Source organism: Mycolicibacterium cosmeticum (assembly GCF_000613185.1).
GTDB classification, from domain to species: Bacteria; Actinomycetota; Actinomycetes; order Mycobacteriales; family Mycobacteriaceae; genus Mycobacterium; species Mycobacterium cosmeticum.
This window is the reverse complement of the sequence record NZ_CCBB010000001.1, coordinates 970,260-1,083,328: the sequence shown is the minus strand read 5'-3', so window position 1 is coordinate 1,083,328 and position 113,069 is coordinate 970,260. Positions and strand designations below refer to the sequence as shown.

The 113,069-nt window shown below is 66.7% G+C and carries 117 protein-coding genes, 1 tRNA gene and 1 pseudogene (2 of these 119 cut by a window edge); 69 read left to right on the top strand and 50 right to left on the bottom strand.

Features of this window, described 5'->3' with window-relative positions; genetic code table 11:
- Both BN977_RS05215 and BN977_RS05210 read right to left on the bottom strand, forming a co-directional pair.
- Positions 1 to 637, bottom strand: the 5' portion of a protein-coding gene (locus tag BN977_RS05215; RefSeq protein WP_036396607.1) for an ATP-dependent DNA helicase. It extends 1,346 nt beyond the left edge of the window; only the first 637 of its 1,983 coding nucleotides appear in the window; its start codon is at positions 635 to 637; its stop codon lies off the left edge, out of view.
- Positions 634 to 1,941: pseudogene (locus BN977_RS05210) on the bottom strand (nicotinate phosphoribosyltransferase); the annotation flags it as partial. The gene BN977_RS05215 and the pseudogene BN977_RS05210, both read right to left, overlap by 4 nt.
- A 57-nt stretch (positions 1,942 to 1,998) precedes the next feature.
- On the opposite strand from BN977_RS05210, the gene clpS reads away from it, so the two are divergent.
- The 11 genes from clpS to BN977_RS05155 all read left to right on the top strand — a co-directional run bounded on the left by clpS (position 1,999) and on the right by BN977_RS05155 (position 10,098).
- On the top strand, positions 1,999 to 2,313 hold the full coding sequence (clpS, locus tag BN977_RS05205) for an ATP-dependent Clp protease adapter ClpS (RefSeq protein ID WP_024452085.1): 315 nt from the start codon (positions 1,999 to 2,001) through the stop codon (positions 2,311 to 2,313).
- Between the two features lie 4 nt (positions 2,314 to 2,317).
- Positions 2,318 to 2,896 carry an oxidative stress transcriptional regulator AosR gene (gene aosR / locus BN977_RS05200; RefSeq protein WP_036396604.1) on the top strand — a complete coding sequence of 193 codons (579 nt, stop codon included), beginning with the start codon at positions 2,318 to 2,320 and terminating at the stop codon, positions 2,894 to 2,896.
- 4 nt (positions 2,897 to 2,900) lie between these two features.
- On the top strand, positions 2,901 to 3,941 hold the full coding sequence (locus BN977_RS05195; RefSeq protein ID WP_036396603.1) for a P1 family peptidase: 1,041 nt from the start codon (positions 2,901 to 2,903) through the stop codon (positions 3,939 to 3,941).
- Position 3,942: 1 nt separating this feature from the next.
- Positions 3,943 to 4,359 carry a M67 family metallopeptidase gene (locus tag BN977_RS05190; RefSeq protein ID WP_024452088.1) on the top strand — a complete coding sequence of 139 codons (417 nt, stop codon included), beginning with the start codon at positions 3,943 to 3,945 and terminating at the stop codon, positions 4,357 to 4,359.
- 9 nt (positions 4,360 to 4,368) lie between these two features.
- Positions 4,369 to 4,650 (top strand): MoaD/ThiS family protein, encoded by a 282-nt coding sequence (locus BN977_RS05185; RefSeq protein WP_024452089.1) that lies wholly within the window; start codon positions 4,369 to 4,371, stop codon positions 4,648 to 4,650.
- A 3-nt stretch (positions 4,651 to 4,653) separates the two neighbouring features.
- Positions 4,654 to 5,622 (top strand): cysteine synthase, encoded by a 969-nt coding sequence (locus tag BN977_RS05180; protein ID WP_036396602.1) that lies wholly within the window; start codon positions 4,654 to 4,656, stop codon positions 5,620 to 5,622.
- Positions 5,582 to 6,301 carry a rhomboid family intramembrane serine protease gene (locus tag BN977_RS05175; protein WP_084172410.1) on the top strand — a complete coding sequence of 240 codons (720 nt, stop codon included), beginning with the start codon at positions 5,582 to 5,584 and terminating at the stop codon, positions 6,299 to 6,301. Before BN977_RS05180 ends, BN977_RS05175 begins: the two co-directional genes overlap by 41 nt.
- Positions 6,302 to 6,422: 121 nt before the next feature.
- The gene (locus BN977_RS05170; protein WP_024452092.1) at positions 6,423 to 7,190 is read left to right on the top strand and encodes a cyclic nucleotide-degrading phosphodiesterase; all 768 of its coding nucleotides are present in this window, start codon (positions 6,423 to 6,425) and stop codon (positions 7,188 to 7,190) included.
- 22 nt (positions 7,191 to 7,212) lie between these two features.
- Positions 7,213 to 7,995: a ribonuclease PH gene (gene rph / locus BN977_RS05165; RefSeq protein WP_024452093.1), complete on the top strand. Its 783-nt coding sequence runs from the start codon at positions 7,213 to 7,215 to the stop codon at positions 7,993 to 7,995.
- Complete coding sequence (gene rdgB / locus BN977_RS05160) at positions 7,995 to 8,600, top strand: RdgB/HAM1 family non-canonical purine NTP pyrophosphatase (RefSeq protein ID WP_036396600.1); 606 nt, start codon at positions 7,995 to 7,997, stop codon at positions 8,598 to 8,600. The genes rph and rdgB overlap by 1 nt, the downstream gene beginning before the upstream one ends.
- Positions 8,601 to 8,646: 46 nt before the next feature.
- The gene (locus BN977_RS05155) at positions 8,647 to 10,098 is read left to right on the top strand and encodes an MFS transporter (protein WP_268817632.1); all 1,452 of its coding nucleotides are present in this window, start codon (positions 8,647 to 8,649) and stop codon (positions 10,096 to 10,098) included.
- Here BN977_RS05155 and BN977_RS05150 read toward each other — a convergent pair.
- From BN977_RS05150 to BN977_RS05140, 3 genes are read right to left on the bottom strand one after another with little or no spacing between them, the layout of a single operon-like run.
- Positions 10,046 to 10,390 (bottom strand): DUF3817 domain-containing protein, encoded by a 345-nt coding sequence (locus tag BN977_RS05150; protein WP_036396598.1) that lies wholly within the window; start codon positions 10,388 to 10,390, stop codon positions 10,046 to 10,048. The genes BN977_RS05155 and BN977_RS05150 overlap by 53 nt on opposite strands.
- Positions 10,387 to 10,746: a hypothetical protein gene (locus BN977_RS05145; protein ID WP_024452097.1), complete on the bottom strand. Its 360-nt coding sequence runs from the start codon at positions 10,744 to 10,746 to the stop codon at positions 10,387 to 10,389. Before BN977_RS05145 ends, BN977_RS05150 begins: the two co-directional genes overlap by 4 nt.
- A 24-nt stretch (positions 10,747 to 10,770) precedes the next feature.
- Positions 10,771 to 11,499 carry a helix-turn-helix domain-containing protein gene (locus BN977_RS05140; RefSeq protein ID WP_051561070.1) on the bottom strand — a complete coding sequence of 243 codons (729 nt, stop codon included), beginning with the start codon at positions 11,497 to 11,499 and terminating at the stop codon, positions 10,771 to 10,773.
- Positions 11,500 to 11,584: 85 nt separating this feature from the next.
- Between BN977_RS05140 and BN977_RS05135 the strand changes: the two genes are divergently transcribed.
- A tRNA-Leu gene (locus BN977_RS05135) sits at positions 11,585 to 11,668 on the top strand.
- Between the two features lie 48 nt (positions 11,669 to 11,716).
- Here BN977_RS05135 and BN977_RS05130 read toward each other — a convergent pair.
- Positions 11,717 to 12,622: a LysR family transcriptional regulator gene (locus BN977_RS05130; protein WP_036396596.1), complete on the bottom strand. Its 906-nt coding sequence runs from the start codon at positions 12,620 to 12,622 to the stop codon at positions 11,717 to 11,719.
- A 95-nt stretch (positions 12,623 to 12,717) separates the two neighbouring features.
- Here BN977_RS05130 and BN977_RS05125 point away from each other — a divergent pair, with 95 nt between their 5' ends.
- The 10 genes from BN977_RS05125 (at position 12,718) to BN977_RS05090 (ending at position 22,958) form a co-directional block, all read left to right on the top strand.
- The gene (locus BN977_RS05125) at positions 12,718 to 13,938 is read left to right on the top strand and encodes a M24 family metallopeptidase (RefSeq protein WP_206666843.1); all 1,221 of its coding nucleotides are present in this window, start codon (positions 12,718 to 12,720) and stop codon (positions 13,936 to 13,938) included.
- Positions 13,935 to 14,984, top strand: coding sequence for a PLP-dependent cysteine synthase family protein (locus tag BN977_RS05120; RefSeq protein ID WP_051561068.1), 1,050 nt, complete (start codon positions 13,935 to 13,937; stop codon positions 14,982 to 14,984). The genes BN977_RS05125 and BN977_RS05120 overlap by 4 nt, the downstream gene beginning before the upstream one ends.
- 39 nt (positions 14,985 to 15,023) lie before the next feature.
- Entirely contained in the window at positions 15,024 to 16,532 is a 1,509-nt protein-coding gene (locus BN977_RS05115; protein WP_084172409.1) for a 4-hydroxyphenylacetate 3-hydroxylase family protein, read from the top strand.
- Positions 16,520 to 18,376 carry an asparagine synthase (glutamine-hydrolyzing) gene (gene asnB, locus BN977_RS05110; RefSeq protein ID WP_036396594.1) on the top strand — a complete coding sequence of 619 codons (1,857 nt, stop codon included), beginning with the start codon at positions 16,520 to 16,522 and terminating at the stop codon, positions 18,374 to 18,376. The genes BN977_RS05115 and asnB overlap by 13 nt, the downstream gene beginning before the upstream one ends.
- Before the next feature lie 85 nt (positions 18,377 to 18,461).
- A complete protein-coding gene (locus BN977_RS33620; protein WP_084172408.1) occupies positions 18,462 to 18,743 on the top strand; it encodes a PLD nuclease N-terminal domain-containing protein in 282 nt (93 codons plus the stop codon).
- A complete protein-coding gene (locus BN977_RS32805) occupies positions 18,680 to 19,294 on the top strand; it encodes a flavin reductase family protein (protein WP_407661170.1) in 615 nt (204 codons plus the stop codon). Before BN977_RS33620 ends, BN977_RS32805 begins: the two co-directional genes overlap by 64 nt.
- Positions 19,291 to 20,082, top strand: a complete 792-nt coding sequence (locus BN977_RS05100; RefSeq protein WP_051561065.1) for a putative hydro-lyase — start codon at positions 19,291 to 19,293, stop codon at positions 20,080 to 20,082. Before BN977_RS32805 ends, BN977_RS05100 begins: the two co-directional genes overlap by 4 nt.
- Before the next feature lie 55 nt (positions 20,083 to 20,137).
- Positions 20,138 to 21,319, top strand: a complete 1,182-nt coding sequence (locus BN977_RS05095) for an MFS transporter (RefSeq protein ID WP_036396592.1) — start codon at positions 20,138 to 20,140, stop codon at positions 21,317 to 21,319.
- Positions 21,320 to 21,423: 104 nt separating this feature from the next.
- Positions 21,424 to 21,552: a hypothetical protein gene (locus BN977_RS33440; protein WP_268817633.1), complete on the top strand. Its 129-nt coding sequence runs from the start codon at positions 21,424 to 21,426 to the stop codon at positions 21,550 to 21,552.
- A 146-nt stretch (positions 21,553 to 21,698) separates the two neighbouring features.
- Entirely contained in the window at positions 21,699 to 22,958 is a 1,260-nt protein-coding gene (locus tag BN977_RS05090) for an ammonium transporter (protein ID WP_024452098.1), read from the top strand.
- A 4-nt stretch (positions 22,959 to 22,962) separates the two neighbouring features.
- Here BN977_RS05090 and BN977_RS33210 read toward each other — a convergent pair whose 3' ends face one another.
- The 5 genes from BN977_RS33210 to BN977_RS05065 form a co-directional block, all read right to left on the bottom strand.
- Entirely contained in the window at positions 22,963 to 23,283 is a 321-nt protein-coding gene (locus BN977_RS33210; protein WP_024452099.1) for a DUF4333 domain-containing protein, read from the bottom strand.
- Between the two features lie 246 nt (positions 23,284 to 23,529).
- Positions 23,530 to 24,966 carry a serine/threonine-protein kinase gene (locus BN977_RS05080; protein WP_036396591.1) on the bottom strand — a complete coding sequence of 479 codons (1,437 nt, stop codon included), beginning with the start codon at positions 24,964 to 24,966 and terminating at the stop codon, positions 23,530 to 23,532.
- Positions 24,966 to 26,411, bottom strand: a complete 1,446-nt coding sequence (locus tag BN977_RS05075; protein WP_024452101.1) for a neutral zinc metallopeptidase — start codon at positions 26,409 to 26,411, stop codon at positions 24,966 to 24,968. Before BN977_RS05075 ends, BN977_RS05080 begins: the two co-directional genes overlap by 1 nt.
- A gap of 65 nt (positions 26,412 to 26,476) precedes the next feature.
- Positions 26,477 to 26,845, bottom strand: coding sequence for a heme-binding protein (locus BN977_RS05070; RefSeq protein WP_036398457.1), 369 nt, complete (start codon positions 26,843 to 26,845; stop codon positions 26,477 to 26,479).
- Positions 26,846 to 26,971: 126 nt separating this feature from the next.
- Positions 26,972 to 27,847 carry a LysR family transcriptional regulator gene (locus BN977_RS05065; protein WP_165576290.1) on the bottom strand — a complete coding sequence of 292 codons (876 nt, stop codon included), beginning with the start codon at positions 27,845 to 27,847 and terminating at the stop codon, positions 26,972 to 26,974.
- Between BN977_RS05065 and BN977_RS05060 the strand changes: the two genes are divergently transcribed.
- Complete coding sequence (locus BN977_RS05060; protein ID WP_234709502.1) at positions 27,815 to 29,440, top strand: FAD-dependent oxidoreductase; 1,626 nt, start codon at positions 27,815 to 27,817, stop codon at positions 29,438 to 29,440. The two genes, BN977_RS05065 and BN977_RS05060, sit on opposite strands and share 33 nt — an antisense overlap.
- Here BN977_RS05060 and BN977_RS05055 read toward each other — a convergent pair.
- Positions 29,415 to 29,942: an anti-apoptotic protein gene (locus tag BN977_RS05055; RefSeq protein WP_024452105.1), complete on the bottom strand. Its 528-nt coding sequence runs from the start codon at positions 29,940 to 29,942 to the stop codon at positions 29,415 to 29,417. The genes BN977_RS05060 and BN977_RS05055 overlap by 26 nt on opposite strands.
- A 222-nt stretch (positions 29,943 to 30,164) precedes the next feature.
- Here BN977_RS05055 and BN977_RS05050 point away from each other — a divergent pair, with 222 nt between their 5' ends.
- Positions 30,165 to 30,890, top strand: a complete 726-nt coding sequence (locus BN977_RS05050) for an SDR family NAD(P)-dependent oxidoreductase (protein WP_036396589.1) — start codon at positions 30,165 to 30,167, stop codon at positions 30,888 to 30,890.
- Here the strand turns inward: BN977_RS05050 and BN977_RS05045 are convergent.
- Complete coding sequence (locus BN977_RS05045) at positions 30,881 to 31,459, bottom strand: TetR/AcrR family transcriptional regulator (RefSeq protein WP_036396588.1); 579 nt, start codon at positions 31,457 to 31,459, stop codon at positions 30,881 to 30,883. The two genes, BN977_RS05050 and BN977_RS05045, sit on opposite strands and share 10 nt — an antisense overlap.
- Positions 31,460 to 31,581: 122 nt before the next feature.
- Here BN977_RS05045 and BN977_RS05040 point away from each other — a divergent pair, with 122 nt between their 5' ends.
- Positions 31,582 to 32,310 (top strand): Type 1 glutamine amidotransferase-like domain-containing protein, encoded by a 729-nt coding sequence (locus BN977_RS05040; RefSeq protein WP_036396587.1) that lies wholly within the window; start codon positions 31,582 to 31,584, stop codon positions 32,308 to 32,310.
- Between the two features lie 90 nt (positions 32,311 to 32,400).
- On the top strand, positions 32,401 to 32,997 hold the full coding sequence (locus tag BN977_RS31700) for a P-loop nucleotide/nucleoside kinase family protein (protein ID WP_084172404.1): 597 nt from the start codon (positions 32,401 to 32,403) through the stop codon (positions 32,995 to 32,997).
- Here the strand turns inward: BN977_RS31700 and BN977_RS05035 are convergent.
- Positions 32,941 to 33,591: a winged helix-turn-helix transcriptional regulator gene (locus tag BN977_RS05035; RefSeq protein WP_036396585.1), complete on the bottom strand. Its 651-nt coding sequence runs from the start codon at positions 33,589 to 33,591 to the stop codon at positions 32,941 to 32,943. The genes BN977_RS31700 and BN977_RS05035 overlap by 57 nt on opposite strands.
- 63 nt (positions 33,592 to 33,654) lie before the next feature.
- Between BN977_RS05035 and BN977_RS05030 the strand changes: the two genes are divergently transcribed.
- Complete coding sequence (locus BN977_RS05030; protein ID WP_036396583.1) at positions 33,655 to 34,539, top strand: alpha/beta fold hydrolase; 885 nt, start codon at positions 33,655 to 33,657, stop codon at positions 34,537 to 34,539.
- Between the two features lie 40 nt (positions 34,540 to 34,579).
- On the opposite strand, the gene BN977_RS05025 is transcribed toward BN977_RS05030, so the two are convergent.
- On the bottom strand, positions 34,580 to 35,386 hold the full coding sequence (locus BN977_RS05025) for a helix-turn-helix domain-containing protein (protein WP_036396582.1): 807 nt from the start codon (positions 35,384 to 35,386) through the stop codon (positions 34,580 to 34,582).
- A 105-nt stretch (positions 35,387 to 35,491) separates the two neighbouring features.
- Here BN977_RS05025 and BN977_RS05020 point away from each other — a divergent pair, with 105 nt between their 5' ends.
- Entirely contained in the window at positions 35,492 to 35,947 is a 456-nt protein-coding gene (locus BN977_RS05020) for a hypothetical protein (protein WP_036396581.1), read from the top strand.
- Between the two features lie 51 nt (positions 35,948 to 35,998).
- Here the strand turns inward: BN977_RS05020 and BN977_RS05015 are convergent, their stop codons facing one another.
- Complete coding sequence (locus tag BN977_RS05015) at positions 35,999 to 36,634, bottom strand: DUF3887 domain-containing protein (protein WP_024452112.1); 636 nt, start codon at positions 36,632 to 36,634, stop codon at positions 35,999 to 36,001.
- A gap of 103 nt (positions 36,635 to 36,737) precedes the next feature.
- Here BN977_RS05015 and BN977_RS33615 point away from each other — a divergent pair, with 103 nt between their 5' ends.
- Complete coding sequence (locus BN977_RS33615; protein ID WP_138251387.1) at positions 36,738 to 37,115, top strand: PASTA domain-containing protein; 378 nt, start codon at positions 36,738 to 36,740, stop codon at positions 37,113 to 37,115.
- A 133-nt stretch (positions 37,116 to 37,248) separates the two neighbouring features.
- Here the strand turns inward: BN977_RS33615 and BN977_RS05005 are convergent, their stop codons facing one another.
- The 4 genes from BN977_RS05005 to BN977_RS04995 form a co-directional block, all read right to left on the bottom strand.
- Complete coding sequence (locus BN977_RS05005) at positions 37,249 to 38,064, bottom strand: NAD-dependent epimerase/dehydratase family protein (RefSeq protein WP_036396580.1); 816 nt, start codon at positions 38,062 to 38,064, stop codon at positions 37,249 to 37,251.
- The gene (locus BN977_RS05000) at positions 38,061 to 38,519 is read right to left on the bottom strand and encodes a MarR family winged helix-turn-helix transcriptional regulator (protein ID WP_024452115.1); all 459 of its coding nucleotides are present in this window, start codon (positions 38,517 to 38,519) and stop codon (positions 38,061 to 38,063) included. The genes BN977_RS05005 and BN977_RS05000 overlap by 4 nt, the downstream gene beginning before the upstream one ends.
- Positions 38,520 to 38,857: 338 nt before the next feature.
- Positions 38,858 to 38,995 (bottom strand): hypothetical protein, encoded by a 138-nt coding sequence (locus BN977_RS32795; protein ID WP_165576289.1) that lies wholly within the window; start codon positions 38,993 to 38,995, stop codon positions 38,858 to 38,860.
- A gap of 236 nt (positions 38,996 to 39,231) precedes the next feature.
- Positions 39,232 to 39,639, bottom strand: a complete 408-nt coding sequence (locus BN977_RS04995; protein WP_024452116.1) for a DUF1622 domain-containing protein — start codon at positions 39,637 to 39,639, stop codon at positions 39,232 to 39,234.
- 203 nt (positions 39,640 to 39,842) lie between these two features.
- Here BN977_RS04995 and BN977_RS04990 point away from each other — a divergent pair, with 203 nt between their 5' ends.
- Together BN977_RS04990 and BN977_RS31335 are read left to right on the top strand one after the other, a co-directional pair.
- The gene (locus BN977_RS04990) at positions 39,843 to 40,241 is read left to right on the top strand and encodes an ester cyclase (protein ID WP_024452117.1); all 399 of its coding nucleotides are present in this window, start codon (positions 39,843 to 39,845) and stop codon (positions 40,239 to 40,241) included.
- 33 nt (positions 40,242 to 40,274) lie between these two features.
- Positions 40,275 to 40,736, top strand: coding sequence for a GNAT family N-acetyltransferase (locus tag BN977_RS31335; RefSeq protein WP_165576288.1), 462 nt, complete (start codon positions 40,275 to 40,277; stop codon positions 40,734 to 40,736).
- 23 nt (positions 40,737 to 40,759) lie between these two features.
- Here the strand turns inward: BN977_RS31335 and BN977_RS04980 are convergent, their stop codons facing one another.
- From BN977_RS04980 to BN977_RS04955, 6 genes are read right to left on the bottom strand one after another with little or no spacing between them, the layout of a single operon-like run.
- On the bottom strand, positions 40,760 to 41,317 hold the full coding sequence (locus tag BN977_RS04980) for a P-loop NTPase family protein (protein WP_051561059.1): 558 nt from the start codon (positions 41,315 to 41,317) through the stop codon (positions 40,760 to 40,762).
- Between the two features lie 34 nt (positions 41,318 to 41,351).
- Positions 41,352 to 42,416 (bottom strand): ABC transporter ATP-binding protein, encoded by a 1,065-nt coding sequence (locus BN977_RS04975; protein WP_036396577.1) that lies wholly within the window; start codon positions 42,414 to 42,416, stop codon positions 41,352 to 41,354.
- A 40-nt stretch (positions 42,417 to 42,456) separates the two neighbouring features.
- On the bottom strand, positions 42,457 to 43,281 hold the full coding sequence (locus tag BN977_RS04970; RefSeq protein WP_036396575.1) for a carbohydrate ABC transporter permease: 825 nt from the start codon (positions 43,279 to 43,281) through the stop codon (positions 42,457 to 42,459).
- A complete protein-coding gene (locus BN977_RS04965) occupies positions 43,278 to 44,252 on the bottom strand; it encodes a carbohydrate ABC transporter permease (RefSeq protein ID WP_191262672.1) in 975 nt (324 codons plus the stop codon). The genes BN977_RS04970 and BN977_RS04965 overlap by 4 nt, the downstream gene beginning before the upstream one ends.
- On the bottom strand, positions 44,249 to 45,610 hold the full coding sequence (locus tag BN977_RS04960) for an extracellular solute-binding protein (RefSeq protein WP_036396573.1): 1,362 nt from the start codon (positions 45,608 to 45,610) through the stop codon (positions 44,249 to 44,251). Before BN977_RS04960 ends, BN977_RS04965 begins: the two co-directional genes overlap by 4 nt.
- Entirely contained in the window at positions 45,607 to 46,596 is a 990-nt protein-coding gene (locus BN977_RS04955) for a carbohydrate kinase family protein (protein ID WP_036396572.1), read from the bottom strand. Before BN977_RS04955 ends, BN977_RS04960 begins: the two co-directional genes overlap by 4 nt.
- Positions 46,597 to 46,662: 66 nt before the next feature.
- Here BN977_RS04955 and BN977_RS04950 point away from each other — a divergent pair, with 66 nt between their 5' ends.
- From BN977_RS04950 to BN977_RS04940, 3 genes are read left to right on the top strand one after another with little or no spacing between them, the layout of a single operon-like run.
- Entirely contained in the window at positions 46,663 to 47,547 is an 885-nt protein-coding gene (locus BN977_RS04950) for a DeoR/GlpR family DNA-binding transcription regulator (protein WP_234709501.1), read from the top strand.
- Positions 47,544 to 48,920, top strand: coding sequence for a 6-phospho-beta-glucosidase (locus BN977_RS04945; RefSeq protein ID WP_036396570.1), 1,377 nt, complete (start codon positions 47,544 to 47,546; stop codon positions 48,918 to 48,920). The genes BN977_RS04950 and BN977_RS04945 overlap by 4 nt, the downstream gene beginning before the upstream one ends.
- A complete protein-coding gene (locus tag BN977_RS04940; RefSeq protein ID WP_036396569.1) occupies positions 48,917 to 49,666 on the top strand; it encodes a glucosamine-6-phosphate deaminase in 750 nt (249 codons plus the stop codon). Before BN977_RS04945 ends, BN977_RS04940 begins: the two co-directional genes overlap by 4 nt.
- Before the next feature lie 46 nt (positions 49,667 to 49,712).
- On the opposite strand, the gene BN977_RS04935 is transcribed toward BN977_RS04940, so the two are convergent.
- Complete coding sequence (locus BN977_RS04935) at positions 49,713 to 50,462, bottom strand: SDR family oxidoreductase (protein ID WP_036396568.1); 750 nt, start codon at positions 50,460 to 50,462, stop codon at positions 49,713 to 49,715.
- 73 nt (positions 50,463 to 50,535) lie between these two features.
- Between BN977_RS04935 and BN977_RS04930 the strand changes: the two genes are divergently transcribed.
- Both BN977_RS04930 and BN977_RS04925 read left to right on the top strand, forming a co-directional pair.
- Positions 50,536 to 51,423 carry a LysR family transcriptional regulator gene (locus BN977_RS04930; RefSeq protein ID WP_036396567.1) on the top strand — a complete coding sequence of 296 codons (888 nt, stop codon included), beginning with the start codon at positions 50,536 to 50,538 and terminating at the stop codon, positions 51,421 to 51,423.
- A gap of 141 nt (positions 51,424 to 51,564) precedes the next feature.
- Entirely contained in the window at positions 51,565 to 52,557 is a 993-nt protein-coding gene (locus BN977_RS04925) for an esterase family protein (protein ID WP_036396566.1), read from the top strand.
- Here BN977_RS04925 and car read toward each other — a convergent pair whose 3' ends face one another.
- The 7 genes from car to BN977_RS04890 form a co-directional block, all read right to left on the bottom strand.
- Entirely contained in the window at positions 52,558 to 56,058 is a 3,501-nt protein-coding gene (gene car / locus BN977_RS04920; protein WP_051561057.1) for a carboxylic acid reductase, read from the bottom strand.
- A gap of 73 nt (positions 56,059 to 56,131) precedes the next feature.
- A complete protein-coding gene (locus BN977_RS04915) occupies positions 56,132 to 58,951 on the bottom strand; it encodes an MMPL/RND family transporter (RefSeq protein WP_051561456.1) in 2,820 nt (939 codons plus the stop codon).
- Positions 58,952 to 58,997: 46 nt separating this feature from the next.
- Complete coding sequence (locus BN977_RS04910) at positions 58,998 to 59,396, bottom strand: MmpS family transport accessory protein (RefSeq protein WP_036398435.1); 399 nt, start codon at positions 59,394 to 59,396, stop codon at positions 58,998 to 59,000.
- A 175-nt stretch (positions 59,397 to 59,571) separates the two neighbouring features.
- On the bottom strand, positions 59,572 to 60,018 hold the full coding sequence (locus BN977_RS04905; protein WP_036396564.1) for a hypothetical protein: 447 nt from the start codon (positions 60,016 to 60,018) through the stop codon (positions 59,572 to 59,574).
- A 155-nt stretch (positions 60,019 to 60,173) separates the two neighbouring features.
- The gene (locus BN977_RS04900) at positions 60,174 to 60,476 is read right to left on the bottom strand and encodes a hypothetical protein (protein WP_024452146.1); all 303 of its coding nucleotides are present in this window, start codon (positions 60,474 to 60,476) and stop codon (positions 60,174 to 60,176) included.
- Positions 60,473 to 61,969 (bottom strand): class I adenylate-forming enzyme family protein, encoded by a 1,497-nt coding sequence (locus BN977_RS04895; protein WP_024452147.1) that lies wholly within the window; start codon positions 61,967 to 61,969, stop codon positions 60,473 to 60,475. The genes BN977_RS04900 and BN977_RS04895 overlap by 4 nt, the downstream gene beginning before the upstream one ends.
- Positions 61,966 to 62,802: an SDR family oxidoreductase gene (locus tag BN977_RS04890; protein ID WP_024452148.1), complete on the bottom strand. Its 837-nt coding sequence runs from the start codon at positions 62,800 to 62,802 to the stop codon at positions 61,966 to 61,968. Before BN977_RS04890 ends, BN977_RS04895 begins: the two co-directional genes overlap by 4 nt.
- 207 nt (positions 62,803 to 63,009) lie before the next feature.
- Between BN977_RS04890 and BN977_RS04885 the strand changes: the two genes are divergently transcribed.
- The 4 genes from BN977_RS04885 to BN977_RS04870 all read left to right on the top strand — a co-directional run bounded on the left by BN977_RS04885 (position 63,010) and on the right by BN977_RS04870 (position 67,099).
- Entirely contained in the window at positions 63,010 to 64,599 is a 1,590-nt protein-coding gene (locus BN977_RS04885) for a methylmalonyl-CoA mutase family protein (RefSeq protein WP_036396563.1), read from the top strand.
- Entirely contained in the window at positions 64,599 to 64,997 is a 399-nt protein-coding gene (locus tag BN977_RS04880) for a cobalamin B12-binding domain-containing protein (RefSeq protein WP_024452150.1), read from the top strand. The genes BN977_RS04885 and BN977_RS04880 overlap by 1 nt, the downstream gene beginning before the upstream one ends.
- 31 nt (positions 64,998 to 65,028) lie before the next feature.
- Positions 65,029 to 65,985: an LLM class F420-dependent oxidoreductase gene (locus BN977_RS04875; protein WP_036396562.1), complete on the top strand. Its 957-nt coding sequence runs from the start codon at positions 65,029 to 65,031 to the stop codon at positions 65,983 to 65,985.
- A 79-nt stretch (positions 65,986 to 66,064) separates the two neighbouring features.
- Positions 66,065 to 67,099 carry a CaiB/BaiF CoA transferase family protein gene (locus tag BN977_RS04870; protein ID WP_036396561.1) on the top strand — a complete coding sequence of 345 codons (1,035 nt, stop codon included), beginning with the start codon at positions 66,065 to 66,067 and terminating at the stop codon, positions 67,097 to 67,099.
- On the opposite strand, the gene BN977_RS04865 is transcribed toward BN977_RS04870, so the two are convergent.
- Positions 67,087 to 67,383, bottom strand: a complete 297-nt coding sequence (locus BN977_RS04865; RefSeq protein WP_036396560.1) for a 2Fe-2S iron-sulfur cluster-binding protein — start codon at positions 67,381 to 67,383, stop codon at positions 67,087 to 67,089. The genes BN977_RS04870 and BN977_RS04865 overlap by 13 nt on opposite strands.
- A gap of 72 nt (positions 67,384 to 67,455) precedes the next feature.
- On the opposite strand from BN977_RS04865, the gene BN977_RS04860 reads away from it, so the two are divergent.
- A complete protein-coding gene (locus tag BN977_RS04860) occupies positions 67,456 to 68,823 on the top strand; it encodes a class I adenylate-forming enzyme family protein (protein ID WP_036396559.1) in 1,368 nt (455 codons plus the stop codon).
- 39 nt (positions 68,824 to 68,862) lie between these two features.
- Here BN977_RS04860 and BN977_RS04855 read toward each other — a convergent pair whose 3' ends face one another.
- Positions 68,863 to 69,627, bottom strand: coding sequence for an SDR family NAD(P)-dependent oxidoreductase (locus BN977_RS04855; RefSeq protein ID WP_036396558.1), 765 nt, complete (start codon positions 69,625 to 69,627; stop codon positions 68,863 to 68,865).
- Between the two features lie 77 nt (positions 69,628 to 69,704).
- Here BN977_RS04855 and BN977_RS04850 point away from each other — a divergent pair, with 77 nt between their 5' ends.
- The 4 genes from BN977_RS04850 to BN977_RS04835 all read left to right on the top strand — a co-directional run bounded on the left by BN977_RS04850 (position 69,705) and on the right by BN977_RS04835 (position 73,235).
- The gene (locus BN977_RS04850; protein ID WP_036396556.1) at positions 69,705 to 70,583 is read left to right on the top strand and encodes an ArgK/MeaB family GTPase; all 879 of its coding nucleotides are present in this window, start codon (positions 69,705 to 69,707) and stop codon (positions 70,581 to 70,583) included.
- Between the two features lie 70 nt (positions 70,584 to 70,653).
- Positions 70,654 to 71,067 carry a Zn-ribbon domain-containing OB-fold protein gene (locus BN977_RS04845; protein WP_024452157.1) on the top strand — a complete coding sequence of 138 codons (414 nt, stop codon included), beginning with the start codon at positions 70,654 to 70,656 and terminating at the stop codon, positions 71,065 to 71,067.
- Positions 71,068 to 71,122: 55 nt separating this feature from the next.
- On the top strand, positions 71,123 to 72,268 hold the full coding sequence (locus BN977_RS04840) for a thiolase family protein (RefSeq protein WP_036396555.1): 1,146 nt from the start codon (positions 71,123 to 71,125) through the stop codon (positions 72,266 to 72,268).
- Positions 72,269 to 72,317: 49 nt separating this feature from the next.
- Positions 72,318 to 73,235 carry an enoyl-CoA hydratase gene (locus BN977_RS04835; RefSeq protein WP_036396553.1) on the top strand — a complete coding sequence of 306 codons (918 nt, stop codon included), beginning with the start codon at positions 72,318 to 72,320 and terminating at the stop codon, positions 73,233 to 73,235.
- Between the two features lie 55 nt (positions 73,236 to 73,290).
- Here the strand turns inward: BN977_RS04835 and BN977_RS04830 are convergent, their stop codons facing one another.
- Positions 73,291 to 74,910, bottom strand: a complete 1,620-nt coding sequence (locus BN977_RS04830) for an FAD-dependent oxidoreductase (protein ID WP_036396552.1) — start codon at positions 74,908 to 74,910, stop codon at positions 73,291 to 73,293.
- Between the two features lie 14 nt (positions 74,911 to 74,924).
- Entirely contained in the window at positions 74,925 to 75,635 is a 711-nt protein-coding gene (locus BN977_RS04825; RefSeq protein WP_109790164.1) for an IclR family transcriptional regulator, read from the bottom strand.
- A gap of 99 nt (positions 75,636 to 75,734) precedes the next feature.
- On the opposite strand from BN977_RS04825, the gene BN977_RS04820 reads away from it, so the two are divergent.
- From BN977_RS04820 to BN977_RS04740, 17 genes are all read left to right on the top strand, one after another.
- Positions 75,735 to 76,610: an alpha/beta fold hydrolase gene (locus tag BN977_RS04820; RefSeq protein WP_036396551.1), complete on the top strand. Its 876-nt coding sequence runs from the start codon at positions 75,735 to 75,737 to the stop codon at positions 76,608 to 76,610.
- Complete coding sequence (locus BN977_RS04815; RefSeq protein WP_036396550.1) at positions 76,607 to 78,292, top strand: bifunctional 3-(3-hydroxy-phenyl)propionate/3-hydroxycinnamic acid hydroxylase; 1,686 nt, start codon at positions 76,607 to 76,609, stop codon at positions 78,290 to 78,292. The genes BN977_RS04820 and BN977_RS04815 overlap by 4 nt, the downstream gene beginning before the upstream one ends.
- Positions 78,213 to 79,154 (top strand): 3-carboxyethylcatechol 2,3-dioxygenase, encoded by a 942-nt coding sequence (locus BN977_RS04810; protein ID WP_084172403.1) that lies wholly within the window; start codon positions 78,213 to 78,215, stop codon positions 79,152 to 79,154. Before BN977_RS04815 ends, BN977_RS04810 begins: the two co-directional genes overlap by 80 nt.
- A complete protein-coding gene (locus BN977_RS04805; RefSeq protein ID WP_036396548.1) occupies positions 79,151 to 80,887 on the top strand; it encodes an FAD-binding protein in 1,737 nt (578 codons plus the stop codon). Before BN977_RS04810 ends, BN977_RS04805 begins: the two co-directional genes overlap by 4 nt.
- Positions 80,884 to 82,194 (top strand): LLM class flavin-dependent oxidoreductase, encoded by a 1,311-nt coding sequence (locus BN977_RS04800; RefSeq protein WP_036396547.1) that lies wholly within the window; start codon positions 80,884 to 80,886, stop codon positions 82,192 to 82,194. The genes BN977_RS04805 and BN977_RS04800 overlap by 4 nt, the downstream gene beginning before the upstream one ends.
- 2 nt (positions 82,195 to 82,196) lie before the next feature.
- Entirely contained in the window at positions 82,197 to 83,030 is an 834-nt protein-coding gene (locus BN977_RS04795) for a coniferyl-alcohol dehydrogenase (RefSeq protein WP_234709500.1), read from the top strand.
- Between the two features lie 9 nt (positions 83,031 to 83,039).
- Positions 83,040 to 84,026 (top strand): cyclase family protein, encoded by a 987-nt coding sequence (locus BN977_RS04790; RefSeq protein WP_036398433.1) that lies wholly within the window; start codon positions 83,040 to 83,042, stop codon positions 84,024 to 84,026.
- The gene (locus BN977_RS04785; protein ID WP_036396543.1) at positions 84,023 to 84,847 is read left to right on the top strand and encodes an alpha/beta fold hydrolase; all 825 of its coding nucleotides are present in this window, start codon (positions 84,023 to 84,025) and stop codon (positions 84,845 to 84,847) included. The genes BN977_RS04790 and BN977_RS04785 overlap by 4 nt, the downstream gene beginning before the upstream one ends.
- 27 nt (positions 84,848 to 84,874) lie before the next feature.
- Positions 84,875 to 85,684: an SDR family NAD(P)-dependent oxidoreductase gene (locus tag BN977_RS04780; RefSeq protein ID WP_036396542.1), complete on the top strand. Its 810-nt coding sequence runs from the start codon at positions 84,875 to 84,877 to the stop codon at positions 85,682 to 85,684.
- A 119-nt stretch (positions 85,685 to 85,803) separates the two neighbouring features.
- On the top strand, positions 85,804 to 86,469 hold the full coding sequence (locus BN977_RS04775; protein WP_234709499.1) for a TetR/AcrR family transcriptional regulator: 666 nt from the start codon (positions 85,804 to 85,806) through the stop codon (positions 86,467 to 86,469).
- Positions 86,466 to 86,660, top strand: coding sequence for a ferredoxin (locus tag BN977_RS04770; protein WP_024452172.1), 195 nt, complete (start codon positions 86,466 to 86,468; stop codon positions 86,658 to 86,660). The genes BN977_RS04775 and BN977_RS04770 overlap by 4 nt, the downstream gene beginning before the upstream one ends.
- Positions 86,661 to 86,673: 13 nt before the next feature.
- Positions 86,674 to 87,891 carry a cytochrome P450 gene (locus BN977_RS04765; RefSeq protein WP_036396539.1) on the top strand — a complete coding sequence of 406 codons (1,218 nt, stop codon included), beginning with the start codon at positions 86,674 to 86,676 and terminating at the stop codon, positions 87,889 to 87,891.
- Positions 87,892 to 87,918: 27 nt separating this feature from the next.
- Entirely contained in the window at positions 87,919 to 89,088 is a 1,170-nt protein-coding gene (locus BN977_RS04760; RefSeq protein ID WP_036396538.1) for an amidohydrolase family protein, read from the top strand.
- Positions 89,085 to 90,353: a M24 family metallopeptidase gene (locus tag BN977_RS04755; RefSeq protein WP_024452174.1), complete on the top strand. Its 1,269-nt coding sequence runs from the start codon at positions 89,085 to 89,087 to the stop codon at positions 90,351 to 90,353. The genes BN977_RS04760 and BN977_RS04755 overlap by 4 nt, the downstream gene beginning before the upstream one ends.
- A complete protein-coding gene (locus tag BN977_RS04750) occupies positions 90,343 to 91,476 on the top strand; it encodes a M24 family metallopeptidase (RefSeq protein WP_036396537.1) in 1,134 nt (377 codons plus the stop codon). Before BN977_RS04755 ends, BN977_RS04750 begins: the two co-directional genes overlap by 11 nt.
- Positions 91,469 to 92,437, top strand: a complete 969-nt coding sequence (locus BN977_RS04745; RefSeq protein ID WP_024452176.1) for an enoyl-CoA hydratase/isomerase family protein — start codon at positions 91,469 to 91,471, stop codon at positions 92,435 to 92,437. Before BN977_RS04750 ends, BN977_RS04745 begins: the two co-directional genes overlap by 8 nt.
- A gap of 3 nt (positions 92,438 to 92,440) precedes the next feature.
- On the top strand, positions 92,441 to 94,834 hold the full coding sequence (locus BN977_RS04740) for a CaiB/BaiF CoA transferase family protein (protein ID WP_036396536.1): 2,394 nt from the start codon (positions 92,441 to 92,443) through the stop codon (positions 94,832 to 94,834).
- Between the two features lie 11 nt (positions 94,835 to 94,845).
- On the opposite strand, the gene BN977_RS04735 is transcribed toward BN977_RS04740, so the two are convergent.
- The 9 genes from BN977_RS04735 to BN977_RS04695 form a co-directional block, all read right to left on the bottom strand.
- Positions 94,846 to 95,919, bottom strand: coding sequence for an NAD-dependent epimerase/dehydratase family protein (locus tag BN977_RS04735; RefSeq protein WP_024452178.1), 1,074 nt, complete (start codon positions 95,917 to 95,919; stop codon positions 94,846 to 94,848).
- A 3-nt stretch (positions 95,920 to 95,922) separates the two neighbouring features.
- Positions 95,923 to 96,768 (bottom strand): mycofactocin-coupled SDR family oxidoreductase, encoded by an 846-nt coding sequence (locus BN977_RS04730; protein WP_024452179.1) that lies wholly within the window; start codon positions 96,766 to 96,768, stop codon positions 95,923 to 95,925.
- A 190-nt stretch (positions 96,769 to 96,958) separates the two neighbouring features.
- Complete coding sequence (locus BN977_RS04725; protein WP_081664359.1) at positions 96,959 to 97,678, bottom strand: TetR/AcrR family transcriptional regulator; 720 nt, start codon at positions 97,676 to 97,678, stop codon at positions 96,959 to 96,961.
- A gap of 135 nt (positions 97,679 to 97,813) precedes the next feature.
- Entirely contained in the window at positions 97,814 to 98,623 is an 810-nt protein-coding gene (locus BN977_RS04720) for an acyl-CoA dehydrogenase family protein (RefSeq protein ID WP_024452181.1), read from the bottom strand.
- A 2-nt stretch (positions 98,624 to 98,625) separates the two neighbouring features.
- Positions 98,626 to 99,777 (bottom strand): acyl-CoA dehydrogenase family protein, encoded by a 1,152-nt coding sequence (locus BN977_RS04715; protein WP_024452182.1) that lies wholly within the window; start codon positions 99,775 to 99,777, stop codon positions 98,626 to 98,628.
- Positions 99,774 to 100,304: a nuclear transport factor 2 family protein gene (locus tag BN977_RS04710; protein ID WP_084172401.1), complete on the bottom strand. Its 531-nt coding sequence runs from the start codon at positions 100,302 to 100,304 to the stop codon at positions 99,774 to 99,776. Before BN977_RS04710 ends, BN977_RS04715 begins: the two co-directional genes overlap by 4 nt.
- The gene (locus tag BN977_RS04705; RefSeq protein ID WP_036396535.1) at positions 100,282 to 101,529 is read right to left on the bottom strand and encodes a metal-dependent hydrolase family protein; all 1,248 of its coding nucleotides are present in this window, start codon (positions 101,527 to 101,529) and stop codon (positions 100,282 to 100,284) included. The genes BN977_RS04710 and BN977_RS04705 overlap by 23 nt, the downstream gene beginning before the upstream one ends.
- 1 nt (position 101,530) lies before the next feature.
- The gene (locus BN977_RS04700) at positions 101,531 to 101,860 is read right to left on the bottom strand and encodes a hypothetical protein (RefSeq protein WP_024452185.1); all 330 of its coding nucleotides are present in this window, start codon (positions 101,858 to 101,860) and stop codon (positions 101,531 to 101,533) included.
- Positions 101,853 to 103,190, bottom strand: coding sequence for an aromatic ring-hydroxylating oxygenase subunit alpha (locus BN977_RS04695; RefSeq protein WP_024452186.1), 1,338 nt, complete (start codon positions 103,188 to 103,190; stop codon positions 101,853 to 101,855). The genes BN977_RS04700 and BN977_RS04695 overlap by 8 nt, the downstream gene beginning before the upstream one ends.
- A 298-nt stretch (positions 103,191 to 103,488) precedes the next feature.
- On the opposite strand from BN977_RS04695, the gene BN977_RS04690 reads away from it, so the two are divergent.
- From BN977_RS04690 to BN977_RS04660, 7 genes are all read left to right on the top strand, one after another.
- The gene (locus tag BN977_RS04690; RefSeq protein WP_036396534.1) at positions 103,489 to 104,787 is read left to right on the top strand and encodes an amidohydrolase family protein; all 1,299 of its coding nucleotides are present in this window, start codon (positions 103,489 to 103,491) and stop codon (positions 104,785 to 104,787) included.
- An 80-nt stretch (positions 104,788 to 104,867) separates the two neighbouring features.
- Positions 104,868 to 106,046, top strand: coding sequence for an acyl-CoA dehydrogenase family protein (locus tag BN977_RS04685; RefSeq protein ID WP_036396533.1), 1,179 nt, complete (start codon positions 104,868 to 104,870; stop codon positions 106,044 to 106,046).
- A gap of 13 nt (positions 106,047 to 106,059) precedes the next feature.
- Entirely contained in the window at positions 106,060 to 106,821 is a 762-nt protein-coding gene (locus tag BN977_RS04680) for an SDR family NAD(P)-dependent oxidoreductase (RefSeq protein ID WP_036396532.1), read from the top strand.
- Between the two features lie 39 nt (positions 106,822 to 106,860).
- Positions 106,861 to 108,066: a CaiB/BaiF CoA transferase family protein gene (locus BN977_RS04675; RefSeq protein WP_036396531.1), complete on the top strand. Its 1,206-nt coding sequence runs from the start codon at positions 106,861 to 106,863 to the stop codon at positions 108,064 to 108,066.
- Positions 108,063 to 108,863, top strand: coding sequence for an enoyl-CoA hydratase/isomerase family protein (locus BN977_RS04670; protein WP_036396530.1), 801 nt, complete (start codon positions 108,063 to 108,065; stop codon positions 108,861 to 108,863). Before BN977_RS04675 ends, BN977_RS04670 begins: the two co-directional genes overlap by 4 nt.
- 3 nt (positions 108,864 to 108,866) lie before the next feature.
- Positions 108,867 to 110,012 (top strand): thiolase family protein, encoded by a 1,146-nt coding sequence (locus tag BN977_RS04665; RefSeq protein ID WP_036396529.1) that lies wholly within the window; start codon positions 108,867 to 108,869, stop codon positions 110,010 to 110,012.
- An 11-nt stretch (positions 110,013 to 110,023) separates the two neighbouring features.
- Complete coding sequence (locus tag BN977_RS04660; protein ID WP_024452193.1) at positions 110,024 to 111,172, top strand: acyl-CoA dehydrogenase family protein; 1,149 nt, start codon at positions 110,024 to 110,026, stop codon at positions 111,170 to 111,172.
- On the opposite strand, the gene dmpG is transcribed toward BN977_RS04660, so the two are convergent.
- The 3 genes in view from dmpG to BN977_RS04645 are tightly spaced (each overlapping or abutting the next) and all read right to left on the bottom strand, a layout consistent with a single transcriptional unit that may run on beyond the window.
- Positions 111,147 to 112,193: a 4-hydroxy-2-oxovalerate aldolase gene (gene dmpG, locus BN977_RS04655; RefSeq protein ID WP_036396528.1), complete on the bottom strand. Its 1,047-nt coding sequence runs from the start codon at positions 112,191 to 112,193 to the stop codon at positions 111,147 to 111,149. The genes BN977_RS04660 and dmpG overlap by 26 nt on opposite strands.
- Positions 112,190 to 112,642 carry a hypothetical protein gene (locus BN977_RS04650; RefSeq protein WP_024452195.1) on the bottom strand — a complete coding sequence of 151 codons (453 nt, stop codon included), beginning with the start codon at positions 112,640 to 112,642 and terminating at the stop codon, positions 112,190 to 112,192. Before BN977_RS04650 ends, dmpG begins: the two co-directional genes overlap by 4 nt.
- Positions 112,639 to 113,069, bottom strand: the 3' portion of a protein-coding gene (locus BN977_RS04645; protein WP_024452196.1) for a TetR/AcrR family transcriptional regulator. It continues 196 nt past the right edge of the window; 431 of the gene's 627 nt are visible here — the last part of the coding sequence; the start codon falls outside the window, past its right edge; it ends in the stop codon at positions 112,639 to 112,641. Before BN977_RS04645 ends, BN977_RS04650 begins: the two co-directional genes overlap by 4 nt.

The following is a 113,069-nucleotide window of genomic DNA, read 5'->3' as shown; positions in this document are numbered from 1 at the left end:
CGGCGGTGCCCGCCTTGGCCCTGGCCCGTTCGGAGAAACAGTCGGTGCCGAACGGGCAGCGGGCCACGCCGATGCACTCGCGCGCCGACACGCTGACCTGGCTCCAGGACCGGTCCGGCACACCGGGCACCAGTTCGTCGCGGTCCCCGGTCTCGGTGTCCGACGACCACTTCGTCAGCCGCTGCACGTCCCGGCCCAGTGCCGTCGCGGCAACCGCGTCGAACAGCTCCTCCTGCGGCCGGTCGTCGGCCGGGTCGGAATTGGCGCCGTTGTGGATCTTGTTCAGGCACAGATAGTTTCCGCGACCCTTGAGCAGCGCGAAGGTGGGTTTGCTCGGCAAGGCGGTGGCCAGGGCATCGGCGAGCCGGGGCAGATCGCGGTCGACCAGCTGGCGTTGCAACGCGATGGTGGCGGTGGAGACGACCACCGGGGCATGCCCGGACGCGGCCCGCGCCATGGCCGGCACCAGGTAGGCGAGCGACTTGCCGGTGCCGGTGCCGGCCTGCACGGCGAGGTGTTCGCCGGTGTCGAAGGACCGGGCCACCGCCTCGGCCATCTGGATCTGGCCCTGCCGCTGGCTGCCGCCGAGCGCGGTGACGGCGGTGGCGAGCAGGTCGCTGACCGGTGTCCCGGTCACGCGGGTGTGACAAGCCGGGTCGGAATGGCCGGCTCGCCCCGCGACAGTCCCAGGCCGTCCCACGGCAGACTGTGCAGCCCGGCGGCGACCCGCTCCCGGGCGGCCGCCAGGTCCGCGCCGTCGCCCACCCGCACGCCGGCGCGCACCAGATCGACGGTCAGCGGCCGCGCGGTCAGGCTCGAGTCGGTCTGCGGCGGGCGCCCGGCCGGGTGCACGACCTCTTCGACCACCGTGCCCGACGGTTTGGCCAGTCGCAGTGCCGCCTTGCGGCCGCCGTGAGATTCCTTGTGCGCACTGCGTTTCTGGACGGCCAGGCCGTCGACCTCGACCAGCTTGTAGACCATGCCCGCGGTGGGGGCACCGGAGCCGGTGACCAGCGAGGTGCCCACGCCGTAACTGTCGACGGGCTCGGCGCGCAGCGCGGCGATGGCGAACTCGTCGAGATCGCTGGAGACCACGATCTTGGTGCCGGTGGCACCCAGCCCGTCGAGTTGCTCACGCACCTGCCGCACCAGCACACCGAGGTCGCCGGAGTCGATGCGCACCGCGCCCAGCTCGGGTCCGGCCACGGCGATGGCGTTCGCCACGCCGATGGTGATGTCGTAGGTGTCCACCAGCAGGGTCGTGTCGACGCCGAGGGCGTCGACCTGCGCCCGGAAGGCCGCGCGTTCGTCGGGGCCGGCGTCGGTGGTGTGCAGCAAGGTGAAGGCGTGTGCGCTGGTGCCCAGCGCGGGCACGCCGTAATCGTGTTGGGCGGCCAGATTGGAGGTGCCCGCGAAACCGGCGATCCAGGCGGCCCGGGCGGCGGCGGTGGCGGCCCGCTCGTGGGTGCGCCGCGATCCCATCTCGATCAGTTGCCTGCCTTCGGCGGCGCTGACCATCCGCGCGGCGGCCGAGGCGATGGCGCTGTCGTGGTTGAGGATCGACAGCACAAGGGTTTCCAGCACGACGCATTCGGCGAAGCTGCCGTGTACCGACAGCACGGGGGAGCCGGGGAAGTACAGCTCACCCTCGGGGTAGCCGTCGATGTCCCCGGAGAACCGGTAGCCGGCCAGATAGTCCAGCGTGGCCCGGTCCAGAAACCCGGCCACCGACGCCAACTCGGCGTCGTCGAAGCTGAAGTCCGCCAGCGCTTCCAGGAACCGACCGGTGCCCGCCACCACACCGTAACGGCGGCCCTCGGGCAGCCGGCGGGCGAACACCTCGAAGGTGCAGCGACGGTGGGCGGAGCCGTCCCGCAGGGCGGCCGCGAGCATGGTCAGCTCGTACTTGTCCGTCAACAGCGCGGTAGACACGTAGGCAACCGTATCTCCACCGTTCCGATTCTCAGGGTGTGACCACGTCCCGGTATCGTGAGCCGCATGGTTACCCCAGCGCGGACTCGTCCGGGTACCCGTGAGGAGCACAAGTCCGACACCGGTCGCGACGAAGACGCCGCGGCCGACAGTCCCTGGGTGACGATCGTCTGGGACGACCCGGTCAACCTGATGTCCTACGTGACGTACGTCTTCCAGAAGCTGTTCGGTTACAGCGAACCGCACGCGACCAAGCTGATGCTGCAGGTGCACAACGACGGAAAGGCCGTGGTGTCGGCGGGCAGCCGCGAATCCATGGAGGTCGACGTGACGAAACTGCACGCGGCCGGCCTGTGGGCGACGATGCAGCAGGACCGCTGAGCACGTGCGTAAGTGGAAGCGGGTGGACGGTCCCGCCGGCCCGCGGTTCCGGTCGGCCCTGGCCGCGCACGAGGCCGCACTGCTGCGCAATCTGGTGACGTCGATGGTCGAGATGCTCGACGACCGCGAGTCCACGGCCCCGTCGGATGAGCTCGCCGATCTCACCGGCATCCGCACCGGCCATTCCCAGCCGCCCGAGGATGACACGATGCGGCGGCTGCTGCCGGACTTCTTCCGGTCCCGCAATGAGCACCCGGCGGGTGCGACGGCTGCGGAGAGCCTCAACCGGGCGCTGCGCAGCCTGCACGAGCCCACCATCATCGACGCGAAACGGGAAGCGGCGCAACGTCTTCTGCAGACCCTGCCGGAGAGCGGGGGCAAGTTCGAACTGACCGAGGACGATGCGCAGGCCTGGGCGGCGGCGGTCAACGATGTGCGGCTGGCGCTGGGCACCATGCTCGACATCGGGCCCGACGGGCTGGAACAACTACCGCCCGAGCACCCGATGGCCGGGCATCTGGACGTCTACCAATGGCTGACGGTGCTGCAGGAGTACCTGGTGCTCGGAATGATGGGCAGATGATCCGGTGAGCGGTTCCATCACCGACGTGGCGGGCATCCTCGTCGGCCACCACCACCGCATCGACGCCGACGCGACGCTGGGCAACGGCTGGGCGTGCGGCACCACCGTCGTGGTGGCCCCGCCGGGCACCGTCGGGGCGGTGGACTGCCGCGGCGGCGCGCCGGGCAGCCGCGAGACCGACCTGCTCGACCCGGCCAACAGCGTGCGGCACGTGGACGCCGTGGTCCTCACCGGCGGCAGCGCCTACGGGCTGGCCGCCGCCGACGGCGTGATGACCTGGCTGGAGGAGCGCGGCCGCGGGGTGGCGATGGACGGCGGCGTGGTGCCGATCGTGCCCGCGGCGGTGATCTTCGACCTGCCGGTCGGCGGCTGGGGATGCCGGCCCACCGCGGAGTTCGGCTACGCCGCGGCGCAGGCGGCCACCACCCACGTGCCGACCGGCAATGTGGGGGCGGGGGCGGGCGCCCGGGCCGGTGTGCTCAAGGGCGGGCTGGGCACCGCGTCGGTCACGCTGCCCGATATCGGCGTCACCGTCGGGGCGGTGGTCGCGGTCAACCCGGGCGGCAACGTCGTCGACCCGGCGACCGGGCTGCCCTGGATGGCATCGCTGTCCGCGGAGTTCGGGCTCACACCGCCGCCCGCCGACCAGGTCGCCGCGTATGCCGCGCTGGACAAGAAGAGTGGACCGTTGAACACCACCATCGCGGTGGTGGCCACCGACGCCGCGCTGAGCCCGGCCGGCTGCCGGCGGGTCGCCGTCGCCGCCCAGGACGGGCTCGCGCACGCCATCCGGCCCGCGCACACCCCGCTGGACGGGGATACGGTCTTCGCGTTGGCGACCGGCGCGGTGCGGGTGCCGCCGCACCCCAAGACGCCGGTGGCCATGTCGCCGGAGACCGGGGTGCTCACCGCGGTGGGTGCCGCCGCCGCGGATTGCTTGGCGCGCGCGGTCCTGGTAGGAGTGCTGGCAGCCGAGTCGTTGGCAGGAATACCGACCTACCGCGACATGTTGCCGGGAGCATTCCCCCGACGAACGGAGACCTGACGTGCTGGTGATCCGCGCCGACCTGGTGGACGCCATGGTCGCCCACGCGCGCGCCGACCACCCGGATGAGGCCTGCGGTGTGATCGCCGGACCGGAGGGTTCGGATCGCGCCGAGCGTTTCATCCAGATGATCAACGCCGAGCGGTCGCCGACGTTCTACCGGTTCGACTCGGCCGAGCAACTCAAGGTCTGGCGTGAGATGGACACCAACGACGAGGTCCCCGTCGTCATCTACCACTCCCACACCGCCACCGAGGCCTACCCCAGCCGCACCGACATCTCGTTCGCGTCCGAGCCGGAGGCGCACTACGTTCTGGTCTCGACCCGCGACCCCGAACAGCACGAGTTGCGTAGCTACCGCATCGTGGACGGGGTCGTCACCGAAGAACCCGTGTCCATCGTTGAGAACTATCAGTAAGGAACGACCGTGGCAGTAACCGTCTCGATCCCGACGATCCTGCGTCCGCACACCGGCGGCGAGAAGCGGGTCAGCGCCAACGGCGACACCCTCGCCGCCGTCATCACCGACCTGGAGTCGAACTACTCCGGCATCTCCGCGCGTCTGGTGGACTCCGCCAACCCAGGCAAGCTGCACCGCTTCGTCAACATCTACGTCAACGACGAAGACGTCCGCTTCTCCGGCGGTCTGGACACCGCCATCAGTGACGGCGACTCGGTGACGATCCTGCCTGCCGTCGCGGGCGGCTGAGTCGTGCGGTACGACTCGCTGCTGGAGGCGCTCGGGAACACACCGCTCGTCGGACTGCAGCGGCTCTCACCGCGCTGGGAGGACGACGACAACGGACCGCACGTGCGGCTGTGGGCCAAGCTGGAGGACCGCAATCCCACCGGATCCATCAAGGATCGGCCGGCGCTGCGGATGATCGAGCAGGCCGAGCGCGACGGGCTGATCAAGCCCGGTGACACGCTGCTCGAGCCGACCAGCGGCAACACCGGGATCTCGCTGGCCATGGCCGCGCTGCTCAAGGGCTACCGGATGATCTGCGTGATGCCGGAGAACACCTCGATCGAGCGTCGCCAGCTGCTCGAACTCTACGGCGCCAAGATCATCTTCAGCGCCGCCGAGGGTGGGTCGAACACCGCCGTGGCCTATGCGAAAGAGCTTGCCGCCCAGAACCCTTCGTGGGTGATGCTGTACCAGTACGGCAACCCGGCCAATGCTGCCGCGCACTACGAGGGCACCGGACCCGAACTGCTGGCCGACCTGCCCGAGATCACCCATTTCGTGGGCGGGCTCGGCACCACCGGCACGCTCATGGGGACCGGCCGGTTCCTGCGCGAGCATGTGCCGGGAATCCAGATCGTGGCCGCCGAACCGCGCTACGGCGAGGGCGTGTACGCCCTGCGCAACATCGACGAGGGTTTCGTGCCCGAACTGTACGACCCGGACATCCTGACCACCCGGTACTCGGTCGGCGCCTTCGACGCGGTCAAGCGGACCCGGGAGCTCGTCGAGGTGGAGGGCATCTTCGCCGGCATCTCCACCGGTGCCATCCTGCATGCCGCGCTGGGCATGGCGGCCAAGGCGATCAAGGCCGGCGAGCGCGCCGATATCGCGTTCACGGTCTGTGACGCCGGGTGGAAGTACCTGTCGACCGGTGCCTACGCCGGTAGCCTGGATGACGCCGAGGACGCGTTGGAAGGGCAGCTATGGGCGTAGTCGAACGACGGTTCCGGTGACCGTCCCGGTCACCCCCGCCGACAAGAAGCCGGCCACCTGGAAACTCGGCGGTGCGACGGTGGTGCTGTTCGTCGCCGCGCTGTACGTCATCGAAGCCGTCGACGCCACGGTGTTCCGCGGCCGGCTCGACCAAGACGGCATCCAGCCGCTGCGCACCGACGGGCTCTGGGGCATCCTGTGGGCCCCGCTGTTGCACGGCGGGTGGCCGCACCTCGTCGCCAACACGGTGCCCGCCCTGATCTTCGGTTTCCTGGCCAGCCTGTCGGGTTACGGACGCTTCCTCGCCGCGACCGCCATCATCTGGATCCTGGGCGGGTTCGGCACCTGGCTGATCGGCAACATCGGCGCGCACTGCCCGTACATCGGTATCCAATGCACCACCACTCATATCGGTGCGTCCGGGCTCATCATGGGCTGGCTGACCTTCGTCATCGTCCGCGGCTTCTTCACCCGCACGATGTGGCAGATCCTGGTCGGTGTGGTGGTCGCGTTCATCTACGGCGGCGTGCTGCTGGGCGTGCTCCCCGGCAGCCCGGGAGTCTCGTGGCAGGCGCATCTCTGCGGCGCGCTGGCCGGTGTCTTCGCCGCCTACGTGCTGTCCGGTCGGGAGCGCAAGGCCAGGGAGCGCCGCCCCGGCACGACTCCGCTGCCGGGTTGATCCGCCTTTGCTGTCATCCGGCGATGCGGTCCGGGTCACTGTGTGGAGCGAAAATGAATCTTGTCGCGCAAAGCGGTGATGCTTTCGTCCCACGGATAGCAGACGTGGCAAGCTAGAGCTTGTGCGAATCACCGTACTGGGTTGTTCCGGCAGTGTTGTCGGGCCCGATTCGCCGGCGTCCGGTTATCTGCTGACCGAACCCGACACCACGCCGATCGTCATCGACTTCGGCGGCGGTGTGCTGGGCGCGTTGCAGCGGCACGCCGACCCCGGCGCGGTGAATGTGCTGCTTTCGCATCTGCACGCCGACCACTGCCTCGACCTGCCGGGGCTGTTCGTCTGGCGCCGCTATCACCCCAGCCCGCCGGTGGGACGGGCCCTGTTGTACGGACCGACCGACACCTCGGAGCGGATGGGGGCCGCGTCGTCGCCCGAGGGCGGGGAGATCGACGACATTTCCGACATCTTCGACGTCCAGCAGTGGGTGGACGGACAGACCGTCCAATTGGGTGCGCTCACCGTGCAGCCGCGTCTGGTGTGCCATCCGACCGAGTCCTACGGGATGCGCTTCACCGACCGGGACGGTGTCACGTTCGCCTACAGCGGGGACACCGGCATCTGCGATGCCGTCGTCGAGTTGGCGCGCGGCGTCGACGTGTTCCTGTGCGAGGCGTCCTGGACGCACTCGCCGGACCGGCCGCCGAAACTGCATCTGTCCGGTACCGAGGCCGGGCAGATCGCCGCGCGGGCCGGCGTCGGTGAACTGCTGCTCACCCACATCCCGCCGTGGACGTCGCGTGAGGATGTGATCAGCGAGGCCAAGGCCGAGTTCGACGGTCCCGTGCACGCCGTGGTCTGCAACGAGACGATCGACATCACGCGCCGCTGAACGCAGGCGATAGGGTTGCCGGGTGTCCAGACGAGAAGACGGCAGGCTTGACGACGAACTGCGACCGGTGGTTCTCACCCGCGGATTCACTTCCCACCCGGCCGGATCGGTACTGGTCGAATTCGGCCAGACCCGGGTCATGTGCACGGCCTCGGTCACCGAGGGCGTGCCGCGCTGGCGCAAGGGTTCCGGATTGGGTTGGCTCACCGCCGAATACGCGATGCTGCCCGCCGCAACCCACTCGCGCTCGGACCGTGAATCGGTCAAGGGCCGGGTGGGTGGCCGCACCCAGGAGATCAGCCGGCTGATCGGCCGCTCCCTGCGCGCGTGCATCGACCTGCGGGCACTGGGCGAGAACACCATCGCCATCGACTGCGACGTGCTGCAGGCCGACGGCGGCACCCGCACCGCCGCCATCACCGGGGCATACGTGGCGCTCGCCGATGCGGTCACCTACCTGGCGGCGGCGGAGAAGCTGTCCGACCCGCGCCCGCTCTCGTGCGCCATCGCGGCCGTATCGGTTGGCGTGGTCGACGGCCGGGTCCGGGTGGACCTGCCGTACACGGAGGATTCGCGCGCCGAGGTCGACATGAACATCGTCGCCACCGATACCGGCACGCTCGTCGAGGTGCAGGGCACCGGTGAGGGCGCCACCTTCCCGCGGTCCACCCTGGACAAGCTGCTCGACGCGGCGCTGGGTGCCTGCGATGAACTGTTCGCCATCCAGCGGGCGGCGCTGGAGTTGCCGTATCCGGGCGTGCTGCCCGAGCCGTCGGGACCGGCGAAGAAAGCGTTCGGAAGCTAGTGCAACTGCTGGTTGCCAGCCGCAACGCCAAGAAGCTGGCCGAGTTGCGGCGTGTGCTCGACGCCGCCGGGGTGTCCGGGCTGGATCTGCTGTCGCTGGACGATGTGCCCGCCTTCGACGAGGCACCCGAGACCGGTGCGACGTTCGAGGAGAATGCGCTGGCCAAGGCGCGCGACGCGTTCACCGCGACCGGGATTCCGGCGGTGGCCGACGATTCCGGGTTGGCCGTCGATGCGCTGAACGGGATGCCGGGGGTGCTGTCGGCCCGGTGGGCCGGCCGGCACGGTGACGACGTCGCCAATCTGGAGCTGCTGTTGGGTCAGCTGCGTGATGTGCCCGAGGATCGGCGCGGCGGTGCGTTCGTGTCGGCGTGTGCGCTGGTTTACGGCGCCGGTGACGACAAAGAAGTAGTGGTGCGCGGCGAGTGGTCCGGCACCATCGCCCGCGCGCCGCGCGGGGACGGCGGGTTCGGCTATGACCCGATCTTCGTGCCGGCGGGCTCGGACCGGTCGGCGGCCGAGCTGAGCCCGGCGGAGAAGGACGCGGCCTCGCATCGGGGTCGGGCATTGGCCCTGCTGGTGCCCGCGCTGCGTGCGCTGGTGTGATTCACCGAATTTTACATAGGCGAACTAACGTGTAATGCTCGCGGCCGTGAGTTCACGCGGCTGGGGTTCGACACATCCACGCGTGCTCATCGCCGTGCTGTCGGCGGCGGGGATCAGCGTGTCGTTGATGCAGACGCTGATCATCCCGTTGGTCCCGGAACTGCCGAAGCTGTTGGTCACCAGCCCGGCCAACGCGTCGTGGGCGATCACCGCGACGCTGCTCACCGCCGCGGTGGCCACCCCGGTGTTCGGTCGCCTCGGCGACATCTTCGGGCCCAAGCGGATGCTGATCGCCTGTGCGGTGCTGCTGACCGCGGGGTCACTCCTGTGCGCGCTGACCTCGGCGCTGATCCCGTTCATCGCCGGTCGCGGGCTGCAGGGTTTGGCGATCCCGATCATCCCGCTGGGCATCAGCGTGCTGCGTGCCTCGGTTCCGGCCGAAAAGGTCGGCGCAGCAATGGGATTGATGAGTTCGTCGCTCGGTGTCGGCGGGGCGCTCGGTTTGCCGCTGTCGGCGGCCATCGCCCAGCACGTCAACTGGCACGCGCTGTTCTGGGTTGCCGCCGGGTTGGGTGTCGGCGCGCTGGCGTTGTTCGTCTTCCTGGTGCCCGCGGTACCGGCGACCTCATCGGACCGGCTCGACCCACTGGGCGCGCTGCTGCTCGCCGCGGGCTTGGTGGCGTTGCTGCTCGGGATCACCAAGGGGCGGACGTGGGGATGGACGTCCGTGACGACGCTCGGCATGTTCACCGGGTCGCTGGTGGTGCTCGCCGTGTTCGCCGCCTGGCAGTTACGGTTCGACGCACCGATCGTCGACCTACGCACCACGGTGCGCCGTCCGGTGCTGACCACCAACATCGCCTCGATCGGCGTCGGCTTCGCCATGTTCGCGCTGTCGTTGATCGCCCCGCAGGTGCTCGAGCTGCCGAAGGTCACCGGTTACGGGCTCGGCATGTCGATGCTCGAAGCGGGGCTCTGGATGGCGCCGGGTGGGCTGGCGATGATGGTGACCGCGCCCGTCGCCGCGCGCGTGGCGGCCGCCCGGGGGCCGCGCTTCACTTTGTGCACCGGATGCACGATCATCGCCGGCTCGTATCTGGGCGGGCTGTGGCTGCTCGGCGGCGGCCCGCAGGTGCTGGTGCTCAACGTGCTGGTGAGCATCGGCGTGGGCTTTGCCTACGCGTCGATGCCCGCGTTGATCAACGCGGCGGTACCGATCTCGGAGACCGCCGCGGCCAACGGCATCAACGCGTTGGCGCGCTCGCTGGGCACGTCCATCTCCAGTGCCGTGATCGGCGCGGTATTGGCCGGCCTGACGATGTCGATGGGCGGCCAGGACGTGCCGACGCTCGAGGCGTTCCGGGTGGCGCTGCTGATCGCGGCGGGTGTCGCGGGATTGTCCGCGGTGCTGGCGCTGCTGATCCCGGTCGCTACGACCGAGCAGGTCACAGACCGAAGCGCTTCTTCACGTCTTGCGTCTGGAAGTGCTCGACGATGATGCCCAGCAGCGGGACGGTGCCGGAGATCAGCGTGCCGATGGCGCGGCCGATGGGCCACCGCGCCTTCACGGCCAGATTCGCAGTGCACAGCAGGTACACGAAGTACACCCAGCCGTGCACGATGCCGATCCAGCTCAGCGAGGCATCCTTGAAGACGTACTTCATCACCATCTCGTAGCACAGCGCGATCAGCCACAAGCCCGTTGCCCACGCCATCACGCGGTAACTGAGCAGTGCCTTGCGGATGGACTCGACGGACGCGGCGGAAGCGGGCGTTTCGGGGGAGGTCATTCGGTGTCTTCCTTATCCTTTTGTGCAAGCTCGGCGAGGTAAGCGTTGTATTCACGCAGGGTTGGGTCGTCATCCTGGGTGGCGGCCGTGGGCCGCTCGGGGAGCAGGCCGGCCGGGATCTCGGTGTCGGACTTGGTCTCGACGGGCGGCGCTTCTTCCAGTCGCACGAACTTGTAGTAGGCGTAGACGCAGAAGCCCGCGAACATCGGCCACTGCAGCGCGTAGCCGAGATTCTGGAAGGTGCCCGACGCCGATTCGAACCGGGTCCACTGCCACCACGCCAGCAGCAGGCAGCCGACGGCGCCGAGGATCACCAGCGCGATGAGCGCCGGCCTCCTACGCCGTGTAGTGGACATGCGTCAACGGTACCGTGCGGCGTTTCAGGCTTTGGGGCCGACGAACTCGTCGAGGCGTGCGGTCGCGGCTTTCCGGTAGACCGCGATGACGTAGCGGCTGTTCTGCGTCCACGGAATGCCGAGCCTGTCGAGTGCCGCGCAATACAGATTGCGGATGTCGGCGGAGTGATTGGTGAAGTGGTAGCGGACGCTGGCCACGCCACGGTCGTTGGCCACCACGCGACATCCATCGCTGTGGATGAGGCCGCGGATGAAGGCTTCGGTGGCCGCGTCGACATGAGCTTGCTGCCAGGGCTGCAGGACGATCGGGCGGGTGTGTTTCTGGCCGGGGCCGTGTTGGGGGAAGAGGCAGGCCCAGTGCTTGGAGTAGTGCGAGACGATGACATAACCCGCTTTCTGCGGTTCGATATGGGCTCGCTTGTTGGGCATGACCGAGTTGATCGCCCATCGACACGTTTCCGCGATGCCGGGGTGGCGCTTGTCGAGGGCAATCCGTAACCGCCAGACTCTGCCCGCACGAGAAAGGCAACCGTCCCCCAAGTAGAGACCGAGTAGATACGCGTATGCGAATGAGGGGAGTGTCGAGTAATCGTGCGAGTCGCACGACTCCGACCTGACGATGCGCTGCGGCGGACGGTTGCGCCACTGTGTCACCGTTGTGCGAGGAACGCCTGTGACGCGTGCGATGGCGCAGTCGGTCATGCCTGACGCGACGAGTTGCTGCACGAGATCAAACTCTTCGATCGATCGCATCGGACCCCCAGCGGCTTTGCACCGACGTTAGGTGAGGGCACCGACAACATCGTGGTGAGGGCAACGGGGTAGTCTGAACGCGCTTGCGGGCGTGGCGCAACTGGCTGACGCGCCGGCTTTAGGTGCCGGTGTTCGAAAGAACGTGTGGGTTCGAGTCCCACCGCCCGCACTCTTGAAGCTATGCGCACGCTCTGCCAACGGGGCTTATCGGCTTCTTCTATCCGGGTTGTGCCATGGCGGCTTGTTTGGCGACGCAGGTGAGTATGTCGATGACAGCGGCGATTGCTGGTCTTTTGGCGGTACTGGCTCGGGTGATTGCTTCTACGTGGCGGGCGACGTTGACGCCCTCGACTGGTTTGCGGATGAGCTCGCGCACGGTGGGGGCGTAGCGGGGCAGTAGGGCGATTCCGACGCCAGATAATACGAGTTCCTCGACGACGCGGAAGTCGTTGATGCGTTGGATGATCCGTGGTTGCACCCCGGATATCACGGCCAGTGAACGAAGGACGTCATCGACCATCCGTCCGATCTCCACGCTGATCCAGGGGCAGTGCGCCAGCTCGTGCAGCGCGATGGATTCATTGCCGGCGAGGTGATGATCGGGGCGCAGGAGCAGGTCCAGGGGCTCCCGGAGGAGGAAGGTGGCCTTGTAGCTGGCGCCCCAGGCGGTGGTGTCTCGTTCGTCGCGGTCGATGACGACGACATCGTGGTCGACGAGCAGTTCGGGGCTTCGGGTCACGGGATGGTCGATGTCACGGGCGATGATGTCCACCCCGACGGCTGACGCATCGGCGATGAGGCCGGGCAGCAGCATGGCTGCGGCAGAGGGCACCATCGCCACGCGCACCGCCCCTCGCGGTTTGGTGCGGAAGGCGTCCATGTCGGCGTGGGCTCGCTCGATCGCGGCCAGAATCTCGTCGGCGCGGCCGACGAGAACCTTGCCGGCTTCAGTCAGGCGGACCCGGCGGCCATTCGGTTCGAGCAGATCGACTCCGGCTTCGCGTTGGAGCCGTTTGAGCTGCTGAGAGACCGCCGAGGGGGTAAGTGACAGCGCTTGGGCGGTGGCCTGGACCGTGCCGCGTTCGGCGAAGTCGCGGAGCAGGCGGAGCCGTTCCACATCCATGAAGCGAACTCTAAACAATTAATCAACAAAGTGTTGCTTGTGTGAATGGTTGGTGGCGGTCAAGCTAGTGGCGTTCGAGGAGGGGGCAACCGAACGTGGGCGATGACGCACGCGAAATCTCTTATAACGCAGACCGTTTGGCAGCACACATGTGTGCTCATGACATCGATGCGGTGGTCGCGACAAGCGCGGAGAATGTCAGGTATCTAACCGGCATTGACTCGGTCGCGCTGGAGATGTTCCCGCACACCGGACACTGCTTTGCCGTGGTGGCACGGTCGGCGCCCGAGTCACCGTTCTTTATCAGTTCTCGGTGCGAGGCCGACCAGTTCCTCGACGCTGCGTGGCCGTTAAGGGGTGCGGGGGCGTACGGTCCGTTTACCCGGGTGGTACCCGATGATGTCTCTTTGACCCCCGAGGAGGCGGCGCTCAAAGCCGTCACCGTTGACGATATGAGCGCGGTGACCCCGCTGGAGGCGCTGACGTCGGCTCTCAAGATGCTGCACGTCGATGACAGTCGCGTCGGCATCGACGAGACTGGGGTCCCGCACCATTTCATGGAGGCGCTCGCCGAGGATCGGGCCCGTGGCTCGGTCCTTGACGCGAGCAGGATCTTCCGGGCAGCGCGCAAGGTGAAAACCCTTGCAGAGCAGGCCGCGATCGCCGCGGCGGCTGCGGTCGCCCAACAGGGCATTGCTGCAGCGGTGGGTATCGCCACCGTGGGTGTCACCGAGGCGGATCTGGTTCGGGAATTTCACCGCACCGTGGCTGGCTTAGGGGCCCGTCCGAAGTTCACCTTGATCAAAATTGGACGTGCCGCGGTTGCCGGTCAGACGCGTCCGAGCACCGTTGCGCTGGAGTCAGGCGACGCGATCTGGTTCGACGTCGGTGGCATCGTCAACGGCTATTGGTATGACATCGCCCGGGTGTTCAGCGTGGGGGAGCCATCGGCCAAGCTGGTGACCTATTACCAGGCGATGCTGGTCGGTGAGCAGGCTGCGATCGACGCCGCCACGTCAGGCATGCGGGGCCGTGACCTTTTCGCCCTCACCGTCGAGGCGGTGCGCGATAGCGGTGTCGGGCACTACCAGCGCCACCACGTCGGGCATGGCATCGGCGTCGAAGTCTATGACGACGTTCTGATCACACCAACAAATGATGATGTCCTTGAGGAGGGCACCGTGGTCAACATCGAAACGCCCTACTACGAATTCGGTTTCGGTGCAGTGCATGTCGAAGATCCATTCGTGGTCAATCCCGGCGGAAACCGCCTGCTAACCAGCATGCCCCGTGAACTGGGGATCGTGCAGCGATGATCCACGACGACGTTCTCAGCCTGGTCGGAAAGACACCAGTCGTGCGCCTGCGCCACCTTCGCGCACCCAATGGGTGCGAAGTGCTGGTCAAGCTGGAGGCGCACAATCCCGGACGGAGTATCAAGGACCGCTCTGCGCTGTTCATGGTGCAGCAGGCTGCCCGTGACGGCCGCCTTATCCCAGGCGGCACCATCATCGAATCCACCTCAGGCAACCTGGGCAAGGCATTGGCCTTGATCGGAGCCGTGCGAGGCTACCGCGTCATCCTCGTCGTTGACCCCAAGGTCCCACAGTCAGTGATCCAGTTCGCTCGGAGCCTGGGCGCCGTCCTGGATTTCGTGGACGTACCGGATGCCAACGGCGGCTTCCAGGGCCCACGCATCGAACGGGTCAAGGAACTGTGCGCCCAGGACCCCACCTTGTTCTGGCCAGATCAATACAACAACACCGATAACCCCCGCGCGCACGCCGAGCTCACCGCGCTGGAGATTCTCGCCGACCTCGACCACCTCGACGCACTGGTTGCGACCGTGAGCACCGGCGGCCACATCACCGGACTGTCGCGCACATTGAAAGCTCATCTCCCGCATCTGAACACTGTGGCCGTCGACGCCGTGGGTTCCTCGACGTTCGGCCACCCCTTCGCCGCATACAAGATGCGCGGACTCGGACTAGCCTGGAAGCCCGGTAATCTCGACCACTCGGTCATCGACCACTTCCACGCTGTCGCCGACCACGAGGGGATCGCCACCAGCAGGCTGCTGGCCCGACATGAGGGAATATTCGTCGGCGAATCGTCGGGGGCCGCGGTTTTCGCCGCGCTCAACTACGCCCACCACCACCCCGGCCAGCGCATCCTGGCAATCGCAGCTGATGACGGCGTCAACTACCTGGCGGAGTCGTTCGACGATGACTGGCTGCGCATCCACGGCCTGGCACGCGTGCTCGACGATCCTGGACTGCGCGATCCGGCAGGACTGTTGAACACCGCAGCCACGCCATCATGCCAGCCGATCGCGTTCGACAACGCGGTCTCACTTGTCTAAACCCTGAAAGGACAACGATTTTGATGAGAGGAAAGACTGTTGGCCCTGCGTAACGGACTGAACTACCGCAGCGGGCTCAACGACGGTCGCGCCGTCTGGATGCGCGGGCAACGCCTACCCAATGTCGCCACACACCCGGTGCTCTCAGGGCCGGTCGCCAGCATCGCCGGCCTCTACGACCTGCAGAACGACCCGACCGTGACTGACGCCCTGACACGGCAGGTCGCCGGCGACATCGTGCCGCTGTCATTGTGCTCGCCACGCAGCCACGCCGAACTCACCCAGCGCGGCGCCGCATTCTCGCTATCAGCGTCGCACACGTTCGGCTTGATGGGCCGAGCTCCGGACTTCGTGAACGTGCTTCTTACCGCATTCGACTCGGCCGCAGAGTTTTTCGGTGATGCCAACCCGCAGTTCGGTGACAACATCCACGCTTACCACCAATGGTGCCGCGCGAATGACAAATTCGTCACCCATGCCTCCATCAACCCACAAACCGATCGATCTAAAAGCAGTGCAGAACAAAGTGACGCGACTGCTCATCTCAAAGTTGTCGATGAAAGCGCCGCCGGCATCGTGGTCCGTGGCGCAAAGATGATCGGAACCTTAGTGCCGATCGCCGATGAAATACTGGTCTTCCCGATGCCCGGATACCGGCCCGGCGACGAGGCCTACACCGCGACGTTCGCAATTCCCGTCAACACCCCCGGTGTGACCATCGTCTGCCGCGAACCGTTCGGCGATCCGCACGGCCGCGACCCGTTCGACCATCCACTGGCCGCCTACGACGAGATCGACGCCCTGATCATCTTCGACAACGTCACCGTGCCCTGGGAACGCGTCTTCCTCTACAACAGTATCGACAAAGCCAACGCCCTCTATAGCACGACAACAGGCCAGCACCACACCGGCCACCAAGGCGTGATCCGAGGACTGGCCAAGGCCGAACTCCTCTGCGGTATCGCCGTCGAACTCGCCGAATCATCGGGCACGGCAGCATATCTCCATGTCCAAGAAATGCTTGGTGAGATCCTGTCATCGTTGGAGATCTACCGCGGGGCCGTGCGGCGAGTCGAGGAGCAAGCCACGCTCTCGCGCTGGGGTACCGTCACCCCGTCGTTAGAAGCGGTCCGCGCCATCCGCTACCACTTCCCCAAAGCCTGCGCCCGGATGATCGAAGTGATCCAAATCCTCGGCGGTGGAAGCTTACTGGGGACGCCGTCACACGCGGACCTCGCTGCACTCACGCATCTGAACCCAACACGATTTTTCGGCACCGACGGGTGCGGCCAGGACCGCATCGCACTGCTCAAACTCGCTTGGGACGCCACCGGCGATTCACACGGCCAACGCCAGGCACTCTACGAACGCAACCTGGCCGGTGATCCGGTGCGACTGGCCGCCACTCAGTACAAAGACTACGACACCACCACCGTCAAAGAGTCGGTCGCTCGTGCACTGGGCGCGCGAACTGCGCAGATCGGCAACCACATCGACATCCGATCCGTTGTCACAGAAATGGAGCCTGACACCGCATGTGTGGAATAACTGGATGGGTCGCCTTCAACCAAGATTTGCGCCACCAACGTCCCATTATCGCTGCCATGACTGACGCGATGGCCAGCCGCGGCCCCGACGGGGACGGCATCTACCTCGACGCCCACGTCGCGCTGGGCCATCGCCGCCTCGCCATTATCGACTTGCCTGGCGGCAGTCAGCCCATGGCCGAACGCACCCGCGACGGGGAGGTCGCACTCGTGTATTCGGGCGAGGTCTACAACTTCGAAGACCTGCGCGCAGAGCTGGCTGCCCGCGGACACCGATTCCACTCGCACTGCGACACCGAAGTAGTGCTGCGCGGCTACCTTGAATGGGGCACGGCCGTCGCCGACCGCCTCAACGGCATGTACGCGTTTGCCATCTGGGACGGTCGCACCCACACCTTGGTCATGATCCGCGACCGGATGGGAGTCAAACCGCTCTACTACTATCCAACAGCTGATGGTGTGCTCTTCGGATCTGAACCCAAGACCATCCTGGCCAATCCGAGCGCGTCGCGGAAAGTAACACTCGAGGGGTTCCGCGAACTGTTCGCGTTCATCAAGACACCCGGGCACGCCATCTGGGACGGGATGGCAGAAGTACAGCCCGGCACCGTCGTCACCGTAGGCACTAACGGCATCCGCACTCGCACCTACTGGTCCCTGCAGACCCATGAGCACACCGACGATCGCGACCACACCGTCGCCCACGTCCGCGAGCTTCTCGATGACATCGTCCGCCGCCAACTCGTCGCCGACGTTCCCACCTGCACCCTGCTCTCAGGAGGACTGGACTCCTCGGCAATGACCGCGATCGCCGCAGCCCAAGCCGGTGAGCGTGGCGATAAGGTGCGCAGTTTCTCCGTCGACTTCGCCGGCCTCACTGATAACTTCGTCCCTGATGCCCTGCGCAGCACCCCAGACACGCCCTTCGTCCACGACGTCGCCGCCAAAGCCGGCACCATCCACCACGACATCGTGCTCAGCAATGACGACATCGCCAATCCCGCCATCCGCCGAGCAGCCATCGCAGCTCGCGACTTTCCTTCTGGCCTTGGCGATCTCGACCAGTCGTTGTATCTGCTGCTGCGGGAAATCAAGCGCCACGCCACTGTCGCACTGACCGGCGAGTCCGCCGATGAACTGTTCGGCGGCTACAGACAGTTCTTCGACCCGCAGGCCCGCAAAGGTCAAACCTTTCCGTGGCTGGCCAACGGACACCAATTCTTCGGCCGCGCAAACGACCAACACGTCGAACACAGCCTGCTTAACAGCGGCTTCGAAGACCAACTCAACCTTGGCGACTACATCCAGGACAGTTACCACGATGCCACCCAGAACATCCAAAGGCTCAGCGGTGAAAGCGATACCGAATGGCAGATGCGCAAAATCAGCTATCTGCACCTGACCCGATTTGTGCGTATCTGGCTGGACCGCAAAGACCGGATCTCGATGGCCTTCGGTCTGGAAGTCCGCGTCCCCTTCTGCGACCACCGACTCGTGGACTACGTCTACAACGCGCCATGGGCGCTCAAATCGTTCGACGGCCGCGAGAAATCGCTCCTGCGAGCGGCCGCATCCGACGTCTTACCTCAGTCGGTGCTTGACAGGACGAAAGCCCCGTACCCCACACCACAAGATCCCGGTTACGCAGCCGCTCTGCGTACCCAGTGCGCCGACCTCCTCGCCAATCCCAGCCACCCCGTTTTCGAGCTGATCGACAACGAGGCTTTGCGGCTCGCGGTGACGGCAGACACACCGCTCACCAGTCAAGCCTCGCGCCGCAACATCGAGCGTGCACTGGACCTGGCGGCATGGATCGATCTGTACAACCCCACCGTGGAGGTGTGATGAACCGGGTCTCCACGTCAACACCCCGGCTTGCCCCACCGGCACCACCTCCCGAGACCGGCCATTCTGCAGGAGCGTCACGGACATGATGGCAACCATGATCGCAACCGCAGCATTGCTGTGGGCGTGGTCGATCGCCGACGTCATCGCCGCTGACGACGGCCATGTACAGCACGGAGAGAAGGCAGCGTGGGTAGCGCTGGTTATGGCTGTCCCGGTGGTCGGCGCCGTGGCATGGCTCCTGTTGGGGCGGGCGGCAACCCGACAGGCTGGTGCCGCACTGCTGGGCGACACCCCGTACGGATGGCCACCACATGCCGCCTCGCCCTGGGGCGGACGTATTCGGCCATCGCGGGGACGACGATGACCGGGAGTCGGCCGGGCACAGCGGCTCCCGCACCAGAGGGCCAGGACAACGCAGGCGATACCGCGACACTCGCCTCATACCGCGAACTGATGAGTACGTTTTTCACCGGAGTCACCGTCGTGACCACCTTCGACGCCCAAGGTGTCTGTCACGGAATGACCTGCACCGCACTGACGAGCGTCACCGTCGAGCCGCCCACGCTGCTGGTGTGCTTGAACTCCGCGAGCGGCACGTTGAACGCCCTGATGGAAACCAACCGTTTCGCGGTGAACATCCTGCACCACAACGCAACGCACACCGCCGAGTTCTTCGGCACTACACAACCACGGCATAACTCACCCAGTCGGCAACAGCGCTCACCACTGCTCGGACAGCCGTGGCTGCAGGACGATTCGCTCGCCATGGCCGAATGCAACGTCACCACGACCCACACCGTGGGCACCCACACCGTGGTCTTCGGAGAGGTCCTCGGCGTCGAAATCGATAATCGCGCCCCACTGGTCTACGGATACCGCCGCTACCACCGCATCCCCGAGACGATCCGGACATGATCGTCGTGGACACGTTGGCCGGCGCTGACCCTCGTACCGTGCGCGAGCGCAATCGCGCCAACAGCCTGGACCGCAACACGTCGGGGATGTGCCGCGGCTACATGCAGGCAAACCTCGTCATTCTTGACCGGGAAGATGCCTTCGACTTCCTGCGATTCTGCATCCAGAACCCCAGACCCTGCCCGATCCTCGAAGTCACTGCACCCGGGCAGTTCGAACCGGTCCTGACAGCACCCGGCGCCGACCTGCGAACCGACCTAGCCCGATACGAGGTGTACCGCCACGGCGAACTTGTCGAGCGCCGCACCGACGTTCGCGACGTCGTTACCGACCGCGACGTCTGCTTCTTGCTGGGATGCAGCTACTCCTTTGAACATCTGCTCAGCGATGCCGGCTTACCGATCCGACATCACGAACAACGCATCGACGGCGCACCGATGTACATCACCAGCCGCCACTGCACCCCCGCGGGACGGTTCGGCGGTGAACTCGTCGTCACCATGCGCCCCCTGCCAGCCGACCAAATCACGCTGGCGGTCCAGCTCACCGACAGCCATCCCGAAGCGCACGGCGCCCCCATCGCTATCGGGTACGCCGAGCAACTCGGCATCAAAGATCTGGCCCGACCAGACTGGGGCACCTCCGTCGCCCTCGAATACGGTGACACACCGGTTTTTTGGGCCTGCGGCGTAACCGCTACTCACGTCGTTCAATCGGCGCGACTCGACCGTGTCATCACCCATTCCAGCGGCTACATGTTCATCACCGACAGGAAGATCACGTCATGAGTTCTTCCGCCAAACCAACCGATATGTCCCCAGTCGTGGTAGCTACGAGTGCCCTATGACCGCATCGGCGCCTACACCTGCGACGGTCACCACACGGCGTGGCTGGCTCGCCGTCGGCGTTGTCGGCGTCGCTGTCTTCACCGTCACCACCACGGAGATGTCGCCGATGGGGTTACTGCCATCAATCGCGCGCGACCTCAACGTCTCCGAAGGGGTTGCCGGGCTCAGCGTCACGCTGTACGGCATCCTGGCAGGCCTCTTAGCGCCTATCGCCACCATCCTCACGAGCCGAATCGACCGCAGAACTGTGCTCCTCGTCATCCTCACCGTATTCACCGTCGGCAACGCCCTCTCGGCTACCGCCTACAGCTATCCGATGTTCATGGCCTCACGATTCCTATCGGGGGTCATCCACGGCCTCATGTGGGCGATCGTTGCAAGTATCGCCATTCGCTTAGTAGCTGAAACCGATGCCGTCCGCGCCACGGCCGCAGTTTTTTCCGGTATCTCACTTGCCCTCGTCCTGGGCGTGCCGGCCGCTGCTTTCGTCGGTGACCTCTACGGTTGGCGATCGGCTTTCGCGGCGCTGGCCGTGCTCAGCGGCGTATCGCTGGTCCTCGTCAGGGCGCTGCTCCCGCCGCTTTCTAGCTCCGGCACCTTCGCATTTCCCGACCTCGCGTCGCTGCTGCGGCAGCCCAGGCTGCGCCGTGTCCTGGCCGTCACCGCCCTGATGGTGATCGCCAACTACAGCGCTTACACCTACATAGCCCCCTTCCTGCAGGACGCACGCGGACTCGCACCGCAATCGACCGGCCCGTTTCTCCTGATTTACGGAATCGCGGGAGTCGCAGGCAACTTCGCCGCAGGGGCACTTCTGTCCCGTGCGCGAACAGTCCGTGCGGTGCTGGTGGCCCTCGCGGTGGTCTTGACAGGAGCGTTGATGTCTTTGCAGGTCGCCCGCTTGCCGATCATCCTGGCCGTGCTCATTGCAGTATGGGGTGCCTCGTACTCGGCCATGCCGGTCGCTTTGCAAACCCTCGTGCTGCGGATCGGCGGCGGCAGAACAGGAGAAGCAGCCACCTCACTCTATGTCTTGGTATTCAACTGCTCAATCGCGTTAGGCGCGTCGGCCGGCGCAGTCGCCATCGACACAGCTGGCCCCACAGTCCCCGCCTTAGTCGGCGCCGCTGTGTGCGCCGTCGGTCTGGTGCCGACCCTCTCGCTTCGACGTGCGTAGAGCACGCTGATCACCGTGAGGTGGGGTCTGCTACCCGGTGATCGACCGTCGCGGGCCGACGGGTTTTACGAAGTCTGGTCGAATTTGAGATCGTCAACGCCCTGATGCTGGCCGACGCCGAACGCGGCTATACCCGCGAGGATTTCGATCCGAACGCCGAAATCCCGAAGGCGATCGCCAAGATCAAACAGTTCTTGACCAGCTGGGCCGAATCCCAAGGGTTACCGGGCTAGCGACACAGACCACCCGTGGGCCCCCACGTCGTAAAGGAGACCTGGCCGGCGTCACAAACTCCATCACGGTGGCGGTGCCTGGCACGGACCGAGAACGCAGTGTCGTACTCTCGTCCGAGCGTTTGCCCTGAGACGAAGGAGTCCGTGTGCAGATCGATCCGGCCGCGACCGCCTGGCTGCTTGCCAGCACCGCGTTGGTGTTGTTGATGACCCCCGGTCTGGCGATTTTCTACGGCGGGATGGTGCGCTCCACCGGCGTGCTCAACATGATCATGATGAGCTTCATCGCCATCCCGGTGGTCACCGTGACCTGGCTGCTGGCCGGATACAGCCTGGCCTTCGGCGCCGATGCGGGATCCGGCCTGATCGGCAACCTAGACCATCTCGGCCTGGCCAACATCGATCTGGCGGCCGTCCGGTCCAACGTGCCCGAACTGCTGTTTGTCACCTTTCAGCTGGCCTTTGCGATCTTGACGGCGGCTCTGGTGAGCGGCGCGATCGCCGACCGGGCACGGTTCTCGGCTTGGATCGTCTTCCTGCCGGTGTGGACCTTGCTGGTCTACGCGCCGGTGGCGCACTGGGTGTGGGGCCCGGGCGGCTGGTTGACCACGTTCGGCGCGCTGGACTACGCCGGCGGTCTGGTGGTGGAAATCGTGTCGGGCGCCTCGGCGCTGGCGCTGGCGCTGGTACTGGGGCCGCGCATCGGGTTCAAGTCGGAGGCCATGCGCCCGCACAACCTGCCCTTCGTGCTGCTCGGCGTGGGGCTGCTGTGGTTCGGCTGGTTCGGTTTCAACGCCGGGTCGGCGTTCGCCGTCGACGGCAAGGCCGCGGTCATCTTCCTCAACACCCTGGTCGCCGGCTGCCTCGGCATGCTGGGCTGGCTCGCGGTCGAGCGGGTGCGCGACGGCCGTCCCACCACGTTCGGCGCGGCATCGGGTGTGGTCGCCGGTCTGGTCGCCATCACCCCGTCGTGCGGATTCGTGACGCCGATCGGTGCGGCCGTGGTCGGCACCGTCGCTGGCGTGGTCTGTTCGTACGCCATCGGCTGGAAATTCCGGGCCGGCTATGACGACTCGCTCGACGTGGTCGGGGTGCATTTCGTCGGCGGTGTGGTGGGCACATTCCTGATCGGCCTGCTGGCCGCGGAGATGGTCTCCGGCGGCCCGTCGGGGCTGTTCTACGGCGGCGGGCTCACGCAGCTGGGCAAGCAGTCGCTGGCCATCGTGGTGGTCGCGGTGTTCGCCTTCGCGGTGTCGTACGGCATCGCCAAGCTCGTCGACATCACCCTCGGCTTCCGGGTCACTCGCGAAGACGAGTTGGCGGGTATCGATTTCACCCAGCATGCCGAGACCGCGTACGCCGAGGGTGTGCACGGGCACCAGCACAAGCGCCCCGGCGGACTGTAACCGCTCAGCGCGGCCCGTCGACGGCGAAGGTGCCCTTGTCGTCGGAGAACACCGCGGTGACATGCCGCACCGTGCCGTTGATCTCCACCTCGCAGGTGAAGCTGTCGCCTTTGGCCGCGGATGGGTTCTTCCCGCCGTTGCAGCGCAGGGCGCTGATCGTATTGGACCCGTAGCCGTTGATCGGATCGGAAAGGATCTGGCGCACACCTGCTTCGGCCTGTGCCACGTCGATGACGGTGTTGCTGCGGAACTTCCACGCCCAGATGCCGACCGCCGAGGCGGCGACGAGCACGATGGCCGCGGCTATCCCGCTGAGGAGCAACATGTTTCGCCGCGGGGACTGGTTAGGCGCCCGGTGCGCGTGGGGTGGCGGGGGCGGCAGCCGATAGCGGTTGGCGTCTGGTGACGGTGGCAAGGGGGGTCGCTGCGGAGGTGACGGCGGGTACGGCGCCCGTGGGGCCGGCGCTGCCGCCGGCGGCGGTCCTGGTGGCGGTGCGGCGCCGGGCGGGGGCGCACCGCCGGGGCGGGTCCACCACGGTTGCAACGGATCTGTCGGTGTGGTCATGCGGCCTCAGAACGTCGACGCATACTGCTCCATCGGTTCGGTGTGTACGGTGCCGTCGGAGCCGATGATGGTCAGCGCCGTAGCGCGGACCCGATAGCGCGTTCCGTCGGTGGGATTGGTGATGTCGAATCCTCCGCCGGGCACGTGCAGGGCGTCACCGAGTTCGATGCCGGCGTTGTCGCTCAGCCGGACACCGCGGTAAACGAGAGCGCCGGACGGGCTTCGGCAGATGACCACGGCGGACTGGGCGGTCAGTCCCAGGGCCACGGGAACCTGGGCCGAATCACACCGTGCACCGGGGTAGGCCAGGAAGCCGAGGGCGTCGGTGCCCGGCAGGGACGCTCGCGGTGTGACCGCCGACGTGGTCGTCAGCACTGCGCTGTCCGATGTCGGGATGGTGGGAGGGGGCGCGGCGGTGCGGGTCACCGTCGTCGGTCCGGCGGTGGTGGTGTCGTCCCCGCCGAGAACCAGCCATGCCGCGGTGCCGGCTACCGCCAGCAACACGACCAGTCCCAGGACGCCGAGTAGCAGTGGGCGCGAGGAACGCGCTGTGCGGGAGCCGCTTCCGGACGTCGTACTGTCGAGGACGGTAGGAGCCGACGGCGTCGTCGGGACGGCCGCCGCGGCAGCGGCCGCGGCGGCGGCACGTGCCAGCCCGCCTGCGCTCGGGCAGCGGTGCGCCGGGTCCTTGGCCATACCCCAGGCGACCACGTCGTCGAAGGCTGGGCTGATACCCGGCCTGATCATGCTGGGCCGGGGTGGCGGCGCGAACAGGTGTGCGTTCATCAGCATGGCGATGTCACCGGCCGGGAATGGCGGTGCCCCGGTGAGGAGTTCGTGAAGGAGGCAGGCCAGCGAGTAGACGTCGGTGGGTGGCCCGACGTAACCGTCGGTGAATCGTTCGGGGGCCATGTAGGCGCATGATCCGATCGCCGAACCGGCGGTGGTCAGTCCGCTGTCGGTGCCCGACCGCGCGATACCGAAGTCCACCAGGTAGGCGAAGTCGTCGGCGGTCAACAAGACGTTCTCGGGCTTGACATCACGGTGGGTCAGGCCGGCGGCGTGCGCGGCATCGAGGGCAGCCGCGATCTGGTTCAGCACGGCCACCGCGCGGCCGGGATGCATCGGTCCTTGTTGCACCAGAACCGATTTCAGATCGTGGCCGGACACCAGGCGCATGTCGATGAACAGCACACCGTCGATATCACCGAAATCGTGCACGGGGATGATATGCGGCTCGTGTAGTTGCGCGGCGATCCTTGACTCACGCCGGAACCGCTCCTGGAAGGACGGGTCGGCGGCCAGTTCGGGCCGCAGCAGCTTGAGCGCGACCGATCGGCCCTTGACCGTGTCGAAGGCCTGATACACCTCACCCATGCCGCCGACACCCAGCAGCGTGCGCAGCTCGTACGGCCCGAATCTCTCGCCGACTCGGATGGTCATCAGGAGAACCTCTGATAACACTGTTCGGCGTCGCCCTGCAGGCCGGCCCGGTATGCCAAAATCCGGGTGAAACCTGCCAGCGCCGTGGCGCCGTCGACGTCGCTGGCCACCAGGCCACTGGTGAGCAGGCCGGAGATCGCCTCGTCGGTGTCACCGGCCGACAGCATCAGCGGGCTGCCCGGTTCGCTCATCTTGCTCTGCGCGATGCCGGTGAGGCAGGCCGTACGCAGGGCGGTGGTCGTCGACTGCAGTGGGGCGCCCCGTTGATGTTGCAACGCAAGCACATAGCGCGATGTGACCATGGACAACGCCGTGTTGTCACCCTGCAGCAGCACGCCCTGGCTCTCGCTGCGGGGGGTGCCGGCCTCTTCGAGCGCCGGCATATCGATGCCGATGGTGTTGGTGGCGGGGCAATACGACGCAGGCGACGTCGGTTTCGCATCCGGGCAGGTTCCGGGCTCCAGACTCAGCTGGGGCGGGCTGGTGGGCGCGAAGATCTGGTTCAGCGACGCCATCAACTTGTTCAGCAGGTCGGCATCGATGGGGCTGTCACCGGTCGCCGGGTAGCCGTAGGCGTCATAGGACAGGAACTGCGGAAGGTCGCCCTGACGTTTCTTGATCTCGGCCATGTCGATGGCCGCGCACTGATCGGCGTTGCCACTGAACCCGATCTGGAAGGCGCTGATGCGGTCCAGGGCGGAGCCGTGGGCGTCTCCCGTGGCCAGCGCCTCCTCCTGCGTCATCAGTGGATCGCGGATATAGATCGCGCCTGCCAGAACGTGATTGAGGCCGTCGCCGGTGCTCAGCGAGAACCGCGGCGATTTTCCGGACGCGACCCAGTGCAGATAGACGCCGGCGAAGCAATCGGCCTGCTGCTCCTTCACCAGTACCGGCGTGCTCTTCTCCACCAGGTGGGCCTTGGCCTGGACGGCATGACCGAATTCGTGCGCCATGATGCCGACCACGCCCATATCGCCGAAGTACTTCGCCGCGCCGGGGATGAAACTGCCCCGATCCCACGCCATGGTGTCGTTGTCGAAGCAGTAGAAGGCGTTGGCCATGTCGGTCAGGCCACCGCCGCACACATCCGGATTACTGGAACTGTTGGAGTCATAGGACACCAAGCCCGACACCGGCGAGAACGTTCCGGTCAGCGCCCCGTCCCAGTTGTGCGACCAGAAATCTTGCAGGTCGTCGACGGCCAGCAGCGCGAGGTGATCGGCCGGGCCGCCGTCGCTGTTGACGGCGCTGCTGGTGGGTTCCGGCGCCCCCGCCCGCGGTCCGCTGTAGCCGTCCTTGGCCGGCAGGCCACCGGCCCGGGTCGGGTCGTACAACATCGACACCGCGTGCCCGTCGAGCACCGTTGTGCTGCAACCGGTCAACACGAGCAGCGCGGCCAGCACGACCGCGGTCACCGAGCCCGTGCGTCGCGCCCACCGCTGCATGAGGCAAAGGCTAACAAGGAGGTCGCGCCGGGGTGCGGCGGTCGCGCCCCGGCGTCAGTGCGGCGTCAGGCGCCGGGTACCTGCCCGCAGCGGTTCTTCAGGTCCTGCAGCGGTTGCCGGATCCCGACGAGCTCGTCGTGGGTCTGCGGGTTCTGGGCCATGTAGGCCTTCACCTTGGCCACCGTCTGCTCCCTGGTGAGACCTTCCAGGCTGGTGAAGAAGTTGTTGACGTCCGGATGGGTAAACAAGTAGGCCGACGTGGCCGCCGAGACGCCGGCGCGCACCCCCTCCAGATCCGCGGTGGTGCAGTTCGGCGGGTCGGCCGCTGGGTCCTGGTTGGCGAACGCGGTGGGGATCGCGCCGAACAACCCGAACAAGGCGGATGCGGCCAAGGTGCCTGCGCCGATGGCAAGACGGGTCGGTCGGACGTGCATGGTGAACTCCTCCTTCGGGTGACGGCGAGATGGCCGCAGCATTCAGTGTGTCGACCGGGACCGGCAACCGCTGGCGGCCACAGTCAACTCCCAGCGACTTCGGACAGGTCGCACAGTGCGGGCACATCACCGGCCGGGCGCGGCGGCTCTGCGGAGCAGCGCGGTGAACCAGACGATCTCGGGTCGTTGCACCAGCGGTGCCGGCACCAGCATGCTGCATGTCACCGCACCCACCTCAACGGGCAGCTCGAAGATCTCCAGGTTGCGGGCGACGCGTCGCGCGAGTCGTTCCGGAAGGACGCCGACGACATCAGATATCTCCACGACGTACGGCAACGTGTGGAAGGTGGGCACCGTAACGGCGATCCGCCGCTTCAGGCCGAGCGCCGACAGGGCCTGGTCCACATCACCACGCGGTGGGTTGGTGGCCGACATCAGCACATGGGGTAGTGCCGCAAAGGTGTCCAGTTGCATTCGTCCGTCCCGGATGTCCGGATGGCCGATGCGGGCCACGCCGACGAACCGATCGGAGAACAGCACTGTCCGCGCCATCCGATCGACGGTCAGATCGACGAAACCGCCGAGGGCAAAGTCGAATTCGCCGCGGTCCAGCCCGTCGACGACGGTGACCGGGTCGGCGCTGACGCATCGGAGATCCACGCCGGGAGCTTGCGCGCGCAACTCCGCCATCAGGGCCGGTGCGAGCACCGCGAGCGCGTAATCGTGGGTGGCAACCGTGAAAGTGCGCCGGAGGGTCGCCGGCTCGAAAGTCGGCTGCGGAGCCATGATCCGCCGCACGCGCGACAAAGCGTCGGCGATGGGTTCTGCCAGTTCCCTTGCCCGTGTGGTGGGTTCGACGCCGCGCGGGTGACGGACGAACAGCGGATCGTCGAACATCGTGCGCAGTCGGCCGAGTGCGTGGCTGGTCGCCGATTGGGACAGGGACAGCGTGGCGGCCGCGCGTCCGACGTGGCGTTCGCGCAGCAGAGCCTCGAAGACCACGAGCAGATTGAGGTCCATTCGAGTGAGATCGATTTCATGCATCGACATGGTGAATACATACCATTTGATCGATTACTGGCGGGCCGATACTTTCGCGTCGTGAGGTACGACGTGGCGATCATCGGGGCCGGACCGGTCGGCTTGTTCCTTGCGACCGAACTGCGCCTGGCCGGGGCGTCCGTTGTCGTCCTCGAGCGTGACGACCGTCCTGACGCGCCCCTCAAAGGTGCTCCGTTCGGGCTGCGTGGTCTGTCTGCGTCGACCGTCGAAGCCCTCGACCGGCGCGGGATGTTGGGCGATGTCGCAGTCGGCGGGGCGCATGCGCAGCGCGGCGGGCACTTTGCCGGCCTCACGTGGGACGAGGCCCGAATCGACCCAGCACCGTACCGACTTCCGGACGCGGTAAACCACACGGTGGCAACCACAATGGAGCACCTCGAGACCATTCTGTCGGCGCGGGCGACCGCCATGGGCGCAGTGATCCGTCGGGGTGTTCGCGTGGACGACGTGCAGCAGACCAACGACGCCGTCTCGGTCGCCGCAGCGGATGGCCGGTCGTATCACGCCCGCTGGCTCGTCGGGTGCGACGGCGGCCGCAGCGTCGTGCGCAAGGCGGCAGCCTTCGCGTTTCCCGGTACCGAGCCCCGGTTCACGGGCTACTCCGTTCATGTCGACCTGGCCGACGGATCGACGCTTCCGCTGGGCCGGAACTACACGCCCACCGGCATGTACGTGCAATCACAGCCCGGCGTCTTCGCGTTGGCACATTTCGACGGCGGTGCGGCCCATCGCAGTGTGCCCGTCACCGCCGAGCGTGTGCAGGCGGTGCTACGCCATATCACCGGGATCGAGGTCACCGTGACGGCGGTGCACCTGGCCACCACCTGGACCGACCGCGCGCAGCAGGTCACCACGTACCGGCAAGGCCGCGTCCTGTTGGCCGGTGATGCCGCACATGTTCACTCGCCGTTGGGCGGCCAGGGCCTCAATTTGGGGCTCGGCGACGCCATGAATCTCGGCTGGAAACTCGGCGCGGTCATCAGGGGTACCGCACCGGAGAACCTGCTCGACGGATACACGCGCGAACGGCATGCGGTCGGGGCCGCAGTGCTGGACTGGTCGCGCGCGCAGGTGGCCCTTCTGGAGCCGAACGCAAATGCGCGGGCCATCGCCGGCATCGTTCGCGACCTCATCGAGACCCGGGACGGCGCGACCTACTTCGCCGAACGCTCGTCGGGACTGTCGGTGCGCTATGCACTGGCCGGTCGGCACCCGCTCGTCGGTCGCAGTGCCCCGGACTTCCGATTCGTGAGCGGCAGCAGACTCGGCGAGCTTCTCACCGGCGGGGCGGCAGTGCTGCTCGATTTCCACGGGTACGACGAGTTGCGCACCATCGCTGCTCTGATGGGTGGCGAGTTGCGTTATGTGAGAGCCGAAGTCGAGGAAAGTCTCGGTGTACGCGCCGTCCTGGTCCGACCTGACGGGGTGGTGGCCTGGGCGTGCGATGACGCACCCGATGCCGACGAGGTGACTGAGGCGCTGGCAACGTGGATGGTCACGCCGGGCGTCACTGCGGCTGGTCGTCGACCTTGAAGTCGAACTTCACATCGCCACCCTTGACGCTGGTGACGGTGACGGTGACGCCGTAGGTCTCACCCGAGTCGGTGAGCTGACAGCGCAGCGTCTGACCCTTGTCGCCCTTGAGGTCCGACGGGCACGTCACCGACTCGGGGGCGCGTCCCACCTGCTGGCTGAGTTGCTGGGAAATCTGCTCGGCCACCGCGTTCTTGTCGACGGTCTGCACGATGTCGAAGTTCACCGTCTTGCCGTCGACGCTGGTGACGGTCACGTTGACGCCGTAGTCCTTCGAGCCGTCGGACATCTTGCAGTCCAGCGTGGCGCCGACCTCGGCCTTGAGGTCGGCCGGGCACGTCACCGACGCGGGCTTGGTGCCGCCCTGCTCGGTGACCTTCTCGCTGATCTGGTTCTGGACCTGGTCTTTGCTCACCGTATTGTCGCCCACCGAGGCCGAGAACGAACAGGCCGCCAGCGTCGCCGCCGCCAGCATCACCGGCGCCGCCATCCACCGCGTCATCGGGTTCATCGAGCCTCCTCCAAGTCGATGCACAAGAATGGCACAGATGACGGCCCGTCGGCGCTATTCGTAGCGAACGGCAAGGGGTTTGCGGTGCGGCAACGACCCGCCCGGTGCGCACGTAGCCCACGGCAGGTGGGACAACGTTCCGCGAGCCCGGTGCGTGCGGTTCGTGGTGCAAAGCCACACACGGCACGGTGCTGCTGACTTAGGTTGGCGCGCATGGGTGCAGTTGTGGTGACGGGTGCGGCGTCCGGAATCGGGCGGGCCAGCGTGGAGGCGTTGATTGCCGACGGGCGCGAGGTGGTGCTGTGGGACCTGGCCGCCGACGTACCGGAGGTGGCCGGCCAGTTCGGTATGCGCGGCGCCGTCATCGACGTCACCGATATGGCGGCGGTGACCGAGGCTCTTGAGGCCGTCGGTGATCTCAGCGGGCTGGTGCACGCGGCGGGCCGGGTCATACCCGAGCCGGTCGGCGCTTATACCGCCGAGTCGTGGGATGCGGTGCTGGATGTGAACCTGCGCGCGCAGGCGCTGCTGGTGCAGGCCATGTTGCCGCAATTGGAGGCCGCCGCCCGGTCGGGGGAATCGCCTGCGGTGGTGGGTATTTCGAGCATCGAAGGGCTGAGTGCCAATCCGTTCATCCCGGCGTACTGCGCGTCCAAGGCGGGTCTGCTCGGGCTCACCCGCTCGATGGCGGCGCAGTTCGGGCCGGTGGGTATCCGGGTGAATGCCGTGTGCACGGGCTTCATCCGCACCCCGATGCTGCAGATGGCACTCGATGTCGAGGAGCTACGCGTCGGCTTCGAGCAGGCCGCCCCGTTGGGCCGGCTCGGCCGGCCCGAGGAGGTGGCCGCGGCAGTGGCGTTCTTGATGTCGCCCAAGGCGTCGTTCATCACCGGCACCTATCTGGTGGTCGACGGGGGAGTGACCAGCCGTCATCCCTGAGGTAGGTCGAGGATCCGGTGGGTGACCTTGAGGATCTGTCTGCGCAACGGTTCGTCGTCGACATCGATGACCAGGGGATGCATGACGGCGGCGCTGAGCGCACCCGACATCACCGCGGCGTTCACCCGGGCTTCGACGCCGTCACCCTCGCCGAGCAGCACCCGGTAGAGCCGTTCGATGAACTGCGCAAACGGCGGGTGCTCGGCCAGCAGGCGGACGACCACGGGGTCGAATTGCAGTACCCCGGTGAGCCGGCGGCGGCTGACGGCCATGTCGACCACCTGGGTGAGCAGCACCTCGCGGGCTGTGGTGCGGTCGGTTTGGGCCTCCGCGGCATCGAGCGCGTCCTGCAGCCCGATCAGTTCGGTCTCGGCGACCGCGATGACGATCTCTTCCTTGGTCTTGAACTGATGGTAGACAGCGGCTTTGGTGACGCCGATGGCGTCGGCGATCATCTGTAGTGAGGTGCCGCTGACACCGTGGCTGCCGAACAAGTCATACGCGGCATTGAGCACGCGGGTCTGGGCGGCGCTGTATTCGGTGCGCGTCAACCGGGCCTCGGGGGTCACGGTGTCAGGATAGCCGGGTGGCTAGGGTGGGAGCGGTGAGTGGACTGGGCCGGTAAGAAACTCCGGATTCATGGCCGTTGTCTGATTGTCTGGCGGTCGCGGATTCGCCTACCGTCACGGCTATGCCCGCTGACGTCCCCACCATTCTGGCCACCAGCGGTGGAATCGGTGCCGGCCGCCGCACCCGGTTCGCGTTCACCGCGATGACCGATTTCGCGGTCGAGCTTTCCGGCGTCTCCGGGCGGGCTCCGCGGATCTGTCTGCTGGCGACGGCGATGGGCGACGACAAGGCGGTTCTGCACTACCTGACCGAGGCTGCTCAGCTCCGTGGTTTCGTGGCGTCGCACGTCGCCCTGTTCCCGATGCCTACGGTTGACGACATCACCGCTCATCTGTTGGAGCACGATGTGGTCTGGGTGTTCGGCGGCAGCGTGGCCGGCTTGCTGGCAATGTGGCGGTTGCATGGCGTGGATGAAGCACTGCGTGTGGCGTGGCGGGCTGGGGTCGTGTTGACCGGGGTCTCGGCCGGATCGATCTGTTGGCATGCCGGCGGCACCACCGACTCGTTCGGGCCGGAGTTGCGCCCCGTCACCAACGGCCTCGGGTTCCTACCATACGCCAATGGGGTGCACTACGACTCCGAAGAGCAGCGTCGCCCATTCCTACATGAGTTGGTCGGTTCCGGCGTGTTGCCATCGGCGTACGCCACCGATGACGGCGCCGGGCTGCTCTATCGGGGCACTGAATTCGTGGAGGCCGTCGCCGAGAATGACACTGCGGGCGCGTATTTCGTCGAGCGAGCGGGAACCGGAGCGATGGAGACGGTGCTCGATGTGCGCCGGTTGCGGTGATGAGCAGATTGCCGAACGACGGGGCGACGGCCATGTCCCGTCCGACTATTGGGCAGAGGCGGCTGGCCCGATTGCGACCGCGGATGTGTCATGGCTGAAGAAGTGGTGCTCGTCAATGGCTTGCCCGGGGTTGGGAAGTCGACATTGGCGACTACGCTGGCATCGCGGCTGGATGTCGAGCTAATCGCGAAGGACGTCTTGAAGGAGCGGTTGGCAACGAATGCCGATGCGCCCTCGCCAGAAGCGGTGGGGGCGGTTGCATCAGAGTTGGTGTGGTCCCTGGCGGCGCAGTATCAGGGGCGTGTGATCCTCGATTCGTGGTGGTATCGGCCGCGAGATCTGCGCTATGCCGCAGAAGGATTGCGGCGCAGCGGTGCACTGCGCGCCGTCGAGGTGTGGTGCAGTGCGCCTGTCGATGTCATCCGGGAACGGTATCGACGTCGGACGCGTTCGGTGCTGCACGACGATCAGCATCGCTTGGCCACCGATTGGGAAGTTTGGGCGGCCACTGCCGAGCCGCTGGCGATCACGCCGGTGCTGCGCATCGACACCCTTGTCCCCATAGACATTGCGGAGTTGGCCGCTCGCATTGAGGCGGTGCTGATGCCCGCAGAATCACGCGCATGGCGGTCAGGAAGTGACGTGAACCGACGACGTAGGCGCGTCGAAAAAGACGCGCAGGGCTGACTCGTCACCGTCGATGTCGACCAGCGTGCGAACGTCATCGAGCGCCAATGCGCCGGCCGAGAGTCCCAGCACAATCGCCCCGTCACCGGTGAGCACTGCGTCATATTCGCCGCCCTCTGGTCTGCTCACTTCGATCCCGCTCTTACTGGCTCGTAGTTGGATCACCACACCGTCCACTGCGACTGCGACGGATGCGTCGTGACGTGCGGGTAGCCGCCTTTCGAACAGTGCGGGCAGCGCCACCAACAATCCTTCGGCGCGGAAATCATCGCCCTCACGTCCATGGATCATGAGCGGGGTCGACCAGCGAATCAGGCCGTTGATCGGCTCGCGGAGCTGAGCGCCCCAAGGCGTTAATGCATAGGTGATCGCATTACTGTCGTCAGACAGGCGCCGCTCCACGACACCGGCGGTTTCCAGGTCGCGCAGCCGGTCGGTCAGCAGATTGGTCGCAATGCCGAAGAGTCCCTCCCGTAGCTCGCCATACCGTGCGGGTCCGATGAGCAGTTCTCGGACGATCAACAGGTTCCAACGGTCACCCACAACATCCAGTGCGCGTGCTAATCCGCAATATTGACCGTAGTCTCGACTCATCGCCACCTACTTGCTATTTTAAAGTGAACTTGATCATATCAGGTAAGTAGAGGGGGGTGGGACATGACTGTCAGTGAAAGGCCCGCGTGGGTCGACAACCAACTGTTCCCGTTCGAGAGCCGATTCATCGACATCGATGGGCATCGGGTGCATTACGTCGATGAAGGTTCGGGACCCACGTTGCTGTTCCTGCACGGCAACCCCACCTGGTCATTCGACTACAGCAAGGTCATCGAATCCTTGCGAACGGAATTCCGCTGTATCGCAATCGACTACCCCGGTTTTGGCCTGTCGGTCGCGGCAAAGGGCTACCAGTTTCTGCCAGCACAGCACGCTGAGGTCGTCGACCGATTCGTGGATCTTCTCGCGTTGAGCAATGCCACTCTTGTCGGCCACGACTGGGGCGGCCCCATCGGGCTTGCCGCGGTGCGGCGCCGGCCTCAGGCCTTTGCAGGGTTGGTGTTGACCAACACGTGGGCGTGGCCGGTCGGCGACCCGCTCGTACAGGTCATGTCCTATGCGATGGGTAGCCAGCTCGGGCGCTTGCTGATCCGCCAGCTCAATCTGTTCGTCAACGTGATGATCCCCGTGGGGCACCGACTGACCAAGCCCACGCGTGCGCAGATGGTCCACTATCAAAACGCCCTCGACAGTCCCAGTCGTCGCGAGGGTTCAGCCGTGTTCCCGCGTGAGATCACCTCCAGCCGAGCATTTCTGGCTGAGATCGAGGCCGGGCTGCCCGATATTGCGGCACTGCCGACACTGATCGTCTGGGGCGACAGCGACTTCGCGTTCGGGGATAAGGAACTGCAAAAGTGGCAGGGGATTTTCGCCGACCATCAGACCGTGGTCGTCAAAGGTGCCGGCCACTTCGTCCCCTCTGACGCTCCCGACCAGTTTGCATCTGCCATCCGCCATTGGCGCAACGCTCCGACTGATTCGTCATAAGAGATCGGGCGCCGATTGCGGTACAGCCAACCTGGTCCGTCTAACCATCTCCCCCTTGTCGCGCAAGCGATTCGAATGCCTCGGCAGTTGTGCGATCGGCGGGAAAGAGCATCTCGATGGCCAACTCGGAAATCGTGACCTCGAACGGCATATCGAACGTGCCGAACATGCCGAAGAACGACCACTCTCCACCGTCAGGCGCCCGTACTCTGACGGGGCCGAGGTTTTGTGCGAAGTCGGATTCCCTTGCCGCGTGGCGGTCTTCACGTGGCAGATATTCCTCGAACTCGTGCAGTAGTTGCTCGAGCTGCTTGTCGGAGGTGTCGGTGAGCTGCCGCTGGATGCGATCACGAAAGTAGCCCATGACGTCGCTGGCGTTGATGATCTGCGGAGTCAACGCCAGGGCGACCCGCAGGACGTTGACCGGCGGAACCAGGAGGGCACGGTCGATGGTTGCGATGAGCGGTTGGATGGCCGCGTTCGCGGCGACCAGGTTCCACTGCCGGTCGAAGACGACCGCCGGATAGGGCTCATGACTTTTCAGGATCCGCTCCAGCGCTTCCCGGATCGGAGCGAGTTCGGGTGCCCCGAACGGGTGCTCAGGGAAGGCCGGGGCGTGCCCAGCGGCGAGCAGTAACCGGTTGCGTTCGCGGAACGGCATGTCGAGCCGCTCTCCGAGGCGAAGCAGCATCTCTCTTCCGGGTTTGGAGCGGCCGGTCTCGATGAAGCTCAGGTGTCGCGCCGAGACGCCCGCATCCAGTGCAAGTTCCAGTTGGGTCAGCCGGCGCCGTTGCCGCCACTCGCGCAGCAACGGGCCGACCTGAGCAGCGGAGCCAATGGTCGCCATTCGCACCGACTGTAGCCGTACCAAGTTGGCTGTTCCATTACCTCGACGTAATCGACAGCACGACCTCCGAACGCAACCATCCTCGGTAGGACCGAGGAGGACGAGATGATCACATTGATTCGACGCTTGATCTGCGGCGCGGCGGGCGTCTTGATGGTTGTCGCACTATTCCTGCCGTGGAAGGAGTTTCAGGAGGCCGACCGCGTGGCATGGGGCCTGTGGAAGCTCACCTTCCCGCTCTGCGCTGCCGTAGCCATCTGTGCGTTGGTCACCGCGATCACCGGTGGGCAGATCGGCCTGAACAGGCCCGATGTTTCTATCATCGGCGCGACCGATGGTCTCGGAGTGATCATCACGGTGACGCTGGGCTGGCTGTTGTTCCACAACCTTCCGGCTCACGCCATCCGCCAGCCGGCCCTGGTTCTGGCTTTGTTATCGGCGGCCGCAGCCGCCTTGGCGGCCGCTGACTACCGGCCGCTGCGGGGAGCGCCGTGGTTTCCGACGATGATCGATCAAAGCGGTGATCATCGGCCTTCCCGGAGTTTTTCCGAACTTCGTTGACGATGCTCGTCCCACTGGGACTCGTTCAGATCTGTTGGATGGCTTGGTGGTTCACAGGGTGGTCGATGTGCTCGAGCTGCCGGCGACCAGCGGATCAAGGATGTACAGGCCCGCGACCGTCCGATCGTCGCGGAAGGTGATACGAGCGACGAAGTCACCAGCCTCGAAACTCAACGGCGTGTTCGTGGTGGTGAAATCACCGGCGCGCACGGCCTCGGTGTCGCCGTGGCTTTCGTAGGCTCCGGCCAAGCCCACTATGTGAGCCCAGGCTTGAGCAAGACCTTCGTCGGTGAGCCGGTCGCGCATCGTGTCGTCGAAGCGTGCGCTGACCTCAGCCCATCGACCGTGCGCAAGATCGGCGATGACTGTTCCGGCCAATTCGCCGGCCCCTGGCAGGGGATTGGTGTTCATGGCTTCTCCGGTTCTCGGATCAATTGGCTTGCCGTAACGCTGGAAAGCGGCCTGTCGCGACACTCCGAGGATGTCGCCAATCTCCTGCCATGTTCGGCCATCGTCGCGGGCTTGCTCGACGGCCGCGGCCATCAGGGCGTCGGCCCGATGCTGGATAGCGCGAGCGGCGCGCACCCGGTCGAGCGGATCATTCTCGCTGCGGAGAACCGGGGCGGCGAGGATCTGGCCGAGTTCGTGGTGGAGTTGTCGACCCAGTGCGGTGAATGAGCCCGTCATGTGTCAAGAATCAATTGACGTATGGTCGGATGTCAAGTTCATATTGACAGCGCGATCGTCTGCGTCGATGTCCGGAAGGTGATCGGGCGCCTAGCATCGCGGTGTGGGGACGGCGGTGGTGGCTCGGGGCGTGGCGTTGTCGGCGGGGATCGTGGGATGGGCCGCGATCGGTGTGCTCGCCGTAGGTGGGTGTTCACCGAGTGAGGCGCCGCCGCGCTCGGCGTCATCGCTGCACTCAGTACCACCGGTGCCCGGCAAGAATCAGCCCGCATCGTTCGTCATGCCGGATGTGCGGGGCATGTTCTGGGTTGATGTTGCGCGGCAATTGCAGGCCGTGGGTTGGTCGGGGAGTCTTCTCAAGGGTCCTGATGTCCGCGGCTCGGCGTATGCACCTAACGTGATTGTCACGCAGGATCCGGGCCCGGGGGAGCGCGTTGCCATGAGCGGCATGATCACGCTGCAGTTTGCCGGCCCCGACTGAGTGCTTGCGTTTGAGTCACATGGCGAGCGACCGTCGTGGGTCGTATCACCGTCCGGCACAGGGATGTTCGAGTTTGCGGGAGCGAAGTGGGCGTCGCCGATGCCGGCGGGTGTGACCCGCTACCGCGGAGATTTCAGAGTATGTCCTGCTCGATCGCGTGGTGAATGGTGCGCACGCTGGGCTTGAAGCCCAGTCGGCGCGCGAGCCCGCCATCCATGTGCAGGCGCCAAGGGTGTTCCAGTGCTTGCGACGACGGGTTCATCGCGCCGCCGCCAATCTCGACGAGCTCGTAGAGGGTGGTCGGTGCTTCATCGGTGATGTTGACGATGCGGCCGTCCCAGGCGCCGGTAAGCGCGATGCGGGTGGCGGTCGCGATGTCGCGGTGATGGATGAGGCTCATTCGTTGTGCCGGGTGCATACGGGCGTTCGCGGCGTGAGCGGGCAGTGACTCCAAGTGGCCGTCGCCGTCGCCGTAGACGAAGCCATAACGTTGAATTGCCCACGTCAAACCACTGGTGCGCAGGGCATTTTCGGCGGCCAGCTTGCTTGCCGGGTAGGCCTGCTTCGGGTCTGCGGAGTCGTCCTCGCGGCCCGGACGCGTGCCGTCGGCATCGTAAATGTGCGCGGTGCTCGCCATGATCACCCGCGCCATAGGCGCGTGCTGTTGGACCGCAGCGATGAGGTCGACGGTTCCGTCGAGGTTCGTCTTCCAGATCAGATCGGTGTCCGTCGTGCGAAACACGGCGGCCAGATGGACGATCGCCTCGACGCCGCTTACCGCGGCCGCGAGTGACTCACCATCGGACAGGTCGGCGATCACCTCTGTCACGTCGTGCGGCACCGACCCCGACCGACGGACCACGACGCGGCAGTCGTGGCCATCCTCGACGAGACGCGGCAGCAGGCGGGCGCCCACCAAGCCGGTGGCGCCGGTTACCAAAACCTTCATGAGTCTTCCTTCTGTGAGAATTGTTCGAGGCGCTCGGTGGCGGCTCGCAGCACCCGGATCGCGACGTCGATGTCGGCAGGGTCCATCCCGTCGAAGGCCACGGCGTGTATTCGGGTCAAGTCGGGCAGTTCGCGCCACAACGCTTGGCCGGCTGCGGTGAGACGCAGCAGTTTCTGCCGCTGATCGACGCTGTCGGGAATCTGCTCGACGAGTTGCTTGCGTACCAGAGTGACGACGACGGCGCTGAGCGTCGCACGCTCGACCTGCAGGATGCGCTGCAATTCCCGTTGTCGGGTGGGTCCGGCATGCACGAGTTGGTACAGCACATACCACTGGGTCGCACCGAGGTCGTAGGGCCTCAGCGAGTCCTCCATGGCTGCACGCGCGGCGAGATAGCAGCGCTTGGTCCACGCACCGACGGTGTCATGCTGAGCCGCCCAGATTTTGTCTGCCACCAGACAATAATGTCTGTTAGCAGACAAAGTGTCAATCTCTGGCGACGGCCGCCCGCTATGCGGTATGGCCCTCGATCAACACAAAGCTTCGGCGCGATCGGGCGGCTGCCGGCTGCTGCGTCACCGTGCGACGGCTGAAACCTCGGCTATTGCGCGGCCGCGGCGAACCGTGCTGCGTGCCAGAGCGATTGGTCAGATCACTCCCGAAACATGGAGTGTCGCAACGAGAGCCATCAGTGCCACGCCAATGGTGATGAACACGACCGCCCGGGCTGCGGGGGCGATCCACGGCGCGACATCGCCTTGGGTGAGCGTGTGTACGAGAGTCACCCGGACTCCTACATCTCCGATTCCGGTTCGTCGTCGTCCTCCAGTGGCGGCCGCGGTTTGCTCATCACCACTACCGCCCAGGCCACGCCGCCGACCAGTGCCGCCATGACCGCCAAGGCGGCCAGCTGTCCCCCCAGATAACTCATCGTCACTCCCCCCGTGGTGCTCGACTTCTTCTTGCCTGGTTTGTCGGGAATCGCCTGCTAAACCGAACGTCGCAAACCGTGTGATCTATGCCCGCCAAAGTCGCCGTCGTTGATCGACAGTCGGGGTGGGGTGGTCTGGGGTCCAATGCCTTCCATTGTCGCCGTTCGCGACGTGGCGGCATGGTTAGTGCATTCGGCTCCTCGTTGCACCGGGCCACCGCGACACCGTGGCGTGCCTAGTCGGGAAGGGTCGCCGCCGAGGACCGGTCATCATCGCGGCGCGCGCCGGGTGACGGGGCGGCCGCCGGTCGCTTCTTCTGCCATGGCCAGCGACCGCTGATCTCCAACTCCAGTGACCAGCTCAAGAAGGTTCGGATCAGCACGATCCCGGCGAGTACGGCCACGCTCTGCGCGGTCGGTGTCACTGCGACCGTGCGGATGATGTCGGCCGCCACCAGCAGCTCGAGGCCGAGCAGAATCGACCGGCCGAGTTGTTGGCGCAACTTCTCGTAGGTGTCGTTTTCCTTTCGCCGTAGCCGGCCGATCGCGACGCCCGCCGCGATCACCGCGCCGATCGCGATGATCGCCACTCCGGTTCCGTCGATAACCGTGCCGACGGTCTCCACGACCTCGATGAACGTCATGGGCCAAAAGGCTATGCGGTGGCAGCCACCACCCGCGACCAAATGGTTTGGGAGGACGAACAGCGGGTGTTTCGAGCCTCGATCACATGTGAACGGTGATCAGTTGGGAAGCACAGCCGAGCACGACGGCGGCTGTCGGGCACCCTGGCATCCTCTTGAACATGCTGTAATCGAATACTCACGAACGAGGAGGGCAACGCAGATTGGCCAGCAACCGCGCCGAGCTCGAAGACCTGTATCGCCGCTACCTGAACGCGTGTAACGACCACGACATCGATCGCATGTCGACCTTCTACAGTGGCGCCATCAGGGTCAACGACAAACCGATGCCGCCCGGTGCGGTCGCCGAACAGTTCGCCCCCATCTTCGCGGCTTTCCCAGACTGGCGCTGGGAAGTGAAGGGTCTGGCCATCGATGGTGATCTGATTTCGCTGCGGTTCGAGGTGGGCGGCACCCATCTCGGTACCTTCGCGGGTGTACCGGGCACCAATCGGCGGGTGAGCATCCCCGAATTCACCATCTACCGTGTCGACGACGGACTGTTCGCCGATGTGTGGGATTTGTCGGACATGACGTCCTTGCTGGCTCAGATCGGCTCCTGACTGCGAGGACACGCCATGCCTCAGCTACCGGCGGTGCGCTTGCGCGCGGCAACGATCGCCGACCACGCCTTCGTCGTCGAGATGGCCCGGCACGCCTGCATCATCGAGGACTGGCCGCTTCCCGACCCGGAGGACGACGAGGTGCTGCGCATGCTTCCGGCGGAAGGCGAGATACCCATCATCGCCGAAGATCGGCCGGGCGAGCCGGTCGGAGCGACCTGGACGAGGCACAACGATCCGCCGCTGTGGCTTGATGCCGGCGGTGAATCGATTCCCGAATTGTGTATCGCCGTCGCGCCGGGCCGGCGCGGTACGGGCATCGGGGGCGTGCTGTTGGAGGCGCTATTCGCCCGCTGCGCCACGACCATGAGTGTCATGTGCACCAATGTGCACATTCGCAACCCGGCTCAACGCCTATACCAGCGCAAGGGTTTTGCGGTGGTTGGTCAGGGCCGAGGTCCGCTCGGTGTGGCGATGCTCAAGGATCTGCGCTGACCCACTGACTCGCCGCGCGGGCGCTAACTGCGGGTCGCCGCCCGGCTGACCCAGTGCGCACCGTCCCGCCGGGACGTCAGCCGAACGACGTGCAGATGAGGGTGACGACCCTCGATGGCCGGCAGCAGGCCCCGATACTTGTTGCGGGTGCGGATGCCCCACCGCACGATGTGCTCCGGGTCGGTGAAGAAGTTGCGCAGCGGCCCTTCGTAATTGCCGTTCCACAGCTCCACGCGGCGCAACCGCCGGTGCAACGTGCGGCGGGTCAGTTGGTACAGCGTCAGCGGTGTGGGCAGGTCGAGCCACAGAATGGTGTCGGCGCGTTCGGCGATCTGGTCGCGTACCGCCGCATACTGCCACTCGATGACCCATGACGTGCCCGAGATGATGGTGTGAACGTCGTCGACGAAACTGTCTCGCGGCCGCCAGTTCGGCCCGTGGAACAGGCCGTCGATCTCGACGTGCGGCAGATGCAGCCGATCCGAAACATGTTCGGCCAACGTTGTTTTTCCTGATCCGGACACCCCGGCGATCGCGATACGCCGCGGCTGCCAGGTGATCGGGTCACATGCTGACAACACTCGCCCGATCCTAACTGCGGTGCCTGCGCAAGGGTCACGGAATCCGGACGCCGGTGTCCTTGTCGAAGAGATGAATCGCGTGCGAGTCCGCGGTCACGTGCACGATATCGCCCATGCCGATCCGGTCGCGGCCGCTGGTCCGGACGATGACATCCGAGCCGACACCGCCGACGGTGCCGTACAGGTAGGCGTCGGCCCCCAGCGTCTCGACCACGGCGACGGTGACCGGGATGCCGGCCCCCGGCTGGGTCAGTCGCCATCCTTCGGGCCGCACGCCGACGATGACGGGCCCGGTCGCGGCCGTCGAGCGCGCCACCGCCATGGTGTGTCCGGCGGCGGTGACCCCGGACTCGCCGAGCTCGCCTTCGAAGAACTTCATCGCAGGGGATCCGATGAACCCGGCGACGAACACGTTGGCCGGCCGGTCGTAGAGCTCCATGGGTACACCGACCTGTTGCAGCTCACCGTCTTTCATGACGGCCACGCGATCACCCATTGTCATGGCTTCGGTCTGGTCATGGGTGACATAGACCGTGGTGACGCCGAGTTCACGCTGCAGTTTGGCGATGTCGGTGCGCGTCTGCACCCGCATCTTGGCATCCAGGTTGGACAGCGGTTCGTCCATGCAGAACACCTGCGGATTGCGAACAATGGCCCGGCCCATGGCGACCCGCTGGCGCTGTCCACCCGACAGGGCCTTGGGTTTACGGTCGAGGTAGTCGGTGAGACCGAGCGTCGCAGCGGCCGCGGCAACCCGACGCTCGCGCTCATGTTTGGGTAGGCCGGCGTTCTTGAGGCAGAATTCCATGTTCCCGGCGACCGTCATGTGCGGGTAGAGGGCGTAGTTCTGGAACACCATGGCGATATCGCGGTCCTTCGGCGCGGTCGTGGTGATATCCCGCCCGCCCAGGCGAATGGAGCCGGCGGTCACCTCCTCCAAGCCCGCCAGCATGCGCAGCGTGGTGGATTTCCCACAACCGGAAGGGCCGACGAGGACCATGAATTCACCGTCGGCGATGTCCAGGTCGATACCGGCCACCGCGGGCGTCGGTGCTTTCGGGAACCACCGCTGGGCCTTCTCGAATTGGATGGTTGCCATGGGTTTTCTCCTTGGGTCGTGGGGCTCGGGTGGGCCGGTATCAGCGGGAGGAGATTCCGCCGACCATGCCGGTGATGAATCGCTTCTGTAAGGCGAAGAACAGCACGGCGATCGGTAGCGCGACCATCACACCGGCGGCCGCCAGCAGTGAGTAGTCCGTGAGGTGCTGCCCTTGGAACAGGGCCAGGCCCAGCGGGGCGGTCCGCCGGTTGTCGGAGACCACCAGCACCAGCGGCAGCAGGAATTCGTTCCAGGTCCACATCGTCACGATCACGGCCATCGTCATCATCGGTGCCAGGCTCGGCGGCACGACGATGCGCCACAGCAGCCGCAGGTCACTGGCACCGTCCAGCCGTGCGGCTTCGATGATCTCGCCGGGGAAACCGCGGAACTGATTGCGCATCCAGAACACCGCGAATCCGAGCGATTGGGCGGTCTGCGGCAGGATCAGTGCCCAGTAGGTGTCGGTGAGCCCGACGGTGCGCAGGTTGAAATACAGCGGAATGATGAAGGCTTCGGCAGGCAGGGTCAGGCCCAGCAGCAGGATGTAGAACAACACCGACGAGCCGGGAAAACGCATCCGGGCGAACGCGTAGCCGGCGAAGGTCGCCAGGACCACCGTCAGCGTCACGACGGCACCGGTCACCACGACGCTGGACAACAGATAGCTGCTGAAATTGCCGCGATCCCATGCCGCGCCGTAGTTGTGCAGATCGATGCTCGTCGGTATGGCGAAACCACCCGAGTTTTCCTTGCTCGGGGTGACGGAGGACATCAGCACACCGAACAACGGCACCAGGGCGAAGACCGCGAACAGAGCGAGAATGACTTGGTTGACGGTCTTTTCGGTACGGCTGGGGTTCATTCGGCCTCCCGCGGACTGATCCGGCTGATCAAGAAGGTCAGGGTGACGATCGCGATGGTCAGCACCACGGCGATGGCTGAAGCCAGGCCCACCTGCCCGGTGTTGAAGGCTCGGTTGTACGCCTCGAAGGCGGGCACGGTGGTGGCGGTTCCGGGCCCGCCGCGGGTGGTGATGTAGACCAGGTCGAAGGTCTTCAAGGCCGACACCACGGTGAGGGTCAAGGCCACCGCGATCTGGCCGCGCAGGGACGGCAGCGTGATGGCCACGAACTCACGGACCCGTCCGGCGCCGTCGAGCCGAGCGGCTTCGAACAGTTCCGGTGCGATGTTGCCGATGCCGGACAGGAAGAGCACCATGCACAACCCGATGTTGAGCCAGGTCCCGATCAGGCCGATGGCGATCAGCGCGAAGGTGTGGTCGCCCAACCAGACCCGGGTCAGGGTGTCCAGTCCGACCGCCCGCAGTGTCTGGTTCAGCAGGCCGTTCTGGGAGTAGATGGAAATCCAGATCGTGCCGATGACGACGGTGGCGATCACCTGCGGCAGGAAGAGAACTGTGCGGAAGAACGACATCGACCGCATCGCATGCGCCCGTGAGATCACGGCACTGAGCACCAGCGCGATGACGACGGGCACCGCCGCGTAGAACAGGATCAGGACGCCGGCGTGCAGAAAGGATGCCCGCAACTGATCGTCGTCGAAGACGTTGAGGTAGTTGGAGATTCCGGCAACGGTGGCGGTCCCGATACCGTTCCAGTTGTAGAACGAGTACTGGACGGTCTGCACCAGCGGGGCGCCGAGGAACACCACGAACACCAGGAATGCCGGTACCACATAGAGATAACCGCGGATCGCCGCGCGCGGCCGCACCCTGCGCGCCGGTGCTGCCGGGCCGCGGCGGTCACCCACCACGTCGGTGTCCGTCGTGTCGGGCGCGGCCCGTCGTCGTGGTGGGCGCAGCGTCACGGTCATTTCTGGTTCTTCAGGAAGGCGGCGTAATCCTTCTGCAGTGAATCGACGAACTGTTGCGGATCGGCCTGGCCGCCGAGCAGTTCCTGCATGCCCGTGGTGATGGTGTCGTAGAAGGTCGGCGTGCTGTAGTCGAGGTAGGGCACCACACCGTCGGCCTTCTGCGTCTCGCGATACCGCGTCGCGATATCGGCGGCCAACGTGCCGGCCTTCGGTTCATAACCCGCCGGCAGCACCGTCGGCAGATTGCCCGCATCCAGCAGCACCTGAGCGGCTTTGGCGTTGGTGACGAAGTCGATGTAGGCGGCGGCGACATCGGGGTGGGCCGACTTCGACGTGATGGCCCACGCCAGGCCCTGCCCGCCGGTGGTGGCGGGCTTGCCGTCATCGGAAGTCAGCGTGGTGAAGCCGACGTTGTCCCCCAAGGCATCCTGTAAGGGCTGCTGCAGCCAGGTGCCGGTGAGGGTGAACAGCGCACCGCCCTTGCCGAAGGTGCCGACGGCGTCGTCACGGGAGACGCCGTTGGTTCCCGGTGTCAGATAGCCCTCGGCGGACCATTTGGCGACCTGTTCGGCGGCTTTCAGCGACGCGGGATCGGTCCAGGCGCCGTCGCGGCCGCTGACCAGATTGTTCACCGCCGGCGCACCGGCCAACGCCGCCTGGACCACACCGAACAGGTGGATACCGGGTGACTTGTCGAGATTGCCGAAAGCCATCGGCAGCATGCCTTTTGCCTTGGCGGCGGCCATCGCGGCGTCCAACTCGCCGAGTGTGGTCGGAGCGGGCAACCCGAGCGACGCCAGTTTCTGACGGTTGTAGTAGATACCCACGACCTCACCTGTTTGGGAGACACCGAACAGCGTGTCGCCCTGCCATGTCTTGCCGTCACTGCTGAAACTGTTCTGCTTGAGCAGGCTTTCGGGATAGTAGGTGTTCCAGCCGTATAGCTTGGCGTAGTCGTTCATCGGGCGCAGCATCCCGGCCGCGACGAAGGCACCCATGTCCGGGTAACCCTGGTTGGCCTGGACGACGTCGGGGGGAGTATTGCTGGAGAGCGCCAGTTTCAGCGTGGACTTCAGGTCACTGAACGACTCGACGGTCCGCTTGATCGTGACGTTGGGATACATCTTCTCGAACTCGGCATTGAGCTGTTGCTGGGCCTTCACCATGCCGCCGTCGGTGTTCTGGTCCCACACCGCCAGTGTGACCGGGCCCGCCGCGGCGATGTCCTTGGAGACCTGGTTGGTGGGAGCGGCGGGAGTGCCACCACCGGACGGTCCGGGTGCGCATGCGGTGGCGGTCAGCAGCGTGGCGGCCGCGGCGACAGCGGCCCCGAGTCGGTACAGGCGGATTCTGGTCATAGCGAGAGCGCTCCTGGAGTTGCGGTGACGGGGGAGTTGCGGTGCTGTTCGGCCCAGTCGTGGACCGGAGCCCAGAGCGGGTCGTGGTGGTGGTCGGCGAGCAGGTCGGCGATATCGGCGGGCCGGGGTGCGCTGCGGGCACCCCCGGCGCCGCGCACCGAGCAGGTGGCGCTGATGCTGGCCAGTCGCAGGCGTTGATCCAGCGGCCAGTCCCAGGCCGTGGCCGCCATGAACGCGGCGGTGAAGGCGTCACCGGCGCCGGTCGGGTCCACCGCATGAACGGTGAGCGCCGGGACCGTCAGCCGGTCCGCCCCCTGGGCGGCCAGCGCGCCGTTCGGCCCCAACGTGATGACGGCGAGGCCGACCCGGTCGGCGAGGATGTCGAGTGCGGCGTCGGCGGTCCGCGCCCGCGTGTAGGCGAGCGCCTCGACCTCGTTGACGATGAGGATGTCGATGGCGTCGAGTTGGTCGAGCAGAGCCTCCGACCACTCGCCCGACGGATCCCACCCCACGCCACCCACCAAAGTCGTTCCCCGCGAGCGGAGTTGCGCCGCCTCGGTGTCGATGGGTCCGCGTCCCATACCGACATGGGCGACCCGGACCGGAGTCGAGTCGGGCCAGGACGGCAGATGCGGCGGCTGCTGCTCGAAGGTCACGAAGGATCGGTCGTGCCCATCGGTGATCGCCACCGTGATCGGGTTCTGGTACTCGGCATGCTGGACGGCGAAGCGCAGATCGAGATTGGGTTCGCCGCGCAGGGCGCGCTCGATGATGCAGCCGATCGGGTCGTCGCCGAGTTCGGTCACCAACGCGGTGTATGCCCCCAAGCGGGCCGCAGCGACTGCCCGGTTGGCGGCACCGCCGGGCGATATGGCGAAGTCCCTGGCGTACACCTCGGCTCCCGGTGCCGGCGCCTCGACACCGGTGAACACCAGATCGCTGAACACCCGGCCCGAGACCAGGACGTCGATTTCACGATCGGTCACTCGTGGGTACCTCCACCTGTTTGACAGAGTTTGGCGGTCTTTGCGCGGTCAGCGTGACCGGCTTGCATGACGATTATGTTTCTCCGTCGTCTCCCGCGGGTTATTTTGCGAAAAGTTTTCCAGAAGTCATCCAAAGTTGTGCAAAGTCAGTCAACCTCTGGGTACGATCCGGACATGTTCCTAGCCCAGCGTCACGAACGCATCCTGGCCGCGCTCGCCGGTGGCGGCCAGTCCGTGGTGCAACTCGCCGAGGCGTTGGGGGTGAGCGAGTCGACGATCCGCCGCGATCTGGACATCCTCGCCAAGGGCGGCCGGCTCGAGCGTCTGTACGGCGGAGCCATGCTGACGCAGGGCAGCCGGGCCAACATCACCGACTCGGGCAGCGTGGAAGACCCGTTCACCTCCGACACCCGCGGTGATCTCGAGCTGCGCCGCAAGATGGCGGCCGAGGCGGCGCAACTGGTGTCCGACGGCGACGTCGTGGTGCTCGACATCGGCTCGACGACCCAATTGGTGGCGCGTGAATTGCGGGGCCGTCCGGTCACCATCATCACCTCGAACCTGGCGGTCCTCGACGAGGTGCGCGACGACGACGTCGTCGAAGTGGTGCTGCTGGGCGGGGTGCTGCGGCGCAATCAGCAGTCTCTGGTCGGCCCGCTGGCCGAGCAGGTCATCGGTCAGCTCAGTGCCGACATGATGTTCTTGAGCTGCACCGGCGTTCGGAATGGCCACGTGCTGGACAACATGGCCGTCGAAGCGCCGATCAAACAAGCCCTCATCGCCGCCTCGCAGCGCATCGTGCTGTTGGCCAGTGAACTGAAATTTCCAGGCTCGGGCGCGTTGCGCCTGTGTTCTCTCGACGAAGTCGATGTGCTCATCACCACGGCGGGCACGCCCCACGACGAACTCGCGCATCGCCGGGAGACCGGCAGAAAGGTCATCGTCGCATGAAACTCACGATCCTCGGCGGGGGCGGATTCCGCACTCCCTACGTCTGGCAGGCGCTGATCCGCGATCAGGGCTCGCCCCGGGTGACCGAGGTCGCGCTCTACGACGTCGACGAGGGCAGGCTGGCCACCATCACCACGATCCTGGAGCAGCTCGCCGCCGGATTCGGCGACCCGCCGACCCTGCACACCTACACGCAACTGGAACCGGCTCTGGAGGGCGCGGATTTCATCTTCGCGGCCGTCCGCGTCGGCGGCGTCGAGCAGCGCTGCTGCGACGAACACGTAGCGCTGGACCTCGACGTGATCGGGCAGGAGACCACCGGGCCCGGGGGTATCGCCTACGCGCTGCGCACCGTACCGGTGATGCTCGACATCGCCGAGACGATCCGCAGAGTCGCCCCCGATGCCTATTTCCTGAATTTCACCAATCCGGCCGGGATCATCACCGAGGCGCTGCAGAGCGTGCTGGGCGACAAGGCGCTCGGGATCTGTGACACGCCATCGGGTTTGGGCCGACGGGTGGCCGGGGTGCTCGGTCATGACCACACCCGCATCGACATGGACTATGTCGGTCTGAACCACCTCGGCTGGATGCGCAGGGTGCTGGTCGACGGCCGCGACGTGCTGCCGGATCTGCTGGCCGACGAACCGCGGCTGAAGCGGTTGGAGGAGGCGCAGGTCTTCGGGGTCGACTGGATCCGCACGCTCGACGTCATCCCCAACGAGTACCTGTACTACTACTACTTTCACCGTGACGCCGTGCGGCGCATCCTCGAATCCCCGCAGACCCGTGGCGATTTCCTGCTGGAGACCCAGGGGCGGTTCTTCGCCGACGCCGCCGCCCAACCGGAGATCGCGGCCAAGCTGTGGACCGCCGCGGTCGACGAGCGCGGTGCCAGCTATATGGCCGAGGCCAAGGGCGGTGTTCAGGGCGCCCCGGTCATCGAGCGGGAGCGTGAGACCGACCCGGCGCATCTGGGCTACGCCGGTGTGGCTCTGGGGGTGATGACGGCGATCAGCCGTAACGAGAAGCGGACCATGATCCTCAACGTACGTAACCGGGGCACCATCCACGGGCTGCCCGCCGATGCGGTGGTCGAGGTTTCGACGATGGTGGATGCCAACGGTGTCCATCCGCTGACCCTGGAAACTCAGCCGGACCTGCATCAACTCGGGTTGATGCAACAGGTGAAAGCCGTTGAGCGGCACACCATCGCCGCGGCGACCACCGGGTCGACTGCCGAAGCGCTCAAGGCGTTCGCTCTGCACCCACTGGTCGACTCGGTGAGCGTGGCACGCGAACTGCTCGCGCGCTACGTCGATGCCAATCCCGACATCGCCCGGGTACTGGCCAAGCGTTCGAAGGTAGCGTGACGCCGGTCGTCGAGATCAGCGCCGACGCCGCGGCCACCGGGCTCAGAGTGGCGGAGCGGATAGCGGCGCTGATCCGCGCCAAGCCCGACGCGGTCATCGGTGTGGCGACGGGGTCGTCACCCGAGCCGGTCTATCGCGCCCTGGCTCGCCATGTCGACGACGGTCTCGATGCATCCGGGGTCAGCTGGTTCGCCTTGGACGAGTACATCGGTCTGCCCCTTGGCCATCCACAGTCCTATCGGGCGGTGCTCGAGCGTGTGCTCATCGCACCGCTGGGCCTGGATGCGGCATCGCTGCACGTCCCCGACGGTGCCGCCGCGGATCCGGACGCGGCCGCCGAGGCATATGAGACGGCACTCGCGGGAACCACGGTGGATCTGCAGATCCTGGGCATCGGCGGGAACGGGCATATCGGTTTCAACGAGCCGGGCACACCGTTCACCGCCACCACTCATCGGGCCGGACTCACGCGATCCACCCGGATGGCCAACGCCCGGTTCTTCGACTCGGTGGACGCGGTTCCCGACGAATGCCTGACCCAAGGTCTGGCGACCATCATGCGCGCCGAGCGCATCGAGCTGGTCGCCTTCGGAGAGCACAAGGCCGGCGCGATTGCCGCGGCGTTGTACGGTCCGATCACCGAACAATGCCCGGCGAGCATCCTTCGGCGGCATTCGGACGTTCGGGTCAGCGTGGACGCCGGCGCCGCCGCGGAACTGCGCGAAATCCGGTGTGCGGCGCAGTGAAACGCCGGGGCGGTCGATACGGTTGAGCGGGGGAGGCGGCCCGCCCTCAACGCGTGGTGTACCCGCCGTTGGCGAAGATGGTCTGCCCGGTGATCCAATGCCCGTCGCCGGCAAGGAAGACCGCCAGCGGGGCGATGTCGGTGATGTTGGTCAGCCGGTTGCCCATCGCCTGGCTGGCGTGAAACTCGGCGCGCTCCGGAGTCTCCTGCGGGTAGAAGAAGGGCGTGTCCATCGGACCGGGTGCGATGTTGTTGACGTTGATCAGACGGGGTGCGAACTCCTTGGAGGCGGCCCGGACGAAGTGCTCCACCGGTGACTTGGCGCCCGCGTAGGTGGAGTAACCGTCGGTGTAGGCGGCCAGCAGCGAGGTCACGATGGTGGTCAGACTGCCCTGGTCGTTGAGTCGCCGACCGGCTTCCTGAATGAAGAAGTACGCGGCCTTGGCGTTGATGTCGAACATCGAATCATATTCGGCCTCAGTCGTTTCCAGGATCGGCTTCCGCAGCACCTTGCCCACGGTGTTCACCGCGATGTCCACACCGCCGAACGCGTCGACCGCGGCGTCGAACAGGGCGGTGATGTTGGCCGGCACGGTGAGATCACCCTGGACCTTGATGGCTTGCGCGCCGGCGGCGGTCACCTCGGCCACCGTGCGATCCGCATCCGCCTCGCTGGCCGCGCTGTTGTAGTGGACCGCGACGTTGACGCCGTGCTGCGCCAGTGTCGTGCTGATGAGGCCGCCGAGGTTCTTGGCTCCCGCGGCGACGACTGCCGATTTCCCTTCGAGTGTGCTCATGCCACAACCCTAGCCAGACTATGCACAATTGAAAAACAGTAAATATCGATGAACCTACAAGTAGAATTTGTGGATGCTTCGTGACCTGCGGCGGGTGGAACAGTTCGTGACTGTCGCCGAGACCGGCAGCTTCACCAGCGCCGCCGGGCGGTTACACCTCAGCCAGCAAGCGCTGAGCAGCTCGGTACGCCAGCTCGAAATTGACCTCGGCGTTGCGCTGTTCACCAGGGCCGGGCGCCGTATCGCCCTCACACCCGCTGGGGCCGCATTGCTCGCCGAGTCGCGTCCCCTGCTGGCCGCCGCCCGAACCGTACATGCCCACGTGCGCACCGCCGCCTCCGGTGAGCACGCCTGGGTGGTCGGGCACAGCCCGGCACTGAGCGGAGCCGAGGTCTACGAACTGATGGAGCCTGCCATCGACGCCTTCCCCGATCTGTCCTTCACGTTTCGTCAGCTCTACCCCGACGTGCTGTCGGCAGGTGTGCGGGACGGATCGGTGCAGCTGGGCCTGCGGCGGGGGATCGCACCGACCGGCGACTTGTCCGGCGCGGTCATCGGCTACCACCGGGTGCGCGTCGCGATGGACAGTGCCCACCGTCTCGCCGGCGCCGACTGCGTCGACATCGCCGAGCTGGCCGGCGAGCGGCTGGCATTGTGGGCGCCGCCCGGATCCTCCTACTTCAGCGACTTCCTCATGAGTGCTTGCCGCCGTGCGGGTTTCGAGCCGGATTATGTGGTCAGCAGGGTCCAGGGCGCGGCCATGGTGGCCGCACCGGTGACCACCGGCGCCATCGCCATGGTGACCGCCGAACCCGGCATCACCATGGGCGGCCGCGTCCGGGTGGTCGACCTGGAACCCACGCTGCTGGTGCCCGTGCAGGCGGTATGGCAACGCCACACCGTGTCGGCAGTGCGCGACGCGGTGCTCACGAGATCTGAGACAGAGCGAATCAGCCGATAGGCGTGGGATCTGGCGCATATGACGCCAGTCGGCCTCGAGTGGTCCTCGCCTCACGCCCCGACCGATGTGAGAAGCGGCACGGGTGGTGCCCGGCGGGTTTGGTGGGAACGCCCCATAGGGTAGAAGGGCTAACCGACGAGGATGGACCGACGCGGGGTGAGGCCATTGAGAAAGCGACTGTTGCGCTGGACGGCAAGTGTTTTGGCGGCGGCCCTGCTGCCCGCACTCGGTGCGACATTTGCCGGAGCCGGACCCGCGGTCGCCCACTCCCGGCCCGGACTCCCAGTGGAGTACCTGCTGGTGCCGTCGGCGGTGATGGGGCGCGACATCCGGGTGCAGTTCCAGCCGGGCGGCCCGCATGCTCTGTATCTGCTCGACGGACTGCGCGCGCAGGACGACTACAACGGCTGGGATATCAACACCCCCGCGTTCGAGTGGTACTACCAGTCCGGCCTGTCGGTGGTGATGCCCGTCGGCGGGCAGTCCAGTTTCTACACCGACTGGTACCAGCCGGCTGTCGGCAACGGAGGCACCCAGACCTACAAGTGGGAGACGTTCCTCACCCAGGAACTGCCTGCCTGGCTGTCGACCCACAAGGGTGTCGACCCGAGCGGTAATGCGGTGGTGGGACTTTCGATGGGTGGTGCCCCGGCGCTCACCTACGCGATCTACCACCCGGACCGGTTCGTGTTCGCCGGCTCGCTGTCCGGTTTCCTCAATCTGTCCCAAGGTTGGTGGCCGACGCTGGTGGGGCTGGCGATGAACGATGCCGGCGGCTTCCGCGCCAATGACATGTGGGGACCACCGATCGACCCGGCGTGGACCCGGAACGACCCGACCCTGCACATCCCCGAACTGGTCGCCAACGGCACCCGGATCTGGATCTACTGCGGTAACGGCACCCCGGGTGATCTGGCGCCGGCGGCAACCCAGGCCAATCCCGGGGCCGGCATCCTGGAGGGTCTGACCCTGCAGAGCAACCAGAACTTCCAGCAGGCCTACCTCGCGGCGGGTGGCAAGAACGCCACCTTCAACCTGCCGCCCAACGGTCTGCACGCGTGGGAGTACTGGGGCCAGCAACTACAGCAGATGAAACCGGACATCCACCGCACGCTGGGGGTCAAGACCGCGTAGTCAGAGCACGTCCAGCCGGGTCAGATCCGTGAGGTACTTGCGGATCAGGTCCTCGGTGATGTGCGGGATATCGTGTGACGGGCCGATTTTCGCGGCACGCACGGCTTCGTGGAACACCGCGGTGGGTGCCACCGCACCGCGCAGTGGCCGCTCCGGCTGCCGATACGCATCCAGCAACGCCAGGGCGGAGCGTTGCCGCTGCTGCTCCGGCAGGGCCCGCAGGGCTCCCTCGAAACGGCGGACCCATTCGCTGTGATCGTCCACCCGGGTGATCGCAACGCCGGCGCCGATCAACCAGTCCACGATGACATCGAGCGAGATGCCGTCATCGTGCGGGTTCATCACATCGTAAGAGCGGAAGCCGTCCAGACTGTGGCCACCGAGTGTGGTGATGGCGTCGGCGACGAAATCGGCCGGCAACCCGTCGAAGTGCGCGCGCGGGCGCTCCCCGGACCCGTCCTCGGCGTAGAAGGTGCGCGGTGCCAGCCCCGTGGCCACCACACTGATCAGCAGCCTGGTGAACGCGTCGGGAATGTTGACCTGGCCGCGGAACCGGCTGTGCGCCAGGATCAGATCCGAACGGAAGACGCTGACCGGCAGACCGCACAGGTCGTGGGCCTCCCGCAACAGCACCTCGCCGGCCCATTTGCTGTTCGCGTAACCGTTGGCGTACCCGTCATCCAGCGACCGCTCGGCGCTCACCACCCGGATGTCACCATCCTCGACGAAGTCGGGCACCGTCATGGCGACCGCGACGGTCGACAGGTACGTCACCGGCTTGATCCGGTGGCTGATCGCCAGCCGGATCACCTCGGCGGTACCGACGACGTTGGGGCCGAACAGCTGTCCGTACGGCAGCACATGGTTGACCAGTGCCGCCGGGTGGACCACGAGGTCGACCTCGTGTGCCAGTCGTTGCCATGTCGCATGGTCGAGCCCGAGGTTGGGTTCGCCGATATCGCCGGGAACCACCTCCAGATGGTCGGCGGCCAGTACCCGGAATTCTTGTGCCATGGCCGGATCCGACTCGAACACCTGGGTCAGCCGGCGCCACGCCGACTCGGCATCGTGACCACGCACCAGGGCGATCATCCGGCCGCCGGTGGCCGCCAACCGCTGCAACCATTCCAGCGTCAGGAACCGGCCGAGATACCCGTTGGCGCCGGTCAGCAACACGGTCCGGACGTGGTCGGTGACCGGCAGCGCGGACGGCGCCGCAGCCAACGTGGCGTCGTCGATGAACTTGTCCAACGTGAGGTCCGCGGCCGAGATGGAGCTGACGCCACCCCCGTGCACACCCGTTGCGGTGGGACGGGTACCGCCCGACGCCCGCTCGGATTCGACGTAGGCCGCCACCGTCGCGAGATCGGCCGAGGGCCCGATGATCACGCCGACGGGAACCTCCACACCGAATATCTCGCCGAGGAGGTTCGAGAAGTTCAACGCGGACAACGAGTCCCCGCCCAGATCGGTGAAGTGCTCGTCGGCCTTCGGCGCAGCCCCTGGCAACCCGAGCAGCGCCTGGGCCGCGCCGGCCACGGTGGTCAGCACCGGTTGCGTCGCGGCAACCTCACGCAGTGCCCGCAGTTCGTCGTCGCGGGCCGCCGCCAACGCGGTGTACAGCTGCTCCAATCGCTCGCCGTAATGCTCTTTGAGCTTGGGCCGCAGGAGTTTGCCGACACCGGAGAGCAGACCGTTCACGGTGGTGAACGGTTCCGTCTCGATCAGGAAGTCCGCGGGCACCTCGTAGGACTGCAGTTCGGCGGCGCGCGCGGTGGCCCGCAGCGCGTCGTGCAACGCCGCCTTCAGCTCAGCGTGGTCGTGGTGGCGGGTGAGCGCCTCGTCGGTGGGCACGACGACGGCCAACAGCGATGACCGTTCACTGTTGCCGTAGACGAAGATCTGCCGCACCGGCGGTGCTCCGGCGTAAACGGCCTCCAGGTGGGAGACCGCGACGAATTCACCTTGCGCGAGTTTGAGGACGTTGTTGCGGCGGTCGACGTAGGCCAGGCGGTCGGGCGCGATCTCGGCCATCACGTCACCGGTGCGGTAGTACCCGTCGGCATCGAAGACCTCGGCCGTCACGTCGGGCCGCTTGTAGTACCCCGGTGTCGCGGTGGCGGTCCGCACCAGCAGCTCCCCGCGCGGATACGGGCGGTCGGTGCCGAAGTAGCCGAGTTCGGGCACGTCGACCAATTTGTAGTCGAGCACCGGCGGCCGGCTGACGACACCGTCGCGGGTCACCCCACCCACCTCGGTCAGGCCGTACACGTCGAACAACGGCGCCTCCAGCGTGCTTTCGAGGAATGCCCGCATCTCCGGTGCCAGGGGAGCGGTGCCGACGAAACCGTTGAGCACCCGGCCGCCCAGCAGGTGCTCGCGCAGTTCGGTCTTGGCGTGGGCGGCCGCCTCGGTGGCGGTCTCACCGTCGCCGCGGAGCCGATCGACCCGGGTCTGGTAACGCTGGTAGAGCATGTCGACGACGCGGGGCACCACCGCGAGTTGGGTGGGGCGGACCAGTTGCCAGTCCTCGAACAGGGTGGACAGATCCGGCTCGGGAACGAAGTAGCTCGTGCCGCCGGCCTGGAACGACGCCACCAGGGCGATGCGGCCGCCGAGGTGGTTGAGGGGCATGAAGTTCACGTTGCGCACCGGCACCTCGCCGTCGGCGACGAATCCGCTGGTCCACATCAGCGCGAGCATGCGCTCGGTCCACATCGCGCCCTTGGGCAGTCCGGTGCTGCCCGAGGTGTAGAGAATCATCGCCAGTCGCTGATCGTCGGCACCGTCGTAACCGGGCGGCACCGGGAGTCCCTCGCCGCGGGCGATGACATCGGCCAGGATTTCGACGGTGACGCCTCGGCCCGCCAGTCGGGTGCGGGCGCGGTGCAGCGCCTCCCGCTGGTCGTCGATCGCCGGCTGGTAGTCGAAGACGGTGAGCCGGCGCACCGATGGGCTCTGCACCGCGCACTCGATGGCGAGGTCCAGGTAGGCGGCGCTGACGGCCAGTACTCGCGGCTCCGTCTCGGCCAAGATCGGCTGGAGCCGCGAGGCCGGTGAATTGTGCTGCAGCGGAACGGCTACCAACCCCAGATAGTTGGTCACCAGATCGACGGTCAGGTAATCGGCGCTGGCGAAACCGATGGTGGCCACGAAGTCACCGGGACACACCGGCTCCTCGTCGGCGCTCCAGGCCGCCGCGATGGCCGTCACGTTCGACCACAACCGCTGGTAGGTGATGGTGTCGAAGTGCTGCAGCAGCCGCTGCTCGGTGCGGCCGGTGCCCGGGTTGCGGACCACCGAGCCCGCGCGGGTGCCCAGGGCAGGCCGGTCGGCATAACTCTCGGCGTAGATCCGCAGGATCTCGGCCAGCCGCGTCCCGGGGCGGCGGGCGGCCTCCACAACGGCCGCGGAGGGGCGCGCCGCCTGCAGGTCGGTGTCGGTGGCGTACAGCCAGGCCAGTCGTTCGGTCCGGACATCCGGGCGGATTTCGGTGGTCATGGCGCACCTTTCGTCAACGTCACCGCTAAGTATAGAGCACTATACTTAGCAGTGACGTTGCGGCTTTGCGCGGTCACACGGGCGTGGTCGCCGGGTCCACGGGTGTCGACCGTGCGCGCAGGCGCGGAGGCAGCGGACGTTGCCGGATGAACGTCGGCCACCAGAACCACGGGCCGAGCAGTCGCACCAGGCACGGCACGATGAAGGACCGCACGATCAAGGTGTCGAGCAGCAACCCGATGCACACCGTCGACCCGACCTGGCCGATGGTGCGCAGATCGCTGGAGAGCATGGCCAGCATGGTGAACGCGAACACCAACCCGGCCGAGGTCACCACGCCACCGGTGCTGCCGAGCGCGCGGACCAGACCGGTGTTGATCCCGGCGTGCACCTCCTCCTTCAACCTGGCGATCAGCAACAGGTTGTAGTCGGAACCGACCGCCACCAGGATGATGAACGTCAGCGGCAGGATCAGCCAGTGCAGTGGCAAGCCGATCAGGTGCTGCCAGATCAGCACGGACAACCCGAATGCGCCGGCGAACGAGAACGCCACCGTGCCGGGAATCACCAAGGCGGCCACCAGGCTTCGCGTGATGAACATCATGATGAGGAAGATCAGCACGAACGCCGCGATCGCCGCGATGAGCAGATCGGACTTGGCGTACTCCTGGATGTCCCGGTTGTTCGACCCCGACCCGCCGATGTAGATCTTCGCACCTGCCAGCGAGGTCTCCTTGAGTGCCACCTTGATGGCGTCGGGGAACTGCTGGACGTGATCGATCCCTTCCTGCCCCATGGCATTGCCTTCATGGGTGACGATGAGGCGAGCGGCCTTTCCGTCCGGCGACATCATCAACTGCATGCCGGTCTTGATGTCCTCGTTGTCGAAAGCCTCCCGCGGAATGTAGAAGAAGTCGTCGCTGCGTGCGGTGTCGAAGTCGTTGCCGACGTTGATCATGTCGTCGAAGGTCTGATCGGTGTTGTCGGCCTGGATGTTCGACGGCCCGTAGGTGTTGACGATCAGCGCCTGCAGGCCCTGCATGTCGTCGGCCATGATCTTCAGTTGCGAAACCAGCTGGGGCAGCAGCTTGTCGACAACCTCCAACGACGCGACCGCGTCCTTGATGTCACTGGCCAGACTGTCCACGCTGTCGAGCATGTCGAACAGGGAACGGAAGGCCCAACATGCGGGGATGTCGAAACAGTGCGGTTCCCAATAGAAGTAGTTGCGCAGCGGGCGCATGAAGTCATCCAGGTTGGCGACCTCGGAATTCATCTGGTCGGTGACCTGCTGCATGTCCTCCATGGTGACCACGGTGTTGTGCATCTCGTCGGCCAGGTTCTGCGTCAGCGCGATCATCTTCTGCAGCACCGTGATGGTGTGCGCCATGATCTGCGCCTGCTGGTCGGTATTGCTGTTGGACTGGCGAACGAACGGTAGCTGCATCCCGTTGCCGCTGCCCTGGGTGGTGAAAAGGTAAGGCAGGCTGGCGTGTTCGAGGGCCCGGCCCATCGGTCGGGTGATGCTCTGTACCATCGCCACGCCGGGCAGGCGCATCAGCGCCTTGGCGGCACGGTCGAGCGAGATGAAGTCCGCCGAGTTGCGCATGTCGTGGTCGGACTCGATCATCAGCATCTCGCTGAACAGCTTGCTCTGCGGGAAGTGCCGGTCGGCGGCCTGGAACCCCTGATTGGCCGGGGCGTCGGTCGGTTGGTAGGCGCGGTCGTCGTAACTGACCCGGTAGGTGGGGACGAACACCGCGCCGAGCGAGACGATGGTGACGGCGGCGACCAGGATGGGCTTGGGCCACCGGACCACGCTGGTGCCGATGCGCCGGTAGAGCCGGGCCTTGACCTTGCGTTTGGGATCGAACAGGCCGAACAGGCTGCCGAGGCTCAGCAGGGCGGGCACCAGGGTGAGCGCACCGGTGATGGTGAGCACCATGCTGATCGCCACCGCGGGACCCATGGTGTGGAAGTAGTTCAGCCGCGCGAAACTCAGGCAGAAGCAGGCCCCGGCGATCGTCAGCCCGGATCCGATGATGACGTGCGATACACCGCGGTAGGCGGAGTAGTAGGCGTCCTCGCGGGTCTCACCGTTCAGGCGGGCCTCGTGATAGCGGCCCAGCAGGAAGATGCCGTAATCGGTGCCCGCGCCCAACGTCAGCGAGACGACCATGTTGACGGCGAAGGAGGACAGCTCGATGTACCCGAAATGCCCCAGCGTCGCGATCACGCCCTTGGCGGCCAGCATGAGCACCAGCACCCCGAACAACGGCACCAGCAGCGTCGTGATGGAACGGTAGACCAGCAGCAGCATGAAGATGATCAGGAAGATCGTGACGATGGTGATGTTGTTCAGGCTGGAATTCGCGATGTTCACGGTGTCCGCCGCCAGCGGAGCCGCACCGCTGACATAGACCTTCAGTCCCTGTGGCGGACTGTCTTTCGCGACGATATCCCGCACCGCGTTGACGGAGTCGTTGGCCTGGATCTGCCCAATGTCACCGGCCAGTCGCAGCAGCACATAGGCGGACTTGCCGTCCAGGCTCTGGGCGCCGGCCGCTGTGATCGGCCGGCCCCAGGTGTCCATCACGTACTGCACGTGCGCGGTGTCGGCGCGCAGCCGGCGCACCAGGTCGTCGTAGTACTGGTGGTCGGCGTCGGCCAGGGGGTGATCGGCCTCCAGCACCAGCATGGTCATGCTGGTGGAGGTGGACTCCTGGAACTTTTGCCCGATCTGCAGCATGGCGACCTGGGACGGGGCGTAGTGCGGCACCAGCGGACCGGCGAGCTCCTCGGCCACCCGTTCCACCTGCGGGACGAAGGTGTTGGTGCACACGGCCAGGATCGCCCAGAACACGATGATGGGAACCGCCAGGACGCGCACCATCCTGGCGAAGAACGGCCGGCCGGCCCGGTGGGCGCTCATGCGGCGCTCATGCCGACTTCACCCGGCAGGTGACGTTGGCGTCCTGGCGGTCGTCGGAATGCTCGTCGCGCACAACGTCGTTGACCAGGATGCGGCACCCGACCTGGCCGCCTCGCACCTGTGCGGACAGGCTGCCGGACACCACGGTCAGGGTCGTCGTCTCGTCGTGCGACCACGGCAGATCGGTCAGGTCTTCCTGGTGCGGATGCCCCTCGATATCGACATAGGAGACGATCCCGCCGCTGCCGGCCGACCCGTACAACTCGTAGGTCAGCTTCTTCGGGGTGAATTCCGGCGGCGCCTGCGGCAGGTTCACCGCGACGACGGGTCCGGGCGCGGACATCTCATGGACCTTCCACATGCACAGCGCGCCGATGCCGAGGGCGATCACGGTCACCAACGGCATCCACCCGCGCACCAGCATGGTCCGACCAGATGGCTGAGGCCTCACCACAACACCTTTCGGCGTCCCCGGCATAACGGACGACGCGGAGCTATATCAACCATGTTGATATATGGACCGATGAACATTACCAGTGCTTTCACGATCTATCGAAGGTTCGAAACCTGTGAATCGGCTGTCAGGCCGGTTCGGGGGTCACCACCGGGACCCGGGGGATGCGGCGTTTGAGGGCCTTGTTCCGCAGGATCTGCATGGTGATGTTCAGCGACGAGAACATCGGGATCACCCCCAGGAAGGTCCGCTCCGACGGGGTGGCCCCGTGCAGGTGCTCCAGGCTGCCCAGCACGTAGAAGCAGCCGAGGCTGAAGATGGCGGCGGGAATCGAGAAGGCAAGCAATGAACTGCGATCGGCGATAGCTTGTTTGGCGAAGTCGAGCTCATCGGGGGTCATCGGCTCCAGCTTGCGTACCTTGTTGAGCATCGCCTTGGTGCCGCCGACTTCTTCACCGAAAGCCGATATCGGCCGAAGTCGTAATCGGCGGGTATGGACGAACATGCCCGTCGCGAACACCAGAAGCCCCACGAAGGCGATCACCGCCAGATCACCGAACGTCCTGGAATCCATACGCTGTTCCTTTGCCCCGCCGTCAGATTGGCAAGCGGCCGCGCAGGCACCGACTCGCCGATGACCTGAAGACGGTACCTCAAGCTGCTTGAGATGCCGACCGGCGAGGAGAAAGTCACAGATTCCCCGAACGGGAATAATTCCCGTTCGGCGGCTCAGTCGCTGGCGGGCAGCGGCTTGGCCTCCTTGACGCTCAGCGGGGTGGCGCCGACGCTCAGCGTGCCCGCCCCGGCCTTGGTCACCAGCACCTCGGCACCGCTGCCGTCGACGTAACGTTTGCCCATGAGATTCCCGTCGGACAGCGTCGGGTCCAACGCCAAGCCGTCCGCGACCGCTGCACCCACGGGCACCATCGGGGCGCCGCCAGCACGCAGGTCATCGAGACTGTCACTGCTGCGCACCACGATCACCTGGGTGTCACAGACCTGGCTCTGCAGGCGGGTGCCGTTCTTGATCATGCTGGCTCCTTGGAAGTGTTCAGCTCGCTGACGAGTTCGCGGCGCAGCACCTTGCCGGTCGCATTGGTGGGGAGTTCGGCACGGAAGACGACGCGGTCCGGGGTGCGGGAGCCGCGCAACTGCGCACGCACGAACGCCCGAAGATCCTCGGGGTCGGGGTCGGCGCCCACCGCGGGCACCACGACGGCGACGATGATCTGCCCCCACTCCGCGTCCTCGGCGCCGACGACGGCGCAGTCCCGCACCTCGGGATGCTCGACCAGCACGTCCTCGATCTCGGCCGGCGCGATGTTCTCCCCGCCGCGGATGATGGTGTCGTCGGAGCGGCCGCCGATGTAGAGGTAGCCGTCCTCATCAAGGGTCGCAACGTCTTTGGTGGGAAACCAGCCTTCCGCATCGAGTACCGACCCGATCCCGGTGTAGCGGCCCGAAACCTGCTCGCCTCGGACGAACAGTTCTCCCGTTTGGTTCGGGCCGAGCACGGAGCCGTCCTCTCCGCGGATCTGCACCTCGATACTCGGCACCGGCCGGCCCACCGAAGCCAGCCGTTTGGCCGGCGCTCCGCCGGCCGAGCCGAGTGCGATCCGGTGGTCGTCGGGGGTGAGCACCGCGATGGTGGAGCTGGTCTCGGTCAACCCGTAGGCGTTGACGAACCCGACGTGCGGTAGCAACTCGAGCGCCTTGCGTACCAAGGGCAATGCCACCTTGGAACCGCCGTAAGCCAACGTGCGCAGGGACGGCAGCGCGGCGCCCTCGACCTCGAGCACGCCGACGATGCGATCCAGCATGGTCGGCACCACCGTGGCCGACGTGACGTCCTCGGCCGCCGCCAAACGCACCCATTCCCGGGCATCGAAATGCGGCAGGTACACCATCTTGCGCCCGGCATACAGGTTCGACAGCGCGGCGCTCACGCCGGCGATGTGATACGGGGGCACGCAGATCAGGGCGGCATCGCCGGGCTCGGCCGAGTCGAAATCGACGGTCCCGGTGATGTAACTGGTGAGATTGTTGTGGGTCAGCTCAACGGCTTTGGGCTGCGACGTGGTGCCTGAGGTGAACAGCACGACGGCGACGGATTCGGGGTCGGCGAACTCGGCAGTCGGCTCGGCGGTGCGGGCCTGCGCGACGAACTCGTCGGAACCGATCACCCGGTAGCCGAGACCGACCGCGTCGCGATAGTCGTCGTCGACGATCACCAGCGGGTCCGGCAGCCGGTCGATCAGTGTGCGCAACCCGTCGGCGGACAGCCGGTAGTTCAGTGGGGTGAACGCGACGCCGGCGCGTGCGGCCGAGAACAACAGCAGCGGAAGCAGTGCGCCGCCGCTGCCGACGTAGGCGACATGCCCGGCACCCGAGGCCGCGATCACCCCGGCCCCGCCGTCGGCGTGGACGCTGAGTTCCTCGACGGTCAGGCGCAACTCACCCGACACCACCGCCGTCCGGTCCGGGTTCGCGGACGACGACATCTCCAGCAGCAGTGAGATACTCATGACTTGTCCACGAAGATATCCCAGATCGGATCGTCCCCACCGCCGTATCCGGACAGGTCGGTGATCCCGGCGGCGGCCAGCACGTCGGCGTCGATATAGGTCTGGCCGTTGGCTTCCTTCGCGGGTCCGGTGAGGATCTGCACCGCGGCGTCGGCCATGATCTGCGGGCTCCGTGCGGCCGCCACCATGTTCTGGCCGTCGGCCAGGTTGGTCACCGCCGAGGTGGCGATGTAGGTCTGCGGCCACAGACAGCTGAAGCCGATCCCGGCGTCCGCGTATTCGGCCGCCCAGCCCAGCGACAACAAGGTCATGCCGTACTTGCTCACCGTGTAGGCCGGGTGAGCGCCCAGCCAGTGCGGGTTCAGGTTGAGGGGAGGGGCGAGCGTGACCACGTGGGCATTGGGGGATTGCCGCAGGTGCGGCAGCGCCGCCTTGGTGAGCAGGAACGTACCCCGCACGTTGATGTCCATCATGAGGTCGAACTTCTTGGCCGCGAGGGATTCGGTGGCTTCCGTCGCGATGGCGCTGGCGTTGTTGATCACGATGTCGACGCCGCCGAAGGTGTGCACCGCGGTGTCGATCGCCCGCTGCACATCGTCCTCCTTGCGGACGTCACCCACCACGGCGGCGGCCTTGGCGCCCACCGCCTCCACGTCGGCCACCGCGGTGTACACGGTGCCGGGCAGCTTGGGGTGGGGTTCGGCCGTCTTGGCGAGGAGCACGATATTGGCACCTTGGGCGGCCGCGCCGAGTGCGATGGCCAGCCCGATGCCGCGGCTGCCGCCGGACACCACCACGGTGCGGTCGGCTAATGGACGGTGCGCGCTGGACATGGGCCTCCCTGGACTCGTACCCCTCGATGGTATTGGCATTCTCATTCTCAGCAAGTCCCATAATCACCCATTGGCAGGTACGTCGGCCGCCGGGGGGTGGTGGAAGGCCGCGGAGGCGGCGCCGGGAGAGCACGATAGGCCCGCATCGTGCACGTTTCCCAGGCGCGGTATTGGCATTCTCATTTTTTGCAAGTACGTTATCCACTGATGAGCGAGCATGTTGTCCCTCGGGTGGAGACCCCTTCAGGCATTCCGCTGGCGCCCGTCTACGGACCGGGCGACCGTGCCGGTGAACCGCCCGCGCCCGGCGAGTACCCCTTCACGCGCGGCAACTTCGCGTCCGGCTATCGCGGTAAGACGTGGACGTTCCGTCAGTACTCGGGGTTCGGTACCGCCGAGGAATCCAACAAGCGGTACCGGTATCTCCTCGATCAAGGCGGGACGGGGCTGTCGGTGGCACTGGACCTGCCGACCCAGTGCGGTTATGACTCAGACGATCCCGAGTACGGGGAAGAGGTGGGTCGCGTCGGCGTCGCGGTGGACACCCTTGCCGACGCCGAGGTCCTGTTCGACGGTATCCCGCTGGACGCGATCAGCACGAGCTTCACCATCAACGGCACCGCCGCCATCCTGCTGGCGTTCTACGTGGCCGCCGCCGAGAAGAAGGGGGTGCCGCGGGAGAAGCTGACCGGCACCATCCAGAACGACATCCTCAAGGAGTACGCGTCGCGCGGCACGTGGATCTGGCCGCCCGCTCCGTCGCTGCGGCTGATCGCCGACACCATCGAGTTCTGCGCCGCCGAGGTGCCGCGATTCAACGCCATCTCGGTGGCCGGCGCGCACTTCCGCGATGCCGGCGCCAATGCCGTCCAGGAGATGGCGTTCACCCTGGCCGACGGTGTCACCTATTGCGACACCGTCGTCGAGCGCGGCCGGATGAGCATCGACAAATTCGCCCCGCAGATCTCGTTCTTCTTCTACACCCACGGCGACTTCTTCGAAGAGATCGCCAAGTACCGCGCGGGACGGCGGCGGTGGGCCACCATCGTGCGGGAACGCTACGGCGCCACCACCGACAAGGCCGCGATGTTCCGGTTCGGCTGCGTCTCCGGTGGTGCCTCGCTGTACGCCCCGCAAGCCCAGAACAACCTGGTGCGGGTGGCGTACGAGGCGCTGGCCTCGGTGCTCGGTGGCGTGCAGTCGATGTTCACCGCCGCCTGGGACGAGCCGTTCGCGCTGCCCAGCGAGGAGTCCGCGACATTGGCCCTGCGCACCCAGCAGATCCTGGCCTACGAGACCGGTGTCACCAAAGTGGCCGACCCGCTGGGCGGTTCGTACTTCGTCGAGGCGCTGACCGATGCCACCGAGGCCAAGATCATCGAGATCATGTCCGATCTGGAGGCGCACGGCGGCATGGTGCGCTGCATCGAGGACGGTTATCTGCAGGGGCTGATCGCCGACGAGGCGTTCAAGATTCATCGGCAGGTCGAGTCGGGGGAGCGGCCGGTGGTTGGGGTGAACCGATTCGTCGTGGACGAGCCCGCCCCCGATCTGGCGACCTACGAATTGGACGCCGCCGGCCGTGATCTGCAGCTCAAACGGCTGGCCCGGGTGAAGGCCGAGCGGGATCCGATCGCCGTCAAAGAGGCGCTGGCGGCGCTGTCGCGATCCGCGGAAGGGGACGACAACCTGATGCACAAGCTCATCGACTGCGCCAACGCGTACTGCACCGTGGGCGAGATGGTGGCCGCGCTCAAGGCCGTGTGGGGCGAGTTCCAGCAGCCGGTGGTGTTCTGATGGTCACCCGCGTTCTGGTGGCCAAGCCCGGTCTGGACGGGCACGATCGCGGCGCCAAGATCGTTGCTCGTACCCTGCGCGATGCTGGATTCGAGGTCATCTATACCGGCATCCGGCAGCGCATCGAGGACATCGTGTCCATCGCCCTGCAGGAAGATGTTGCGCTGGTGGGCCTTTCGATCCTGTCGGGAGCCCACGTCGCGCTGACGGCGCGCACCGTGGAGGCGCTGCGGGCGGCCGACGCGGGGGATATCGCCGTCGTCGTCGGGGGCACCATCCCGCAGGGCGATGTGCAGAAACTGTTGGACGCCGGCGCGGCAGCGGTGTTCCCCACCGGAACCGGCCTGGACACTTTGGTGTCCGAGGTGCGGGCGCTGACGGAGAGGGTGTCGGGCTGATGCGGTCGGGCGGGCGAAGCAGGGGTGGGCAGTGAAACTGGGCGTGATGATCGGGGCCGAGCGCGGCGATATGGCGCGCAAGGTTGCCAAGCTGGTGTCCGATATCCAGTGGGCCGAGTCGGCCGGACTGGACAGCGCATGGATGCCGCAGGTACCCAACGATTTCGACTGCCTCACCATGGTGGCGCTGATGGCGGCGAACACCTCGCGGATCGAACTCGGCACCGCGGTCGTGCCGCTGCAGGCGCAGCATCCGATCGCCCTTGCCCGTCAGTCGCTTTCGGTACACGCCATGTCCGGCGGCCGGCTGGCCCTCGGGGTGGGGCCGTCGCACCACTGGATCGTCCGGGACATGCTGGGTCTGCCCTACGAGAAGCCGGCGGCCTATACCCGGGATTACTTGGAGGTGCTCAACGCGGCCATCTCCGGGCCCGGAGCTGTTGACGTGGAGAACGATTCGTTCACCGTGCACAATCCGACCGTGCTGAGCGCCGATACTCCGATGCCGGTGCTGGTGTCGGCGTTGGGTCCGGTGATGTTGCAGATCGCCGGGGAACAAGCGGACGGCACCTCGCTGTGGATGGCCGACGAGAAGGCGATCGGTGAGCACATCGCGCCGAAGATCACCAAGGCCGCCGCCCAGGCCGGCAAGCCGGCCCCGCGTATCGTGGCCGGTATCCCGGTCACCCTGTGCGCCAATTCGGAGATCGAGGAAGCCAAGGAGCGGGCCAACCGGGTGCTCGCCGAGGCCGAGACGTCGCCGAACTACCAGCGCTTGCTGGACCGCGGCGAGGCCCGCAACGTCGGTGATCTGCTCGCAGCGGGTGATATGGAAGCGATTCTGGGTCGATTCCAGAGGTTCGCCGATGCCGGCGTGACCGATCTGTCGGTGCGGTTGTTGCCGATCGGGGACAACCGCGACGAGTTGATCGCATCGAAATACCGGACCCGCGAGGTGATCGCCGAGCTCGCCGAGCAGGTGCGGTGAAGGGGGCAACGACGCGCCGAAACGACGGTTTATTGCGTGATTTCGGCCTGATTCCCGCAACAACCGTAGTCTCGGCGTCATGACCGGACCGCTGGCGGGTATCCGCATCATCGAGGTCGGGGTGATGCTGGCCGGGCCGTACGCCACCATGATGCTGGCCGACCTGGGTGCCGAGGTGATCAAGGTCGAGCCGCCCGGTGGCGAGATCTCCCGGCAGGTCGGTGACAGCTATTTCGCCAGCCTCAACCGCAACAAGCGCAGCGTCTGCCTGGATCTGCAGTCGGCCGACGGTCAGGCGAAACTCGCTGCGCTGGTGGCGGATTCACACGCGCTGCTGGTGAACATGAAACCGTCGGCCATCAAGCGGCTGGGCCTGACCTACGAGTCGCTGCGTAGGCACAACGAGAAGCTGGTGTGTGTCGCGCTCACCGGCTTCGGGTTGCACGGCGGTGACGATCCGGCCTTCGACTACGTCATCCAGGCGGCCACCGGGGTGGCGGCGATGACGGGTGACCCGGACGGCCCGCCCACGCTGCCCGGTTACTCCGCCGCCGACAACTCCACCGGCTTGACCGCGGCGCTGGGCCTGCTGGCCCAGATCGTGTCGGGTCGCGGCGGCCAGGTGGAGGTGTCGCTGCGCGACGTGATGCTGTCCCAGCTGAACTATCGGGCGGCCGCGTACCTGAACGACGGTGCCCACCCGCGCCGCTATCCGTTCGGAGCGCACTCGTATTACGTTCCCGCCCAGCTCTTTCCCACCGCTGAGGGCTACCTGGCGCTGTTCATCACCCACGACGGGTTCTGGAGGGCGTTCGCGGGCGAAGCGGCTATCGAGGGGTTCGCCACCATGGCCGAGCGCGCCGCGGCGCGCGACGAGGTGCTGGCCGTGGTCTCGGCGGCGCTGGCGCGGGACACCGCGGCGAACTGGGAAGCCCGCCTGAAACCACTCGGCATTCCGGCGGCGGCGGTGCGCACCTTGCCGCAGGCGCTCGCCCAGACGCCCGAAATGGTGGTGCAGGCCGGTGAATTCCGGCTGGTGGGCAGCCCGGTGAAGGTGACGGGCTATCAACCCGAGTACCGGCCCGCGCCGGTGTTCGAGACTCAGTCTTCGTAGTCGACGACGACCGGTCCCGGGTCGGGCACGGCCTGGCAGGTCAGGACGTAGCCCTCGTCCACCTCGTCCTGGGTGAGGGCGTCGTTGACGCGCATGGTCGCGCTGCCCTCGGTGAGCTTGGCGATGCACGTGCCGCAGTTGCCCGCCTCGCAGGAGAAGGGCGGTGTCAGCCCGTTGCGGCGGGCGGTCTCCAAGAGCGTCTCGCCCGGCTTGGCGGTCACCGTCGTACGTGCGCGATCCAACAGGATCGTCACCTCGTCGGCGGGCACGGGTTCTGCCGTCATGGACCTCTCCTGGACTCGTCGTTCTGACAATTGGAGAATATCATTCTCCAATCTGGATAAGATAGGGGTCTGATGACCGGCGCCGTGCTCGCTTTCGACGACCAGCAGTACACACTGGCCGAACTCGACGCGCTTGCCGACGGGCTGGCGGGCACCCTGGCCGGTCGTGGTGTCCGGCGCGGAGATCGGGTGGCGCTGATGTCCTCCAACCGGCCCGAGTTCGTCATCGCGCTGCGCGCCATCTGGCGGCTCGGTGCCGCGGTCGTCCTGATCAGCCCGTCCTGGAAGCGCGCCGAAGTGGCGCATGCGCTGGCGTTGACCCGGCCCGCGCTCGGTGTCGGGGACCAACCGCTGCTGGCCGAGTTGGTGCCCACGCTGCATCTCGACGAGCCGATCATCCCGGGCGGCGGCAGTTGGGCGGCGGTGCGGGCGGACGCCGATGCGCTGTTCGTCTTCAGTTCGGGGACCACCGGCATGCCCAAGGCGGTCCGCCACACCCACGCCGGTTTCGCCACGGCGATCCGGCACTGGCGGCACGCCCTCGGCCTCACCGCGCACGACCGGATGCAGATCATGACACCGCCATCGCACATCCTGGGCCTGCTCAACATCGCCACCGTGCTCGACGCCGGCGCGTGGATGCGGCTGCACCGTCGCTTCGACATCGACGCCATGCTGCGCCACATCCAGGCCGACCGGATCACCGTCGAGATGGCCGTCGCGCCCATCGCCCTGGCCATGAGCGCCCACCCGGATCTGGAGTGCTATGACCTGTCGTCCTTGCGGTACATCATGTGGTGTGCCACCCCGGTGACCAAGAGTGTCGCCGACACCGTCACCGAACGGGCTGGGGTGCAATGGGTCTCGGCGTACGGCGCGAGCGAGCTGCCGGTCATCTCGTGCTGCCCCATCGGGGCGGCCCGGCTGGACACGGTCGGCAAACCGGTGCCCGGGGTGAGGGTGCGCATCGCGCCGACCGGGGAGATCGAGGTCCGCTCGGAGTCGGTCATGGCCGGCTACCTGCCCGACAGCGACACCGCCGCGGTCTGCGAGGACGGCTGGTACCGCACGGGTGACATCGGACATCTGGACGAGGACGGTTGGCTGCACATCACCGACCGGCTCAAGGAGATGATCAAGGTACGCGGATTCCAGGTCGCCCCGGCCGAGGTGGAGGCGGTATTGCACGCCCACCCCGCCGTCGCGGACTGCGCGGTGTTCGGGATACCCGATCCCGCCGACGGTGAGGCGGTTGTCGCGGCAGTGGTGGGCGCGCAGCTGTCGGAGGCCGAGATCGCCGACTGGGTCGCACAGCGATTGGCCTCCTACAAGAAACCGCGCCGGGTGGTGGTCGTCGACGAGATTCCGCGTCTGCCTTCGGGAAAGGTGTTGCGGCGGGTGCTTCGGGACCGCTGTGCGGGCCCGGCCGTCACCCGCTGACCGACTCCTCGCGGCGTTGCCCGGTGTTGCCCGCCGGCCTCACTTGGGCGGGAACCGCAGCGCCCCGTCGAGCCGGATCACCTCGCCGTTGAGATAGTCGTTCTCGATGATGCTCTGCGCCAGTTGGGCGTACTCCGTCGAACGCCCCATGCGCTTGGGGAAGGGAACCTGCGGGGCCCAGTACTGCTCGAGCTGATCGGCGGCCTTGCCGTAGGCGGGAGTGTTGATGGTGCCCGGGGCGATGGTGACCACCCGGATGCCCAGCGGTGACAGATCGCGCGCGGCCACCAAGGTCATGCCCAGCACCCCGCCCTTGGCGGCGGCGTACGGCAGCTGGCCGATCTGCCCTTCGTAACCGGCGATGGAGGCGGTGTTGACGATGACGCCGCGGGCGCCCTCGGCCAGCGGCTCGGTGCGGGCGATCGCGGCGGCGGACAGGCGCAGCACGTTGAACACCGCGGTCAGGTAGAACTTGATCGTCTTCTCGAAACCCGCGAGGTCCAGCGGGGAACCGTCCTTGCCGATCAGCCGGCCGCCGGTCGCCGGTCCGCCGTGGGTGTCCACCGAGATACGCAGCGGCGCAAGGGATTCTGCTTCAGCGATCGCGGCGTTGACGGACTCCTCCGACGTGGCATCGGTGCGCACGTAGCGCACACCGAGCTCGTCGGCGAGCTTCGGGCCTTTCTCGTCGGCAAGGTCGGCGACCACGACCTTGGCGCCCGCGGCATGCAGTCGCCGGACGGTGGCTTCCCCCAAGCCTCCGGCTCCGCCGACGACGAGCGCTGAGCTACCGGCGATGTCCATGTGGTTCCCTTCTTGCAACTGTCACTCTCGACACGTGAGAATAACATTCTCATGACGAGCGCCTAAGGTCACTTCCGATGGACATTCACGAGCTCCTGACGGCCGCGCGGGATGGATCCCAGCGGGCCACCGGCCGGCTGCTGAGCCTGGTGGAAGGCGACCGACGGGCGGAGGTGCTCGCCGCGCTGTCGCCGCGGCCGATCCGCACCATCGGTATCACCGGGCCGCCCGGCGCGGGCAAGTCGACCACCGTCGCGGTGCTCGTCGCCGCGTACCGGGCCCGCGGGCTGCGGGTCGCCGTCCTGGCCGTCGATCCGTCCTCGCCGTACAGCGGTGGCGCGCTGTTGGGGGACCGCATCCGGATGGCGGCCCATCTCGACGATTCCGATGTCCTGATCCGATCGGTGGCCACCCGCGGCCATCTCGGCGGCCTGTCGGCGGCGGTGCCGGCGTCGATCAGCCTGCTCGCCGATCTGCGCTACGACCTCGTCGTATTGGAGACGGTCGGGGTCGGTCAGTCCGAGGTGGAGATCGCGGCGGTCGCCGATCCCACCGTGGCCATCTTGAATCCCGGTGCCGGTGACGCGGTTCAGGCGGCCAAGGCCGGCCTGCTGGAGGTGGCCGACATCATCGTCGTGAACAAGGCCGACCGCGAAGGTGCCGATCAGACGGTGCGCGACCTGCACATCGAGACCGGAATGCCGGTACTGAAGATCATCGCCGCACAGAACGACGGTATCGGGGAACTCGTCGACGCCGTCGACGCCCACCACCGCGCCGATGACGCGGGTCGGCGCGCGGCACGGGCGCGGTTGCAGATCTTGTCGCTGGCGCAGAGTGCGCTGCGGGCGCATCCGGGACTGGCCGAATTGGCCGCCGAGGTCGCGGCCGGCGATATCGACGTGTACGCCGCGACGGCCCGGTTGTTGGACGGAGCCCAGGTCAAGGCCGAATGAGAATCTGGTTTCCAACTTTCGGAAGTGCTACTGTACGAAACCGTTAACGTATTCTGTTCCGAGGAGTCCGATGCCGAAGGCGCTTGCCCCCGAGATCTCCACCTGGCCGGACGAGGATCCGCAACTGATCGGTAGTCAGTGCGCTGCCTGCTCGGCCACGACGTTCCCCCGCCAGCAGCGTTGCCCGAAGTGCAGCAAGGCCGAGATGTCCGATGTGCTGTTGCCGCGCCGCGGCACGGTGATCGCCTGGACCACGCAGGGTTTCCCGCCCGGTGCGCCGTACGCCGGGCCCACCGGCAAAGACTTCGTCCCGTTCGGCGTCGGGCTGGTACAGCTCGGTGACCGGATCCGCGTCGAGGGCCGGCTCACCGAAAGCGATCCCGCCAAGCTGAAATTCGGCATGGAGGTCGAGCTGACCATGGTGCCGTTCACCACCGACGCCGACGGCGACGAGATCATCACCTTCGCATTCCAGCCGGTCTGAAAGTTCTGCAGATGAGCACCGGCACGAAGAGCCAACCAACACAGGGGTTTTCGATATGAGTAGTGACGTGGCCATCATCGGCGTCGGCATCCACCCGTTCGGCCGGTTCGACAAGACCGCCATGGAGATGGGTGCCGAGGCCATCACGAGTGCGCTGGCCGACGCCAAGCTGGAGTGGAAGGACATCCAGTTCGGCTTCGGTGGCAGTTACGAGGTGTCGAACCCGGACGCGGTCACCCGGCTGGTCGGGCTCACCGGCATCACCTTCACCAACGTCTTCAACGCGTGCGCGACGTCGGCCAGCGCCATTCAGCAGACCGCCGACACCATCCGGCTGGGCAAGTACGACATCGGTATCGCCATCGGTTTGGACAAGCACCCGCGCGGTGCGTTCACCGACGACCCCGCCAAGTTGGCCTTGCCGCAGTGGTATGCGAACAACGGCCAGTTCGTCACCACCAAGTTCTTCGGTATGAAGGCCAACCACTACATCCACAAGCACAACATCTCCGAGGAGACGCTGGCACGGGTGGCCAACAAGAACTTCCGCAACGGCGTGCTCAACCCGAACGCGTTCCGCCGCAAGGAGATCTCGGTGGACGAGATCATGGCCTCGCCGGTGCTGAACTACCCGCTGCGGCAGTACATGTTCTGTGCGCCCGACGAGGGCGCCGCCGCGGTGATCATGTGCCGCGCCGATATCGCGCACCGCTACACCGACACACCGGTGTACGTGCGTGCCAGCGAGATCCGCACCCGCACCTACGGCGCCTACGAGGTGCATGCCACGTCGGCGCCGCTGGACGAGGACCCGTCACCGACGGTGTTCGCCGCCAAGGCGGCCTACGAGGCGGCGGGTATCGGCCCAGAAGACGTCGATATCGCCCAGTTGCAGGACACCGACGCCGGCGCCGAGATCATCCATATGGCCGAGACCGGACTGTGCGCCGACGGTGAGCAGGAGAAGCTGCTCGCCGACGGTGCCACCGAGATCCACGGGTCCATCCCGGTCAACACCGACGGCGGGCTGATCGCCAACGGCGAGCCGATCGGGGCCTCGGGCCTGCGGCAGATGCACGAACTGGTGCGTCAGTTGCGCGGCCAGGCGGGGGAGCGGCAGGTCCCGGGCAAGCCTCGGGTGGGGTTGGCCCAGGTGTACGGGGCGCCCGGCACCGCGTCGGCGACCATCCTGTCGCTCTGAGACGCCCCGTGTGCGGTAATGGCGTTCTCGTAGGAATAGAGTGCGATTCATGGCTGTGACCGACTCGGAGACCCCCGACTATCGCTTCGTCACCTACGAAACCCTCGACGAAGGCACGATCGCCCGGATCATGCTCAACCGCCCCGAGGCCCGCAATGCGCAGAACCGCGGCATGCTCGTCGAACTGCACGACGCCTTCCTGCGGGCCGAGGCCGACGACACCGTGCGGGTGGTGATCCTGGGCGGGCACGGGCCGATGTTCTCGGCCGGCCACGACGTCGGATCCAAGGTCCAGATCGGTGAGTACTCGCCCGGCCCGAACCAGCACCCGAGCTTCACCGTCGACGGAGGCACCCGGGAGGGTGCGGAGAAGCTGATGTTGCAGGAGTGGCATCACTATTTCGAGAACACCCGGCGGTGGCGCAATCTACGCAAGATCACCATCGCCTCGGTGCACGGCGACGTCTACGCCGCGGCGCTGATGCTGATGTGGTCCTGTGACCTGATCGTCGCGGCGGACAACACCCGATTCACCGACGTCGTCGGCACCCGGCTGGGCATGTGCGGTGTCGAGTACTTCGCCCACCCGTGGGAGTTCGGCGCCCGCAAGACCAAGGAGCTGATGCTCACCGGCGACACCCTCTCGGTCGAGGAGGGCCACGCGCTGGGCATGGTGTCCAAGATCTTCCCGCTCGACGAACTGGCGGACAAGACAGTGGAATTCGCGCGGCGGATCGCCAAGGTGCCGACCATGGCCGCGCTGCTGATCAAGGAATCGGTCAACCAGACGCAGGACAACCAGGGTTTCTACAACTCGCTGAACGCCTGCTTCACCATGCACCAGCTCAACCACAGCCACTGGTCGCAGGTGCACGACAACAAGTTCCCGGTGGGACTGGCCGAGGACGGCCTGGACGATTGGCGCACCGCGGGCCCGCCGAAGGCCGCCGTCAAAGACCAGCCCTGACCAGCGATTTGTGGAGCCGCACCCGTAATCATTACGGGTGCGGCTCCACAAATCGCTATGGGGTGGGGGCGGATTCGCCGGTGGCGGCGGTGTGGCCGCTGCGATAGCCGAACACCAACGCCGGACCCAGTGTGCCGCCGGCGCCGCCGTAGGCCTTGCCGGTCACCCCGGCCATCGCGTTGCCCGCGGCGAACAGCCCCTCGATCACCGTGCCGTTGACGTGCAGCACCCGGCCATCACCATCGGTGCGCGGCCCGCCCTTGGTGCCCATGGCGCCGATGGCCACCGGGACCGCGTAGAACGGTGCGGTGTCCAGTGGCCCGAGGGTCTGCAAGGCCGGTGTCGGTGCCGCGTTGTCACCCCAGTAGCCGTCGTAAGCGCTTGCGCCACGACCGAAGTCGGGATCCTGTTCGTGTTCGACGCCGGCGTTCCAGGCATCGACGGTCCGGCGTAGGCCACCGGCGTCGATGCCGGTCGCGTCGGCGAGGTCTTCCAGCGTGGCCGAGCGGTGGAACCAGTCGGGCGCCGTGCCGCCGGGCTCGACGCCCAGGAAGCCGTAGCGCTTGAGGTGCTGGTCGTCGAAGACGATCCAGGCCGGATCGTTGAGGTAACCGGCGCGCGGGTCCAGATGGTGGAACGGCCCGGCCATCGAGTTGTATTCGCCCGCTTCGTTGAGGAACCGCTTGCCGGCCCGGTTGACGATGATGCTGCGCGGCCGGGTGCGCTCCAGCCGGACGCTTCGGCTGCGCGGCACGCCGCCGAGCGTATCGCCGGGAATCTGCACGATCGGCACCCACCACGCCTCACCCATGTTGGCCAGGTCGGCACCGTGTGCCATGGCCATCCGCAAGCCGTCACCGGTGTTGTTCGGCGGGGACACCGCGCCGCGCATCGGCCCGCGCAGGTAGGCCTCCACCAGTTGCGGGTCCCATTCGAAGCCGCCGGTGGCCAGGATGACACCGCGACGGGCACCGACCCGGATATCGGTGCCGTCGACGGTGATTCGCACGCCGGTGATCCGGCCGGACTCTTCGATCAACTCCTGCGCGCGGGCTTGCGTCACCGGCGTCACGCCGCGGTCCAGCAGTCCCTTGAGCAGCCCGGCGATCAGCGCGGTGCCGGCCACACAGTAATCGCCGTCCATGTCGTCGACGGCGGCGTGGATGCGGGCGCGCGTTTCGGCGTCGATGCCGACGTTGCTGAAGTCCACCGGGAAGGCGGTGATCCGGTCGTGCCATTCCCCGATCCGGGACAGATCGAAGGGCTTGGCATTCAGCGATCGTCCGCCGCCCGGGCGCCCGCCCGGCAGTTCCGGTTTGTAATCCGGGAAACCCTCGGCGATGTCGAAGCGCAGCTCGCTGTGTGCCTCCAGGAAGTCCAGCATGACGGGCCCGGTGCGCACGAACGTCTCGACCAGGCCGCGGTCCATGACGCCCAGCGACTGGGCCGCAAGGTACCTCAGTCCATCCGCCACGCTCAGATCGGCGCCGGCGAGCCGGTCGTGGGCGGGGATCCAGACGATACCGCCCGACACCGCGGTGGTGCCGCCCACCGTGGGCGCCTTCTCGTAGACCGCGACCGACGCGCCGTGCACCGCGGCGGTGAGCGCGGCCGCCAGCCCGGCGCCGCCGGATCCGAGAACGACGACGTCGACTTCCTGGTCCCAAACCGACACGGTTGCAATTCCTTTCAGCCGAGAATCTCGGAAAGTTGGCTGGCCGCGCGCATCACGGCATCCCGGCCGCGCAGCACGACGTCCTCCCGGTGGGAGATGAGGTTGATGCAGGTCGGGGGCGACGGCGGCCGCCGGCGCACGGGCACCGCCAACCCGTAGGTGTCCGGCTCGATCTCGCCGTGGGTGATCACCCAGCCCTGATCGCGGGCCTGCCGCACCAGGTCGCGTTCACCCGGCCGCGGCGGCATGCTCGACAGCAGCGCGATGCCGGCCGAGCCGCGCTCCAGCGGGTAACGGCTGCCCTCGTGGAAGGACAGTTGGTAGAAGACCAGCGTCGGAACGATGACGGCGATGGCGACCTGCTGGTCACCCTCGGCCACCAGGAGCGACACCGTCGTGCCGAGATCGTCGGCGAGCAGGCGCAGCGTCGGCACGCTGAGCTGGCGCACATTGTTGTCGAAGGATGCACCGAGCACCGCCAGCGTGGCGGCCGGCCGATACTTGCCGTCCTCGCCCTTGGTGATGAAACGCGATTGCGCGAGCGTGCTCAGCAACCGGTAGGCGATGGTCCGATGCACGCCCACGAAATCGGCGACCTCGGCCGCCGTGATGCCCGACGGGGCGCTGGCGACGGCTTGCAGCGCGGAAAGGCCTCTGGCCAGGGTCTGTGATCCGGCGGCGGCGCGTTCCGGTCCACCGCCGTTCGGTCCCTTGACAGACATCATCACGAGAGTGATGCTCTATACATAGTGCACATTGATGTCCGATATTAGCACACTTGATTAGTCGAAGACGAGAATGATGTTTCCGCAGGAAGGGGCGGCATGGCAGCGACTCCGGTGCACGAAAGCGTCTGGAGTGACCTTCAGGGCGTGGCGTTCGAGCAGGGCTACCTCGACGCCGGCGGGGTGCGCACCCGCTACCTGCACGCGGGGCAGGAGGGCCGGCCGGTGCTGGTTCTGCTGCACGGGTCCGGTGGCCACGCCGAGGCGTACGTGCGCAACCTGGAATCGCACGCCGAGCACTTCTCCACCTGGTCCATCGACATGCTCGGCCACGGCTACACCGACAAGCCGGGCCACCCGCTCGAAGTCGCCCACTATGTCGATCATCTGCTCGCCGTCTTCGACGCGATCGGCGCACAGCGGGTGTATCTCTCGGGTGAGTCGCTCGGCGGTTGGGTCGCCGCCCGTGCCGCGTCGGACCACCCGGATCGCATCGAACGGCTGGTCCTCAACACCGCGGGCGGATCCCAGGCCGACCCGGAGGTGATGAAACGCATCAGGACGCTGTCGATGGCCGCCGCCGAGAACCCGGACTGGGCGACGGTGCAGGCCCGCATCACATGGCTGATGGCCGACAAGTCCAAGGGTTACGACGATATCGTCGCCAGCCGCCAGAAGGTGTACCAGCAACCCGGTTTCGTCGCCGCGATGAGCGACATCATGGCGCTGCAGGATCCCGAGATCCGCGCACGGAACCTGCTCGGTCCCGCCGAGTACGGCGCGATCACGGCCCCCACCCTGGTGCTGTGGACCAGTGACGATCCGACGGCCGATGTCAGTGAGGGCAGGCGCATCTCGGAGATGATTCCCGGCGCCAGGTTCGAGGTGATGGCCGGTTGCGGGCACTGGCCGCAGTACGAGGATCCGAAGACGTTCAACCGCCTGCACCTGGACTTCCTGTTGGGTCGCGCATGACCGATATCGACGTCCTCGTCGTCGGGGCCGGGCCCGTCGGCCTGACCCTGGCCAATACCCTTGGCGCCCAGAGCGTCCGGACCCTCGTGGTGGAGGACCGGAACACGCTCATCGACTATCCGCGCGGCGTCGGCCTCGACGACGAATCGCTGCGCACGTTCCAGTCGATCGGCCTGGTCGAACAGATCCTGCCGCACACCGTGCCGAACCAGATCCTGCGGTTCTACGACGGCAACCGCCGGTTGCTCGCCGAGGTGGCACCGCCCGACGCCCGGTTCGGCTGGCCCAAACGCAACGGTTTCGTCCAGCCATTGGTCGATGCCGAACTGCTCAGGGGGCTGGAGCGCTTCCCCGATGTACAGGTGTCCTGGAGCACCCGGATGGAGAACTGCGTGCAGGACCCCGACGGCGTGACTGTGCAGCTGCACCAGGACGGCACCCCATCGACGGTGCGGGCTCGCTATGTCGTCGGCTGCGACGGCGGGCGCAGTGCCACCCGGCGCATGATGGGTGTGACGTTCGAGGGCACCACCTCCGAGACGCGGTGGCTGGTGGTCGATCTGGCCAACGATCCGCTCGGTCATCCGAACAGCGAGGTGGGCGCCGACCCGGCCCGGCCGTATGCGTCCATCTCGATCGCGCACGGTATCCGCCGCTTCGAGTTCATGATCCACGCCGGCGAGACCGACGAACAGGTGGAGCGGCCGGAGTTCATCGCCCGCATGCTGGCCCCCTTCGTCCCGCACCCCGACCGGGTCGACATCATCCGGCACCGGGTCTATACCCATCACTCCCGCATCGCGGGATCATTCCGCGCCGGACGCCTGCTGCTCGGCGGTGACGCCGCACACCTGATGCCGGTGTGGCAGGGCCAGGGTTACAACAGCGGTATCCGCGACGCCGCCAACCTCGGCTGGAAGCTGGCCGCCGTCGTCAACGGGCGGGCGCGGGACACCCTGCTGGACAGCTACGACACCGAACGCCGTAAGCACGCCCGCGCCATGATCGACCTGTCCACGCTCGTCGGACGGGTCATCTCGCCGACCAATCGGCAGGTGGCCGCGGTGCGGGACACGGTGATCCGCGCTGCCTCGGTGGTGCCCACGCTGAAGCGATACGTGCTGGAGATGCGGTTCAAGCCGATGCCGCGCTACGACGCCGGTGCCGTGGTGCACGACGCGGACCCGGGGTCGACCTCGCCGGCGGGCACCCTGTTCATCCAGCCGCACGTGGACACCCGCACCGCGCAGAACGTGCTCCTCGACGACGTGCTCGGCACCGGTTTCGCCGTGCTGGCCTGGAACAACAACCTCCGTCGTCTGCTCGACGCCGACGTCTTCGGCCGCTGGAAAGCGCTGGGCACCAGGTTCATCGAGGCCCGGCCCGCAACCCAGCTGCACTGGCCTGGCCACGACGACCCCGATATCACCGTCGTCGGTGACCGGACCGGGGCGCTGAAGAGGTTCTTCGATGCCCATACCGAGTCCGTGTTGTTCCTGCGCCCGGACCGGTGCATCGCGGCGGCGTGTATCGCCCAATTTGCGAGCGACGTGAGCAACGAGGTGTTCGACGTCCTGTGTCTGACCGAGGGAGGTGAACCCCATGTCACGAATCGCCCTGTGCTGCATGTCGCACAGCCCGCTGCTGAATCTGCCGGGACCGTCGGTGGAACTGCTGGATGACATCAACAACCACCTCGCCCAGGCCCGCGCCTTCGCCGCGGACTTCGATCCGGAGCTCGTCGTCGTCTTCTCCCCGGACCACTACAACGGATTCTTCTACCGGCTGATGCCGCCCTTCTGCATCGGTGGTGCCGCGACCGCAGTGGGCGATTACGGCACCTACTCCGGCCCGCTGGACGTCCCCGCCGCACTGGCCGACCAGATGGTGACGGCCGTCTGGGACGCCGGCGTCGACGTCTCACTCTCGGCAGCCATGGAGGTCGACCACGGGACGGTGCAACCGCTGGAGGTGCTGTTCGGTGACGCCGGTTCGCGACCGGTGATCCCGGTGTTCATCAACTCGGTGGCCACCCCGCTCGGCCCACTCAAGCGGGTCCGCGCCTTGGGCGCCGCCATCGGCGACTTTCTCGGCGGCCTCGGTAAGCGTGTGCTGATCGTGGGATCCGGTGGGCTGTCGCATGATCCACCGGTGCCGACGCTGGCGACCGCCCCACCGGCGGCGCTGGCCCGCATCGTCGGCGGGGCGCCGATGACGCCGGAGGGCAGGGCGGCGCGTCAAGAGGCCGTCATCGCGGCGGCCCGCGACTTCGCGCACGGCCGCAGCTCCCTGCAGCCGTTGAACCCGGAATGGGACCGCGCCCTGCTCGACCTGATCGACAGCAATCGGCTGGCCGAGCTGGACGGTTGGAGCAACGAGTGGATCGCCCACGAAGCCGGCAACTCCGCACACGAGATCAGGACCTGGGTGGCGGCCTTCGCGGCGCTGGCCGCGACGGGGGACTACCAGACCGAGCAGCGCTACTACCGCGCCGCTCCCGAGCTGATCGCGGGCTTCGCGATCCGGACGGCGGTCGTGGTATGAGCGACGCCAGCGACCATTTCGACCACACCGTCGATGTCCTGGTCATCGGATCCGGGGCGGGTGGCATGACGGCTGCGCTGCGGGCGAACGCGGCGGGCCTGGACACCCTCGTCGTGGAGAAGTCACCGAAATTCGGTGGCTCGTCGGCCCTGTCCGGCGGTGGCATCTGGGTGCCGGGTGCGCCGTCGCAGCGCAAGGCCGGGTATTCGCCCGACCCGGACGGGGTCTTCCGGTACCTGAAGACCATCACCGGCGGGTTGGTCAGCGACGAGCGGCTGCGCGCTTACGTCGACACGGCCCCGGCGATGATGGAGTTCCTGGAGAAGACCAGCAGCTGGTTCGAATTCGTCTGGAAGCCCGGGTACGCCGACTACTACCCGGAGCTGCCCGGTGGTTCGGCGCGCGGCAGCACGATCAACGTGCCCGAGATCGACCTGCGCACGCTCGGCGACGAGGAACAGAATCTGCTCGCTCCACTGGCGCTGGCGCCGAAGGGAATCTGGTTCGCCCCCAAGGATCTACGGCTGTTCTACCAGGTCCGGCAGAACTGGCGGGGCAAGGCGGTGCTGGTCAAGTTGATCTGGCGGATGATCCGGGCCCGGGTGTTCGGTGATCGGATGGCCGCCATCGGGCAATCCCTGATGGCGCGGATGCGGCTGGCGCTGAAGGAGAAGAACATCCCGTTGTGGTTGTCGGCGCCGATGACCGAACTCATCACCGATATCGACGGGAACGTGGTCGGCGCGGTGGTGCAACGCGACGGCAGCGTGCTGCGGGTGGCGGTCCGGCGCGGCGTGATCATCGCGTCCGGCGGCTTCGACCATCACATGGATTGGCGCAGACAGTACCTCCCGCTACTCGAAAAGGACTGGAGCTTCGGCAATCCCGCGGCCACCGGGGACGGCATCCGGGCGGGGGAGAAGGTCGGTGCCGCCACCGACCTCCTGGACGAGGCATGGTGGTTCCCGGCCATGTGTTGGCCCGACGGGCGGCTGCAGTTCATGCTCAACGAGCGGATGATGCCTGCGCAGTTCGTGATCAACGGTGCAGGCAAGCGGTTCGTCAACGAGGCCGCTCCGTACATGGATTTCGCGCACGCCATGATCCAGGGCCAGCAGAACGGCATCACACACATCCCGTGCTGGCTGATCACCGATATCAGGTCCTTCCACCGATACGTGGTCGGCGGCCATCTGCCCATCCCCAAGATCCCGTTCGCCCCGGTGCCAACGGGCCGCAGAATTCCGCAGTCCTGGTTGGATTCGGGCATCGTGGTGGCCGCCGACAGTTTCAAGGACCTGGCGGCGAAGATCGGCGTACCGCCCGATGAACTGCAGCGCACCGCCTTCCGCTTCAACGAGCTGGCCGCCAAGGGGCACGACGACGACTTCGACCGCGGTGACAGCGCGTATGACAACTATTACGGCGACCCGACCCTGCCCAACCCGAATCTCGCTCCGCTGGGCAAGCCACCGTACCTGGCCTTCCAGATCATCCTCGGCGACCTGGGCACCTCGGGCGGACTGCGCACCGACGAGCACGCCCGGGTGCTGCGCGACGACGGCAGTGTGATCGGCGGGCTGTATGCCACCGGCAACGCGTCGGCGGCGGTGATGGGTCGCAGCTACGCCGGGGCCGGCGCCACCATCGGACCCGCGATGACGTTCGGTTACGTCGCCGCCGGTCACATCTTCGACAACTCCCCCCAATCCGACCGAGAGGTACCCGCATGAAAATCTCGCTGTTCTACGAGTTTCCGCTGCCACGGCCCTGGGCCGAGGACGACGAGCACCAGTTGTTCCAGCACGGGCTCGACGAAGTGGAGTTGGCCGACAAGGCCGGCTTCTCCACCGTGTGGCTTACCGAGCATCACTTCCTTGAGGAGTACTGCCACTCGACGGCACCGGAGCTGTTCCTGGCGGCGGCCAGCCAGCGCACCGAGAACATCCGGCTGGGCTTCGGCGTGATGCACCTGCCGCCGCCGATCAACCACCCGGCCCGCATCGCCGAGCGCGTCGCCACCCTGGATCACCTGTCCAACGGCCGCGTCGAATTCGGTACCGGCGAGGGCTCTTCGGTCGCCGAACTCGGCGGGTTCGACATCGACCCGGCCGACAAACGCACCATGTGGGAGGAGGCGCTGGAGGTGTCCGTCCGCTGTATGACCGAAGCGCCGTTCACCGGATTCAAGGGTGAGCATGTCGAGATGCCGGCCCGCAATGTGGTGCCGAAGCCGCTGCAGGGCCCACACCCACCCGTGTGGGTGGCGTGCACCCGGCCGTCATCGGTGCAGATGGCCGCCCAGAAGGCGATCGGGGCATTGAGTTTCGCGTATACCGGTCCCGAGGCACTCAAGGAGCGGGTGGACGGCTACTACCGGGAATTCGAAGAGCAGGGCACGCCCGTCACCCCCGCGATCAACCCGAACCTGCTCGCCATCGGCGGTGACCTGTCGATGATGGTGGCCAAGTCCGACGAAGAGGCGCTCACGCGGTTGGGCATCGGCGGCGGATTCTTCTCGTTCGGCATCATGCACTACTACCTGACCGGCATGCACACGCCCGGCCGCACCGGGGTGTGGGAGCTCTACGAGAAGGCCGTCAAGGACGATCCCACGCTGGCCTACGGCCCGGGGCGCGGCGCCATCGGATCACCGGACACGGTGCGCGAGTTCCTGCGCGGCTACGAGGCCAGCGGCGTCGACGAGATCATCCTGCTGCTCAACCCGCGCAGTCACGAGGGCACCATGGAGTCCATCGAGATCATGGGCAAGGAGATCCTGCCCGAGTTCATCGAACGCGACGCCGAGGCCGTGGCGGCCAAGGCCAAGCGCCTGGAACCCGTCATCGAGAAGGTCGAGGCGCGTCGCCGGCCGTCGGATGCTCCGCTGTTCGACGAGACCTACTCCTTCGGGGGCCTGCCCACCGGCCGGGGCGGCAAGTTCACCGCCGGTGAGATTCCGGAGGCGATGGCCGAGATCAACGAGGGCCGGGTGAAGGCCGCGCAGTTGGAGAAGGAAAAGCGCGAGGCGAGAAGCTGAGCGTGCCCGACCGTTGGCGGTACGACGGCCGACGGGTGGTGGTGACGGGGTGCGCGTCGGGTATCGGCGCGCACCTGGCCACCCAACTCGCCGACCTGGGTGCCCACGTCACCGGGCTGGACCTGCGCCGCCCGGAACGACCGCCGGCCGAGTTCGTCGAAATGGACTTGGCCGACGAGGATTCCATCGACGCGGCGGTCACCGCCGTCGGCGGGCCCGTCGATGCCCTGTTCAACGTGGCCGGTGTGTCGTCGGGGATCGGTGATCCGCTGCTGGTGGTGAGCATCAACTTCCTCGGCACGCGGCATTTCACCGAGGCGCTGCTCCCGCGGATGCCGGCCGGTTCGGCCATTGCGAACGTCTCGTCGTTGGCCGCCGCCGACTACCTGGCCAACGCGGCGGTGACCGCGGGACTGCTGCGCACCACGTCGATGGCCGACGGCATCTCGTGGTGCCAGGCCAACCCGGATGCGCTGGCCGACGGCGGGTATCGGCTCTCCAAGGAAGCCATCATCCTCTACGGGATGGCCCACGCCCTGTCCCTGGGGCAGCGCGGCATCCGCATCAACTGCACCGGGCCCGGTGTCACCGAAACACCGATCCTGGATCAATTGCGCACTGCGTACGGCCAGGATTACCTGGACGCGTTCCCGACGCTGCTGGGCCACGTGTGCGGTCCCGACGAACAGGCGTCCGTGCTGGCCTTCCTCAACAGCGCGGCGGCAAGTTACATTTCGGGACAGGTGATCTGGGTGGACGGCGGCACCGTCGGCGGCCGGATCGCCGCGGCGCTGCCGTCGAAGCCGGCGCAAGAGGCACTGGAGGGAAGCGACTAGATGTCCACCATGCAGGACTTCCGCCGGGTCGCCGACGACGTGCGTAACTGGGGCCGGTGGGGCGCCGACGACGAACTCGGCACCCTGAACCTCATCACCGCCGACAAGGTGGCCGAGGCTGCCGCCCTGGTCAAGCGCGGCAAGGTGATCTCACTGGGCGGTGACTTCGGGTCCAACGGCCCGCAGGGAGCGTTCAAGTTCCGGTTCAACCCGATCCACGTGATGACCGTGGACGGCGGCGACGCCGAAACCCTGGTCCGGTACGCTCCGGAGTGGGCCCGCAAATCCGTTGCCCAAGAGCTCAGTTCGTTCTTCGTCGACAACATCTTCCGGTTCAACGACGACATGATCACCATGTCGCTGCAGGCCGCCACGCAGTGGGACGCGCTGTCCCACGTCTATTACGAGGACAAGCTGTACAACGGGTTCCCGGCGGACTCGGTGACCAGTCTCGGGGCCTATCGCTGCGGTATCGAAAAGGTCGACGGTAAGGGCATCGTGTCGCGCGGCGTGCTGCTCGACGTGGTTGCGCACCGCGGCGAGGAGGTGTTCTGCGCACCGGGACGGCCCATCACGCCGGGAGAACTCGACGACATCGCCGCCGCGCAGGGAGTGCGGATCGGTGCCGGCGACATCGTGGTGGTGCACACCGGATGGTGGACCCGGTTCCTGTCCACCGGCGACGGGCACGAGGCCGGGTCCGGGCTGCACTGGACCTGCGCGTCGTGGTTGCACGACCACCAGGTCGCGGCCGTCGCCTCGGACAACCTGATGGTCGAGGATCCCGACCCGGCCAACGGTGTGGAAGGCACCTTCCTGCCGATGCACATGCTGTGCCTGCGCGATATGGGGCTGATGCTGGGCGAGTACTGGGACCTGACCGGTCTGGCCGCCGACTGCCGGGCCGACGGCGTGTACGAATTTCAGTTGATCGCACCGCCGCTGAAGGTGGTGGGGGCGGTGGGGGCACCGGTCAGTCCGATTGCGATCAAATGACATTCACCCGCAAGACGATCAGCGTCGACGGCTTGGTGACCGGCTACCTCGAGGCGGGCACGGGCGATCCCGTCGTGTTGCTGCACGGCGGTGAATTCGGCGCCAGTGCCGAGCTCGGCTGGGAGCACACCATCGGCGCGCTCGCCCGGCACCACCGGGTGCTGGCCCCGGACATGCTCGGCTTCGGTGCATCGGCGAAGGTCGTCGACTTCAACGACGGTCGCGGCATGCGGATCCGGCACATCGCCCGGTTCTGCGACATCCTGGGCATCGACCGGGCGCACTTCGTCGGCAACTCGATGGGCGCGATCAACCTGCTGGTGGACACCACGTCCGAGAGGCCGGTGCTGCCGGTGCGCAGCCTGGTGGCGATCTGCGGTGGCGGGGACATCCAGCGCAACGAGCACACCGCGGCGCTGTACGACTACGACGCCACGCCCGAGGCGATGCGTCGCATCGTGACCGCCCTGTTCTGCGACCCCGCCTACCCGGCCGACGAGCAGTACGTGCGGCGGCGGTACGAGTCGAGCATCGCCCCGGGTGCCTGGGAGTCGTTGGCGGCGGCGCGTTTCCGGCGCCCGGGACTGGAGCCGCCGACCACCCCGTCGTCGGAGCGGGCCTACCACCGCATCCCGGTGCCGGTGCTGGTCGTCGAGGGCGCCGGTGACAAGCTGCTGCCGCCCGGGTGGGCCGCCGAAATCGCCGCCCAGATCCCGGACGGGCGGTCGGCGGTCGTCGAAGGGGCGGGCCATTGTCCCCAGATCGAGCAGCCCGCCGCGCTGAACGCGCTGGTGTCGGACTTCCTGAAAGGTGTGCCATGACAAGCGAGAAGCGCAGCGGGATGGCTCATGTCTGAGGAACTGGACGGCAAGGTCGCCATCGTCACCGGTGGCGCGTCCGGTCTCGGCGCGGGCCTGGTGCGCCGTTTCGTGGCCGAGGGCGCGCGGGTGGTGATCGGTGATGTCGAGGCCGAGCGCGGCGCCGAGCTGGCGGCCGAACTCGGCGGCAAGGCGGTGTTCCTGCGCTCCGATGTCACCGATGTCGAGCAGATCAGCGCCCTGGTGGACACCGCTGTGCACACGTTCGGCGGCTTACACGTCATGGTCAACAACGCCGGGGTCTCGGGCACCATGCACCGGCGGTTCCTGGACGACGACCTCGCCGATTTCGATGCGGTCATGCGGATCAACGTGCGGGCCGTGATGGCGGGTACCCGCGACGCCGCGCGCCACATGGCCGAGCACGGCGGTGGGTCCATCATCAACCTCACCTCCATCGGCGGGATCCAGGCAGGTGGGGGAGTGCAGACCTACCGCGCCTCCAAGGCGGCGGTCATCCAGTTCACCAAGTCGGTGGCAATCGAATTGGCACACCATGAAATCCGGGTGAACGCCATCGCGCCCGGCAATATCAGGACGGCGATCGTGGCCAAGTCGGCCTCGGCCGAGGACCGCCAGCGGCTGGACGAGTTCGAGGAGAAGATCCGCGCCCAGATGCGCGCCGACCGGCCGCTCAAACGCGAGGGCACCGTCGACGACGTCGCCGAGGCGGCGTTGTACTTCGCCACGGACCGGTCGCGTTACGTCACCGGCACGGTGTTGCCGATCGACGGGGGCACGGTGGCGGGCAAGGTGCTGGCGCGCAAGGAGAACAGCTAGACGCGGCGCCGAGATCGACGTTCGGTCGGGTTCTTCTCGAACTCTTTCGCCCAAACGAGCATATCGGCGGATTAAATCAAGTGCTTGACTTAATTACAGGAGGAGCGTTGACTGTAACGGTGACAGCTGCGAGATCCCTGCGTTCGGAGCGGGCCAGCGGTACCCGCGAGTCGATCCTGGTGGCCGCGGAACGGCTCTATGCCGAACACGGTGTCTTCGCCGTCTCCAACCGTCAGGTGAGTGAGGCTGCCGGACAGGGCAACAACGCCGCGGTGGGTTACCACTTCGGCACCAAGACCGACCTGGTACGCGCGATCGAGCACAAGCATCGCCAACCGATCGAGCTGCTGCGCGAACGGATGATCGCGGCCGTCGCGGGTTCGGAGGAGTTGCGCGACTGGGTGGCTTGTCTGGTCTGCCCGCTCACCGACCACCTTGCCGAACTGGGAAACCCCACCTGGTACGCCCGTTTCGCCGCGCAGGCCATGACGGACCCCGAATACCACACCATCGTGGTCAAGGACGCGCTGAGCTCGCCGTCGCTGGTGCACGTCATCGGCCGCATCAACGCCTGCCTGCCCGACCTGCCCGCCGAGGTCCAATTCGAGCGCAACATCATGGCGCGCAACCTGTTGATGCACAGCTGCGCCGACCGTGAGCGCGCGCTGGCCGCCGGTGGCGCGGCCGTCGCCGGCCGAACCTGGAGCGCAGCCGGCGCCGGCCTGATCGACGCGATCGTCGGACTGTGGCGAGCGCCGGTCACGGGCGCCCGAGGCGCGTCATGAAAATAGTTGTGCACCAGGACAAATGCGTTTCCTCCGGGCAGTGCGTCCTGAATGCGATGGACCTCTTCGACCAACGCGACGATGACGGAGTCGTCGAGTTGCTCGAACCCGAGCCCCGCCCCGACCGATTCGACGACGCCCGCCGAGCCGCGGCGGCCTGCCCGGCCCTGGCCATCGACATCCACGACTGAACCGAGGAATCACGTGTCCGAGACGTTGACCGAAGTAGACATCCCCGATTACCCGATGGAACGCGATGTCCGGTGCCCGTTCGCGCCGCCACCACCCATGCTCGGGAATCCCAAAGGGCTGTTCCGGGTGAAGATCTGGAACGGCGATACCCCGTGGTTGATCACCGGGCACGAGGAGGCGCGCACGCTGTTCGCCGATTCGCGGGTCAGTGTCGACGACCGTAGGTCCGGATTCCCGCACTGGAACGAGCACATGCTCGCCACCGTCGACAAGCGACCGCGGTCGGTGTTCACCTCGGATGCCGAGGAGCACACCCGATTCCGCCGGATGCTGTCCAAGCCGTTCACCTTCCGGCGCGTGGAGGGGCTGCGCCCGGCGATCCAGAAGATCACCGACGAGTGCATCGACGCGATTCTGGCCGGCCCCCAACCCGCCGAGCTGGTGTCCCAGCTGGCGCTGCCGGTGCCGACCGTCGTGATCAGCGAGATGCTGGGTGTCCCATACGAAGACCACGAATTCTTCCAGGAACACGCCAACGCCGGCCTGGCGCGCTACGCCGCCGCGGACGCCATGCAGAAGGGCGCGATGAGTCTGCACCAGTATCTGATCGACCTGGTCGAGGAGAAGCAGGCGCACCCCGGCGAGGACGCGGTGTCCGACCTGGCCGAGCGGGTCACCGCGGGTGAGATCAGCGTGAAGGAGGCGGCCCAGCTGGGCACCGGCCTGCTCATCGCCGGGCACGAGACCACCGCCAACATGATCGGCATCGGGATCCTGGCCCTGCTGGAGAATCCCGACCAGGCCGACTTCCTGCGTAACGCGCAGGATCCCAAGGTGATCGCCAACGCGGTCGAGGAATTGATGCGCTACCTGTCCATCATCCAGACCGGCCAACGCCGGGTCGCCATCGAGGACATCGAGATCAGCGGTGAAACCATCCGGGCCGGCGAAGGCATCATCATCGACCTGGCACCGGCCAACTGGGATGCCAAGGCATACCCGGAACCCGACAAGCTGGACCTGAGCCGGGATGCCGGCCAACAGCTGGGCTTCGGCTACGGCCGGCACCAGTGCGTGGGCCAGCAGCTGGCCCGCGCCGAACTGCAGATCGTCTTCCACACCTTGCTGCGCCGCATTCCCACCATGCGCCTGGCCATCCCGCTCGACGAGGTGCCGTTCAAACACGACCGCCTCGCCTACGGCGTCTACGAACTGCCCGTTACCTGGTAACCGACGGCCCGATTGGAGTAACCACCGATGTCTGCTCTGACCACGCTCTACCCGCCCGAGGGCTTCGGCGCGCCCAAACACCGCAAAGGCCACGCCACGCGTGAGCTGGGACTGCCGGCCGGAACGGAGATCTTCTCGGCCGACAATCACATCTCGGTGGCCGACGACATCTTCTACGAACGGTTCCCCGACGACCTCAAGGGTGCCGCGCCGCGTATCTGGTATGAGGACGGCGCCTACATGGTCGGGATGAAGGGCAAGGCCTGGACCGGTGGCGATTTCGGCCGGGTCCTCATGCAGTACGACGATCTGGCCGGTGCGGCCACCAACAACATCGAGGCCAGGATCCGGGAGCTGCGCGAGGACGGCATCGACAAGGAACTCGCCTTCCCCAATGCGGTGCTGGCGTTGTTCCACTACCCCGACAAGGGCATCCGGGAACGGGTGTTCCGGATCTACAACGAGGTGATGGCCGAGTTGCAGGAGCGCAGCAACGGCCACTTCTACGGCGTCGGCCTGATCAACTGGTGGGATCCCGCCGGAACCCGGTCCACCCTCGAGCAGTTGAAGTCGCTGGGCCTCAAGACCTTCCTGCTGCCGCTGAACCCCGGTAAGGACGACGAGGGCAACATCTACGACTACGGCAGCACCGAGATGGATGCCGTGTGGGACGAGATCGAGGCCGCCGGCCTGCCGGTCAGCCACCACATCGGGGAGACGCCTCCCAAGACACCGTGCCAGCACAACAGCGTCGTCGTCGGGATGATGGTCAACGTCGACTCGTTCCGTGAACAGTTCGCCAAGTACGTCTTCTCCGGCATCCTGGATCGCCATCCGTCGCTGCGGATCGGCTGGTTCGAGGGCGGTATCGCCTGGGTGCCCACCGCCCTGCAGGACGCCGAACACATGCTGGCCTCGTACCGCCACATGTTCAACCACGAACTGCAGCAAGACATTCGGTACTACTGGGACCATCACATGAGCGCATCGTTCATGGTCGATCCGCTCGGTCTGCGGTTGCTGGACGAGATCGGCGTCGACAACGTGATGTGGTCCAGCGACTACCCGCACAACGAGTCCACCTTCGGCTATTCGGAGAGGTCCCTCGCCACGGTGGTGGACGCGGTGGGCCCGGAGAACGCGGTCAAGATCGTCAGCACCAACATCCAGAAGTTCCTGGGGCTGACCACCGCATGACCACGTCGACGCAGCCCGGCGTCACCCAGATCGCCCGCACCGGATACAGCCGGCTGGACATTCCCGCCGAGCCGGACCTGGTGCGGTTGCGCAGGGAGGTCGGTGCCCGCCTGCACGCCGCAATGGCCGAGCAGGGCGTGGACGCGCTGGTCCTGCTGGGTAACAGCAACGTCATGTACGCCACCGGCATCAGCTGGCCACTGGCCGATGCCGGCCTGTCGCACGTCGAGCGGCCGGTGGCCGTCGTGCTCGCCGACGACGCTCATCCGCACCTGTTCCTGCCGTTTCGGGAGGGTGCGGCGATGGAGTCCGGTCTGCCCGACGACCACCTGCACGGCGCCGTCTACCTCGAATTCGAGGAGGGCGTAGGCGAATTCGCCAAGATTCTGGCCGGGCTGGTACCCGCCGGAGCCACCATCGGCGTCGACGAGTTGACCGGTGCGATGCGCCGGGCCGGCAGCGCGCTGTTCCCCAGCGCACCGGTGGATGCGGCCGCCGTGGTCGGTGCGGCGAAACTGGTCAAGACCATCGACCAGATCGCGTGTATCCGGCGCGCCTGCCAGATCACCGAACAGGCCGTCGGGGAAATCCAGCAGTCCTTGACTCCCGGGGCGCGCCAGATCGACCTGTCCGCGCAATTCGTCCGCCGCACTTTCGAACTCGGCGCCACGACCAACATGTTCGACTCCATCTGGCAGGTCATGCCGGCGTCCCGGGCCGAAGGCACCTGGACCACCACGGGCGACCTCGCACTGCCCCTGCTGACCACCGAACGAGAGGTTGCCCAGGGCGACGTGTTGTGGACCGACGTGTCGATCGCCTATCACGGCTACTGCTCCGACCACGGTCGCACCTGGATCGTCGGTCAGGATCCGACACCGGCCCAGCAACAGCAGTTCGACAAGTGGCGTGCCATCGTCGACGCCGTACTCGCGGTGACCAAGGCCGGTGCGACCTGCGGGGACCTGGGCCGGGCGGCCACCGCCGCCGCCGGGGGCCGCAAGCCCTGGTTGCCGCATTTCTATCTGGGCCACGGCATCGGCACCAGCGCGGCCGAAATGCCGATGATCGGGACGGATCTCGGCCAGGAATGGGACGACACCTTCGTCTTCCCCGCCGGCATGTTGTTGGTCTTCGAGCCGGTGGTCTGGGAGGACGGCACGGGTGGCTACCGCGGCGAGGAGATCGTGGTCGTCACCGAAAGCGGCTGGATGCCGCTGACCGCATATCCGTACGACCCGTATGAGGTGCCCAGTGGGAGTTGACATCGAGGCCGACGACCGCGCATTGCGCTTCAGCCGTCGGGAGCGCGCCCTGGCGCAGATGCAGGCCCACGACCTCGACGTGCTGGTACTCGGCAGGCAGGCCAACGTCCGCTACATCTCCGGTGCGCCACAACTGTGGGTGGTGGGCACCCGGCCGTTCGGGCCGATCTGCACCTTCGTCCGCGCCACCGGTGAGATCCACCTGAACAGCACGTGGGACGAGGGCATCCCGGAGGAGATCCCGCACGAGCACCTGTACGGCCTGGCGTGGAACCCGATGACGCTGATCGGCGTGCTGCAGAACATCACCGGCACCGCCACCGCACACCGGGTCGGAACCGATGCGCTGACACCCACCTTCGCGACGTTGTTGCCGATGGCCTTCCCCCAAGCCGAGCTGGTCGACGGTGAGGAGGCGATGCGTGCCGCCCGGCGGGTCAAGACGCCCGAGGAGATCGCGGCCTTGCGGCGAGCACTGCTGGTCGCCGAGGAGGGGCTGGCCCGTGGCGTGACGCAGTTGGAACCGGGAATCACCGAGCAGGTCCTGGCGGGCGCCGTGCTCGAGGCCGAGGCCGCCGGCGGGGTCAGCACCCCCGCCACCCAGGACGCGGCCTGGGTGACCTCCACCGAACACCCCTGGCGGCGCGCGGCCGGGGACGGCCGGGTGCGGGAGGGTGACCTGGTGGCGCTGTCCGCGGGTGTGCTCGCCGACGGATATGTCGGCGAGGTGGCCAGGACGGTGCACGTCGGCGAGCCGACCGAGGCCGTCCGGTCGCTGTTCCGGCGCCGGGATGACCTGTGGGGCAGACTGATCGACGCTTGCCGTCCCGGCGCACCGGCCAGTGCGCTGCTGGATGCCTACGCCCACGCCGGCGAGCGGTTGCCTGCCATGCCGGTGGCACACGGCCTCGGTCTGGGTTTCGACCCGCCGGTGGTCTCGCCGGACTTACGGGCCACCGCGGATTCGGAGATCCTGGAGCCGGGCATGGTGCTCGCCGTCACCGGTTACGTCTGGGAGCAGGGCGTGGGCGCGGTGTTCACCCGGGATGCGGTGTTGATCACGGCCGACGGTGCCGAGGTGCTCACCAATGCCCCGTTGTACGGAGAAGCGGCCCATGCCTGATCGGCCCTCCCCGGAGGAGATCATCCTCTACCGCAAGGACCCCGCGACCAAGATCGCCACCATCACCTTCGACAGGCCGGAATTCCTCAACGCGCCGACGTCGATGGCCCGGCTGCGGTACGCCGACATCCTGCGGGCGGCCAACACCGACAACGAGGTCAAGGTGGTGATCATCCGCGGTGTCGGGGACAACCTGGGCAGCGGTGCCGACCTTCCGGAGTTCATGGAGGGCAACGACAACCCGGCGGCGCGGCTGGCGGAGTTGCGGCTGGATGACGACGATGTCGCAGGCATCGGCGACGTGGCGTACCCCCCGAAGGGGACGTTCCGCAATGGCGCCACCATCAGCGCCTGGTACGCCAACTCCCAGGCCGGGAATCGGGCACTGCAGGATTTCAAGAAGATCAGCATCGTCGAGGCCAAGGGCTACTGTTACGGCTGGCATTTCTATCAGTGCGCCGACGCGGATCTGGTCATCTCCAGTGACGACGCCCTGTTCGGGCATCCGTCGTTCCGGTACCACGGCTGGGGTCCGCGGATGTGGACGTGGGTCCAGATGATGGGGCTGCGCAAGTTCCAGGAGATGGTCTTCACCGGCCGGCCCTTCACCGCCGCCGAGATGTATGACTGCAACTTCCTCAACAAGGTGGTGGCCCGCGACCGACTCGAGGCCGAGACCGAGAAATATGCGCTGGCGTGTGCGCGGAACCGGCCGGTGGACACCATCTTTCAGCAGAAGATGTTCTTCGAGATCTTCAAGCAACAGCAGGGTGAGTACATGGGCAGCCTGCTGTCGGCCTTCTTCGAGTCGATGGGCAACGGGGTGGCCAATGACAGTGACGATGACCTGGACATGTTCGAGTCCATCGATACCGGGCTGGCGGCGGCGGTCAACGACAACGACAGCAAATTCCCACCCGAGTTCCGGCTCTCGAAGAAGAACCGGGCGAAACCCGAATAGGCCATGAACCCACCACTGACCGGCTACACCGTCGTCGACCTGTCCAGCGGGATCGCCGGCGGATACGCCACCAAGATCCTCGCCGACGGTGGCGCAGACGTCATCAAAGTGGAAGCCCCGGAGGGTGATCCACTGCGCGGCTGGTCGGCCTCGGGCACCGCACCCGGCGCCCTGTTCGCCTTCCTGGCCGGCGGTAAGCGCAGCGTGATCGCCGACCGACAACTGCTGGACCGGCTGCTCGCGGGCGCGGATGCGGTGGTGTGGTCACCGGAGTCCACTGCGGCGCAATCGGTTTCACCCGTCGACTTGCATCGCCGGCATCCGCACCTGATCGTCACGGCCATCACCCCGTTCGGTCTGGACGGCCCGTGGAGTGCCCGCCCCGCCACCGAGTTCACGCTGCAGGCATGGTCCGGCGGCGCGATCGGCATCGGCCGCGGCACCCAGGACCGGGCGCCGGTCACCATCGGCGGCCAGGTGGGCGAGTGGCTCAGCGGGGCCTACGCCGCCGCGATGACGCTTGCGTTCCGGGCGCGAGCACTGCGCGACGGGCATGGTGAACTCATCGACCTGTCCAAGCTGGAGGCGCAGATCCTGTGCCTGACCTATTACCCGGTCACCTACTTCGAAACGCTCGGGCGGCCGTGGCGGACCGAACGCCGGCCGACGGTGCCTGGGGTGGCGCAGGCCGCCGACGGGTTGGTGGCACTCGGTTGCGGCACCGCCCAGCAGTGGTGGGATCTGTGCGCCATGTCGGGGCATGAGGAATGGATCGACGAGACCGCCGAGCTGACCATCACCGAGCAGGCCAATCGGCACGCCGACGAGCTGTACGAGTGGATCCGCCGGCAGCCGGCCGATGAGTTGCGTGATATCGCGGCGGCCTTCCGGATCCCGAACGCACCGGTCGGCAACGGCGAGAACGTCACCGCGATGGACCATTTCGTGCTACGCGAGACCTTCGTGCCCAACCCGGCCGGTGGATTCGTCCAGCCAGGACCGCCGTACCGTTTCACCGGCGCCGCGCTGCGCGCGCCCGCACCCCCACCCGCCCTCGGCGAGCACACCGACGAGGTGCGCGCGGCCGCCCTGCCGCCACGCCCGGCGCCCACCACGCCTCACGACCGGGACCGGTTGCCGTTCACCGGCTTACGCGTCCTGGACATGACGACGTTCTGGGCGGGACCGTCGTGCACGCACGCACTCGGCATGCTCGGGGCCGATGTCATCCATCTGGAATCGACCTCGCGCCCCGACGGCACCCGGCTGATCGCCGGGATCCCCAGCACGGTGGAGCAGTGGTGGGAGCGTTCGCCGATCTTCAGCGCGCTCAACACGAACAAGAAAAGCGTGACGATCGACTTCCAGACCGAGGCGGGCCGTGAACTGCTGCTGCGCTTGATCGCCGAATCCGACGTGGTGGTGGAGAATTTCACCCCGCGCGTCATCGACCAGCTGGGCCTCGACTTCGACGCGGTGAAGGCGCTGCGCGATGACATCATCATGGTGCGCATGCCGGGCTTCGGGCTCGACGGGCCGTGGCGGGACAACCCGGCTTTCGCCTACATCATCGAGGACGTGTCCGGGTTGAGCTGGCTGACCGGCTATCCGGACCGCACCCCGGTCGAGCCGTATTCGGTCGGTGACCCGAACGCCGGTGTGCACGCCCTCAACGCGTTGCTGTTGGCGCTGGAACACCGCCGCACGACCGGGCAGGCCGTACTGGTCGAGGCGGCCATGGTCGACGCCGCACTCAACATCGCCGCCGAGCAGGTGATCGAGTATTCGGCCACCGGCGCGTTGTTACACCGCGACGGCAACCGGGGTCCGGTCGCCGCACCCCAGAACCTCTACCAGAGTGCTGAGATCGACGAGTTCGGCCGAGACGACAGCTGGGTGGCCATCGCCGTCCAGAGCGACGAGCAGTGGCAGGCGCTGCGTTCGGCCCTCGGCGCACCGGACTGGGCATGCGATCCGGCGCTGGAGCACGCGGAGGGGCGCCGTGCCGCCCACGACGCGCTCGACGAGCGGCTGGCTGCGTGGTGCCGCGCCCGCACGGGTGATCAGATCGTCGACCTCCTCTGGCCGGCCGGCGTGCCGGTGGCGAAGGTGATGCAGCCACACCGGCAGACCGAGCTGCCCCAGCTACGGCATCGCCGCTTCTTCGAGCATGTCGGGCACCCGGTGAACGTCGCTGCCCCGCACAGCACCCTGCCGGTGAAGTTGGTCGACGGGCCGACGACCTTTCACCGTGAACCGGCCCCTTTGCTCGGTGAGCACAACCACGAGGTGCTCACCGCGCTCGGCCTGACCGACGACCAGATCGAAGCCTTGGCCGACGACGGCGTGATCGGCACCGAACCGGGCAGGGCCGGCCGGCACAAGGCCGTGCGCTGAATCGGCGCGGCTCAAGGCCGCTGCGCGGAGTCCAGTCCGGTCGGGCCGAGCCGCGCGCTGAGCACCCGCCACGGATCGGCATAGATGCCGGGCGAATTGCGGTAAGCACCTTGACGTTTCACGAACGCCCGGGCCAATGGCGCCATCATTCGGGTCGGGTGGCGCTTCCAGCCGGTCTGGGCCCGGATCTCGTCCAGCATGGCCGGCCAGGAGTGATGCTGGAACTTCAGCACCTCCTGAGCCCGGGTGGTGTCCATCCAATCGGTGATGAACCAATCGTCGTCGCTGTCGGGATCACCGGGGCGTCCGGGCGGCAGCACACCGGGCAGTCCCCGAGCGGCGGCCAGCGCCGAACCGACATCACCTTGGCGCATCCGATGCGTCTCGTCACCGGCGATCAGCAGGATCTCGCCGACCGCGTCGGCGACGGTGGCTGCGGCGAAAGCGCTTGCCACGTCCCGCACGTCGACCATGTGGATGCGGTTGTCCACGGGCAATGCGCTCTCGAAGAAGAGTGCGTCCAGACTGAACGTCATGGCGCTCAGATCGGTGCTCATCACGCCGCCGAGTCGCAGCACCACCCAATCCAGTCCTGACGCCCGGACATACGCCTCGGATTCCAACTTGTGTCCGCCGTACAGCTCGGTCGGGCGGGGCGGGGTCTCGGCGGTGACCGGATCCGGGTGACGATGCGGATTACGGGAGCCGTACACCGCGTTGCTCGATGCCTGCACGAAGCGCGGGGGAGCGGGGGCAGCGACCGCGGCGTCCACCAACGTCTTGGTGGCGTCCACGTTGACCTTGCGGGCCAGGCCAGGGTTGCGGTAGATCGGCGGCGGGATCACCGCGGCCAGGTGGATGATCGCTTCCGGCGCGACGTCGGCGATGAGCCGCTGAACCTCGGCGGGGACGGTCAGGTCGGCCCAGCGGGCTTCGGCCTCTGCCGGAAGCGCCTGTGCCTTGGCACGATTCGCGTCGGTGCCGAGGTCGGTGGCCACCACCCGGCGGCCTTCGGCCGCGAGTGCTCTGACCGTGGCCGAGCCGACGAGACCGAAGGCCCCGGTGACCAGGACGGTGTCGGACATCGATTACTTCAGGCAGCTGCCGGCGTCCACCGGCAGCGTGACGCCGGTGATGTAACGCGCCTCATCGGAGGCGAGGAACAACACCGCATTACTGATGTCCACCGCGTCCACCCACGGGATGGGCAGCGTGTGGAACAGCTGACAGATGGGTGCCATGTCGTCCGGTCCGGGGTTGTCCAAGTCCGGACGGAACATCTTGAACGTGCCCTCGTTGTGCAGCATCTGGGTGCTCACATGGGTGGGGTGTACCGAGTTGGCGCGGATATTGTGCTGCCCGAGCTCGACGGCGAAGCTCCTCATCAGGCCGACGACACCGTGCTTGGCCGCCACATAGTTGCCGCAGTGCGGATAGGCCTTGAGGCCGCCGACGGAACTGGTCAGGATGATCGATCCTCCGCGTCCACCCGAGATGATGTGCGGGACAGCGGCTTTGACGGACTTCCAGACGCCCGACAAGTTGATGTCGATCATCTCGTCCCAGTCCAGCTCGGTGGTCTCGTGCAAGACGTCGCCGCCGTTGCCGATCCCGGCGTTGGCGACGATGATGTCCAGGCGGCCCAGCTGCTCGACGCCGCTGTCGACGGCGGCCTTGACGGCGGCCGCGTCCCGGACGTCGACCTCAGCGGTGACGATGCGGCGGTTCAGGCCTTTGACCAGATTCGCGGTCTCCGCGAGATCGTCCGGCGTGGATGCCGGGATGGCGGTCTCCACGCCCGGGCGGATGGGTCCGCAGATATCGATGGCGATGATGTCGGCGCCTTCTTCGGCCAGCCGCACGGCATGGCTGCGACCCTGTCCACGCGCGGCACCGGTGACGAACGCAACCTTGCCCTCTACCCGCCCAGCCATGTGTCCTCGCTTCTCCCTCGAGTCTGTGTGCGGCCTCTTTGGCACTTGCTCAGCACTCTGTCACCGCTGGTTGCCCCATGTCAATGACAGATTCAAATCGGGACAACTAAACTCTTTGCTTAGAAGAATGTCGTTCTCATGCGGTATGGCGGTAACCCTGCGCCGGAAGGCATGCGGGGACCGGCGGCGACTAGCTGGGGCCGGCGAAACCGTGCGCGATGAAGTCCCAGACTTCTTGCGCGGAGATCGGCTTGTTGGTGGCGTCGTCGCTGCCACTGGATTGGGCGACGAACATCACGGTCTGCATGGTCATCGCGGCCATCCGGCGGGGGTTGACGCCCGGGCGCAGCTTCCCGGCTTCGGCGGCCTCCTCCATCAACTCGGTGAGCAGCGCCAGTAGGGGAGCGTGCGCCACCTTCACCTCGGAGGGGTGCGACACCAGCAGGCGGGGTGCGAAGTCGGTGAACAGCGGTCGCTTGGCGGTGGGGTCCGGACGTGAGGACTCGAACAGCAACTCGATGGCGACCTTGAGCCGGTCGAGCGGATCGGACTGGCTGGCGGTGGCGGCCCGGATCTGATCGGCCGAGCGGCTCAGCGCATCCTCGAACAAGGCGAGCAGCAACTCATGTTTTCCGTCGAACTGCAGGTAGAAGCTGCGCAGCGACTGGCGGGAGCGGTCGACGACCTCCTGCACGGTGAAGTCCGTGCTGCCCTTTTCGATGATGATCGACTGGGCGGCGTCGAGGAAACGCTGCACGCGCTGAGCGGCGCGGAGTTTGGCGGTCTTGATGGACCGCTCGACCGCACGCTGCTTCCAAGCGGGCTCTTCGTTTGCGCTGGTCACCGGCTGCTCAGCTGCCTGCCGATTCGGGAGAACATGAGTGGACTGTACCGGAGAACGCCTGGGCATCGCGGTGCTCGCCCCCCTCCGTACGCTCGTGTCGGAGATTCTAGCTTTCTCATGATGAGAATAGTATTCTCATTTTCGCCTTTGCATAAGGGCTACCGGGAAAGCCGCTTTCCGGACCGCTCGGCGATGGAGAAGCTACAACTGCGCCAGCCGGGGCGCCGAGCCCCTGGCTCGCAGGCCGGCGCCGGCCTTCTTGGTCAGCTCCCGCGAACTGCCGAGCAGGCCGTCGAGCACGAGGGCGCGCTTCACGTGCCGATGCAGATCGTGTTCCTCGGTGAAGCCGATGCCGCCGAGCACCTGCTGGCAATGCTTGGCGGCGGTCAGCGCCGCCTTGCCCGCCGCGGCCTTGGCGAGCAGCGCGGTCAGGTCCGGGTTGTCCGCGCCGGGCAGGGTCAGTGTCGCCTCGGCGCCTTCGATGGCCACCAGCGTCTCGGCCAGCCGGTGCCGAACGGCCTGGAACGAGGCGATGGGCTTGCCGAATTGCACCCGGTCCAGCGCATGCCGGCGTGCCAGCGACAGCATGGCGCGAGCGGAGCCGACCAGCCACCAGCCCACCGCGACCCGGGCTTCGGCCACCCGGATCGGGTAGCCCTCGTCCTCGCGACGCAGCGGGAGCCCGCCGAGTGCCGAGCCGCCTTCGGTGGCGACCCGGTCCCACACCACCCAGCCGTTGCCGGTGTAGGGCAGCGGCAGCTCGACCGTGTCGCCGATGGTGTTGCCGGTCGCGTGCAACACGACGTCGACGAGCACCGAAGCGTGCGAACCGGTTTCGCCGAGCAGTCGGAAGACCAGCGGCACCGCCAGCTCGGGGACGTCGGTCAGCATCTCGGCCCAGCCCAGTTCGGTGAGCGCCGCGTCGAGCGCCGGACCGGAGGTGGCGAGCATGGTCTTGCGAAGGGTGTCTTCCAGCAGTGTCAACGACTCGGGATCGAGTGCCGTGGTCATCGTCAGTCCTTCCCGAGGTCCAGCAGGCGGCGGGCGATGATATTGCGCTGCACCTCGGCGGTGCCGCCGTAGATGGTGGCCGCCCGCGAGTACAGGTACTCGGTGCGCCAGTCGGTGTCCTCGAGCTCGACGACACCCGGGAGCAGATCGCGGGCAGTGTCGTAGAGGCGCTGTTCGGCCCCGGCCAGCAACACCTTATCGACCGAGGTGTCCGGGCCGAGCCTGTGCCCGTCGGCCAGCCGGTGCTGCGTGGCACGGGACCGGCAGCGCAGGGTGTGCAGCGCCAGGTAGGCCTCACCCATGTCCGAATCCACCACCTGCCCTTGCCCTTTGACCTCCGCGATCAGGGCGTCGAATCGTTCGTACAGATACGTGATGCGTTGCCAGAAGCAGGTCGAGCGTTCGTAGGGCAGCAGGTCCATCGCCAGTTGCCACCCGTCGCCCGGCTTGCCGAGCATCCGGCTAGCGTCGACCTCGACGTTGTCGAAGTACACCTCGCAGAACTCGTCGACGTCGTGCATGGTGTGCAGCGGGCGGATGGTGATGCCCGGGGTGTCGGTGTCGATGAAGAACGCGGTGATATTGGCGTGGGGCGAGCGAAGTGACGGGAAATCAGCATGTGGCGGGGCGTCGGGCGCGCCGGTGCGCGCCAGCAGGATGCACCGGTGCGAGAACTGGGCGAAACTGGTCCACACCTTCTGCCCGTTGATGATCCACTTGCCGTCGCGCTCCTCGGCCCTGGTGGTCAGCGACGCCAGGTCGCTACCCGCGCCGGGCTCGGAGAAGCCCTGGCACCACTGCTCTTCGCCGCTGAGTAGCTTGGGCACCATCTCGGCGGCCAATTCCGGTGTGGCGTAATCGATCATGGTCGGCGCCAGAACTTCGAGCATCGAGTACGGTCCCGGCTCGGCCAGCCGTCGGCCCACCACCTCCTCGCCCACGATGGCGCGCAGCATCGCCGGTCCGCCGAGCCCGCCGGCGTGTTCGGGCCAGCCGTACCGGCTCCAGCCGGCCTCGTACAGCGCCTTCTGCACTCGAGCGAACTGCCGCATGTGCCCTTCGAGCGAGTGGTCGTCCGGTGGGGTGAGGTCGGACTCGGCGAGCCAGGTGCGCAGCGCGGCGCGGAAATTCTGGGGGTTGTGGAGATCGGTCATGCTTCTGGAGCCGCTCGGCCGGCGACGTCGGCCGTAGGAGCCGCTCGGCCGGCGACATCGGCCGTAGGAGCCGCTCGGCCGGCGACATCCGCTGTGGGTCGGCCGATCGCGTGCGGCCGGCCGTGGTCGTGGGCACCGCTGCGGCGGATGAAGGTCATGGCCCTGGTTTTCAGCCGCCACCCGGCTTCGGTGCGGACGTAGGTGTCCCGGTAGTAGCCGATGCGCATGTCATGTGCGGAATGCTCGATGAAGCACAGCGGCTGGGTGCCGCTGGCGGTGTCGGCGCCCTCCGTGAGATCGACCAGCGCGGTGCCGGTCATGAACAAGCCCTTGGGTGCGGCGTCCACCAGAACCGGAAAACGTTCCAGCGCATAGGTTTCCCCGAAGGCGCTGTACGTGCCGTCCGGGGTGAAGACGCTGACCAGGCCGTCGATGTCACCCTGGGTGATGGTGACCGCGTACTTGGCCAGCAGCTGCTGGATCTCGACCAGGTCGTCTGTTCGGTTAGGAGCCATCGGCGTACTCATTCTTGTAGACCTTACCGCCCTTCATTACAAATGTAACCGACTGTGTAACGGTAATGTCGTCCAGGGGGTTGCCGGGGACGGCGATGATGTCGGCGAGCAGTCCGGGGGCGAGTCGGCCGCGGTCGTCGGCGTTGATGAGGTCGGCGGCGATGGTGGTGGCCGAGCGCAGCACGGCGGCCGGGGGCATGCCCCACTCCACCAGGGTGACCAGTTCGTCGGCGTTGCGGCCGTGGGGGATGGCCGGGGCATCGGTGCCGACCGCGATCTTCACCCCGGCCTCGTAGGCGGCCTTGATCGAGGTTTCGGCCTTCGGGAACATCTCGGCGGCCTTCTGCTGCAGTGCTTTCGGTGCGTGTGAGACGTCCATGGCCTGGGCCAGCCGGCGGGTGGTGACCAGGAATCGGTCGTTGTCGACGAGCATCTGGATGGCTTCGTCGTCCATGAGGAAGCCGTGCTCGATGCAGTCGATGCCGCACGCCACGGCGTGTTTGACGGCCTCGGCGCCGTGCGTGTGGGCGGCCACCCGCAGTCCGCGGCGATGGGCCTCGTCGACGATGGCGCGCAGTTCCTCGTCCGAATAGTGCTGGGCGCCGGCCTCACCCGTCAGCGACATGACGCCGCCGGACACGCAGACCTTGATCAATTGCGCGCCGTGTTTGATCTGGTAGCGCACCGCCTTGCGGATCTCGTCGACCCCGTTGGCGATGCCCTCTTCGACGGTGAGTTCCAGTGCACCGGGCATGAAGGCGGCGAACATGGTGGGGTCGAGGTGGCCGCCGGTCGGGGTGATGGCGTGCCCGGCGGGCACGATGCGGGGCCCGTCCACCCAACCGGCGTCGATGGCTTTGCCCAGCGCCACGTCCAACAGGTAGCCGCCGGTCTTGACGAACAGGCCGAGGTTGCGCACGGTGGTGAAGCCGGCGCGCAGGGTGCGTCGGGCGTTGCCGACGGCGCGCAGGACGCGGGTGGGTGGGTCGTCCTGGACCTGGGACAGGCCGGGGTTCTCGCCGCGGCCGCCCATGAGCAGGTTGACCTCCATGTCCATCAACCCGGGCAGCAGGATGGCGTCGCCGAGATCGATCACCTCGTCGTCGACGCCGATCGCCGAATCCGGTGCGCCGTCTGCCACGGCGATGATCCGGTCCCCGTCGACACGAACGATGCCGGGGCGAACGATCGCCCCGGCATCGACGTCGAGAAGACCCGCAGCTCTGAGGGTCAACACGTCAAACCACCGGCTCCTTGATCAGGTTGATGTACGCCGCGCCGCTGTCCAGTACGCGCGGCTGCTTCCACACCTCGACCGGGAAGCTGACCTGGACGATCGACTGGCCCAGGTGCACCAGCGCTTTGGCGTCCGCCGGCATGCTCGACAGCGGGAAGCGTGCGTCGACGTAGACCATGATGTCCTCGAGGCGCGCCATGCCGGCGTCGTAGAGGTCCTGCATCTCGTCCATGGTCGAGGCGAGGCGCTTCTGGTAGCGCTCCTCCTCGGTCGGCAGGCACCAGTCGCTGAACCGCTCCAGATCGGCGAATTCCTCAGGCAGCTTAGACATTTACCTGCTCCTTTTCCGACGCCTTCGCGGCGCCGTTGCTCGCGCCGTTGGACGTGGCCGCTTGTTCGGCCTTGTACCGGTCGACGTACTTGTGTGCGGTGTGGTGCAGGTGGCGCAGCAGCACCTCCTGATCACACAGCGGGAAGTCGAGCACCGCGCGGGTACCGATCTGGGTCTGCGTGGCTTCCAACGTGTTGGCGTCCTGGAACGCGTACTCCTTGAACGTCACCGCGGCGAGTTCCTGGGAGAGACGCTCGCGCAGGTTCTTCGGCGGCACGAAGTACAGGTCCGCTTCGAAGATGTGGCTGTCCACACCGGTCGGCCAGTAGTTGTACGTCAGGTACCACCCCGGCACCCAGAACAGCAGGGTGAAGTTCGGGAAGAACTCGAACGAGTCCTGGCCCCAGGTCTTGTGCCGGCCCGGGTTGATCGCCGGCGGCAGCTCGTCGGGAAGGATGCCCTTGATATCGGGCCGATCCCACGGACCGAACAGGCCGCTGTGCAGGATGCGCTCGATGGGCTTGACCATCTTCAGGTCCTTCGGCGGCGACATGCCGCCCCAGGACGAGATCATCGAGTGGTCACCCTTGATGTCGTAGTGCAGGGCTTCGAAGCCGAACTTGGCCAGCTTCTCGGCTTCCTCCTTCTCCGCCTGCTTCATGTGCAGGATCGGCGCGTGGTAGAACTCGACGAACGCGTCGATGAACAGCTTCCAGTTGGCCTTGATCTCCGAGCGGTAGCTGTAGTGCTCGGTCATCTCGTGGAACGGGTAGCCCTTCAGGCCCTGGCCGAATTCGCCGAGGTACTCCTCCAGTGACACCGCGTCGTCGTCGAAGTTGACGAAGATGAAGCCTTCCCAGACCTCGCAGCGCACCGGCTTGAGCGGGTAGTCGGCCTTGTCGATGTCGAAGAACTCCTGTTCCTGCTGGATGAACGTGAGCTCACCCTGGAGGTCGTAACGCCAGGCGTGGTACTTGCAGACGAACTGGCGGCAGCTGCCGGACACCTCCTCGCCGGGGTAGTCGTTCCACACCAGCTTGTTGCCGCGGTGGCGGCACAGGTTGTAGAAGGCCCGGATCTGGTCACCGTCGTTGACGATGATGATCGACGTGCCGGCCCCGACCGAGGGCAGCTCGCGGGTGATGTAGCGACCCTTCTTGGGAATCAGTTCCACGCGGCCCATCTGCAGCCACGTCTTACGGAAGATCGCCTGCTGCTCCAGCTTCCAGTGCTCGGGGTCGATCGAATCCTCGTAGTTGACCGGGGCGGTCCCGAGCTCGGGCCAGTTCTCGGTCCAGCTGCCGGCAGCCGGTTTCGGGAAAAATGCCACGGTGTACCTCTCCTGTGTGCGATGTGGTCGGGACGAACCCGGGAAACGCTCCCGCGGTCGTCTTCTCCGCTACGAGAATCATATTCTCATATCTGACTAACAGATTTCCACCTTTTGGTCGTATGGTCAATGGCGGGGATCGTGGATGCGGTCCGGCGGCAGGTCGGCGTTCGGCGAAAAAGCGCGGTCAGGGGCTCAAGGGCGAGGCTCGGACATTGATTCTCGCAGTATGAGAAGTTAGTTTGCATCTATGGAGAATCAAGCTCGACGAGCGTGACGGATCGGCGAAGGGACAGCTATGCACCACGACGACATGATTCTGATCAGCGTCGACGACCACATCATCGAACCGCCCGACATGTTCAAGAACCACCTGCCGGCCAAGTACGCGGACGAAGCGCCGCGGTTGGTGCACAACCCGGACGGATCCGACACCTGGCAGTTCCGCGACACAGTCATCCCCAACGTGGCGCTCAACGCCGTCGCGGGCCGGCCCAAGGAGGAGTACGGCCTGGAGCCGCAGGGCCTCGACGAGATCCGGAAGGGCTGTTACGACGCCGCCGAGCGGGTCAAGGACATGAACGCCGGCGGCGTGCTGGCCACCATGAATTTCCCGTCGTTCCCCGGTTTCGCCGCCCGGCTGTTCGCCACCGAGGACGCCGAGTTCTCGCTGGCCCTGGTGCAGGCCTACAACGACTGGCATATCGACGAATGGTGCGGTTCGCATCCCGGCCGGTTCATCCCGATGGCGATCCCGGCCATCTGGGACCCGAAACTGTGCGCCGCCGAGATCCGCCGCGTGTCCGAGAAAGGCGTGCACTCGCTGACCTTCACCGAAAATCCCGCCGCCCTGGGCTACCCGAGCTTCCATGACCTGGAGTACTGGAAGCCGGTGTGGGATGCCCTGGTGGACACCGACACCGTGATGAACGTGCACATCGGATCGTCGGGCCGACTGGCCATCACCGCGCCGGACGCGCCGATGGACGTGATGATCACCCTGCAGCCGATGAACATCGTGCAGGCCGCGGCCGACCTGCTGTGGTCGGCCCCCATCAAGGCCTACCCGGACCTCAAGATCGCCCTGTCCGAGGGCGGCACCGGCTGGATTCCCTACTTTCTGGATCGGGTGGACCGCACCTACGAGATGCACTCCACCTGGACGCACCAGGACTTCGGCGGCAAGCTGCCGTCCGAGGTGTTCCGGGAGCACTTCATGACATGTTTCATCTCCGATCCCGTCGGCGTGAAGAACCGGCACATGATCGGCATCGACAACATCTGCTGGGAGATGGACTACCCGCACTCGGACTCCATGTGGCCGGGCGCACCCGAGGAACTGGGCGCGGTGTTCGACACCTACGACGTGCCCGACGACGAGATCGACAAGATCACCCACGCGAACGCCATGCGGCTCTACCACTTCGACCCGTTCACGCAGATCCCGCGCGAGCAAGCGACCGTCGGCGCGCTGCGCAAACAGGCTGCCGGACACGATGTTTCGATCCAGGCGCTGAGCCACCAAAAAGACCGGGCCGGCTCGAGCGTCGCCGACTTCACCGCCAGCGCCCGCGCGGTGAGCGGCGTCAAAGACTGATCACGGCGACACGGGCGCCGGCGCGGCAGGCGCGCCGGCGTACCGCCATGCGAATCGAGGAGACGTAGATGTCCGGCGGAATGAACTTCGAGCCGACCGAGGACCAGCAGCTGATCCGCAAGTCGGTGGCGGAGCTGGCGGCCAGGTTCGACGACCACTACTGGATGCAGAAGGACCAGGCGCACGAATTCCCGACCGAGTTCTACGACGCCATCGCCGCCGGCGGCTGGCTGGGCATGACCATCCCCGAGGAGTACGGCGGTCACGGCCTGGGCATCACCGAGGCCACCATCCTCGCCGAGGAGGTGGCCCGCTCCGGCGGTGGGATGAACGCCGCCAGCTCCATCCACATGTCGATCTTCGGCATGCAACCGGTGGTGGTGTTCGGCTCCGACGAGATGAAGGCCGCCACCCTGCCCCGGATCGCCAACGGTGACCTGCACGTCTGCTTCGGTGTCACCGAACCCGGTGCGGGCCTGGACACCTCGCGCATCACCACGTTCGCCAAGCGCGATGGTGACGCGTACGTCGTGAACGGGCGCAAGGTGTGGATCTCCAAGGCGCTGGAGTCGGAGAAGATCCTGCTGTTGACCCGCACCGAATCCCGGGACGACGTCGAGAAGCGCGGCGGTAAACCGACCGAAGGGCTGACGCTGTTCCTCACCGACATCGACCGCGACCACGTCGACATCCGGCCGATCAGGAAGATGGGCCGCAACGCCGTCAGCTCGAACGAGGTGTTCATCGACGATCTGCGGGTCCCGGTCTGTGACCGCATCGGTGAAGAGGGCAAGGGCTTTTCGTATATCCTGCACGGGCTGAATCCGGAACGGATGCTGATCGCCGCCGAAGCGCTCGGCATCGGCCGGGTGGCGCTGGACCGGGCGGTGAAATACGCCAACGAGCGCGTCGTGTTCGACCGGCCGATCGGGATGAACCAGGGCATCCAGTTCCCACTGGCCGACTCGTTGGCCCGGCTGGACGCCGCCGAGTTGATCCTGCGCAAGGCCACCTGGCTGTACGACAACGGAAAACCCTGCGGCCGGGAAGCCAACATGGCCAAGTATCTGTGTGCGGATGCCGGGTTCTCGGCGGCGGACCGCGCACTGCAGACCCACGGTGGGATGGGCTACTCCGAGGAGTACAACATCTCCCGGTTCTTCCGCGAGTCACGTCTGATGAAGATCGCGCCGGTGAGCCAGGAGATGATCCTGAACTTCCTCGGCACCAATGTTCTGGGCCTGCCCAAGAGCTACTGAAGGAGCCCGACCGATGGCACGAACCTATTTCGATCTGACCGGGCGCTCGGCGCTGGTGACCGGCGCCGGGGCCGGTATCGGCGCCGGGGTGGCCGAGGCGCTGGCCGCGGCGGGAGCGGCCGTGCTGGTCACCGATATCAGTGCGGAGGCGGCGGCGACCGTCGCCGAGCGGATCAACACCGCGGGCGGCAAGGCCGACAGCGCACCGTTGGACGTGAGCGACCGGGACGCGGCGGTGGCCGCGGCGGCGCAGGCCGCCGGCCTGGGGTCGGGCAGCCTGCACATCGTCGTCAACAACGCCGGGGTGACCTCGCCCGCGATGTTCCCGAAGCTGACCGACGAAACCTTCCGGCTGACCTTCGACATCCACGTGATGGGAACCTTCCACGTCACCCAGGCGGCGCTGCCGCACATCCCGACCGACGGGACCGGGCGCGTCATCAACGTGACGTCCTCGGCGGGAATCACCGGCACGCTGGGCCAGGTCAACTACTCGGCGGCCAAGGCCGGCATCATCGGCATGACCAAATCGCTGGCCCGCGAGCTCGCGCCGAAGAGCATCATGGTCAACGCGCTCGCTCCGCTGGCGGCGACCCCGATGACCGAGACCATCCGCACCAACGAGAAGTTCGCGGCCAACATGATGAACCGCATCCCGCTCAAACGCTGGGCCGAGGCCGAAGAGGTCGCCGGCGCGTTCGTGTTCCTGGCCTCGGATGCCGCGTCGTACATCACCGGGCAGGTGCTGCCGGTCGATGGCGGCATGGTTATGTGAAGTGGTGAGCGAGTTTACGAGCGAACCACGAGCCCTGTCGTGACCGCACCACTTGCCGGCATCACCGTCATCGCCATGGAACAGGCAGTGTCCGCGCCGATGTGCACGCGGGTGCTGGCCGATTTCGGGGCCAGGGTGATCAAGATCGAAAACCCGGTGGGTGGTGATTTCGCCCGCGACTACGACGATGTGGTGCTCGGGCAGGCCGCCCATTTCGTGTGGGCCAACCGGGGCAAGGAATCGGTGACGCTCAACCTGAAATCCCCGGCCGGGATGGAGGTGCTGCACCGGTTGCTCGACCGTTCCGATGCCTTCGTCTCCAACCTGGCACCGGGTGCGACGGCGCGACTCGGGCTGTCCCCGGATGACCTGAAAATACGGCACCCACAGGTCATTTCGCTGGAGATCGACGGATACGGGCCCGGTGGCCCACTGTCGCACAAGCGGGCCTACGACCTGCTGGTGCAGGCCGAGTCGGGTTCCTGCGCGTCCACCGGCCACGCCGGGATGCCGGCCAAACCCGGGGCAGCCGTCGCCGATATCAGCACCGGTCTGTACTCGGCGCTGTCGATCATGGCGCTGCTGCTGGGCCGGGCACGTGGCGGACACGCCGGCCCTGCCCCTTCCGTGGCGGTGAGCCTGTTCGACACCATGACCGACATCATGGGCTATCAGCTGACCTACACCCAGCACTCCGGTGTCGACCAGACGCCCCTGGGGATGAGCTCACCGGCGGTGGCGCCGTACGGATCGTTCGCCACCCGCGACGGCCAGACGGTGGTGCTGGGTACCACCAACGACCGCGAATGGCAGCGGCTGGCCCGCGAGATCATCGACCGTCCGGACCTGGCCGACGATCCCCGGTTCGCCACCAACTCCGACCGCTGCGCGCACCGCGCCGAAATCGACGACGCCATCGAAAGCTGGTGCGCCCGCCATGATCTGGACCATATTCAGCAGACCGCGGATCGGGCCGGGATCGGCAATTCGCGCTACAACCTGCCCAGTGAGGTGATCGCCCATCCGCACCTGCGGGCCCGGGACCGGTGGCGGGATGTCGCCACCCCCAACGGCACGATCGAAGCACTGTTGCCGCCGCCGGTGATCAGCGATTTCGAGATGGGCATGGGCGCGGTTCCCGGACTGGGTGAGCACACCGACGCGGTGTTGCGCGAACTCGGCTACGCGGCCGACGCGGTCGCCCTGTTGCGCGCCGACGGTGCCATCGGAGCGGCGTACCCATGAGCGTGCTACTCAGCGAGGACCATGGCGGCGTACGGACCCTGACGCTGAACCGGCCCGAGCGCAGGAATGCCATCGATCCCGAACTGTGGCTGGCGCTGGCGCAGGCCCTGCGCGCGGCCGACACGTCCGATGATGTCCGGGCCGTCGTGCTGACCGGTGCCGGCGGAGCGTTCTGCTCGGGAGCCGATATCGGCACCGGCGAGGCGGTCCATCCGAGGCGTAAGCTGCAGCGGCTCACCGACGTCGCGCTCACCCTGCACAACCTGAGCGTGCCCACCATCGCCAAGGTGACCGGTGTGGCCGTGGGGGCGGGCTGGAACCTCGCCCTCGGGTGCGATTTCGTGGTCGCCACCCCCGAGTCGCGGTTCTGCCAGATCTTCGCCAAACGTGGCCTCTCGGTGGATCTGGGCGGCTCCTGGCTGCTGCCGAAAATCGTCGGGCTGCAACAGGCCAAGCGGCTGGTGATGTTGGCAGACATGATCTCCGCCGCGGAGGCGCACCGGCTCGGCCTGGTGAGCTGGGTGCAGGAGGCCACCGAGATCGACGCCTTCGTCGACGAGCTGGCCGGACGGCTGGCCGGTGGGCCGCCGTTCGCGCTGGCGCAGAGCAAGGCGCTGCTCAACGACGGGGCCGCAGTCAGCTTTGCGCAGGCGCTGGCCAACGAGGCGCGGGCGCAGCCGGGCAACTTCGCCACCACAGACGCGGGTGAGGCGTATGCGGCGTTCGCCGCCGAGCGCGACCCGTCCTTCACCGGAACTTGGGCGGTACCGTCCGCCGTCGAGACCACCAAGGAGTAGCTCATGCGTGAAACCGTGATCGTCGGAGCCGTGCGCACCCCCGTCGGCAAGCGCAACGGCGGATTGTCCGACCAACACGCCGCCGACCTGTCCGCCGTGGTGCTCAAGGAACTGGTCGAACGCACCGGCGTGGACCCTGGTGTCATCGACGATGTGGTGTGGGGCTGCGTCTCCCAGGTCGGTGACCAGTCCAGCAATATCGGGCGTTACTCGGTTCTGGCAGCCGGCTGGCCCGAGCACATTCCTGGAACGACCGTCAATCGGGCCTGCGGATCCAGCCAGCAGGCACTGGATTTCGCGGTGCAGGCGGTGATGTCCGGGCAGCAGGACATCGTGGTCGCCGGTGGGGTGGAGGTGATGAGCCGGGTGCCGCTGGGCGCGGCACGCCAGACGGGCCAACCGTACGGCCCGAAAGTGCTTGCCCGGTATGACGGTTTCTCGTTCAATCAGGGCATCTCCGCTGAGCTGATCTGCCGGAAGTGGAATCTGTCGCGCACCCGCTGCGACGAATACTCCGCTCGGTCACACGAACGAGCTGCCGCCGCGCAGGATGCCGGCGCGTTCATCGACCAGATCGTCCCGGTGTTCACCGAAGGCGACGTGATCGCCGCGGACGAGGGAATCCGGCGCGGCACCACCGCCGAAAAGCTCGCCGGGCTCAAGCCGGCGTTCACCGAAGACGGAATCATCCACGCCGGCAACTCGTCCCAGATCTCCGACGGGGCGGCCGCGCTGTTGGTCATGACGGCCGCGCATGCATTGCAACTCGGGCTCACCCCGCTGGTCCGGTACCGGGCCGGTGCGGTCACCGGCGCCGACCCGGTGCTGATGCTGACCGGCCCCATCCCGGCCACCGAGAAGGTGCTGCGCAAGGCCGGTGTCGGCATCGACGAGGTCGGCGTATTCGAGGTCAACGAGGCGTTCGCCCCGGTGCCGCTGGCCTGGCTGGCCGAGACCGGCGCCGACGAGGCCAAACTGAACCCGCTCGGCGGCGCCATCGCGCTGGGCCACCCGCTCGGCGCATCGGGCGCGGTGCTGATGACCAGGATGATCCATCACATGCGCGACAACGGAATTCGCTACGGCCTGCAGACCATGTGTGAGGGCGGCGGCACCGCCAACGCCACACTGGTCGAGCTGGTGGCCTGACAGGAGCAGACGTGCAACGCAATCTCTTCACCGAGGACCACCAGGCGTTCCGTGAACTCGCCCGTGACTTCGTCGAAAAAGAAGTCGTACCCGCCTATCCCGAATGGGAGAAGGGCGGCCGGATGCCCCGCGAGGTGTTCGCCAAGATGGGTTCGCTCGGCATGCTCGGCATGGCCATCGACGAGGAATACGGCGGCGGTGGCGAGCCGGACTACCGTTACAACGTGGTGCTGCAGGAGGAGGCGGCCCGGGCCCTGGTGACCCTGTCCACGGTGCGCACCCAGCTCGAGGTGATCCTGCCGTACTTCCTGCACTACGCCAACGAGGAACAACGCAAGCGATGGTTCCCCGGGCTGGCCGACGGCACCCTGCTGACCGCGGTGGCGATGACCGAACCGGGCACGGGGTCGGATCTGGCCGGCATGCGGTCCACCGCGGTGCGTGACGGCGACGACTGGATCCTCAACGGCGCCAAGACCTTCATCACTGGCGGCATGCAGGCCGATCTGGTCGTCGTCGTCGCTCGCACCTCCACCGACCCGGAGAACCGGCGACGGGGGCTGACCCTGTTCGTGGTGGAGGACGGGATGCCCGGCTTCACCCGCGGCCGTGAGCTGGAGAAGATGGGCTGCAAGGTGCAGGACACCGCGGAGCTGTCCTTCGCCGACGTCCGGGTCCCCGCGGCCAACGTGCTCGGTGAGGTGGACGAGGCGTTCGGCTATCTCGGCCACAACCTGCCCCAGGAGCGGCTCACGGTCGCGGTCGGCTCGGTGGCCCAAGCCCGGTCGGCGATCGCTGCGGCCATCGATTACACCAAGGACCGCAAGGCTTTCGGCACCCCGGTGGCGTCCTTCCAGAACACCAAGTTCGAGTTGGCCGCCTGTTCGGCGGAGGTCGAGGCCGCCCAGGCGATGCTGGACCGGGCCGTCGCCCTGCACGTGGACGGTGAACTGTCGGCACCGGATGCGGCGCGGGTGAAGTTGTTCTGCACCGAGATGCAGGCCCGGGTGATCGACCGCTGCCTGCAGCTGTTCGGCGGGTACGGCTACATGATGGAGTACCCGATCGCGCGGCTGTACACCGATGCCCGGGTGGCCCGGATCTACGCAGGCACCAGCGAGGTGATGAAAGTGATCATCGCCAAAGACCTCGGTCTGTAACGGTTTCAGCGCACCGTCGGCCGGCCAGTCCCAGGGCGATATCGATCAGCATGTCCTCCTGGCCGCCCACCAAGCCCCGCCGACCGGCCTCCTCGAGCAGCAGCCGGGCGTCGACGCCGTAACGCTGTGCCGCCGATTCGGCGTGCCGCAGGAAACTGGAATACACGCCCGCGAAGCCGAGGGTGAGGGTTTCCCGGTCCACCCGGACCGGCCGCTGCTGTAACGGCCGGACCAGGTCCTCGGCGGCGTCCTGCAGGGCGTGCAGATCGCAGCCGTGGCGCCAGCCGAGTTTGGTCGCGGCGGCGATGAACACCTCCAGGGGGGCGTTGCCTGCGCCGGCGCCCATCCCGGTCAGCGAGGCATCGACCCGGTCGGCGCCGTGTTCGACCGCGACGATGGAGTTGGCCACGCCCAGCGAGAGATTGTGATGAGCATGGATGCCGATACCGGTTGTCGCGTCGAGGGTTTGGCGTAGTGCCGTGACCCGGTCGGCGATATCGCGCATCGTCATCGCGCCACCGGAGTCCACCACGTACACACAGGTGGCGCCGTAGTCCTGCATCAGCTTTGCCTGCTGGGCGAGCTGCCACGGTTCGGCCAGATGGCTCATCATCAGGAAGCCGGCGGTGTCCATGCCCAGGTTGCGCGCGGCCGCGATGTGCCGGGCCGCGATATCGGCCTCGGTGCAATGCGTCGCGACCCGGACGACGGAGGCGCCGGCGTGCCGTGCGTCGCGCAGGTCGCGCAGCGTGCCGATGCCCGGCAGCACCAGCGTGACCACCCGCGCCCGGTCGACGACACCGGCCACCGTCTCGATCCACTGCAGATCACTGTGCGCGCCGAAGCCATACACACAGCTCGACCCACCCAGGCCGTCGCCGTGGGCCACCTCGATGGAATCCACCCCGGCGGCGTCCAGGGCGGTGGCGATTGCGGCGGCCTGGGCCAGGGTGTACTGGTGACGTACGGCATGCATGCCGTCGCGCAACGTCACATCGCTGACGAAGACGTCGTGGCTCACGGTGTGCCGATCTCCAGCAGCGCGGTGACGCGGGTGCCGTAGAACGGCCCGACCCGCGGCAGGTGCACCGGCCCCAGGCCCTCGAACTGCACCGGCTTGGCGAGCCGGAGTCCGGGCAGGCCACCGCGCACGCTGTCGACGGCGGCCGTGACATCGCGCTCGACGGCCACGGCGTCACAGTCTCCGGCCGCCAGGCAGTACACCGTGTAGCGCGTCGGCACCGGCGGGTCGGCGGGGTTGATCACCACGATCGCCTTCGCGATGTCTGCGCCGCCGTCGGAAACCAAGGCGGCGCAGGTTTGTTCGATGTGATCGTCGATGTCGCGCCGGGTGTCGGGCCCGGTCGACCGCGCGGCGAGGGACGTCACCACCTCGGCATAGCGCACCTGCGCCGAGCGGCCGACCGCGGCGACGACGGGCACCGCGGCCCGTGCGGCACCGGTGGTCACGATTCGTTTTCGGCGATGAGCCGGCGCGCGGTGTCGTAGAGCGCGTTCGCGTGCATCTCCAGCAGCGCGGGCAGGTCGACCGCATCGCCGCCGATCTCCTTGGCGAGGAACAATCCGTCACCACCGGCGATCGCGTAGGTCACCAGCAGCCGCTGCTGCGACTCGTCGAGTCCGGTGGTGAACTCTCGCAGGGTCTCGGACAGCGAATCCGCGGCCTGCGCGCGGGCCTGTAGGAACATCGCGCGGGCTCGCGGCTCGACCGGCCGGCGCTCCAGGGACAGCATCAGGCCCAAGCGCAGGAAGTCGGGGGAGTCGAGCAGCGCCTTGGCGATCTGCATGGCCATGGCGTTGATCCGCTCCCGCGGCTCACCGTCGGCGGGCAGCTGCCAGGACTGCAGCCACGCCCCGAAACTGCGCTCGATGACGG

Coding starts and splice junctions, on each gene's coding strand:
- clpS (WP_024452085.1), top strand. CDS start 1,999: ATGGTTACCCCAGCGCGGACTCGTCCGGGTACCCGTGAGGAGCACAAG.
- BN977_RS05175 (WP_084172410.1), top strand. CDS start 5,582: ATGACGCCGAGGACGCGTTGGAAGGGCAGCTATGGGCGTAGTCGAACG.
- BN977_RS05150 (WP_036396598.1), bottom strand. CDS start 10,390: ATGACCTCCCCCGAAACGCCCGCTTCCGCCGCGTCCGTCGAGTCCATC.
- BN977_RS05145 (WP_024452097.1), bottom strand. CDS start 10,746: ATGTCCACTACACGGCGTAGGAGGCCGGCGCTCATCGCGCTGGTGATC.
- BN977_RS05140 (WP_051561070.1), bottom strand. CDS start 11,499: ATGCGATCGATCGAAGAGTTTGATCTCGTGCAGCAACTCGTCGCGTCA.
- BN977_RS05130 (WP_036396596.1), bottom strand. CDS start 12,622: ATGGATGTGGAACGGCTCCGCCTGCTCCGCGACTTCGCCGAACGCGGC.
- BN977_RS05120 (WP_051561068.1), top strand. CDS start 13,935: ATGATCCACGACGACGTTCTCAGCCTGGTCGGAAAGACACCAGTCGTG.
- asnB (WP_036396594.1), top strand. CDS start 16,520: ATGTGTGGAATAACTGGATGGGTCGCCTTCAACCAAGATTTGCGCCAC.
- BN977_RS33620 (WP_084172408.1), top strand. CDS start 18,462: ATGATGGCAACCATGATCGCAACCGCAGCATTGCTGTGGGCGTGGTCG.
- BN977_RS32805 (WP_407661170.1), top strand. CDS start 18,680: ATGGCCACCACATGCCGCCTCGCCCTGGGGCGGACGTATTCGGCCATC.
- BN977_RS05100 (WP_051561065.1), top strand. CDS start 19,291: ATGATCGTCGTGGACACGTTGGCCGGCGCTGACCCTCGTACCGTGCGC.
- BN977_RS05095 (WP_036396592.1), top strand. CDS start 20,138: ATGACCGCATCGGCGCCTACACCTGCGACGGTCACCACACGGCGTGGC.
- BN977_RS33440 (WP_268817633.1), top strand. CDS start 21,424: ATGCTGGCCGACGCCGAACGCGGCTATACCCGCGAGGATTTCGATCCG.
- BN977_RS33210 (WP_024452099.1), bottom strand. CDS start 23,283: ATGTTGCTCCTCAGCGGGATAGCCGCGGCCATCGTGCTCGTCGCCGCC.
- BN977_RS05080 (WP_036396591.1), bottom strand. CDS start 24,966: ATGACCATCCGAGTCGGCGAGAGATTCGGGCCGTACGAGCTGCGCACG.
- BN977_RS05075 (WP_024452101.1), bottom strand. CDS start 26,411: ATGCAGCGGTGGGCGCGACGCACGGGCTCGGTGACCGCGGTCGTGCTG.
- BN977_RS05070 (WP_036398457.1), bottom strand. CDS start 26,845: ATGCACGTCCGACCGACCCGTCTTGCCATCGGCGCAGGCACCTTGGCC.
- BN977_RS05055 (WP_024452105.1), bottom strand. CDS start 29,942: ATGACGCGGTGGATGGCGGCGCCGGTGATGCTGGCGGCGGCGACGCTG.
- BN977_RS05050 (WP_036396589.1), top strand. CDS start 30,165: ATGGGTGCAGTTGTGGTGACGGGTGCGGCGTCCGGAATCGGGCGGGCC.
- BN977_RS05040 (WP_036396587.1), top strand. CDS start 31,582: ATGCCCGCTGACGTCCCCACCATTCTGGCCACCAGCGGTGGAATCGGT.
- BN977_RS31700 (WP_084172404.1), top strand. CDS start 32,401: ATGGCTGAAGAAGTGGTGCTCGTCAATGGCTTGCCCGGGGTTGGGAAG.
- BN977_RS05035 (WP_036396585.1), bottom strand. CDS start 33,591: ATGAGTCGAGACTACGGTCAATATTGCGGATTAGCACGCGCACTGGAT.
- BN977_RS05030 (WP_036396583.1), top strand. CDS start 33,655: ATGACTGTCAGTGAAAGGCCCGCGTGGGTCGACAACCAACTGTTCCCG.
- BN977_RS05025 (WP_036396582.1), bottom strand. CDS start 35,386: ATGGCGACCATTGGCTCCGCTGCTCAGGTCGGCCCGTTGCTGCGCGAG.
- BN977_RS05020 (WP_036396581.1), top strand. CDS start 35,492: ATGATCACATTGATTCGACGCTTGATCTGCGGCGCGGCGGGCGTCTTG.
- BN977_RS05015 (WP_024452112.1), bottom strand. CDS start 36,634: ATGACGGGCTCATTCACCGCACTGGGTCGACAACTCCACCACGAACTC.
- BN977_RS05005 (WP_036396580.1), bottom strand. CDS start 38,064: ATGAAGGTTTTGGTAACCGGCGCCACCGGCTTGGTGGGCGCCCGCCTG.
- BN977_RS32795 (WP_165576289.1), bottom strand. CDS start 38,995: ATGAGTTATCTGGGGGGACAGCTGGCCGCCTTGGCGGTCATGGCGGCA.
- BN977_RS04995 (WP_024452116.1), bottom strand. CDS start 39,639: ATGACGTTCATCGAGGTCGTGGAGACCGTCGGCACGGTTATCGACGGA.
- BN977_RS04975 (WP_036396577.1), bottom strand. CDS start 42,416: ATGGCAACCATCCAATTCGAGAAGGCCCAGCGGTGGTTCCCGAAAGCA.
- BN977_RS04970 (WP_036396575.1), bottom strand. CDS start 43,281: ATGAACCCCAGCCGTACCGAAAAGACCGTCAACCAAGTCATTCTCGCT.
- BN977_RS04965 (WP_191262672.1), bottom strand. CDS start 44,252: ATGACCGTGACGCTGCGCCCACCACGACGACGGGCCGCGCCCGACACG.
- BN977_RS04960 (WP_036396573.1), bottom strand. CDS start 45,610: ATGACCAGAATCCGCCTGTACCGACTCGGGGCCGCTGTCGCCGCGGCC.
- BN977_RS04950 (WP_234709501.1), top strand. CDS start 46,663: ATGACGATTATGTTTCTCCGTCGTCTCCCGCGGGTTATTTTGCGAAAA.
- BN977_RS04945 (WP_036396570.1), top strand. CDS start 47,544: ATGAAACTCACGATCCTCGGCGGGGGCGGATTCCGCACTCCCTACGTC.
- BN977_RS04935 (WP_036396568.1), bottom strand. CDS start 50,462: ATGAGCACACTCGAAGGGAAATCGGCAGTCGTCGCCGCGGGAGCCAAG.
- BN977_RS04930 (WP_036396567.1), top strand. CDS start 50,536: ATGCTTCGTGACCTGCGGCGGGTGGAACAGTTCGTGACTGTCGCCGAG.
- BN977_RS04925 (WP_036396566.1), top strand. CDS start 51,565: ATGGACCGACGCGGGGTGAGGCCATTGAGAAAGCGACTGTTGCGCTGG.
- car (WP_051561057.1), bottom strand. CDS start 56,058: ATGACCACCGAAATCCGCCCGGATGTCCGGACCGAACGACTGGCCTGG.
- BN977_RS04915 (WP_051561456.1), bottom strand. CDS start 58,951: ATGGTGCGCGTCCTGGCGGTTCCCATCATCGTGTTCTGGGCGATCCTG.
- BN977_RS04910 (WP_036398435.1), bottom strand. CDS start 59,396: ATGCCGTTGGTGACCGTGATCGCCCTCGGCATCGGCGCGCTGTGCATG.
- BN977_RS04905 (WP_036396564.1), bottom strand. CDS start 60,018: ATGGATTCCAGGACGTTCGGTGATCTGGCGGTGATCGCCTTCGTGGGG.
- BN977_RS04900 (WP_024452146.1), bottom strand. CDS start 60,476: ATGATCAAGAACGGCACCCGCCTGCAGAGCCAGGTCTGTGACACCCAG.
- BN977_RS04895 (WP_024452147.1), bottom strand. CDS start 61,969: ATGAGTATCTCACTGCTGCTGGAGATGTCGTCGTCCGCGAACCCGGAC.
- BN977_RS04890 (WP_024452148.1), bottom strand. CDS start 62,802: ATGTCCAGCGCGCACCGTCCATTAGCCGACCGCACCGTGGTGGTGTCC.
- BN977_RS04885 (WP_036396563.1), top strand. CDS start 63,010: ATGAGCGAGCATGTTGTCCCTCGGGTGGAGACCCCTTCAGGCATTCCG.
- BN977_RS04880 (WP_024452150.1), top strand. CDS start 64,599: ATGGTCACCCGCGTTCTGGTGGCCAAGCCCGGTCTGGACGGGCACGAT.
- BN977_RS04870 (WP_036396561.1), top strand. CDS start 66,065: ATGACCGGACCGCTGGCGGGTATCCGCATCATCGAGGTCGGGGTGATG.
- BN977_RS04865 (WP_036396560.1), bottom strand. CDS start 67,383: ATGACGGCAGAACCCGTGCCCGCCGACGAGGTGACGATCCTGTTGGAT.
- BN977_RS04860 (WP_036396559.1), top strand. CDS start 67,456: ATGACCGGCGCCGTGCTCGCTTTCGACGACCAGCAGTACACACTGGCC.
- BN977_RS04855 (WP_036396558.1), bottom strand. CDS start 69,627: ATGGACATCGCCGGTAGCTCAGCGCTCGTCGTCGGCGGAGCCGGAGGC.
- BN977_RS04850 (WP_036396556.1), top strand. CDS start 69,705: ATGGACATTCACGAGCTCCTGACGGCCGCGCGGGATGGATCCCAGCGG.
- BN977_RS04845 (WP_024452157.1), top strand. CDS start 70,654: ATGCCGAAGGCGCTTGCCCCCGAGATCTCCACCTGGCCGGACGAGGAT.
- BN977_RS04840 (WP_036396555.1), top strand. CDS start 71,123: ATGAGTAGTGACGTGGCCATCATCGGCGTCGGCATCCACCCGTTCGGC.
- BN977_RS04835 (WP_036396553.1), top strand. CDS start 72,318: ATGGCTGTGACCGACTCGGAGACCCCCGACTATCGCTTCGTCACCTAC.
- BN977_RS04825 (WP_109790164.1), bottom strand. CDS start 75,635: ATGATGTCTGTCAAGGGACCGAACGGCGGTGGACCGGAACGCGCCGCC.
- BN977_RS04820 (WP_036396551.1), top strand. CDS start 75,735: ATGGCAGCGACTCCGGTGCACGAAAGCGTCTGGAGTGACCTTCAGGGC.
- BN977_RS04815 (WP_036396550.1), top strand. CDS start 76,607: ATGACCGATATCGACGTCCTCGTCGTCGGGGCCGGGCCCGTCGGCCTG.
- BN977_RS04810 (WP_084172403.1), top strand. CDS start 78,213: ATGTCACGAATCGCCCTGTGCTGCATGTCGCACAGCCCGCTGCTGAAT.
- BN977_RS04805 (WP_036396548.1), top strand. CDS start 79,151: ATGAGCGACGCCAGCGACCATTTCGACCACACCGTCGATGTCCTGGTC.
- BN977_RS04800 (WP_036396547.1), top strand. CDS start 80,884: ATGAAAATCTCGCTGTTCTACGAGTTTCCGCTGCCACGGCCCTGGGCC.
- BN977_RS04790 (WP_036398433.1), top strand. CDS start 83,040: ATGCAGGACTTCCGCCGGGTCGCCGACGACGTGCGTAACTGGGGCCGG.
- BN977_RS04785 (WP_036396543.1), top strand. CDS start 84,023: ATGACATTCACCCGCAAGACGATCAGCGTCGACGGCTTGGTGACCGGC.
- BN977_RS04780 (WP_036396542.1), top strand. CDS start 84,875: ATGTCTGAGGAACTGGACGGCAAGGTCGCCATCGTCACCGGTGGCGCG.
- BN977_RS04770 (WP_024452172.1), top strand. CDS start 86,466: ATGAAAATAGTTGTGCACCAGGACAAATGCGTTTCCTCCGGGCAGTGC.
- BN977_RS04760 (WP_036396538.1), top strand. CDS start 87,919: ATGTCTGCTCTGACCACGCTCTACCCGCCCGAGGGCTTCGGCGCGCCC.
- BN977_RS04755 (WP_024452174.1), top strand. CDS start 89,085: ATGACCACGTCGACGCAGCCCGGCGTCACCCAGATCGCCCGCACCGGA.
- BN977_RS04745 (WP_024452176.1), top strand. CDS start 91,469: ATGCCTGATCGGCCCTCCCCGGAGGAGATCATCCTCTACCGCAAGGAC.
- BN977_RS04740 (WP_036396536.1), top strand. CDS start 92,441: ATGAACCCACCACTGACCGGCTACACCGTCGTCGACCTGTCCAGCGGG.
- BN977_RS04735 (WP_024452178.1), bottom strand. CDS start 95,919: ATGTCCGACACCGTCCTGGTCACCGGGGCCTTCGGTCTCGTCGGCTCG.
- BN977_RS04730 (WP_024452179.1), bottom strand. CDS start 96,768: ATGGCTGGGCGGGTAGAGGGCAAGGTTGCGTTCGTCACCGGTGCCGCG.
- BN977_RS04725 (WP_081664359.1), bottom strand. CDS start 97,678: ATGCCCAGGCGTTCTCCGGTACAGTCCACTCATGTTCTCCCGAATCGG.
- BN977_RS04720 (WP_024452181.1), bottom strand. CDS start 98,623: ATGACCACGGCACTCGATCCCGAGTCGTTGACACTGCTGGAAGACACC.
- BN977_RS04715 (WP_024452182.1), bottom strand. CDS start 99,777: ATGACCGATCTCCACAACCCCCAGAATTTCCGCGCCGCGCTGCGCACC.
- BN977_RS04710 (WP_084172401.1), bottom strand. CDS start 100,304: ATGAGTACGCCGATGGCTCCTAACCGAACAGACGACCTGGTCGAGATC.
- BN977_RS04700 (WP_024452185.1), bottom strand. CDS start 101,860: ATGTCTAAGCTGCCTGAGGAATTCGCCGATCTGGAGCGGTTCAGCGAC.
- BN977_RS04690 (WP_036396534.1), top strand. CDS start 103,489: ATGCACCACGACGACATGATTCTGATCAGCGTCGACGACCACATCATC.
- BN977_RS04685 (WP_036396533.1), top strand. CDS start 104,868: ATGAACTTCGAGCCGACCGAGGACCAGCAGCTGATCCGCAAGTCGGTG.
- BN977_RS04680 (WP_036396532.1), top strand. CDS start 106,060: ATGGCACGAACCTATTTCGATCTGACCGGGCGCTCGGCGCTGGTGACC.
- BN977_RS04670 (WP_036396530.1), top strand. CDS start 108,063: ATGAGCGTGCTACTCAGCGAGGACCATGGCGGCGTACGGACCCTGACG.
- BN977_RS04665 (WP_036396529.1), top strand. CDS start 108,867: ATGCGTGAAACCGTGATCGTCGGAGCCGTGCGCACCCCCGTCGGCAAG.